The following is a 113302-nucleotide window of genomic DNA, read 5'->3' as shown; positions in this document are numbered from 1 at the left end:
GAGCCGATATTGGCCCCCGCCTCGGCGGCAATTTCGCGCGTCGAGGTGCCGTCGAAGCCCTGCCGCCCGAACAGTTTCAACGCCGCCTGGACAAGCGCGGCGCGCGTCGGCTCTGCCGGGGAGGTCTCGCGGCGGGGTCTCTTGGCGTCTGGCAATTTGATCATGCTAAAGACCTTAATCAATCGATTGATTAAGGTCAACTTGTGTGCGGCGCTGTCTTGCCATCGCGCGCGGCAACCGCTTTAGTGCGCGGCCATGGGCAAGGAAGTCGAGCGTAAGTTCCTGGTCTCCGGCACCGCATGGCGGGATCTGGCGGAAGCGGATATCCGCATTCTCCAGTTCTACCTCGCCACGGCACCCGGGCGAACCGTCCGCATCCGCATCAGTGATGGCGCCTCCGCCAAGCTGACGCTCAAATTCGGCAGCAGCGCGCGCGAGCGCGACGAATTCGAATACCCGATCCCGCTGGCGGAGGCGGTGGAGATGCTGGACTTCGCCATCGGACGTGTCATCGAGAAGACACGTCACCATGTTAGGCATCGCGGCTATCTCTATGAAGTCGATGTCTTTGGCGGTGCACTGGCGGGACTTGTGGTGGCCGAGCTCGAGACGCCGGAAGAGGTTCCGGACGAAATGCTGCCTGACTGGCTCGGCCGGGAAGTGACCGGCGAGCAGAAATTCTACAACGCGTCGCTCGCCCTCGGGGGGATACCGGAGATCGCCGCATGAGCTTTCGTATCGATCCGCGCCTGCCGCTGACCGGCGAGGTCAGGCGTATCCTTGCCGAGGAGATCGGCAAGGCCCTGCTGCATCTGGAGACCGCGCACACCCGGCCGGAACAGGGGCTGCACAAGTGCCGCAAGCGGCTGAAAAGCGCGCGTGCCTTGTTGCGCTTGGTTCGTTCCGGTGACGAAACATTCTGCACTACGGAAAACCAGTGCTATCGCAATGTCGCGGCGCTGCTTGCCGGTCCGCGTGAAGCCACGGCCCTGATCGAAACCATCGATCGGCTGGCGGCGGGCTTCGCCAGGGAAAGCGTCGATGGCGGGCTTGATGCCGTGCGCGACAGGTTGATCGCACGCCAGCATGATCTGCACGAAGGCGCCGGCCTGAAGGCGGCGATCGGGGCGGCCACCGCCGCCTGCGAAGACGGCCTGAAGCGCATCGAAACCCTTGCTTTGCCCGATCAGCCGGAACAGGCCGCCGACGTGCTTGCCGAAGGCGCCCGCGTCGCCTTGCGCCGCGCCAGGAAGGCGCTCGACAAGGCCGGCACGCGCGGTGAAGCCGACGATTTCCATGACCTGCGCAAGGCGGCCAAGACGCATGGCATGCACCTGTCGCTGCTGGGCAGGCTGTGGCCGACCCCGATCAAGGCGCGGCGCAAGGCCGTGGATGAACTGGGGGAGCGGCTCGGTGAACTGCATGATGTGTTCGTCATGCGCGCGCTGCTCGAGGCGGACAGCGAGCCGCTGGGGCCGCCCGAGGACACAAAACTTCTCGGCAAGTTGCTGAAGCGCTCGGAAAAGAGCCTCAGGAAAGCCTGTCTCGCCGAGGCAGCCGAACTGTTCGGCGACAGCCCCAGGCACGCGACGAAAAAGCTCGCCCGCAAGGCACGCGACGATCTCGCCGGCGCCTCGTCCGCGGATGATCTTGCCGCCTCTGCCGGCTGATGGGCGGCGGACCTGGGCCGGTCTAAGCGGGTAGCGGCCGCCGGCCTTTCGCTGGGGAAGGCTGATCCTTCATCCGCGCCCCGGCATCGCGTGGATGCGGCCCGATGGGCATGATCGCCTCGAATGGCGTGGCGCCAAAGGCAAAGGTCCATTTGTAGCCGATCAACCCGTCCTCGGGCGTGGTGTGCTGGTCGTGATGTGCCAGCAGTCTCGCCCGGTCGGCCAGTTCCTCGGCCTCGCGCCGCACCATCTCCGCCGTCTCCGGACGCATTCGCCTGGAGAAGCTGACGAAGGTCGCCTCCTTCTCGATATGGGTGATGGCCCAGCCGATGAAATTCTTGTTGGTCATTTCGAACAGCGGCCTGAGCGGCCCCTCGAAATTCCACTGGATCGGCGTTTCGACCAGCAGTTTCGCCGACAGGCCACGGCCAAGCGCGATCAGGCCGAGTTGCTCGAGGTCGCGCAGATAGAGGAACATCGAGGCCTCGCTCAGGCCTTGCGAGCGCATGATGCCTTCAGGCGTGAATTTTTCCGACAGCATGACGAAGACGAACAGCAGCGCCGGCCGGCCGGCGAGCCGGCGCTCGATCTCGGGCGCGATGTGGTTGACCGGCCCCGGCCCGCGGTTCATCGAGCCGAGCACGTTTTCCAGTTCGACGCCGGCGGCCGCACAGATCTCCACCAGCCGGTCGAGCTTGCAGTTCTTCTCATGGAAGATGCGCTTCACCGTCGGCTCGGAAACGCCCATCCGTTCGCCGAGCTCACGATAGGTGACACCCTTGGCCTTCAGTGTCCGTTTCAGCGCCTCGAAGATCGGGCCGTTCATGGAATGCGCCTCTTGCCGGCGGTTTCGTATCGATATTCGATACTAGCTTCAATCCGCCTTCCCGAGAAGTATCGAAAATCCTAGCTGTTCACCGACGTTCACAGGAGAGCAGCCATGAACATTGTCGTCACTTCCGCCGTCATCGCCGCCATCGGCATTGCCGCCGCCCAGGCCGCCCAGGCCGACGAGCTCTGGCGCGAAACGGGCCTCGAACAGCCTGAATCGGCGCTGTTCGACGCCGCCAACGGCCGCATCATCGTTTCCAACATCGTCGGCAATCCGGGCGACGCCGACGGCAACGGCTACCTCAGCCTGCTGTCAACGGATGGCAAGATGGTGAGCCAGCACTGGACCGACGGCATGGACGCGCCCAAGGGCATGGCGATATCGGGCGGCAAGCTCTATGTCGCCGACATCACCAAAATCCGTGTCGTCGACCTCGCCAGCGGCAAGCTCATCGCCAGCATCGTGGTCCCTAACGCGGTCTTCCTCAACGACATGACTGCGGATGCCTCGGGCAAGGTCTACGTCACCGACATGCTGGCGGATGCGATCTACCGCATCGACGGCGACAGGCCGGAACTGTTCGTCAAGGATCTGCTGCTGGCCTCGCCCAACGGCGTGTTCGCCGATGGCGACAGGCTGATCGTGGCCTCCTGGGGCAAGGGCATCAAGGCCGACTTCAGCACGGCCGAGCCCGGCGGGCTGCTGGCGGTCGACATCGCCAGCAAGGCGGTGACGCCGCTGGCGGGCGCCCAAAACTTCGCCGACCTCGACGGCGTCGTCGCCATCGGCGGCACCATCTATGCGACGGCCTACATGACCGGCACGCTCTACCGATACCGGACCGGCGCAGCCCCGGAAGCGCTGGCGCATTTCAAGCCGGGCAGCGCCGATATCGGCACCGACGGCAAGTCGATCCTCTACGTGCCGCTGATGAACGAAGGCGAGGTCGCGGCGCTCAAGATCGAATGAGCGCTGGCGTCCGCACGACCTTCGCTGACAGCCGTGGATGGAGCGTGGTAGGACGGTCCCTCCACGGCAATGGTCAAGGAGGTGTGCCATGGACGACCGGGAGATCAGAGCGGCCCGATGGATCCCGTGAGCCACAGCGACAAGCATCGTCCGCTCGCGCGAGAAGAGCTCCCGGACGATACGGCCGCGCTCGCCCGGTTTCTCCTAGGCAAGCTGGTGGTGCGCGACTTGCCCGAAGGCAGGATCAGCGGCCGCATCGTCGAGACGGAAGCCTATGTCGTCGGTGATGCGGCCGGGCACGGCTTTCGAGGGATGACGCGGCGCAACCGGTCGCTGTTTCTCGAAGCCGGGCACGCCTATGTCTACCTCGCCTATGGCACCTCCTTCATGCTGAATGTCTCGAGTGAGACGAAAGGGGTCGGAACCGGCGTGCTGATCCGGGCGCTGGAACCGCTGGAAGGCGTCGCGATCATGCGGCTGAACCGAGGCGTCGAGCGCCTGCGCGACCTGGCGCGCGGTCCCGGAAGGCTGGCTGCGGCGTTGCGGATCGATCGTTCGCTCGACGGGATCGACCTGTGCCGGGAAGGCCCGCTGTGGCTCGCTCAGGACGAATGTGAGCCCGGCGCGATCGGACAGGGCATCAGGATCGGCATTTCGAAGGACGCCGACCGCCTGCTGCGGTTCTACGTCAAAGAAAGTCCGTTCGTCAGCGGCCCGGCATCGCTCAATCGCTGAGAGACGGCTGCTCCGCCTCTTGTTTCCCCGCCAATTGGCCCCGCGCGTCGCGGATCGACGCGGCATAGGTCACCAGCGGCGGCTTGACGCCGTGATTGATCAGCATGCGCCGGATCTGCGGCGAGGCGCCCGAAATGATGAAGCGCACGCCGGCGCGCCCCGCCTTGTGGGCCGCGCTTTCGATGACATTGGCCGCCGTCGAATCGAAAAGCGGCACGGCCGAACAGTCGAGCACGAAGTTGCGGCGCTGGTCGGCGATGCGGTCGAGCACGCTGCCGACGGTGGACGCGGCACCGAAGAAGAAGGCGCCCGAGATGCGGTAGACGACGGTGTCGGCGTCGCTTGCCTCCGCGGAATCATAGGCGCGGGCGCCGCCGACGCTGTCGGCGACATCGTCCTGCGCCAGGTCCGCCTCGACCGCGACGGACTTGGCCATGCGGTCGATGAACAGGATCGAGCCGAGCGCGAAGCCGACGACGATGCCTTCGGTGAGGTCGCGGAAGACGACGATGAGGAAGGTCGCCATCAGCACCAGCGCATCGCCGCGCGATGCCCTGAGCAGCGTGGCGAAGGCTTGTTTCTCGACCATGTTCCAGCAGACCACCGCCAGGACGCCGGCAAGGGCCGCGAGCGGGATGTAGCTGGCAAGCGGCGCCGCCACCAGCATCAGCACCAGCAGGATTCCCGAATGGACCATGCCCGAGACCGGACCGTGTGCGCCGGCCCGCACATTGGTGGCGGTGCGGGCTATGGTGCCGGTGGCGCAGATGCCGCCGAACAAAGCGGACGCGACATTGGCGAAGCCCTGCGCCACCAACTCGCAATTCGAGCGGTGCCGCCGGCCCGTCATGCCGTCTGCGACGACGGCCGACAGCAGCGATTCGATGGCGCCGAGCAGCGCGAAGGCGATGGCGTCCGGCAAGACGTCGAGCATCCTGCCGAAGCTGACGGGTGGCATGCCAGGCCATTGCAGGCTGCGCGGAATGCCGCCATAGCGCGTGCCGATCGTCTCGGCCGGCAACGCCAACAGCGCCACGACCAGCGAGGCGAGCCCGATGGCGATCAACATAGCCGGCCATTTCGGCCGCCAGCGCTTCAGCAAGACGATGGTCGCGATGGTCAGTGCCGCCACGCCGGTCGCCGCGAGGTTGATCGTGCCGGCTGCTTCGCCAAGCGCGATCAGCTTGGGCACGAATGGTCCGGGCTCCCTGCCCGGCAAGGTCAGCCCGAACAATTCGACGATCTGGCCGGAGAAGATGATGACGGCAATGCCGGCGGTGAAGCCGACGGTGACCGGATAGGGAATGAACTTGATGTAGGTGCCGAGCCGGAGATAGCCGATGGCAATGAGGAACACACCGGCCATCATCGTCGCCAGCAGCAGGCCGTCGAGGCCGACGCGCGCCACCGTCGCCGCCACCAGCACGATGAAGGCGCCGGCCGGGCCGCCGATCTGGAAGCGGCTGCCGCCCAAGGCCGAGATGATGAAGCCGCCGACGATGGAAGTGTAGAGGCCACGCTCCGGCGTCACGCCCGAAGCGATCGCGATCGCCATCGACAGCGGCAGCGCGACGATGGCGACAGTCAGCCCGGCGATGACATCCGCCTTGAAATGCGGCAGCCGGTAGCCCTCCCGCCAGACCGTCACCAGCTTCGGCGTGAACAGCTCGGAGAATGTCGGCTTCACCGCCTGATGCACTGCCTGACGCGCTTGATCCATGGACTGCCCCTGCAAAAGCGGCGGGATCGTCGGCAGGACTGTCGGCGGTCGCCGTCGCGACTTATTCCGGCTCGGCCTTGGCATCCGGCGGCATGGCGGGCTTGAGGCGCACGCCCCTGCCGCCGCGCTCGCTGGCCTGGTTCTCGCCGATCAGTTCCACCCCGGCTTCGTCGAGAGCCTGGATGACCTTCATCAGCGTATCGACCACGCCCCTGACCACGCCGCCGCTCGCCTCCATGCGCTGGATGGTGGGAAGCGAGACGCCGGCGCGCTCGGCGAGCGTCCTCTGGTCGATGCCGGCCAGCGCCCTTGCGGCGCGCATCTGCGCGGCAGTGATCATCGGCCGGAATCCCCGTCTGAGCCTGCTGACATAACGTATAATACCATCATTATCATGTTTCAAGCATCATTGTATCGGTTTTAGACGTAACCACCGCCACCTGATGCCCATTTTCTTCGATACCTGCCAAGGATTTCAGGTAGGGTGGCATGCATCAGAGGCAGGGGGTACGCGGGTGAACGTTTTCAAGACCTTGGTGATATCGGCAGGCTTGCTGTCGACGGTTCTGGTACTGACGGGCTGCGGAGGGCACCTCATCAACAGGTTGATCTGACTCAGTCAGGCTCCTCGCTCACCGCCTTGCGCCGTTGCAGAAGCCTCGCCACCAACCAGCATAGCATCGCCCAGGCGAAGCCGGCACACCAGCCCGCCAGCACATCGGACGGCCAGTGGACGCCGAGATAGATGCGGCTGACGCCGACCAGCACTGTCGTCAGCACCGCCAGGAACAGCACGTAGACCTTGGTTGTCCGGCCCGGCAGGAAGCGCGCCGCCAGCGAACCGAGCGTGAGGTAGGTCACCGCCGACAGCATGGCATGGCCGCTCGGGAAGGAAAGCGACGTCTCGTTGACGAGATGCGAAACCAGTTCCGGGCGCGGCCGGTCGACGCCGACTTTCAGCAGGCTCGACAGCACCTGGCCGCCCGCCACGGCAACGAACATGAGAAGCGCCGTCGCCGGGCGGCGGATCAACAGCAGATAGATGATCGTCGCCGCCGTGATCAGCACCAGAACACTGGAGCTGCCGAGGCTGGTGATGTCGCGCATCGCGCCTTCCAGCCATGGCGGACCGATCGGGATCGCCGGTTGACCGGCCTGGCGGAATGCAAGCAGGATTTCGGTATCGAAGGCGTGCGGCGTGGTGGCCCGTGCCACCTCCATCAATTCCTCGAACGCCCACAGCCCACCGGCGATGACCAGGCCGGCCAGCAGCACCGGGAATTCGACCCGGTTGAGCAGAGCTTTCGCGGCGTTCTTCATCGGCACCGTTACAACCGCCCTTGCAGATAGGGCCCAAGCGTGATCAGCGCCACGGCTGCGATTGCCAGCGCGATGCCGGCCGCCTGCAGCGCGTTGACGCGCTCGCCGAAGAACACCAGCGCAACGACATTGACCGAAACCAGCTGGATCACCGCCGAGAGGCTGAACGATACCGACATGCCGAACTCGCGGATCAGCCGCAGCATGATCAGATTGCCCAGCGAATAGAGCGCCAGCGTCAGCAGGATCTTGCCCAGGCTGGGCGCCAGCCCCCATTGCTTGGCGGCGGTCGCCGCCAGCAGGAAGATCACCGTCGAAAAGCCGAGCTGCAGAAGTCCCGAAAAACTCAACGTCCCGTCCCCCTCGAAGCAGCTTTCGCCTGATATCGCCGACCTTGTTTCCGAAGCGTGCCGGAACGTCAAGCGACGTCGTTCAAACGAGGGTCTTGGCAACGGCGAGACTGAAGCTCAATGTGCCGGAATCGCCCAGCCTGTCGATAGAGGGGCGGTCAGGGGTTCATGATTCGTATTTTTCAGAACTTGGCGCGGCGCTGGAGCGAGCTTTCCCTTGCCCTGCAATTCGTCGTTGCCGGCGGTTTTGGGCTGCTGGTCGTCATGGTGATCGTCGGGACCTGGGTGACGACGCAGATCCGGGACGGCGTCACTCGCAATTCGGCCGCCACGACGGCGCTCTATGTCGACAGCGTGATTGCGCCGCTGCTGCCCGACCTGCGCAAGAGCGAGGAGCTCAGCGCATCCGTCAAGCAGGCGCTCGACGAGACGCTCGGCCAGGGCGCGCTCGGCAAACGCCTGGCATCCTTCAGGCTCTGGCGCCGCGACGGCACGATCCTCTATGCGAAGGACTCGGCTTTGACGGGTCGCCGCTTCGACCTGAACGACAATCTGCGTTCTGCCTTCCAGGGCAGCGTCGTTGCCCAGTTCGATACGTTCGACGAGAACGAAGACAAGGAGCGGGCCGCGGGTGTGCCGTTGCTCGAGATCTACAATCCAGTGCGCGAGCCCTGGTCCGGCGAAGTGGTCGCCGTCACCGAATTCTACGAGGTCGCCAGCGATTTCAAGGCTACCCTGGCTTCCGCCCTGCTGTCGAGCTGGCTGGTCGTGGCCGGCACCACCTTGACGGCATTTCTGCTTCTGTCGGGCATCGTCCTGCGCGGCAGCCGCATTATCGACGACCAGCGCGGGGCGCTGCGCCGCCAGGTGTCCGAGCTGCAGGGCCTGGTGACGCAGAACAGCGCCTTGCGGCATCGTGTGCAGCGGGCGTCCCGCCGCGCCACCGCGCTCAACGAAAGATATCTGCGCCGGATCGGCGCCGACCTGCATGACGGCCCTGCCCAGCTCGTGGCGCTGGCCGCGCTGCGCATGGATAGTCCGGTGTTTACCGGCGACGGGCATGGCAGCGAAGGCCGCTCGACCGAAATCGCCATGATCCGCAAGACGCTGGAGGATGCGATGCGCGAGATACGCGGCATCTGCACCGGCTTGGTCCTGCCGCAGATAGAAACGGCGGCGGCGGCGGACGTGCTGCGGCTGGCCGTCGAGGAGCATGAGCGCCGGACGGGCACATCGGTGACGCTTACGATGCCGAGACATTTGCCGGAGCCCGGCGCTTCTGAGAAGATCAGCATCTATCGCTTCGTGCAGGAGGGGCTGAACAATGCCTACCGCCACGGACGGGGCAAGGATCAGGCGGTGCGTGCAGGCATGAAAAATGGTAGGCTTTTCGTTGAAGTATCGGACGGCGGACCGGGCTTCGATCCGGCGCGGGCCGAGGGGTTGGGCCTTGCCGGCCTCAGGGAGCGGGTTGAAAGCATTGGCGGCCAATTCGAAACACTCACAGGGCCGAAAGGCACGAAGCTGGTGATCCGTCTTTCGGTCGAGGAGCAAGCATGATCGGCGCCATCCGCATTGCCATTGTCGACGATCATCCGCTGTTCCGCGAAGGCGTGACACGCAGCCTGTCGGAGATCGGCGGCTTCGAGATGGTCGGCGAAGGTGCGACCGCGCAGGACGCGGAGCGCATCGCCTCGACCATGCAGCCCGACATATTGCTCATCGACATTTCAATGCCGGGCGGCGGCCTGGCCGCGGTTGCCAGCATCCTTGCCGACCATCCCGCCCAGAAGATCGTCATGCTGACCGTTTCAGAGGCGAATGCCGATGTGACCAAGGCCTTGAACGCCGGGGTGCTCGGCTATGTCCTCAAAGGCGTCGGATCGCGTGCGCTTGCCGATATCCTGCGCAACGTGGCGGCCGGCGAAAGCTATCTTTCGCCGATGCTGTCGGCCCGGCTGCTTTCCGACGTGCAGTCCTTGCAGCCCGCCAACGGCGTGGCGGACCGGCTGCGGCAACTCACCGGCCGGCAGACCGAAATCCTGCGGCTGGTGGCGGAGGGACTGAGCAACAAGGAAGTCGCCTTACGCCTGGAGCTGCAGGAGAAGACCGTCAAGCATCACATGACGGGGGTGCTGTCGAAACTCAACGTACGAAACCGTACTGAAGCGGCCCTCATCATGCGCGAGTTTCGCGACCGCGACAGGGACCGTTCGTAGCCATCGTGGAACGCCGCGAAACGAGGTCACCTCCGCCGGGGGGCGGCGGAGGTGACGTGTGAAGCTGGTCGTTGCCTGTTGACCAGCTTCACAAGGCGAAATTCATAGGGCCGAAATTCAAGGGGTCGAAATTCATAGCGCCTTGAGACGGCTGGCGTCGGCCGGTGTGGCACGGCGATCGACGATCGTGCGGCCGAGCTTATCCTTCATGCTGAAACGGCCGTTCTCGATCGTTTCCGTCAAGCCGTCAGGGTGCTGAACTGTAATGTTGCTGCCGTCCACGTCGACCGTGTCGCCGGTCGTGGCGTTGACATGGCTTGTGCTCTGGTTGCCCTGGCCCTTGCCCTTTCCGCTATTCCCGCCGCCGCTGTTACCGCTATTGCCGTTGCCGCTGTTTCCTCCATTGCCGCTGTTGCCGCCACCGCCACCGCTGTTACCGCCACCGCCATTCCCACCGCCACCGCCGTTCCCACCGCCACCGCCGTTGCCACCCTTGTCGGCATGTGCGGTCGCGGCATCGATTCCAGGCACGAAGCCATGGAAGGCTATTCCATAGGGAGCGATGGTCAGCGCCAGAACGGCCGCCGATCTGAGAGCCAGACGGCAACAACGGGCCGTGATCGATCCACGCATACTGATCTCCGTCGATTGAGCCGGCGCGCTCACCCCAACGTTGCAGTGCAACAACATCGCCGAAAGACGTGGTGACCGGAAGCGACCTCCGACCGTTGCGTTTGTCCCCCAGGACCTTTGCAGGCGCAAGCTTGGACCAAAGTCCCAGGCGAGGCGTGAAAAATCGGTCTCGTGAGCGAGCGGCAGCGGAGATACCATGTCACGAAGATGTGATCAGCCGACTGTAAGCCGGAAGCTCCAGCCAAAACCCACCAGAGGTTCCCATGACCGAACATCGCTCCCCCGACGCCCGATTCCGCACCAGCCTGCTCGAGGAAAACGAAGGCCCGGCCAACAATCCCAGCGAGAACCGCACCATGGGCGAGATCATCGCCGCGCGGTTCTCGCGCCGTGGCTTCCTCAAGGGTTCGCTTGCCGTTTCGGCGATCGCCGCCACCGTCAGCCCGCTGGCCATGATCGCCGCCGACGGTGCCCGCGCCGCGGAAGGCTCAGCGTTCAAATTCGACGAGCTGGAGGCCGGTATCGACGATAAGCACCACGTCGCGCCGGGCTACGACGCCGACGTTTTGCTGCGCTGGGGCGATCCGCTGTTTGCCGATTCGCCGGAATTCGACCCGACGAAGCAGTCGGCGCAAGCCCAGGCCAGGCAGTTCGGCTACAACAACGACTATGTCGGTTACATCCCGCTCGATGGCTCGGCCGAACATGGCTTGCTGGTGGTCAACCACGAATACACCAACCCGCATCTGATGTTCCCAGGCATCGTCAAGATTGTCGAGAAGGACGGCAAGAAGTCGGCCGAGGTGGCGCCGCTCTCGAAAGAGCAGGTCGATGTCGAGATGGCCGCCCATGGCGGCACCATCGTCGAGATCCGCAAGGATGGCGGCAAATGGCGGGTGATTCGCGACGGCAAGCTCAACCGCCGCATCACCGCAAACACCGAGATGGCGCTGTCGGGCCCGGTTGCCGGCCATGACCGCGTCAAGACCAATGCCGACCCGTCCGGCGTCAAGGTGTTCGGCACCATCAACAATTGCGCCGGCGGGGTCACGCCCTGGGGCACGTATGTGATGTCCGAGGAGAACATCCATGGCTATTTCTCCGGCGAGCTGCCGGAGGGCCACAAGGAGGCGGCCAACTACAAGCGCCTCGGCATTCCGGAAGGCGCCTATGAATGGGGCGCGCACTATGACCGCTTCAACCTGGCCAAGGAGCCGAACGAGCCCAACCGCTTCGGCTGGATCGTCGAGGTCGATGTCAACGACCCGGCCTCGGTGCCGCGCAAGCGCACCGCCATGGGCCGCTTCAAGCATGAGGGCGCCGAATCGATCGTCGCCAAGGATGGTCGAGTGGTCTTCTATCTCGGCGACGACGAGCGCTTCGACTATGTCTACAAGTTCGTCACCAAGGGCATGTTCAACGCCGGCGACCGCGCGGCCAACAAGGATCTGCTCGACGACGGCACGCTGCATGTCGCCAAATTCGCGGAGGACGGCTCGGTCGAATGGATGCCGATCGTGTTCGGCCAGGGGCCGCTGACGGCGGAAAACGGTTTTGCCGGCCAGGCCGACGTGCTGATCGAGACACGTCGCGCCGCCGACCTCCTTGGCGCCACTAAGATGGACCGGCCCGAAGACATCCAGCCCAATGCCAGCAACGGCAAGGTCTATGTCATGCTGACCAACAATTCCAAGCGCAAGGCCGATCAGGTCGACGCCGCCAACCCGCGTGCCGAAAACGCCTTCGGCCACATCATCGAAATCGTCGAGGACGAGGGCGATTTCGCCGCCACCAAGGGCAAGTGGGAAGTGCTGCTGAAATGCGGCGACCCGTCGGTGGCCGCCGTCGGCGCCACCTTCTCCACCGCGACGACGGCCAATGGCTGGTTCGGCATGCCCGACAATTGCGCGGTCGATTCGGCCGGGCGCCTGTGGGTCGCCACCGACGGCCAGGGCCCGAAGGCAACCGGCCGCACCGACGGCCTGTGGGCGGTGGACACGGAAGGATCGGCGCGGGCGACCTCGAAGCTGTTCTTCCGGGTGCCGATCGGCGCCGAAATGTGCGGCCCGCTGTTTGCGCCGGACGACCAGACCGCCTTTGTCGCCGTCCAGCATCCGGGTGACGGCGGCGAGGATTGGGAAGCGTTCGGCCGGCCCTCCTATTATGAGGACCTGTCGACCCGCTGGCCCGATTTCAGGCCCGACATGCCGGTGCGGCCGGCGGTGGTCGCCATCACCAAACAGGGTGGCGGCAAGATCGCCGTCTGAGGTCGGGCGAGACAAAAATGAGAGGGGCTCCGGCGATCCGGGGCCTCTCTTTTGTGCGATATCATATTCAAGCCTCGGGAAAGATTGGCAATTTACACGTGGCGCCCTAGATCGTGATCAGGAGATCATCGCCATGCCCAAGTCGATCTACGACCGTGGCCTGCTCAAACCTGACGAAGTGGCCACCTTGCAACGTGTCTTCGACGAGGCCTGCCGCCGACGGCAAGCGCATCCCGAATCCGTCGAGGCGCGTGAATTGGCGCTCACCTTGCTGGCCCTCTACAATGCCGGCATGGTCGACGAGGAGATGCTGACCGAGGCTGTCGGTTTCCGGCGGCTGGAGCCGAAATCGGCGTGACGCCGACGGCAAATGTTGTCCTATGCGGTCGCTCAGCGTGAGGCGCCGGAGGGGCGGGATGAGCCGGCGATCCGCGCAGCTATCGCCTTGGCCAATATGCCGGCATTGGCAAAGCAGCCGCGGATGCTCGGCCGCATGCCGGTGAACCACAGGCCGGGCAGTTTCGGATCGGCCTGGCCGCCGTTGAAGAGCGGAACGCCCTTCTCGTCGAGCACGCCGAGATTGCCGACCATCCGCTCCAGCCCAGTGCGGTAGCCCGTCGCCGCAATGACGATGTCGGGAGCGATCAGGCTGCCATCGGCCAGGATGACGCCGTCGCGGGTGAACTCCCGTACCCCGGGCACCACCACGATCCTGCCCGATTTAATGGCATCGACGGCGCCATCGTCGGCGGCGATCGCGGTATAGTCCGAGGTCAGGCGGCTGGCGCCGCCCGCGGGCGCGGGCGGCACGCCGAATTTGGTGAGATCGCCGAACACCAGGCGCTGCGTCACCGCCATCACCGCATCGGCGACGCGCAGCGGCAGGCGCGCCATGAGCGGCGAGAGGCGGTGCACGGCGATCTTGCCGACCCGCTTGGGCAAAAGGGCGGGGCCGTTGCGGGCCGACAGCCAGACAGCGGCGGTATCGACACCGGCCAGATGATTGAGTGCGTCGAAGCCCGAATTGCCGGCGCCCACAACCAGCACCTTCTTGCCCGCATAGGCCTGGGCATCGCCAAAATCCGCCGAGTGGATGATCCGGCCCGCGAACGCCTGCATGCCCGTCCACTGCGGCGTGAAGGGTTCCCGGTCGCGGCCGGTGGCCACAACGACATGGCGCGCCAGGCGCGAGCCGGCGCTGGTGCGCACGACCCAGTGATCGCCCCTGAACGTGATGGACTCGACGGAAACGCCAAACTCCACCGGCAAACGGTTCGCCTCATGGAAATCGTTCATATGGCGGATGACGACGTCCCGGTGCGGAAAGGCAGGGGTGCCCTTGGGATAGGCAAGGCCGGGCAGCGCCGAGAGATCGCGGTGGGTGTTGAGGTGCAGCTGCTCGTGACGCCGGCGCCAGGGCTCGGCCAGCCGGCTTTCCTTCTCCAGGATCGCCGTCGCCACGCCGGCCTTCATCAAGGCCCTCGCGACGGCCAGCCCGGCGGCGCCGGCGCCAATGACGATCGCCGGCTCGACCGTCACCGCCTGCTCCACCATCGATCTGCTTGTCGTATCAGCCATTCACTCTCGAACCCCATTCGCCCTCGCGGCAGCCCCTGAAGGCTCGCAGGCCGCTGTAACAGTTTGATCGCGCGCAGGACCCGAACGGCAACTCGATGCCGATTTTCGATGGTCCCGCGCCGAGGCGGCTTCGCGTCTGGAGCATTTCCGCCCGGCCGAAACAGCCGGTCGCGGCACCGCGTCAAAACCACGACATGGAGCGCATTACCCGCTTCCGTCCGAATACATCCAGCCCTATATGGCATATCCGCGGCATCGGCGATAATCAGGTCGCGGCAAAGTGATTGATTCGAGGTCCGGGGGCTGGCGGATCTCGTCACGGACGCGGGCATTCGAAACTGGCAACCCGATTTCGGCTACCCTGCGAAAAATCAAGACGCCGTGGCGCGTCTTGCGTGTCGTCGGACACGTCGCGCCATGGACGGCACGCGGAATCTCGACCATGCCCTCCTTGCGGATCTATTTCGACAACCTCCTTGAGGGAGCCTCGCCCAAGGTCGAGCGCCGGGCGCTGACGCATGTCGAACGGCTGGCGCTGGTGCGCCGCCATGGCGACTTCTCGCTCGCCTATTCCACCGCCGTGCAAAGCAAGCTTTCCTATTTTGGCGATGCCGACGGTTACATCGCCTTCGGCACCAAGATGAGGCATCATTTCGCGCTCGGCGATCCGGTGGCGGCGCCGGATCGGCGGCCCGATTACATCAGGCGCTTCGTCGAGAGCGCTGGCGGCCCGTGGTTCGTGCAGATCGGCGAACAGACCGCCCAGGTCCTTGCCGGCCTTGGCTACAAGATCAACCGGCTGGGCATCGACACGCGCCTCGCTCTGCCCGACCATGACTTTTCCGGCAAGCGCAACGAAACGGTGCGTTATTCCGAGCGCTGGCTGCTGAAGAAGGGCTTTTCGTTCGAGGAGGACAAACGCACGATCCATCTCGACGAGATCTCCCGGCTGTCCCAAAACTGGCGCGGCGACCGCATCGTCAAGCGCTGGGAGATGGGTTTCCTCAACCGACCGTTCTACGATCAGCTCGGCACCGATATGCGCCGTTTCGTGCTGCACGGCCCCGACGGCGATCTGGTCGCCCTGCTCGATTTCGATCCGATGTTCGCCGACGGCAAGGTGGTCGGCTACACCACGGCCTTCAAGCGCAAGCATATCGATGCCTCGCCGCATGCCGAGATCGGCCTGACCAAATTCGCCGTCGACCGCTTTCGCGAGGAAGGCATTTCGGTGGTGACGCTCGGCCTGTCGCCGCTGCTCGATGTCGGCCCGAGCGGATTTGCCGAAAGCGAGTTCTGGCGCAACGCCTTCCAGCGCGCCTACGATTCGCCCTGGGTCAACCGCCGCAGGTTCAACCTGCAGGGGCAGGCGGCATTCAAGCGCCGCTTCCACGGCGCCGAGGAGCCGGTCTACATCGCCTTTCGCGAGGGGACCTACATCGAGATGCTGGGATTGCTGCGGCTGGTCAAGGCCATTTGAGGCCTCTCTCACGACCTTAGGGCCGCGTCAGTTCCTCAGCCGGTAGCCGGTCCGGAAGATCCAGGCGACGATCGCGATGCAGACGGCCAGGAACACCAGCGTCATGCCGAGGCTGACGACGACCGAGACATCGGCCTTGCCGTAGAAACTCCAGCGGAAGCCGCTGATCAGGTAGACCACCGGGTTGAACAGCGTGATCGTCTTCCAGATGCCGGGCAGCATGTGGATCGAATAGAAGCTGCCGCCGAGGAAGGTCAGCGGGGTGATGATCAGCAGTGGCACCAGTTGCAGCTGCTCGAAGCTTTTCGCCCAGATGCCGATGATGAAGCCGAACAGGCTGAAGGTCACCGCCGTCAGGATCAGGAAGGCGAGCATCCAGAACGGATGTTCGATGTGCAGCGGCACGAACAGCGAGGCGGTGGCCAGGATGATCAGGCCGAGGATGATCGACTTGGTCGCGGCGCCGCCGACATAGGCGATGACGATCTCCAGGTAAGAGACCGGCGCCGACAAAAGCTCGTAGATCGAGCCGACGAATTTCGGGAAATAGATGGCGAAAGAGGCATTGGAGATCGACTGCGTCAACAGCGACAGCATGATCAGTCCCGGCACGATGAAGGCGCCATAGGCGATGCCGTCGATTTCGGTGATGCGCGAGCCGATGGCCGAGCCGAAGACGACGAAATAGAGCGACGTCGAGATGACTGGCGAGATGATGCTCTGCAGCACGGTGCGGAACGCACGCGCCATCTCGACCCGGTAGATCGCCCAGACCGCGCGAAAATTAGGGGCCGCACGCAGGTTCATGGCTCTTGCCTCAGGAGATTGACGAAGATCTCTTCGAGCGAGCTGTTCTTGGTGTCGAGATCGCGGAACTGGATGCCGGCCGCCTCGAGATCCCTGATCAGCGAGGCAACGCCCGGCCGGTCGCTCTGGTTGTCGTATGTGTAGGTGAGTTGCGTGCCATCCGGCGACAGTTCGAGCGCATAGCGCGAGAGCCCGTCGGGCACGCTGCCGAGCGGCGCGCGCAGCTCCAGCCTCATCTCCTTGCGGCCGAGTTTGCGCATCAGTTCGGCCTTGCCCTCGACCAGGATGATCTCGCCGCGGTTGATGACGCCGACGCGGTCGGCCATGGCCTCGGCTTCCTCGATATAGTGCGTGGTAAGGATGATGGTGACGCCGTCCTCGCGCAGCCGCCGGACCATCGCCCACATGTCCTGGCGCAGTTCGACGTCGACGCCGGCGGTCGGCTCGTCGAGGAACAGGATGCGCGGCTCGTGCGACAGCGCCTTGGCGATCATCAGCCGCCGCTTCATGCCGCCCGACAGCGTGATCGCCTTGGCGTCCTTCTTGTCCCACAGCGACAGGTCGCGCAGCACCTTCTCGACGAAGGCCGGATTGGCCGGCTTGCCGAACAGGCCGCGGCTGTAATTGACGGTCGCCCAGACGCTCTCGAACGCGTCGATGGTGAGTTCCTGCGGCACCAGCCCGATCAGGCTGCGCGCGGCGCGATAGTCTTTGTTGATGTCGTGGCCATCGACGGTCACGGTCCCCGACGAGCGGTTGACGATGCCGCAGACGATCGAGATCAGCGTCGTCTTGCCGGCGCCATTGGGGCCGAGCAGCGCGAAGATCTCGCCGCGCTGGATATCGAGGCTGACTTCCTTGAGCGCGGTGAAGCCGGTGGCGTAGGTCTTGGAGACCCCGGAAATGGACAATATGGAGGGCATGGTTGAAAACGGCTGCCTGAAAGAGGTGACTTGATATAGGCCTGTTGTCGCCCAGTGCAACCGCAAGTCAATGCCCTGCTGCCAGTTCTGGACATCGAAGCGCGGAGCTGGTTGGGAATGCGCCGCGTCCATCCGGTAAAATTGTCCTGTGGCGTTCAGCCTCGCGGCAGGAGGCCGCTTTGACCTGACCCCGCTTCGGGCCTATCCTTCGCGAGTATTTACAGCCGGAGCCCGCCATGGACCCGCTCATACTGTCGCGCATGCAGTTCGGCGCGAATATTTCGTTTCATATCCTGTTTCCGACAATCACCATTGCCCTTGGCTGGGTGCTGCTGTTCTTCAAGCTGCGCTACAACGCGACCAATGATTCCGCCTGGATGCGCGCCTATTTCACCTGGGTGAAGGTGTTCGCGCTGTCGTTTGCCATGGGCGTGGTCTCGGGCGTCACCATGAGCTTCCAGTTCGGCACCAACTGGCCGGGCTACATGCAGCATGTCGGCAACATCGCCGGACCGCTGCTCGCCTACGAGATCCTCACCGCTTTCTTCCTCGAGGCGGCCTTTCTCGGCATCATGCTGTTCGGCTTCCGCCGCGTCTCCAACCGCATCCACACGCTGGCGACGGTGCTGGTCGCCGGCGGCACGACGCTGTCGGCGTTCTGGATCATCGCCCTCAATTCCTGGATGCAGACGCCGGCCGGCTTCGAGATGCGCGACGGCGTCGCGCACGCCGTCGACTGGTGGGCCATCGTTTTCAACCCGTCCATGCCCTACCGGCTGGTGCATATGCTGCTCGCCTCGGGGCTTACCGTGTCGTTCCTGATCGCCGGCCTCTCAGCCCTGCGCTACCTCTATGGCGACCGTTCGGAATCGATGTGGAAGGCGCTGCGCACCGGCGTCTTTACCGCCGCGATCCTGATCCCGATCCAGATCCTGGCCGGCGACCAGCATGGGCTCAACACGCTGGAACACCAGCCGCAGAAGATCGCCGCCATGGAGGCCAACTGGAACACCGGCCCCAACGTGCCGCTGGTTTTGTTCGCGCTGCCCGACGAGGCGGCCAGGGAAAACAAGTTCGAGGTCGCCATTCCGGACGGGGCCAGCCTTATCCTGCGGCACTCGACCGACGGTGTCGTGCCGGGGCTGAACGACTATCCCGGCAATCATCCGCCAGTCTTTCCGCTCTTCTGGAGCTTCCGCATCATGGTCGGCACCGGGCTTTTGATGCTCGCCGTCTCCTGGTCGGCGGCCTTCTTCCTCAAGCGCCGGCACGCGCTGCCAAAGCCGCTCGCCCTGCTGATGGTGCCGATGGCGCTGTCGGGCTGGCTGGCGACGCTGGCCGGCTGGTACACGACCGAGATCGGCCGCCAGCCCTGGCTGGTGACCGGCGTATTGAAGACCGCCGACGCCGTCGGGCCGGTGGCCGGCAGCCATGTCGCGCTGACGCTCGCCATTTATCTCCTGCTCTACGTGCTTTTGCTGATCGCCTATCTCGGCGTACTGGTGCACCTGGCGCTGAAGGCGGCCAAGGACGGCGACACCTCGCCGCTGCCGGGTGTTCTCAACGCACCGCTGTCGCAGCCGGCCGCGGGGGAGTGAGCATGTTTTCATTGCAGGCCCGCGCCGCCCCTCACCTGCCTGCCGGCATCCTCTCCCCGTATAGGGACGGGGAGAGGAGCGCTGAGTCCTATGGTTTCGCCAATCGCCAACGTTGCATGGATGGCGCCGGCGTTGCGGCCAGCCCGCTTCTCCCCGTCCCTATACGGGGAGAAGTGCCCGGCAGGGCGATGAGGGGCTGCGCTAGCTTCGCAAACCGAAGTCAGGGCGTGAGGAGAGCAAGATGACCTATGACTGGCCGACCCTGCTCCCCCTGATCTTCGCCGGACTGATGGGCCTTGCCATTCTGATCTACGTCATTCTCGACGGTTTCGACCTTGGCATCGGCATCCTGTTCGCCGCCGCCGAGGACACCGAGCAGGACACCATGATCGCGGCGATCGGCCCGTTCTGGGACGCCAACGAAACCTGGCTGGTGCTGGCCGTCGGCCTGCTGCTGGTCGCCTTTCCGCTGGCGCATGGCGTCATCCTGACGGCGCTCTACATTCCGGTCTTCGTCCTGCTGGTCGGCCTGATCCTGCGCGGCGTCGCCTTCGATTTCCGCGCCAAGGTGCCGGCGGGGAAGAAACATCGCTGGAACCGTATTTTCTTCCTGGGCTCGCTCATCGCCTCGCTGGCGCAAGGCTATATGCTGGGCGTCTACGTGCTCGGCCTCGATGTCGGGCCAGGCGGCATGGCGTTTGGCGTGCTGGTGGCGTTCTGCCTGGCGGCGGCCTACGCGGCGATGGGCTCCGCCTGGGTGATCTACAAGACCGAAGGCGCGCTGCAGAAGAAGGCGGTGCTCTGGCTGCGCACCGCGCTGGTGCTGACCGCGCTCGGCATGGCCGCCGTGTCGCTGGCGACGCCGTTCGCCAGCCCGCGCATCTTCGCCAAATGGTTCGTCTGGCCCGAGATGCTCTATCTGTCGCCGCTGCCGATCCTGTCGGCGCTGCTGTTTGCCTGGCTGTGGCGGCAGACCTTCCATCTGCCGAGGCCTGACGATCGCCATTCGCTGACACCGTTCCTGACGCTGGCCACCATCTTCGCGCTCGGCTTTGCCGGCCTGGCCTGGTCGTTCTATCCCTATGTGGTGCCCGATCGCCTGACCATCTGGCAGGCGGCGTCGGCGCCCGAAAGCCTGGCGATCATCCTGGCCGGCACCGTGGTGGTGCTGCCGGTCATCATCTTCTATTCGTTCTATGCCTACCGCGTGTTCGGCGGCAAGGCGACGGATCTGACGTATGATTGAGGCGCGATGACAGCGCCTTTCTCCCCGTATAATGACGGGGAGAAAGGCCAGAATGGCGCGCCTCGCAATCTCAGTTGCTCGCCGACAGCACCAGCACCGGCTTTTCGCTGTAAAGCGCCGGGAACAGCGTCTTCAAATTCGCCACCTTGGGCAGGTCGTTGTAGACGATGTAGGGATAGGTCGGGTTCAGCGTCAAAAAGTCCTGGTGGTAGGTCTCGGCCGGATAGAAGGTCTTGCCGGTCTCCAGCGTGGTGACGATCGGCTCGCCGAACACTTTGGCCTTGTCGAGCTGCGCGATGTAGCTCTGCGCGATTTTCTTCTGGGCGTCGTTTTCGGCGAAGATCGTCGAGCGGTACTGGGTGCCCGAGTCCGGACCCTGGTAGTTGAGCTGGGTCGGGTTGTGGGCGACCGAGAAATAGACCTGCAGCAGCTGGCCGTAGGTCACCTTGGACGGATCATAGGTGATCTCGACGGACTCTGCGTGGCCGGTGCGGCCGGTGCCGACCGTCTCGTAGACGGCGTCGTCCTTGGCGCCGCCGGTATAGCCCGAGACCGCCTTGCTGACGCCCTTGACGTGCTGGAACACGCCCTGCACGCCCCAGAAGCAGCCGCCGGCGAAGATCGCCTTCTCTGTGCCGGTGGCCGCTTTTTCGTCGATTGCCGGCGGCGGGATCTTCACGGCATCCTCGGCGGAGATGGCCGGCGTCAGCCAGAAGGCGGCGCCCGCGACGGCAAGGGCGAGGGCGGCGAGCGCGCCCCGGACAAAGCCTGTCGAACGTTTGTTGATAGTGGTCATGGTTGCACTCCTCATGGCTTCCATTGGGATCAGTCTATTGGATCAGCTACGGTGGCGCGATGCGTGAGTTGCGGCGGAGGCTCACATTCGCGTGCGCCCCCAGACTTTCTGTTTCGACCCCGTTGCCGAAGCAAAACCGCTTCAAGCCTTTCCCGGGGGGCTGCTCCAGCAACTGTCCCCGGCTGGACAGGGAGCCCGCCAGGGACAGAAGGCCACGCACCAATCTCAATTGGCGGTGGCATCCGTTGCCGGCTTCATCGCGTCGGTCGCCGGTTTCATCGCATCCGTGGCAGGCTTCATGGCGTCCGTAGCGGGCTTCATGGCGTTGGTCGCCATCGGGTCGGCGGGCTTCATCGCATCGGTTGCCGGCTTCATGGCGTCCGCGGCCGGCGCCATGGCGTTGGCGGCGGGCTTCATTGCATTGCTGGCATCGTCGGCGCGGGCGATGCCGCCGGCAAACAGCGCCGTGGAGCACAAAGCGAGGGCGAGCGCCGGCAGCGTCAGGCGGGAGAAAGTGGTCATGGTCGGTTCCTTGGGTTTACGGGTTGATGGCACGCCCTTTGGGCGGCCGGGCTCTTGCACCGCTGCTCATGCGGCGGTGCAAATCTCTGTTTGGCAAATCTCTGCTCGAACGCGATCTAGTTGGCGGCGGCGGCCAGGATCGGTCCGCCGCCGGGCGACTGCACCAGCACGGCGGTGCTGAGGCCGCCCGAGGCCGCCGGCAGATCGAGCGTCTTGGCGTCGCCGCTCCAGCTGCCGAGTTTTGTCAGCGCATGCACGACATTGGCATGCGGCAAGGTGCGCCCGGTGTTCTCGCCGCGCGCCACCGGCACCTCGACGACACCCTTGGTGTAGCGCACCAGCCAGACATCGGCATGGCCGCCCGGAGCGGCGCCGGCGCCGATCGCGACCTTGCCGCCCTCAAGCGCCAGCGACGGGCCGCCGGTCTTGGCCGTGGCCGCGATCAGATGTTCGATCTCGCCGGGTGCTGCGCCGACGACGTCGGCATGGCCGTTGACCACCACTTGCGGCGTGAACGGCCCGTCATGGCCGAGCGATGGCTCGTAGGATACCTGGCGCTGCGTGAATTCCTGCTTGCCGAACGTGTCCTTCCAGCCGAGGTAATCCCAGTAGGTGACGTTGAACGACAGCGCCAGCACGCCGGGCCGGTCCTTGACCTTGATGAGGTTGGCGTTGGCCGGCGGGCAGGACGAGCAGCCCTGGCTGGTGAACAGCTCGACCACGGTGAGCGGCTGGGCGAGGGCGTTGGCAAGCGATCCGGCGAGCGCCAGCGCGGCGAGGCCGGACAGTGCGAAAAACCTGCTTGGTAGGACTGGCGACATCGGCTTGCTCCGTGGGGCGACGCTACGATGCGCCGCTCATATCCCCACTTCGCCGCCACGGACGGCTTCGTTACAACGCTCACCGGTTTGTGATTGAAGAGCGCTCTGCCCTGCGCGCCTCAGAGATTGGCGAACACGGTCGCCAGCTCCAATCTCACCCACGAGGGGAGATCGGCAGCGTCACTGTGTCAGCGCCGTCTCCGAGGGCCGCTTGTTGTAGTCGCATTTGCCGGTCACGTTGTAGAAGAAGTCGGCGTTGCTGACTGGCGCCGGGACCGAGTTGCCGCCATCTTCCCAAGCCTGGTAGGCTGTCGCGCCGCAAGGCACGACGCTGAAGATGTCGACAGGCTGACCGGTGGCCGTCTCGGTCAGGGTGGTCGCGCTCAAACCGCTATAGAGCCGGTTGGACGTCGTTGGATCGTTTGAGATCAGCTTTTTCGGGTTGCCCGACGGTACGTCCATCTGCAAATAGAGGCCGCCCATCGCGCTGACGTCGATCGCCGCGCCGGCGCTGTTGGCCGGATACATCGTATCGACGCAGTAGTATTTCGTGCCGCTCGCATCGGTCTTGAGGGTCACGCCGCTTGGCGGATTGTTGCCGACGGTGCAGACCTGCTTCTGGACCAGCGTGGTGACGGTCTTGCCGGCTGAATCGGTGGTGAGGACGTTGACATTGGTCGTGCCGTAGCCCTTGGGATCCTTGGTGTTCCCATAGGTATAGTCGATCGTCATCAGCGGCTTGGCCACCGTCGCACCGAATTGCGTGCCGTAAAGCGTCATTGTCTTGTTCCAGTAACCCGAAACCCCGGAGACCTTGAAGGTAGCCGCAACCAGCGCGGGCGGCTTGCTGACCGCAGAGGCGACGGCGATCGGTACGGTGTTGATCCTGGCGATGCTCATGAAAACGGTCGGCATGGCGAAACTCGCCGTGGCCTGCGCCGTGGTGGCGGTGGTGGTGTTGCCGGCCACGAAGTTGGTCAGCGTCGCGGTGCCTTGTCCACCGTTTGCGGCGAAGGAATCCTGCAGCAGCGTCTGGCGCTGCGCCAGCGTCGACGTGATGTCCATGGTCGTGATCGTCAGGATCGCGGCATCCAGCGCCTGCTGCTGGTTGGATTTGGTCTGGACCGCGCTTGTATAGTCGACCGAGAAGCCGATGACCGCGATCAGCGGCATCAGGCTCACCAGGAAGAGCGGCATCATCGACCCGCTGCGGGAGCGGGCAAAGCCGCGCAAAACCCTGAACATTTCAAACCCCCGACAGACATTAGCGAGCGTGCAATTACCACGAGCCGGCGAACCAAGCTCTAATGTGACCGATCAAAGTTTATGCATTCTTTGCCAGTAGGCCGGTTTTTTCGATTTTTTCGCTGATCTCACCGCTTTGTGAGCGGCAAGGCAGCCCTTGGGCGCCAAGCCTTGCCGCCGCTTGCCGCCCCTGCTAAAGCGCGCGGCATGAGCACGCCCCTCGACCACATCCGGAATTTTTCCATCGTCGCCCATATCGACCATGGCAAATCCACGCTTGCCGACCGCCTGATCCAGTCCACCGGCGGGCTGGAGCTGCGCGACATGAAGGAGCAGGTGCTGGACTCGATGGATATCGAGCGCGAGCGCGGCATCACCATCAAGGCGCAGACCGTGCGGCTGAAATACCGCGCCAACAATGGCGAGGACTATATCCTCAACCTCATCGACACGCCCGGCCATGTCGACTTCGCCTATGAAGTGTCGCGCTCGCTCGCCGCCTGCGAGGGTTCGCTGCTGGTGGTCGACGCTTCGCAAGGCGTCGAGGCGCAGACGCTGGCCAATGTCTACCAGGCCATCGACAACAACCACGAGATCGTCGTGGTGCTGAACAAGGTCGACCTGCCGGCCGCCGAGCCCGAGCGCATCCGCGAGCAGGTCGAGGAGGTGATCGGCATCGACGCCTCCAACGCCGTGCTGATCTCGGCCAAGACGGGGCTCGGCATTCCCGACGTGCTGGAAGCCATCGTCCACCAATTGCCGCCGCCGCGCGAGGGCGATGCCACGGCGCCGCTCAAAGCCATGCTGGTCGACAGCTGGTACGACGCCTATCTCGGCGTCATCGTGCTGGTGCGCATCATCGACGGCGTGCTGAAGAAGGGCCAGACCATCCGCATGATGGGCACCGGCGCCAAGTACCTGGTCGAGCGCACCGGCGTGTTCACGCCCGCCCGCATCAATGTCGACGAGCTCGGCCCCGGCGAGTTCGGCTTCTTCACCGGCTCGATCAAGGAAGTGGCCGACACCCGCGTCGGCGACACCATCACCGAGGACAAGCGCCAGACCGCGCACGCGCTGCCCGGCTTCAAGCCGGCGCAGCCGGTGGTGTTCTGCGGCCTGTTCCCGGTCGACGCCGCGGATTTCGAGGATCTGCGCGCCGCCGTCGGCAAGCTGCGCCTCAACGACGCGTCCTTCTCCTATGAAATGGAAACCTCCGCCGCGCTCGGTTTCGGCTACCGCTGCGGCTTCCTTGGCCTGCTGCATCTCGAAATCATCCAGGAGCGGCTGGAGCGCGAGTTCAACCTCGACCTCATCGCCACGGCGCCGAGCGTCGTCTACCGGCTGCTCCTCAATGACGGCTCGATGAAGGAACTGCACAACCCGGCCGACATGCCCGACGTCGTGAAGATCTCTGCCATCGAGGAGCCGTGGATCCGCGCCACCATATTGACGCCCGACGACTATCTCGGCGGAATTCTAAAGCTCTGCCAGGACCGGCGCGGCATCCAGGCCGACCTCTCCTATGTCGGCAAACGCGCCATGCTGACCTACGACCTGCCGCTCAACGAAGTCGTCTTCGACTTCTACGACCGGCTGAAGTCGATCTCGAAAGGCTACGCCTCGTTCGACTATCACCTGACCGACTACCGCGAGGGCGATTTGGTGAAGATGTCGATCCTGGTCAACGAGGAGCCGGTCGACGCGCTGTCGATGCTGGTGCACCGCACGGCGGCGGAAAAGCGCGGCCGCCAGATGGTCGAGAAGCTCAAGGAGCTGATCCCGCATCACCTGTTCAAGATCCCGATCCAGGCCGCGATCGGCGGCAAGGTCATCGCCCGCGAAACCATCTCGGCGCTGCGCAAGGACGTCACCGCCAAGTGCTACGGCGGCGACGTCTCGCGCAAGCGCAAGCTGCTCGACAAGCAGAAAGAAGGCAAGAAGCGGATGCGCCAATTTGGGAAGGTGGATATCCCGCAGGAGGCGTTTATCCAGGCGCTGAAGATGGGCGATTGAGAATATTATTCCTCGAGTTCCTCGGGTGTTCGGCTAAGATGCCGACATGATTCGAAAATCCAAACCTTTGCGCGTTGTCAGCTTGTTCAGCGGGGTTGGCGGCTTTGAAAGAGGCCTCGAAGGAGCTGGGTGCAACACGGTACTGATGTGCGAGTCAGATCCTATCGCAAGGGCAGTTCTCGCCCACCGGTTTCCCGATGTTGAAATAGCCGAGGACATAACGACCCTCAGCTCGCTTCCCGATTGCGATGTGGTAACCGCCGGTTGGCCTTGCCAAGACATCAGTTTGGCCGGTGGTATGAAAGGACTTGGGGGAGATCGCTCAGGTCTAATAAGCGAAGTGTTTCGTTTGATCTCAGCAACCAAACATAAGCCCGAGTACGTGCTTCTAGAGAACGTGGCATTTGCGCTTGATCTGCACAAGGGTGAGTCCGTCAGATACGTTACTAGTCAGCTTGAGCAACTGGGCTACCGGTGGGCATATCGAGTACTCGATACACGGTCCTTTGGACTTCCCCAACGCCGCCGTCGCTTGTTCGTTTTGGCCTCGCTGAATTACAAACCAGAGGCTATTTTGTTGGATGGCATTCAGAATGAAGCCCTTCCAGGTTCGAAAGAACCGAAGATGGTGGGATTCTATTGGACTGAAGGAAATCGGGGTCTTGGATGGTCCCCAGAGGCAATACCACCTCTCAAGGGTGGATCCGGTCTTAGTATTCCCTCCCCACCAGCAATCTGGAATCGTCATACTTCAGTTTTTTTCTCGCCAGGGATTAAGGACGCCGAACGACTGCAGGGTTTCGAACCAGATTGGACGGAAGCTGCGGACGGCTTTCCAAAAGGCATTAGGAAAAGATGGCTATTGGTCGGTAACGCAGTCAGTGTGCCCGTCGTCGAATGGATCGGTCGAAGGATTGGGAAGGAAAGTCCGTATGCAGTCGACAATTGGGCGACCGTCCCTCACACAGACCGCTTACCAAGAGCAGCTTATGGCGGGCCAGAATTTCAGACGATAGGCTTGGCTGTAAGCAGTGAGGGACCAGCATCGCCAAGTGCCTTGAACCTAAGTGATTTCGACCTCAGCGATTTCAAGCCGGTGTCAAAAAGAGCAATCGCAGGCTTCACTAGCCGTTTTGAAGTAGCTCCCCTCCGGAAGAATCAGGAGTTCCTTCAGGACCTGCGTCGATACCTAGCCCTTCCCCAAGCGGCTTGAGGTAACCCTTACATTCTCTGTACTCTTCCAGAGCTGCCAGGTACGACAACATAAATCTCCTCACACGTTCCAACATCTCGAGAAGATCCGAGGCAGTAACCTTCTCGCCCGCTTCGGTGAAGGATTCCAGGCCGTGGGCCAACGCGTTGCGACGTTCTCGCACATTTTCCAGGTCGCTGCCGCCTAGCGTATGAGGGGGCGCAACCCAAGTAATTGCTAGACTATCCCTCAATTTCACTGCGGCTGTTTGTCCGAAGTTTCCGCTGAACGGAAGCCGGTCCTTCTTTGGCCCATCCCAAGATGGCCGCCCGGTCATAAACGGCACGAAATCCGTCAATAGATTTCCGTGATTCGTACCTGCTTGCATCCTATCGAGGAACGCGGCTTGGACAATATCCAGCCTCCAATACTCGGCGACTTCGCTCGACGAAACACCCTCCGACTCTATATTCTCACGTATGGATCGCATCACAGAGCGCATGGCGCTCTCAAGGGCATTGTAGAGCATTACATAGGACGTAGCTCTGAGAAAGGCGATAAGCTGCCGCTTCTGATAGTGAGTTCTAACGTTCGCTTTTTGGCGCTTCTCCAGCTCTTTCGTAGACTCTAGGATGGCCTCAAGCTCATCCAGTTTTTCCTTCAGAATGGTGGTCTCATTCATGTTGGTCTAAAATCTTGTCACGAACGAATTCAATTCGAGATCGGAGGCGCGGCCCACTATTACTGGCATCCGTCCTAACAAGTTGATAAAAATCAGGCTCATCCAACCAGTCAAAACTTGCGGTTTTCATTTCAGGTTGTTCGCGTAAGGCTAGGCAGACGCCCACAGATATCGCTTCAAAGCGGACGCGCGGTACTTGTTGGGTTTTCTCATTTCGAAAAAAAGCATTCGCAGAGTTATCGGCTATGAAATTCATGGCCTTATCAAATTCAGCAGACATAGCACCAGCGCCGGAGGCATCTAGCTTTTGATTGTACTCTTTAAAGTAGTTGTCGATGAATCGCCTGACGTCGTGGGTAAACAGCTTGTAGTGATTTGAGTAAACAAAAAATCGTGCAACTAATTCCTGTCTTTCACTTTCAGAATTCCGATTCCCTCGGGATCCTTTTCCCGGGGCAAGTAATTTAAAAACTTCTCGATTCGCACAGTCGACCACAAGATCTAGAAATGGACCTTGATACGCTCCCTTCCTTATCTCAGCGTCGCTTAGTTGCTTCGATGAGGTATTTATTCTACGGAAAAGCTCTACGCGCGAACTTTCATCCGTCCCTTCCTCTAGAACGAAAGATCTTATGGGGTTATTTAGAAATCGCTTCTTTGTAGCAGAAGGAAGTTTGCTGAATCGAAGTCCGTTTAGTGAGTCAAGTTTCTCAAGGTTGACGAGGCGAAAGGCATCGTTCTTGAATTCAACAAGAGTGCGAATCCTTTGTGATCCATCGACAACTTCTAAGCTACCCCCGACCTCATAGAAGAAAATCGGAGGTATCGGAATGCGTAGCAGTAAGCTTTCAACGAAATAAGACTTTTGGTCGTTACTCCACTGAAGTGTGCGCTGGTATGTCGGGATATAAATATCACCCTCGTCAGGGTTGTGATCTTTATATTTTCGGATCAGAGTATCAACCGGGAAATCGGTAACGAGGTACCGGACCTCGTTTCGAGCGGTTTCCACAGCGTCTTGGATGTCGGATTCGCTGAGTTCCTGATTTGTCATATTGTCATCGCGTTCCTAGCTGCTGCATTTCTAATGACATACAAAGCGTCGTTTCAAAAGATGACATTGTTCGAATCCGTCCCTCCCACCCGCCGTCTCTTGATGTCGAAGGTTCGCTCAAAGGACACCCAACCGGAGGTCGCCCTTAGGCAGTATCTGCATTCCCTCGGGTATCGGTATCGATTGCATCAGGCCAATTTGCCTGGTTCACCAGACATTGTATTTGGTTCAAGAAAAAGAGCCATTTTTGTGCATGGGTGCTTTTGGCATAGGCACTACCTGTGCTCCAGATCGACCACGCCAAAGACCAGGAAAGAATTCTGGGAAGCCAAATTTCGTGCCAATATCGAAAGAGATGCGCGCAATATATCAGAGTTGGACCGTCTTGGTTGGAAGATTATGGTGGTATGGGAGTGTGAGACGTTCGACTTGGGAACGCTTCACCCTAAGCTTGTAGAGTTTCTCGGAACACGTGCTTAGCTGTCCACCCCGGGACCTGATAGTCCGTACCTTGGATGTCTAGGCGCGCCACGCGCCTGTCCTTTAAGAACGCCCCACCTTGTCGTATCCTCTGCCTAGCTTGGGGGACACCACATGCGCTCCACCTCAGACACCATCGCCTGTCTCGGCCTCGCCATCGGCGGCATCTTCGGCCTTGCCGTCACCTTTGTCGCCAGCGCTCCACTGCGCGAATCCCTCTGGGCGATCGACGGCGTGGCGCTCGTGGTGGCGACGGCCCTGCTCACCATGAAACACCAGCGCCTCGGCAATGATTGCGTCGCCGCTGGCTTCCTGACATTCCTGGCCGGCGAGAGCCTACTTCTGGCCGGCAATGCGGCGGGGCTGGAGGCCAGCGTGCCTTCCTATGTCGGCGGCGTCTCGCTCTGGGCGGCGGCGCTGATCCTGGTCAGCGTGCCTAACACATTCGCGTTGTGGATGCGGTTCACCGCATTCGTCGCGGCCGCGCTGTTCTTCGCCTCTGTGGGCATGGTGCTGTGGGGCACGCCCCTGCTGCCGACCTCCTCGCCGCTGCCCGCCGCCGGCTATCCGTTCCTGGTGCTGACTTTTTGTTGGGTGGATCTGGACTTTGCTAAGGGGTTCTCGGCACGCCTAGCGGCTCGGTTTCAGGCGCGGGCGCTGCCCCTCACCTGCCTGCCGGCATCCTCTCCCCGTATAGGGACGGGGAGAGGGGCGCTGTCATTGACAATTTCGCCAATTTCCATCGTTGCAAAAAAGCGTCGGCGTTGCGGCCAGCTACTCTCGCCCGTTTACGGGGAGTTGAGAAGCGGTCCGCGCAGCGGACGAAAAGCCAATTGCTTGGCTTTTCGAACGACGAACGTTCGGCAGGACAGTGAGGGGCGGCGCCGACCTTGGCAATAGTAACGTCCCCCCGAACCACGGCCGCCCCGTATTGACATCAGCTCCACACATGATCCATTGGAAGCGGGCAATTGGGGGACTATCCGTGAAAAAGATCTATGCGAAGCCGACGCTGAGCAAGCGCGAGAGGCTTTCGGCCGTGACGGCTGTCGCGTGTCCGGTATCGGTCTGCCCGCGCTAGGACGTTCCCGGGAAAGGGGCAGGCCTGCTGCCGCCGCTCGCCTTCCCGCGACAAATCCCAAGCAGCGTTGGTACGAATTCATACCAAGCATCCGCCTCGGTTGATCGCGCGGCGCGGGGCCGGTACACAAATCGGGCGGCGGACCTTTGTAAGGTCGCTAGTGGCCGGCGCGGGGCTCAGGCAATTGTCTCACCGGCATGCGCGCCGGCCATCTTCCCTGAATGATTTGAGTGTGGGCCAAAGGCGCTCCGCGTCGCCCGGTGGTGACCTTCGCAGGTATCTCCCTCCGCCCGCGACGGGAAAGTCAGCGTCGGCGCTGCCCCTCACCTGCCTGCCGGCAGGACAGTGAGGGCGGTGCTGACCTGCGATAGGCGCACGCTGGACTAGCCGCTATCCCCAACCCCGACCCGATTTTGACTTTGCGGACGCCGTCCCCCACTCCGTCGCTGCTTCGCAGCGCCACCTCTCCCCCCTCCGGAGGGAGAGGAACCAAGACCGGCCAAACCTCAACTTTCAATCCAGACCTTCTCAAAGTGCTGCTCCAGTGCCTGGTGCTGTTCGCAGCCTTCGATGCCCTTGCGGTAGGTTCGGTAGACCGAGCGCCAGTAGGGCTGGATGATGATGCCTGAAACGCGCAAATTCTGCTCGATCTTGGCCATGACCGCCTTGCGGGCCTTGGGGTCGGGCATGGCCAGCGCCTTGTCGAGCAGCGCGTCGAACTCCTTCGAGGCATAGGCGCTCTCGTTCCAGGCGGCGCCCGATTTATACGCCAGCGCCAGCACCTGGACGCCAAGCGGGCGGCCGAGCCATTCGGTGCAGGAATAGGGGAACTTGCTCCAGTCGTTCCAGAAGGTGGCGGCCGGCAGCACGGTGCGCTTGATCTTGAGGCCGGCCTCGCGCATCTGCGCGGCGATGGCGTCGCCGGTGCTCTTCTGCCATTCGATGTCGACCGAGATGAGGTCGTATTCGTGGTCCGCCTTGCCGGACTCGGCGAGCAGCTTCTTCGCCGCCTCGACATCGCGCTTGGCCGGACCGATATCGGCATATTCGGGGTGCATCGGGCCGACATGGTGGTTGTCGGCGGGTTTGCCGCGGCCATCGAGGCCGAGCTTCAGCACGGCGGAATTGTCCACCGCGAGCTGGGCGGCGCGTCGTACCTTGACGTCGTCATAGGGCGCGTTGGCGACGTTGAAGCGGGCGACGATGGTCGAGCCGGTGGCGATCTCGGAGTTCTTCAGCCCCATCTTGTCGGTCTGCGAGACGGCGTCGGAAGCGGTCTCGTGATCGGTGTCGATCTCGCCGGATTCGAACGCCGACAGCATGGCGTTGGGGTCGGAGCCGTAGTCGATCCACTGGATGCCATCCAGGTAAAACTCGCCCTTCCACCAGGGCTTGTCCCGGCGCTTGACCTCCGCGGCCGTCTCGGCGTCCCATTTCACCAGCTCGCACGGGCCGGTGGTGATGGCGAGCGCCTTCATCGGGTCGCCGTCGCCCTCATAGGAGCGGTGCATGATCAGCGCGGGATAGTCGGCCATGCCGGCGATCAGCGAAATGTCGGGCTTCGGCAGGTTGAGCTTGATGGTGTAGTCGTCGACCTTCTCGATGCCGCCATCGACCACCTTCTTGGTGTCGGCATTGACCAGCGCGCCCATGCGCGCGGCGACCGAATTGCCGGCAACGCCGGCTTCGCACCAGCGGGTGAGATTGTGGACGACGTCGTCGGCGTTGAAGGCGTCGCCGTTCGACCAGGTGATGCCCTTGCGCACATGCAGCGTCAGCGTTTTGGCGTCGTCGCTCATTTCCCATTTTTCGAGCAGCCAGGGCTCGAAGGAGAAATCGGTGTTCCAGCGCACGAGATATTCGTTGCAGTGGCGCGCGACATTGGACATTTCGACGCCGTCGAAGGTGCGCGGATCCTTGAAGCCCTTGACGTTCATGGCGACGCGCAGCACGCCGCCCTTCTTCGGCTCGGCGGCGCGGGCGGGCGTCGGGGCGATGCCGCCCAGCGCAAAAGCGCCGGCGGCGCTGACGCCGAGGCCGGCCATCAGCGCCAGATATTCGCGGCGGCTGATGCCGCCCGTCCTGAAATCGTCGGCGACAGGTTTGGCGCGCGGGTGAAGTTTGCGGTCGGTCAGCATGAATTTCATCATCGTTCCCTCTTTTGTTGGTGCATGCCCAAAATTGCCCAGCGGTTTTGGGACGACGGCATGCACGGAAACAGGCTCGCCCCGGCGGACAAGCCGACGCGGCGCGGCTGCGACCGCCGGGGCGCCATTGCCTGAGGGGGAATGATAGGGCTGGGTGACGCGGCGGAATGTTCTGGAATCCGCAGGACTTGTGCGATGCTCCGCAGGGGGTGGACGGACCTGGGCGCTTGGGATGGCTGCCCCGTCGCATTGCTTCACCACCTCTTGTCTGCCAGCCATCTTCCCGCAGGGGATCGGTCGAATTGCGAGCAAGAGCGATGCGTTTGCCTGCGGCTTCGCGTTTCACCAGCGGCTTCCCCCACTCCGTCTCGGCTTCGCCGAGCCACCTCTCCCCCCTCCGGAGGGAGAGGAAGGAACGCGCTTGGCGAGGTCGCGCCTTTCCTCTACCCCGTCGATCGGGGGAGAGGTGTCGAGCGAAGCTCGACGGAGTGGGGGTCGACCCATGGCGCGATCGGTCAATCCACCAGAACAAAAAACCCGGCGCGAGGCCGGGTTTTTCAAGCGATCCCTGTCAGCCGAGGATCAGCTCACCTGGGTCTTGGAGGACGCGGCCTGGTCTTCGGCCAGCTTCTGCTGGAACATCTGCGCGAAGTCGATCGGGTCCAGCATCAGCGGCGGGAAGCCGCCATTGCGCGTCGCCTCGGCGATGATCTGGCGGGCGAAGGGGAACAGCAGGCGCGGGCATTCGATGAACAGGATCGGCAGCATGTGCTCCTGCGGAAAGCCCGAAATGGCGAAGACGCCGCCATAGACCAGCTCGACGTTGAACAGCACTTCCTGGTCGAAGGAGGCCTTGGCGTTCAGCGTCAGATTGACGTCGAACTGCTTGTCGGAGAGCGGGTTGGCGTTGACGTTGACGTTGATGGCGATGCCGGGCGCCTTGTCGCGGCCGCGCAGCGAGTTGGGCGCGCCGGGGCTTTCGAAGGACAGGTCCTTCACATACTGGGCCAGCACGTTGAGCGACGGCTGGGCCGCGTTGCCGTTGCCGTTGGCGCCGACCGGCGCGTCATCATTGCTGGCCATGAGCCAATATCCTTTTCCCCTGGGCAGTCTCGCTCACCGAATTGAATCGGGGCTGACCGAATTGAAATCGGGCGTTCGCTACCATGGCCGGCATGACAAGACAAGGTTTGCCGCCGTGTGACCGGAGCGGACCCAGACTGCATCGAGATTCAGGTCAGGCCGAGGCGAAAAGGGTGGTTTCCGAGAACCGGAGCGGAGCGTACTTGAAGTACGTGAGCACCGGAAGCGCAGGAAGCCGCCCTTTGCAGACCGGCATCACCTGAATATCGATGCAGTCTCAATCGTCCTTCAGCCGCCGCCACGGCGAATTGTGGTCCGGGCCGCGCTTGAGGTCGTCCTCGCGCGAATAGTCGCCGTCGTCGAGGTCGATGACCTTGTCGCGCTGACGGCGGAAGCCGCCGGTGGAGAAATTGCTGGCCACGACGATGCGGCCCTTCAGCCTGCTCCAGGCAAGGTCGCGCACCGGCGGCAGGAACAGGAGCAGGCCGACAATGTCCGTGATGAAACCGGGAATGATCAGCAGCACCGCCGCGACCACGATCATGGCGCCGTGGGCGAGCTGGCCGCTGGGGTCGCGGCCGGCGGCCATCTCGGCGCGGATGCGGCTCATGACGCCGAAACCCTGGTGGCGCAGCAAAAGCACGCCGGCGAAGCTCGAGGCCAGCACCAGGCCGACCGTCGCCAGCGCGCCGACCTCACGGCCGACGACGACGAAACCGGCGATTTCCAGCAGCGGAAGCGCGAGGAGGAGGAGGGGAAGCAGCGAAATGCGCAAGTCCTTACCGATCATTCGATTGTTTTGTCCCGCTGGCGGCCAATCGCCGCTGGCACGGAGGCTGTTAGATAGGTATGCCTGCCTTTGATTTGAATGATTGCGCCTTGCGTTCTATATGCTTTGAATGGTGAACGCTATGCGACCGCGGCCTGCTGGGCTGGACGGTCCGGCCTAGAGGCAGGGATTGATTGGCGGAAAATATGGGCTTCTTCGACTTCGGCACGATTTTCTTCCTGATCGCGGCGGTGGTGATCTTCTTCCAGCTGCGCAACGTGCTGGGCCGCCGGACCGGTAGCGAGCGGCCGCCCTTCGACCCCTACACGGCGGCGCGCACCGACAAGGACGCCACGCAGAAGCCCGAGAACGTCGTTTCGCTGCCGCGCAAGCGGGCGCCCGGCGAGCCGGCGCCGGCCGACGCCTACACGGCCATCGACGCCTTCGCCAAGCCCGACACCGATCTCAACAAGGGCCTGCGCGCGATCAAGGACAATGACCCGTCCTTCGATCCCAAGGGGTTCGTCGACGGCGCCAAGATGGCTTACGAAATGATCGTCATGGCCTATGCCGACGGCGACCGCAAAACGCTGAAGAACCTTCTGTCGCGTGAGGTCTATGACGGCTTCGTCGCCGCGATCGGCGAGCGCGAGGCCAAGTCGGAAAAGATCCAGTCCTCCTTCGTCGGCATCGACAAGGCCGACATCGTCTCGGCCGAGATGAAGGGCGGCGAGGCGCATGTGACGCTGCGCATCATCAGCGAGCTGATCTCGGCGACGCGCGACCAGGCCGGTACGGTCATCGACGGCGATCCCGAGACGGTGGCCGAGGTCAAGGATGTCTGGACCTTCGCCCGCGACACACGCTCGCGCGATCCGAACTGGAAGCTCGTCGCCACCGAAGAAGAAGACTGAGTCCGGCAAAGGCAGGCTCCGGTGTTGCTGTCGCCTCTCCTTGTTGAAAGGTCCTTCGGCGACCTGCCCGGCTGGGGCGACGACGACCATCTGCCGGCTTTCGCCGCCTTTGCCCGGTCCGCCTTCCATGTGCCGGTAAAACCCTATCGCAGCGGCGCGCTGGGCGTCGATTTCAGCGGCTTCGCCGAGGCCTATGCGCAAGCACGCGAAGCCCCCGCCGCCAGTTCGTCCGAAGCGCGCGCCTTCTTCGAGCGCCATTTTGTCCCCATGCTGGTGCGGCCCGAAACTGGCGCCGGCCTCGTCACCGGTTTCTACGAACCGCAAGTCGAGGCCTCGCCGGTGCGGACGGAGCATTTTGCCGTGCCGCTGCTGTCGCGTCCGGCCGATCTCGTCGATGTCGACGACACCAACCGGCCCGCCGGGATGGATCCTTACCTCGCCTTCGCGCGCCGGACCGTCGATGGGCTGGCCGAATATCCCGACCGTGGCGCGATCGAGCGCGGAGCGCTCGCGGGCCAGGGGCTGGAGATCGCCTGGCTGGCAGACAAGGTCGATGCCTTCTTCATCCATGTCCAAGGCGCGGCCCGGCTTGTCATGACCGACGGGCGGCTTTGCCGCGTCACCTACGCCGCCAAGTCAGGCCAGCGCTTTACGGGGCCCGGCAAAATCCTGAGCGGGCTCGGCGAAATCCCGCTGGCCGACGTGACGATGCAGTCGATCCGCGCCTGGTTCAAGACGCATCCTGGGCGGGTCGACGAGATCCTGTGGCAGAACCGCTCCTACATCTTCTTCCGCGAGGCTGCAGTGGATGATGCCGCGCTTGGCCCGATCGCGGCCGCCAAGGTGCCGCTGACGCCGGGCCGCTCGATGGCCGTCGACCGGCTGCTGCACACATTCGGCACGCCTTTTTACATCGACGCGCCGACGCTCACCGCCTTCGACAAAAACCCATTTCGGCGGCTGATGATCGCGCAGGACACCGGCTCGGCCATAACAGGGCCGGCGCGTGGCGACCTGTTCGCCGGCTCGGGCGATGCCGCCGGCGAGATCGCCGGCGTGGTGCGCAACGCCGCCGATTTTTATGCGCTGGTGCCGCGCGCGCTGGCCGGGGGCGCGAGATGAGCAAGCGCGGGGATAAACTCAGCGACGACGACCGGGTGCTGTGGAACCTGGTGGCGCGCACCGCCAAGCCGCTCAAGGGCCGCGCCGCGGTCGACATTCCGGACATGGCCGTCGATGCCAGGCCGGCGCCGGCGCAGCCGGTCCAGCCCGCCGCCAACGCGACGGCTGTTGCAAAACCGAAAATCCAGCATGTCACGCACCGGCTCGACGAGCCGACGCTGGACAAGCTGCAAAAGGGCCGGCTGCCGATCGAGGGCCGCGTCGACTTGCACGGCATGACGCAGGACGAGGCCTATTCGCTGCTGTTCTCGTTCCTGCACCGGGCGCATGCCGGCGGCGTCCGCTATGTGCTGGTCATCACCGGCAAGGGGTCTTCCTCGGGCGGCGATGGCATCTTGCGGCGCGCCGTCCCGGCCTGGCTGTCGACACCCGCGTTCCGGCCGCTGGTCTCCAGCCACGACCATGCCGCCCGCAACCATGGCGGCTCGGGCGCGCTTTATATCAGGCTGCGGCGGGCGCGCTCGTGACGCCGTTCGGCGAGCGGCTGCGGGCGCTGCGGGCCGAGCGCGGCGTCAGCCAGAAGGACATGGCGGCGGCGATCGGCGTCAGCGCCGCCTATCTCTCGGCGCTCGAGCATGGCCGGCGCGGCGCGCCGACCTGGACGCTGATCCAGAAGATCATCGGTTATTTCAACATCATCTGGGACGATGCCGAGGAACTGGCGCGGCTGGCCGAAACCTCGCATCCGCGGGTGAAACTCGATACGTCAGGCCTGTCCCCCGCCGCCACCGAACTTGCCAATCTTCTGGCCGAGACCATCGAGAAACTCGACGAGGCCGAGCTTCTGCGCATCACCGCGTCGATCCGCGCGGCATTGGGCCGGCGATCGTAGAAGACAGCGCCCGCCGGCGAGCAGCCAGCGGGCAGCCGTGGTGCGATCAATTCTTGCCGGCCGTGCTGCCGCCATTGCCGCCGCGACCATGGTCGCCATGGCCCTGGCCGCCATTGCCACCGCCCAGGCAGTCCGACGCGCCGGCCTCGCCGCAACAGCGGCCGGCCCACAAATCGTTGAGGTTGGTGTTGGCGCAGCTTGGAATGGTCTGCCCGGCCAGAGCTGATCCGGTGAGCGCCGAAACGGCGGCGGCGGCGAGAAGCGTGTTGCGCAGAAAAGCAGTCATTTGAAGTCTCCATGATTTGGGTTGGTTCGGTTCACGGCTGTGTGTCGCCGGGCGAACGGAAATGGTTCACGGAGGGATGCGGAAATTTTCTGGAGGGTCCCCAAAGGGAGCCGTGGGTCAAGGCAGTGCGGCAATGGCAGAGGCCCCAGAGATTGGCGGAACCTCCACGGTTCGTCATCCACGGGCGAAGCGGACGCGCAGACCCGAGGATCCATGCCGCGATCGCGAGCTTCGCAACCGTGCAGAATGCAATGGTATAGCCGCGCTGGGGTGGCGCCGCCTCAGGCAGGTGCCCCGCTATGGCCCTACTGCACCGAGCCGACCAGAACCTGCTGGCCGCCGCGGATCGAGACCCAGCGGCCGGTGTTGTCGATCGCCTGGCGCTTGAGGAAGCGGTAGCCGGTCTGGTCCCAAGACTTGACCTTGTCGGTCAAATTGTCGAGCACATAGTCGCCGCCATCGGTGCGCACCGTCAGTACGGCGTGGCCTTCGCCGTCGGGCTTGCGGACCACGGTTATCAGGAGATCGGCGAGCGACATGCCCATGCGGGACAGCTGGCGCCGCTTCTCCAGCACGTAGTCCTCGCAGTCGCCGACGCCCTTGTCCGGATAGGCCCAGACCTCGTCCTTGCCGTAGATGTCCATGTCGCTCATCGGCTTGACGGCGGCATTGACCCTTGCGGTGACGTTGACCAGCTTGCGCATCAACCCGTCGGTCAGCACCGCCGGCGCGAGATTGGCCGGGCGGATCGAACATTCGCCTGGACGCTGCTTGCAGAAATCGTAGTGGCCGATCGGCTGCGAGGTGAGGCCCCCGGTGGCCATGGCGCCCGAAGCCCAGGCCGGTGCCATCCAGCCCCCCGTTAACGCCAGCCCTGCTGCCGCGCATACGCGCAGCCTTCGCATGGTTGAGGAATTCATTGTCCCCGCTCGCCCTGTTGTTAACGAAACGTTAAGGGCGATTTACACTCCGTGTCAATTACGACGTCGGCCTGATTTGCAGCATGGTTACCCGCGGGGAGGCAGAGCGGCACTTGTGCAACGGAATCGGACCCGCGGCCGGTTCCGTTTTCAAACCGCCTACCGCTTGGCGGTGCGGACCAGCTTCGGCTTCACCGCGACGCGGTTCTGGCGGCCATAGCTGGTGATGAAGTCGACGATGCGCGGCACGATCTCGGAGCGGAAGCGCGAGCCGTTGAAGACGCCGTAATGGCCGACTGCCGGCTGCATGTAGTGCGCCTTCTTGTCGGCGGGAATGTTGACGCACAAATCCTGCGCCGCCCTGGTCTGGCCAAGACCCGAAATGTCGTCGTTCTCGCCCTCGACCGTGAACAGGGCAACGTTGCGTATCACGGACGGATCGATCCTTGTGCCGCGATGCGTCATCTCGCCCTTGGGCAGCGCATGGCGCACGAAGACCGTGTCGACCGTCTGCAGATAGAACTCCGCCGTCAGATCCATCACCGCCAGATATTCGTCATAGAAGTCGCGGTGTTTTTCGGCATTGTCGCCATCGTGCTTCACAAGGTTCATGAAGAATTCCTTGTGGGCGATGATGTGGCGGTCGAGGTTCATGCTCATGAAGCCCGAAAGCTGCAGGAAACCGGGATAGACCTCGCGGCCGAAGCCCGGCACTGGCCAGGGCGCGCGCATGACGACGTTGTCGCGGAACCAGTCGATGCCCTTTTCCTCGGCCAGCAGATTGACGGCGGTCGGGTTGCGGCGGGTGTCGATCGGCCCGCCCATCAGGGTCATCGTCGAAGGCACGAAGGGATCGCCCTTCGCCTCCATCAGCGCCACCGCCGCAAGCACCGGCACGGAAGGCTGGCACACGGCCATCACATGCGTGTCCGGACCCAGCGTGTGCAGCATGTCGATGACGTAGTCGATATAGTCGTCGAGATCGAAGCTGCCATCGGCCAGCGGCACCATGCGGGCGTCGACCCAGTCGGTGATATGGACATCGGCATAGGGCAGCATCGCCTCGACCGTGCCGCGCAGCAGCGTGGCATAGTGGCCCGACATCGGAGCCACGATCAAAAGCTTCGGGTCGGCCTTGCGCCCGGCGGGAACGGCGCGCTCGAACCGGACGAGATTGCAGAACGGCTTCGACCAGACGGTCTCCTCGGTGACCGCGACGCTCTTCCAGTCGACCACCGTCTTGGCCAGGCCGAATCGCGGCTTGCCGTAGCGGCGCGTGGTGCGCTCGAACAGTTCGGCGCCGGCCGCGATCGAACGGCCCCAGGGCGTATGCGAAACGGGGTTGAGCGGGTTGGAGTAGAACAACCGGACCGCGTCGGCATAGAGCCGCGCCGGCTGCAGGGCCGCGTGGTTCATTTCGTAGAGCTGGTAGAACATACGTTACCCCGCGACCGAAGGGACGACGATCAGCGCCGAGCCCTAGATGTCTCGCGGGGAAGTTAACAACTAATTGCTGCGATGCAATACGTCACGTGGCGTGACCAATGCTTCTTTCGCCGAAAGCCTTGAAAACCCGGCACGGCCGGCCCAGCCGGCTCAATGTGCAGTGCCGAAATGTGTAGGATATGTGTCAGGCTTTCGCGGCGACCTGACCATGATGGTCCTGCGGTCGGGAAGGGATCATGGTCAGGAGACGATCAGATCAGACGCGCGCCATGCAGACGGAGGTCTGCCCGGAGCCGATGAAGCCGAGCTGGCCGGCGGCGCCTTTCGACAGGTCGAGCACCCGGCCCTTGATGAAGGGACCGCGATCGTTGATGCGCACGACGACGCTGCGGCCGTTGTTCTTGTTGGTGACCCGCAATTTGGTGCCGAAAGGCAGCGTGCGGTGGGCGGCGGTCATCGCCGAGGGGTTCATACGCTCGCCCGATGCGGTCCTCGAGTGCAGCGCGTACCAGGAAGCGCGGCCACACTGACCGGCGGCGGCGGTTGCCGAAGTGGCGGAGGCGCCGACCATCAGGCCAGCAGCGATCGTTACCGCGACAAGCGCGGTCTGTTTCGTGGTCTTCATATTTGGGGGATGGCTCCGTTTTTGACAGACCCAAGCCGTTAGGTGGGAAATAAGGCAGGAAATGCGGCAGTGATCTGGCGGTTCCATGGCAAGATCACACGTTTGGAGTCAGGGGGTAACAGTTTGTCAGGGATTTTCGGACCAGATTTTATCAGTTATCGATGATATTCGTGCCGATATCCGAGATCCGTTTGACAAGATCCGGGATTAATCTCCAAGTAGAAACCGCTGGGATCGAGCCACTTCCTTTGGCTCTTTCATCGCGGCTGTGGCGCCGCTCTCGATCGACTGGGAAAGCGAGATCCGACAATGAGACTGACCAAAAATCTGCTGGCGTTGATTGTGCTGGCGATCGGTGCGTTGTGGTCGCTGCAAGGGATCGGCGTGGTCGGCGGCAGCTTCATGACCGGCCAATCGCAATGGCTCTATATCGGCCTCGCCGCCATGCTGGTCGGCCTGGCCGGGCTGGTATGGGCGAACCGTGGGCATGGTTGATTTTCGAGCAAGCACGCCCGCTGCCGAGCGCGCCGGCCGATGCGACTGCGTTCACTGCGACCAGTACTGCCAGGCCCAGTAAAAACTCTCGTCGCGCGGTGGCAGGCGATCGCGCCCGGCGCGGAGATGGACCGGCGCCGGCGAGCGCGGGCTGTCGTCTCTTGCCGCGTTCTCGTCGGAAGCAAGGCCGAGCAGCCAGGCGCCGACATGGGCAAACAACACGGCGGTGGAATGGGTCATCGTCATTCTCCTTTTCCGATCATTCCCGCCCCGCCCATGGGACCAGCACGCGCTCGATGCGGCGGATGGTGAATTCGAGCACGAAGGCGATGGCGGCGATCACCAATATGCCCATGATCACCACGTCGGTGACGAGGAACTGGGCCGCCGACTGGATCATGAAGCCAAGCCCGCGCGTTGCCGCCACCAGCTCGGCCGCGACCAGTGTCGACCAGCCGGCGCCGAGCGCGATGCGCAGGCCGGTCAGGATCGAGGGCAGGGCGCTGGGCAGGATCACGTGGCGGACCACTTGGCGTCGAGTCGCACCAAGCGAACGCGCGGCGTTGACGCGCTCCCGCGAGACGCCGCGGACGCCCGAGGCGCTCGACAGCGCGACCGGCGCCAGCATGGCGATGGCGATCACCAGGATTTTCGACGGCTCGCCGATGCCGAACCAGATGATGACCAGCGGCAGGTAGGCCAGCGGCGGGATCGGTCGCAGGAATTCGAGCAGCGGATCGAAGATGCCGCGCCCCACCGTGCTGATGCCTATGGCGAGCCCCACCGGCACGCCGACCAGGATGGCGGCGGCCAGCGCGGCAAAGACGCGGGCCAGACTGGCGACGACATGCTGCGGCAGCGTCGCGTCGACGAAGCCGTCGCTGATAACCACGATGAACTTGTTCCACACGGCAAGCGGCGAGGGCAGGAACACCGGCGACACCAGTTGCAGGCGGGCCGACAGTGTCCAGAGCGCCAGCACCGCCAGGATGGTGGCGGCGCTGACCATGCGGGCCGAAACGCCCGTCCGTTTCGCCCGTGGCCTCGACCAGGGCACCGACAGGCCGTCGGTTTCGTCTGTCCTTGAACCGGGCCGTTCGGTGTAGGAGGAAATTGTCATGCCGCCTCTCCCTCGAAGATCGCGTCGGTCAGTTCGCCGCGCGCCGCCGCGAAGGCCGGATCGGCCTTGATGGCGCGAATGGGCTCGCCCGCCGCGTAACGCCTGGAGAAGCTCGGCTCGAAGGTTCGCACCACGCGGCCCGGGCCGGGCGCCAGCACGACGATGCGGGTGGCGAGCACCAGCGCCTCCTCGATGCCGTGCGTCACCATCAGCACGCCGGCATGGCTTGCCGTCCAAAGGTCGAGCAGCGTCGTCTGCATGCGCTCGCGCGTCAGCGCGTCGAGCGCGCCGAGCGGCTCGTCGAGCAGCAGGAATTCGGGTTCGGCGGCGAGCGCCCGGGCAAGGCCGACACGCTGGCGCATGCCGCCGGACAGCTCCCAGATGCGTTTGTCGCCGGCTTCAGCGAGCTTGACCAGCGCCAACAGTTCATCGGCGCGGCGCGCCCGTTCGGCTGGCCTCGCTCCGCGCAGCCTGAGCGCGAAGGCGACGTTCTCGCGCGCCGTGAGCCACGGAAACAGCGCATCGTTCTGGAACACCACGGCCCGGTCCGAACCGGGCCCGGTGATCGGCTTGCCATTGACCGTGGCACTGCCGCGCGCCGGTATGACCAGGCCGGCGGCGACGTTGAGCAGCGAGGTCTTGCCGCAGCCGGAGCGGCCGACAAGGACGACGAAATCGTTCTTGGCAACGCCGATCGACACGTGCTCGACGGCGGGTGCCGGCTGGCCGTCATAGTGGATGGAGATCTTGTCGAGCACGAGATGCGGCATGGGCCCTCGCCGATTGGAAGGATATCCGCCTGCCCCGAAATCGCGCCTCGTCGGCGGCTTCGGGACAGGCAATACGCGGCGTGGGAAGGAGAGCCGCGTGTGCGACGCGTCAGTTCGAGGCCAGCGCCTCGGTGACGTATTTCGAAGTGACGTATTTCGAATAGTCCGGCAGCACCGCGTCGACCTTGCCTTGCTCCTTGAGGAAGGCGGATGCCGCCGCGATCGCACTGACCGTACCGCCGCCGAGGAACTTCCCGGATGCCTGCTGTTCCAGGGTGGGAAAGACATAACCCTTGAGCAGCTCCGGCACCTCTTCCAGCTTGGCGCCGGTGAGCTTGGCGATCGCGGCGGCCTGCGGCGACGACACCGACCAGGCGTCGGGCTTGGCGAGATAGTCCGCATAGGCGGTGCCCGTCACCTTGACGAAGTCGCGCACGGCTTCCGGGTTCTTCTCGGCGAAGTCGGTGCGCACGATCCAGGCGTCGAAGGTTGGCGCGCCCCAGGCGGCGACCTGCGAGGAATCCAGCACCACCTTGCCGGATGTCTTGATCTGGCCCAGCGCTGGGTCCCAGACATAGGCGGCGTCGATGTCGCCGCGCGCGAAGGCGGCGGCGATTTCCGGCGGCCGCAGGTTGAGGATCTGGACCGATTTCGGATCGACATTCTCGTGCTTGAGCGCGGCAAGCAGGCTGTAATGCGTCGTCGACACGAACGGCACGGCGACCTTCTTGCCGGCGAGGTCTGCGACCTTCTCGATGCCGGCGCCGTTGCGGGCGACCAGCGCCTCGGATTGCCCGATCAGGCCGACGACGAAAATGGTCTGGATCGGCAGTTCGCGGCTGGCGGCGGCCGCCAGCGGGCTCGAGCCGACATAGCCGATATCGACCGAGCCGGAGGCGACCGCGGCGATGACATCGGCGCCGGAATCGAATTTGCGCCAGTCGATGCTGGCCTTGGTCGCCTTTTCATAGGCGCCATCGGCCTGCGGCACTTTCGAGGGTTCGACGACCGTCTGGTAGCCGATGGTGATCTTCAGGTCTTCGGCGAGCGCCGGGCTGAGGAAGGCGGCGCCGGCGAGGGCGGCCGACGACAGAAGGAGAATGCGTCGCGAAATGGTGGGCATCAAAGGGCTCCATGAAAAGGGAAAACCGGATTGCATGTCCATAGTTCGCTAATTCCATGGTTCTTGTAGAGTTAAATCCTTCCAAGGAAGGAGAGCTTGTTGGAAAAAAGCCACTGGCGGCGGGCCGCCACGGCGGAAGTGACGGTTGCCGTCGTCCAAGAGCGGCGAGCCCATCAACTTTGCCCGAGGGCTCGACCTCGACCGTTGCAGATACAGACAGGGTCAAACGAGAATTCCGGGTTTTCCCTACCTCCAGCAAACTGATGCTTCGAATGGCACAGAATTTAGAATGAGGTTCCACGTGTCGGCACCTAAGTAATCTTATGGACATAGGTGCGGGGTGCCGATGACAGGGCATCCCAAGCGTATCGTGGAGATCGCTGGCGTCGTCGGTTCCCAGCCGCGGGCCGTCATGCGAGCAAGCCTGGCGTCTGTGTCCTCGAAATCACAAGGCGGGCCTAAAATCGCCGCAACGAGTTGAAAATCAAGCAAGATCAACCGCAATTGGCTTGTATATCATGTCACTGGAATTTATGTGTCATGGAGGCTTCGGCGCGGCGGGGAGGCACGCGAGGCGTTTCGCAACGGATGGCCTAAGGCCATCGCACGACAGAGAAACGTTCGGTTCATGCTCACCAAAAAAGGCAAGTACGGCCTCAAGGCGCTCGTCCATCTCGCGCACATGCCGGCCGGACGGCTCGCCTTCGTCGGCGATATCGCGACCGGCAACAACATCCCGAAGAAATTCCTCGACGCCATTCTGGGCGAGCTGCGCAATGCCGGCTTCGTCCAGAGCCGGAAGGGCAAGGAGGGCGGCTATCGCCTGGCCCGGCCCGCCGACGAGATCAAGGTCGGCCACGTCGTGCGCGTCCTCGACGGGCCGTTGGCTCCGATCCCCTGCGCCAGCCGCACACAGTATCAGCGCTGTGAAGACTGCAACGAGGCGACATGCCAAGTCCGACATCTGATGCTGGAAGTCCGGCAGGCGATCGCCGAGGTGCTCGACCAGCGCAGCCTCGCCGAGATGCGCGACATTGCCGACGACCTCCCGGTCGCGAGGGACGACCTGCCGGTGGCGCGGAACGACCTGTCGGTCGCGGTGAAGGTCCAGGCCTGAAGCCGGCACTTCGCATGGGGCTCGCTTGCGCATGACCGGGCGAACCAACCCGACCCGTTCCATCATCATCGTCGGCGGCGGCGCCAGCGGCGTCGTGCTGGCCGCGCATCTGCTCAAATCGCCCAATCCGGACCTGCGCGTCACATTGATCGAAAAACGCCCGCATTTTGGCCAGGGCATTGCCTATTCGACGCTGCTGTCGGCGCATGTGCTGAATGTCAGCGCCGCAGGCATGAGCGCCTATGCCGACGATCCCGGCAATTTCTGGCGCTGGCTGCTGGAGCGGGGGCTTGCGACACCGGAACAGGCTCCGGTCTATGCGCCGCGCAGCCTCTATGCGCGTTATCTCAAGGAATTGCTCGACGACCTGGAAACGCGCGAGCGCGAGAGCGGCCGGCTGCGCCTGATCCGCGAGGAGAGCCTGTCGATCACGCCGACGGCGTCCGGGGTCGAGGTGGCGCTGGCCAACGGCACCAGCGTGGTCGCCCATCTTGCCGTGCTCGCTACCGGCCATGACGAACAGCCCGCGCAGGGCCACGCGATCCGGATGGGCTCGGAAGCCGACACCGCGCTCGATCCAGATAGCCGCATCCTGGTGCTGGGCACGGGCTTGAGCATGGTCGATGCATTCCTTTCCCTGGAGCAGCGCGGCCATCGCGGCGACATCATCGCGGTGTCGCGGCGCGGCCTGCTGCCCTCGCCGCACCGCAAGGGCAATCCGATCAAGCTCGACGTCGCCGACATCCCGCTCGGCACCCAGCTCTCCTATTTCGTCGGCTGGTTCCGCGACCTTATCCGTCAGAACCAGAAGGCCGGCGTCGACTGGCGCGACGTGGTGGACGGCCTGCGCCCCTTCAACCAGAAGATCTGGCAGAACTGGCCGGCCTCGGCCAAGCGCCGCTTCGTCGAGCACACCAAGGCCTGGTGGGACATCCATCGCCACCGCATGGCACCCGAGGTCTACGCCAGGGTGACGGAGGCCGTGCAATCGGGCCGCATCCGGCCGCTCGCCGGGCGCGTCGTCGGCGTCACGCCGGGCGACGGCTTCGCGGTGGAGGTCCAGTCGCGTCACACCCAGCGCCTCGAAACATTCGGCGTCGCCCGCATCTATGATTGCTCCGGTATCGTGCGCGACATCTCGACCTCGTCGAACAGCGTGGTGCGCTCGCTGGTCGACCGCGGCCTGGCGCGGCCGGATCCGCTGCGCATCGGCCTCGACGTCTCGGCCAATTGCGAGATCATCGCCGCCGATGGCACCGTTTCGCGAAAAATTCTCGCCGTCGGCCCGCTGACGCGCGGCACCTTCTTCGAGATCGACGCCATTCCCGATATCCGAGTCCAATGCGCCAGGCTGAGCAAGCGGTTGCTGGGATAGACAACCCCAGGCGGCGATTGTCTTTGGCAAGCGGTGCCCGCCTTAAGCCGCGAGCGTCTTCCGTGATCGCACCATATTCGGCTGGGCGTAGTCTGGTATTCGTCCTGAGCGGCCCTATGTCGGTCTAAACAACTTCCGTTCTTAACTATAAAACGGCAGGACTAAAGTCTTGTGCGCTAGCAGGCCTTGGTCCGAGGGGTCTTCGAACGTTCCGTGCTTGTCCATTGGACGTTCCATTACTTTAGTCAATCGAGATATACGTGGCTTGATATGGACCGCGGTAATGGGGATGCGAATCGGCCTGCCAAAAGGCGCGATCTTCCTTCCGTCGAGTGACCCAATGCCTCCTCAGCCCGGTTTCGAGCCAGTGCTTTCCTATGCCCTCGGACCAAAAGAATGGCCGGTGCGGGGATGCTTGGGTTGGAAGCAGATCGCACCGGCCATCGCGGGTTAGGCTTCGATTGGGATCGTCCCCCGCACGACCAAGCTACATATATATTAGCTATTGCTCAACTAAGACTGAAGTCCCTCCAGCTACCAGCCGGAGGGATGGCGTTCAGCCCAATGCCTCACACATGGCGCGCGCGGCCTCGGCGCCCAAAAAATTCTGCTGGCCGGTGATCAGGTTGCGACGCCTTCGCTGGACCGGATCATGCCGCCGTCCAGTCCCACGGCTTGGCGCTGTCTCGCTGGCGTTTCGGTCGGCACCGCCTCGCCTCGCCTGGATGACGGCCCCATGGAATTTCATTCCCCGTCTGGCCACCGGATTGGCACGATCTATCTTCTTTCCAACTGCGATCGGCTGGAAAAGACGCTAGGGTTGACCCATGGAGGCTCCGACATGAGTGAGCATAGAAAAACCACGGCCGACAGTGGCTCCTCGGATAGGGCGCTCTCGCGCCTCCGGCCGCCCTATGCGTCGTTGCTCGATCTGATCGGGCAGACGCCCATCGTCGAGCTGACCAAGTTCGACACCGGAAAATGCCGGCTGTTCATCAAGCTCGAGAGCCAGAACCCTGGCGGCTCGATCAAGGACCGTATCGCGCTGTCGATGATCGCGGCGGCCGAAAAACAGGGCAAGCTGAAGCCCGGCGGCACCATCGTCGAGGCGACAGCCGGCAACACCGGCCTTGGCCTTGCCCAGGTCGGCATTCCCAAGGGTTACCGCATCATCCTGGTCGTGCCCGACAAGATGTCGCGCGAGAAAATCCAGCATCTGCGCGCGCTCGGCGCGGAAGTGCGCATGACGCGTTCCGATGTCGGCAAGGGCCATGCCGAATATTACCAGGACATGGCGGAAAAAATCGCCGCCGAACTGCCCGGCGCCTTCTACGCCAACCAGTTCGCCAATCCGGCCAACCCGCTGGCGCATCAGACGACCACCGGCCCGGAGATTTTCTCGCAGCTTGACGGGGATGTCGACGCGGTGGTGGTCGGCGTCGGCTCGGGCGGCACGCTGACCGGGCTTGGCCGCTACTTCGCCGAGGTGTCGCCGAAGACGGAGATGGTGCTGGCCGATCCGGTCGGCTCGGTGCTGGCGCCGCTGATCAAGACCGGCAAGATGGAAGAGGCGGGAAGCTGGACCGTGGAAGGTATCGGCGAGGATTTCGTGCCGCCCAATGCCGATCTGTCTTTGGTCAAGAAGGCCTATTCCATCACGGACAAGCAGAGCATGCTGGCGGTGCGGGATCTGTTGTCCCGGGAAGGCATCCTGGCCGGTTCTTCCTCCGGGACGCTGCTATCGGCGGCGCTGCGCTATTGCCGCGAACAGACGGTGCCCAAGCGCGTCGTTACCTTCGTCTGCGACAGCGGCAACAAGTACCTGTCAAAAGTGTTCGACGATTTCTGGCTGGCGGAACAGGGACTGGCCGAACACGAACAGCATGGCGACCTGCGTGACCTCGTGATGCGCACTCACCGTACCGGCGACACTGTCTATGTCGGGCCGGACGAGAGCCTGCTCAATGCTTACGGACGCATGCGCCGCTCCGATGTCTCGCAACTGCCGGTGCTCGACAACGGCAAACTCGTCGGCATCGTCGACGAGAGCGACATCCTTGCCCATGTCGACGGCCCCTATGACGGGCGCTGGGAGCGCTTCAACGGCCCGGTGCGCACGGCCATGACCTCGAACCTGCACACGCTGCAGGCCAGCCAGACGCTGGACGCGCTGCTGCCGGTGTTCGACCGCAACGAGGTCGCCATCATCTTCGACGGCGACGAGTTCGTCGGCCTGATTACCCGCATCGACCTGATCAACCATCTGAGGCGCGCACGATGACAACATCCGGAAAGAACCGCCTGGCGTTTTCGACGCGCACCATCCATGGCGGCCAGAGCCACGATCCGCTGACCGGTGCGGTGATGGTGCCGATCTACGCCACCTCGACCTATGGCCAGCAGTCGCCCGGCGTGCACAAGGGTTTCGAATATGCCCGCAGCCAGAACCCGACGCGATTCGCCTTCGAGCGCGCCGTGGCCGATCTCGAAAGCGGCTCGGCGGCTTTCGCATTCGCTTCCGGCCTGGCGTCGATCGCCACGGTGCTCGAATTGCTCGATTCCGGCGCGCATATCGTCGCCACCGACGACATTTATGGCGGCTCGTTCCGGCTGATGGAGCGGGTGCGCAAGCGCTCGGCCAGTCTGCAGATTTCTTTCGTCGATTTCACCAATCTGGCCGCGGTTGAAGCCGCGATCCGGCCGGAAACAAAAATGCTTTGGGTCGAGACGCCGACCAATCCATTGCTGCGCATCGTCGATCTCGAAGGCGTCGCGGCGTTGGCGAAGCGCAAGGGGATCTTGTCCGTCGCCGACAACACCTTCTGCAGCCCCTACATCCAGCGGCCGCTGGAGCTCGGCATCGACATCGTGGTCCATTCGACGACGAAATATCTGAACGGCCATTCCGACATGGTCGGCGGCGTCGCAGTTGTCGGCGACAACAAGGATTTGGCCGATCGCCTGAAATTCCTGCAGAACGCCATCGGAGCCATATCCGGCCCGTTTGATAGTTTCTTAGCGCTGCGCGGTTTGAAGACCCTGGCGCTCAGGATGGAGCGTCATTCCGCCAACGGCCTCAAAATCGCGCAATGGCTGGAAGCGCGAAAAGATGTGCGCCGCGTCATCTATCCCGGCCTCGCCAGCCATCCCCAGCACGCCATCGCGGTCCAGCAGATGCATGCCTTCGGCGGCATGATCACGGCTGTGCTCGATCGCGATCTTGCCGGCACCAAACGCTTTCTCGAACGCACGCAGCTGTTCACGCTGGCCGAAAGTCTTGGCGGGGTGGAGAGCCTGATCGAGCACCCGGCGTTAATGACGCATGGCTCCATTCCCGCCGAGAAGCGGGCGGAGATCGGCATATCGGATTCGCTGGTGCGGCTGTCGGCGGGGATCGAGGATGGCGACGATCTGATCGCCGATCTGGATCGGGCGCTGGGAGGCTGAGTGCCTTTCGGCTGACCGAGGCCCGTGTTGCTCGCGGGCATGCGCTGCGTCGCGCCTTGCTCCGCCCACGACGATGAACTGTCGTCTCGCCGATCTGAACCAGATCAGGCGTCGTGTTTGTGGCGATGCTTTCCGCGATCCTTCTCGGCGTGGGACTCTCCGGAGCGCACCGGCTTGGCGTTGTCCTTGTCGCGGCGCCCTCGGTGCTGGTCGCCTATCGGAGATAGCGGCACGCCGTGGCGCGCGGTTCTCGTTTCGAGACGGGTGATGAAAATATCGAAGCGATTGGGCATCGTCCGGTCAGTGCTCCGTCGTGCTGTCGGGTTTGTTGTCGGAAAGCCTGACATCCGTCGGCAAGGCAATCGCGGCCTGCTTGGTCAGGCTGGTGTCGTCCCGGGCCGGCAGCCGCTTGTCCTGGCGTGCGGCAATTCGGCCGCGGCCGGCATAGTAGGGCTCGAAAGCGTCCTGTATCGTCAGGCTGTCCATCCTGTCCTCCCTTGGGAATCAGGGGCTAAATCTGCCAAAACCGGTTTCGTTCCCTACTGTGGCGAAGGAATGGCGACTGCCTTACATCGGTGTGAGTTTTGCAAGCCGGCGCCAGCCATGCCAAATGGGTTTGGCAAGCCAACAGGCTGAACGGAGACGGCATCGGTGACTGGCGAAACGGGCAAGCGCAGCTATGTGGTCGGGCAGACCGAGATCGCGGCCCGTCCGCTCGATCCGGCGCTCTATCTGGTGGCGACGCCGATCGGCAACCTCGCCGACATCACGCTGCGCGCGCTGGAGACGCTGGCCGCCGCCGACATCGTCGCCTGCGAGGACACGCGCGTGTCGCGCGTGCTGCTCGACCGCTACGGCATCCGCCGGCGCACCACGGCCTATCATGAACACAATGCGGGCGAGGCCGGGCCGAAGCTGATCGCGGCGCTCGAAGCCGGCCAGAGCGTGGCGCTGATCTCGGATGCCGGCACACCGCTGGTCTCCGATCCCGGCTACCGGCTGGTCGGCGAGGCGCTCGACCACGGCATCCGCGTCGTGCCGATCCCCGGCCCCTCGGCGCCGCTTGCCGCGCTGACGGCGTCGGGCCTGCCGTCGGACGCTTTCCTGTTCGCCGGCTTCCTGCCGGTTAAATCGGGACAACGCCTGGCCCGGCTGGAGGCCCTGAGAGCCGTGCCGGCGACGCTGATCTTCTTCGAATCGCCGCGCCGGCTGGCCGAGTCGCTCGGCGCCATGGTCGAGGCGCTCGGCGGCGAGCGCAAGGCCGCCATCGGCCGCGAATTGACCAAGACGTTCGAGGAGATGCGCACCGGCACGCTGCGGGCGCTCGCCGACCACTACGCGGGGGCCGATACGCCCAGGGGCGAGATCGTCGTCTGCGTCGGCGCCGCCGAGGCCAAGGCCGACGAACCTGAAGACATCGATCGCCTGCTCTTGTCGCTCGCCGCTGAAATGCCCGCCTCCAAGGCGGCGGCGGAAGCGGCGAAAATGACCGGCGGCCAGAAGCAGGCGCTATATCGGCGGCTGCTCGAGCTCAAGGACAGACCATGATCCCGAAATGCGGAAACCGGTTTTCTCGGACAAACGGTTCCGTTTGTCCAAAAGTCATGGCCGAGCAACGAGAAACCAGCGGTGGCTGAGCGCCCGAGCGCCAGCCGCCAAAAGGCCTACCGGCGCGGCCATCGCGGCGAATGGCTGGCGGCGGCCGCGCTGATGTTGAAGGGCTACCGGATTCTCGCGCGCCGCCACCGCACCCGCTTCGGCGAGATCGACCTGATTGCGCGGCGCGGCGACCTCGTCCTGTTCGTCGAGGTCAAGGCGCGCCGCACGCTGATAGAGGCCATGGAGGCGATCGGTCACGAATCGGAGCGCCGCATCGAGGGTGCTGCCGATATCTGGCTGTCCCGCCAGCCCGACTATGGCAGGCTGTCGATGCGCTTCGACATGGTCGCCGTGCTGCCGTGGCGCTGGCCGGTGCATGTCCCGAATGCGTTTTACGGAAGGAGTTGACAGAAATCCGTGCGAGGCAGCCCCCTCATCCGGCCGCTAGGGGAGAGGTCGGGTTGCCCCGAATTGCCCCTCTCAATTCGGTTGGCAATCCCGGTGAGGGGCCTGCAACAACGCACGTTCAGCCCCAGATCATCAACGCCACCAGCCCGACGATCCCCACCACCAGGCGCCACCAGCCGAACAGCGAGTAGCCGTTGCGCGACACGTAGTCGAGCAGGTAGCGCACCACGACCAAGGCCGTGACGAAAGCGGCGACGAAGCCGATGGCGATGATCGGCAGATCGGCCGAGGTCAGCACGTTGCGGTTCTTGAACAGGTCGAAGGCGAAGGCGCCGACCATGGTCGGGATGGCGAGGAAGAAGGAAAATTCCGCCGCCGCCCGCTTGTCGACGCCCAGAAGCAGCGCGCCGACGATGGTCGAGCCCGAACGCGACGTGCCGGGGATCAGCGACAGGCACTGGAACAGGCCGATCTGCAGGTAGAGTCTGGTCGGGAACCGCTCGACGTCGCGATAGACCGGCTTGAGGTTCATTCGGTCGACGACCAGCAGCACGACGCCGCCGATGATCAGCATGATGCAGATCAGTCGGGGTGATTCGAACAGCACAGTCTTGATGAAATCATGCGCCAGCGCGCCGATGATCGCCGCCGGCAGGAAGGCGATGAGGATGCCGATGACGAAATGCCGCGTCAGCCGGTCATGCGGCAGGTCGAGCAGCATCTGCCACAGGCGCCGGAAATAGACGCTGAGGATGGCCAGGATGGCGCCGAGCTGGATCAGGATCTCGAAGGCCTTGCCGGTCGACTGGAAGCCGAGGAAATGGCCGGCGAGCAGGATGTGGCCGGTCGAGGACACCGGGATGAATTCGGTCAACCCCTCCAGCAGGCCAAGCAGCAGGGCTTCGACGATGGTCTGGCTTTCCATTTCTACCTCGGCATTGGCGTGACGGCTAACAGAATGGCTTGCTTGTCATGGCGCCGAAGTCCCCCTATAGGTCGCAACACCCCTGACGGCCCGCTAGCCGGGCGGCCAAGACTTACCGGTGCGCCCTGCGATTCGCCAGTGTGGCAATCCGGAATTCGCCATACCTGGAACGAGCGCGACGCGCGAATTCCGAATTCTGAACGACACCAGTGCGCTTTATCATCGCGGAACCATGCTGACGCTTTTCCACCATCCCATGTTCGCTACCTGCCGCTTCGTCCGCCTCGCCTTTGGCGAGTATGGCGAGGAGCTGGCGCTGATCGAGGAAAAGCCGTGGACGCGGCGCAAGGAGTTCCTGGCGCTGAACCCGGCCGGTACACTGCCGATCCTGCTGGCCGAAGGCGACGTGCCGATCATCGGCGCGACGGTGATTTCCGAATATCTCGACGAGACGCGGGGCGTGCTCAAGCGCGACAAGCGGCTGTTCGCCGAGGACCCGATGCAGCGCGCCGAAATCCGCCGGCTGATCGACTGGTATCTCAACAAGGCCGAAAGCGAAGTGACGCGCCATCTGGTGCGCGAACGCGTGCTGAAGCCGGTGATGCCGGAAACGGCGGGCGGCGGCTCGCCCGATTCAGGCGCCATCCGCGCCGCGCGCGCCAACATCCGCCAGCACATGAAATACACTAACTGGCTGGCGGGCACCCGTCATTGGCTGGCCGGCGGCAGGGTCACCTATGCCGATCTGGCGGCCGCCGCGACGCTGTCGGTGCTCGATTATCTCGGCGAGATCGACTGGCGCGAACACCCCGCCGCGCGCGAATGGTACACGCGGGTGAAGTCGCGGCCCTCCTTCCGGCCGCTCCTGACCGACCGCGTGCGCGGCCTGTCGCCGGTATCGCACTATGCGGATCTCGACTTCTGACGCGTCGAAACTGCGCGCGCTGATCGACGCGGAGGCGCGGCGCGCCGGCTTCGACGCGGTCGCCGTCACCACCCCGGATGCCATCCCGCTGGCGCCGGCCCGCCTGGCCGAATTCATCGCCGACGGCTTTCACGGCTCGATGGACTGGATTGCCGAGACGATTGCGCGCCGCGGCGAGCCATCCACGCTGTGGCCCGACGTGCGCTCGATCATCGTGCTGGCGATGAATTACGGGCCGGACCATGATCCGCGCGACGTGCTGGCCAGGCGCGATCGCGGCGCGATCTCGGTCTACGCGAAAAACCGCGATTATCACGAGGTCATGAAGGGCCGGCTGAAGGAGATCGCCGGCAAGATCGTCGCGCGCGCCGGCGGCGACGTGAAGGTCTTCGTCGACACGGCGCCCGTGATGGAAAAGCCGCTGGCGGAAGCAGCGGGGCTGGGCTGGCAAGGCAAGCACACCAACCTAGTCAGCCGCGAGCACGGCTCCTGGCTGTTCCTCGGCACCATCTTCACCACGGCCGAACTGGAACCGGACAAGCCCGAGATCGACCATTGCGGCTCCTGCCGCGCCTGCCTCGACGCCTGCCCGACCGACGCGTTCCCCGCGCCCTACAGGCTCGATGCGCGGCGCTGCATCTCCTATCTCACGATCGAGAACAAGGGGCCGATCCCGCATGAATTTCGGGAAAAGATCGGCAACCGCATCTATGGCTGCGACGACTGCCTCGCCGCTTGTCCTTGGAACAAATTCGCCCGCGCCGCATCCGAGGCCAAGCTCGCCGCGCGCGACGATCTGCGCGAGCCGCCGCTCGCCGATCTCTTGGCCCTCGACGATGCCGGCTTCCGCGCCTTCTTCTCCGGTTCGCCGATCAAACGCATCGGCCGCGACCGTTTCGTCCGCAACGTGCTGATCGCCGCCGGCAATTCCTGCGACGGCGCGCTCGTCGGCGTCGTCCGGGGCCTGCTCGGCGATGCCTCGCCGCTGGTGCGGGGCGCGGCAATATGGGCGCTGGCGCGGCTGGTGCCGGAAACCGAATATGCCGAACGGGCCGCGAACGGCTTGAACAGTGAGGACGACGCGGCGGTGCGCGAGGAATGGCGCCTGGCGCGGCCAAGCAGGGCGCATGCATGAGCGGAAAACAGGTCTTCATCTTCGGTGCCGGCTATTCCGGAACGGCCTTTGCCCGCGCCAATAGGGGAACCGCCAGCATCTTTGGCACGACACGCTCCGAGGAAAAATTCGAAGCGCTGCGCAAGGCCGGCATCGTCCCGCTGCTGTTCGACGGCAAGTTGACGAACGAAATCGGCGATGCGCTGGAGAAAACCACGCATCTGGTGGTTTCGGTCGGTCCGGAAGAAGCCGGCGATCCGGTGTTGAATGCCGCTCGCGAGGCAATCGCAGGGATGCCGGCGCTGGAATGGATCGGCTATCTCTCGACCGTCGGCGTCTATGGCGATCATGGCGGCGCCTGGGTCGACGAGACGGCCGCCTGCCGGCCGGTGTCGAAGCGCTCGGTGATGCGGGTCGAGGCCGAGCGGGCGTGGTTGAGGCTTGGCGAGGACATCGGGCGCCCAGTGGCGATCCTGCGGCTATCCGGCATCTACGGCCCCGGCCGCAACGCGCTGGTCAATCTGGAGAACGGCACTGCCAGGCGGCTGGTCAAGCCGGACCAGGTGTTCAACCGCATCCATTGCGACGACATATCAGGCGCGCTGTGGCTTCTGATCAGCGGCAATAGAGGCGGCATCTTCAACGTCACCGACGATGAGCCGGCGCCGCCGCAGGATGTCGTCGCCTACGCCGCACATCTGATGAGCGTTGAGCCGCCGCCCGAAATTCCCTTCGACAGCGCCCAACTTTCGCCCATGGCGCGATCCTTCTATGGCGAGAACAAGCGGGTCGCCAATGCGGCGATCAAGGCGGCGGGCTATCGGTTTCGCTTTCCCGACTATCGCGCCGCTTTCGACCATATGTGGGCAAGCGGCGACTGGCGTGACGGTGCGCCGCGCAGCCCGATGAGGGGCGTGAAGGGATAGGATGATCGAAGCGTGGCGCTTGGCGTGGTATGATTCGGCGATTGCAGGCACGGGGGTGCGGTTCATGAAATCATCGATGCGGTCGCTTTGCCCCAGAAATGCGGTATTGGCGGCAGCGCTGGCTCTGGCAGGCCTGGCCGCGCAGCCGGCAGCGGCCGAGGAGCGGGCGAAAGACCTGTTCGGCGCCGAGAAGCTGCCGACGGCCACCGCCCCGCAATCCTTCGGCTTCTATTCCAAGGGCTGTTTTGCCGGCGGCGTCGCCATTCCCATGGATGGTCCGACCTGGCAGGTGATGCGGCCATCGCGCAACCGCCGCTGGGGCCATCCGGCGATGATCGCGCTGATCGAGAGATTGTCGCGCGACGCCGTCGCCGACGGTTGGCCGGGCCTGTTGATCGGCGACATCGCGCAGCCACGCGGCGGCCCGATGCTATCAGGTCATGCCTCGCACCAGATCGGGCTCGACGCCGACATCTGGCTGACGCCGATGCCCGACCGCACCATGACCAGGGCGCAGCGCGAGACCATGAGCGCCATCTTGATGGTCGACGACAAGACGCATCTTGTGAAAGACGCGCTGTGGACGCCGGCGCACACGCGGCTTTTGAAGCGCGCGGCGAGCTATCCGGAGGTCGAGCGCATCCTGGTCAATCCCGGCATCAAGAAAAAGCTCTGCGACACGGTCAAGGGTGACCGCTCGTGGCTACGCAAGATCAGGCCGTTCTGGGGCCACGACTACCATTTCCACATGCGCATCGGCTGCCAGCCGGGCTCGCCCAATTGCAAGGCGCAGGAAGCAACGCCGGAGGATGATGGCTGCGGCAAGCCGCTGGCCTGGTGGTTCACGCAGGAGCCGTGGCGGCCGAACAAGAACCCGGATGCGCCCAAGGCACGTGACCTGATGACGATGGCCAACCTGCCCAAGGAATGCCGCGCGGTGCTCGACGCGCCGGGGCCTGCCTCGGCCGAGGCCGCGACCTATCACGGCGACGCCGTGCCGGTCGCGGTGGCGGTGCCTGAGCCGGAAGCGCCGTCGCTGCCCGCCGTCACGGCAAGCGGCACCGCCGGCCTGCCAAGCGCGGTGAACGCCTTCACCGCGACGCCCGAGGTCGGCGTACCGGTGCCGCGGCCACGGCCGCCAGCGAAGTGATTGGCGCGCCACCCGCAGGCTCAATCGGTTTAGCCCCCGTTTTCATGGAACAGTGGCCGTTTGGCCGCAGAACCTCTCCCTGCGCGCCACCAGGCCCGAAAACCGTTTCCCTTTTCAAACTCATGCGCTAGTCAACGCAGGAACGGCGAAACGCCGTCGCGGGCGCCGGGGACGGACGAGAGCATGCCAAGCACGGGCGATGACGAGACTTTGCTGCGGTTTCCGATCCTGATCGGCGATATCGGCGGCACCAATGCGCGGTTTTCGATCGTGCTCGACGCCAATTCCGGGGCCGGCGAGCCGATCATCGTCCAGACCGCCAATTACAACACCATCGACGAGGCGATCCAGGCGGCGGTGCTCGATCGGTCCTCGGTTCGCCCCAATTCGGCGGTGCTGGCCGTGGCCGGCCCGGTCGACGGCGACGAGATCGAGCTCACCAACTGTCCCTGGGTCGTCAAGCCGAGGCAGATGTTCGCCAATCTTGGGCTGAGCGACATTGTCGTGCTCAACGATTTCGAGGCGCAGGCGCTGGCCGTCGTGGCGCTTGGCGAAGAGCACATGGAAAAGATCGGCGGCGGCGCGCCGGAGCCCAATGCCGGCCGCGTCGTGCTTGGCCCCGGGACCGGGCTCGGCGTCGCCGGGCTGGTCCACGCGCTGCATCACTGGATCCCGGTGCCCGGCGAAGGCGGTCATATGGACATCGGGCCGCGCACACCGCGCGATTTCGAGGTTTTCCCGCATATCGAGAAGCTCGAGGGCCGCATTTCGGGCGAACAGATCCTGTGCGGACGCGGTCTCGTCAACGTCTACCGGGCGGTGGCCAAGGCGGATGGAAAGCCGTCGCCCTTCACCACGCCGGCCGAAGTCACCGGTGCGGCGTTGGCCAAGACCGATCCGGTGGCGCAGGAAGCCCTCGAGACCTTCGTCACCTGCCTCGGCCGCACCGCCGGCGACCTGGCGCTGGTGTTCATGAGCAGGGGCGGCGTGTTCCTCACCGGCGGCATCGCGCAAAAGATCGTGCCGGCGCTGAAGGAGGGCAATTTCCGCGCCGCCTTCGAGGACAAGGCGCCGCACAGCGCGCTGATGCGCACCATGCCGGTCTATGTCATCACCCATCCGCTGGCTGCCCTTCTCGGCCTTGCCGCCTATGCCAGGAACCCCTCGCTGTTCGGCGTCCAGACATCGGGCCGGCGCTGGCGCGACGAAGTTAGTCACCCCAAGGCATAGGCAAGCCGGCTGCTTGGCGGTAATAGGGGTGCCGAATTGCCCGGCCACGGGAAGCGAAACCGACAAAGCCCTCTGATTTGACACTTCAAACTCCAAACAAGCTGAAAGCCCGGCCCGGCGAGGTCACAGCGGTGCTGCGCCGCATTCTCGCTGAGAACAGCCACGACTATCGCTGGACTTATGTGATGGTCATCACCTGCTCGCTGATCGTTTCGGGCACGACCGCCTTCACGGCCTGGATCATGGCCCCGATGGTCAACCAGATCTTCTACGAACGGCGTGGCGACGCGATCGTGTGGATCTGCGCAGGCTTCATGGCGGCCTTCCTGCTGCGTGGCTTTGCCGGCTATGGCCAGGCGGTGGCGCTGGCCAAGATCGGCAACAATCTGGTGGCGCGCTACCAGAAGCGCATTTTCGATCACCTGATGAAGCTCGGCGTCGGCTTCTTCAATGATACACGCTCCGGCCGGCTGGCGGCGCAGGTCAACGAAAACGTCGGCGGCATCCGCGACCTCCTGTCCTTGACGCTGACCTCGATCACCCGCGACGCGGTGACGCTGCTCGGCCTGCTCGGCGTCATGGTCTACCAGGATCCGGTCCTGTCGCTCAGTTCGCTGCTGATCGGACCGCCGCTGATCTGGGCCGTCGTCTACCTCACCCGTCGCGTGCGGCGCATTACCCGCGAATCCGTGCTGATCAATTCGCGCCTGATCGGCGCCGTGCAGGAAGCCACGCAAGGCATCGCCATCGTCAAGGCCTTCACCATGGAGGACGAACTGTCCGGCCGCATCGGCAAGCTCGCCAGCGACGCCGAACAGCGCTCGAACAAGATTGCCCGCGTCTCCGAACGGCTGTCGCCGATTTCCGACATGCTGGCCGGCTTCGCCGTCACCTCCGTCATCGCCTATTCCGGTTACCGGGCTCTGGTTCTCGGGCAGCCGCCTGGCGCGGTCTTCTCCTTCATCACGGCGCTGATCCTGGCCTATGATCCGGCGCGCCGCTTGGCACGCATGCAGGTCGGCATGGAACGGGCTCTGGTCAATGCACGCATGATCTACGAACTGCTCGACCTCGAGCCGAAGCAGGGCGACGCGCCTGGCGCTACCAAGGCAAACTTCACCACGGGCGAAGTGCGCTTCAACAACGTGTCCTTCCGCTATGTCGAAGAGACGCCTGTCCTTCAGGACCTCAGCTTTGTCGCCGCCGCCGGCAAGATGACCGCCGTCATCGGCGCCTCCGGTGCCGGCAAGACCACACTGGTGGCGCTGCTGCAGCGCTTCTACGACGTCGAGAGCGGTACGATCGAGATCGATGGCCAGGACATTTCCAAGGTCACCAAACAGTCGCTGCGCGGCTCGATAGCCTATGTCTCGCAGGCGCCCTATCTGTTCGAGGGCACCATCCGCGACAACATCCGCTATGGCCGCCCCTCGGCCACCGATGCCGAGATCGAGCAGGCCGCGCGACTGGCCGCGGCCGACGAGTTCATCCGCCAGCAGCCGCAAGGGTATGACACGCCGGTCGGCGAGAATGGCGCCACGCTTTCCGGCGGCCAGCGCCAGCGCGTGTCGATTGCCCGCGCCATTGTGCGCCAGGCGCCGATCCTGCTGCTCGACGAGGCGACATCGGCGCTCGACAACGAGGCCGAAGCGCGCGTCCAGCAGGCGCTCACCAAGGTCATGGAAGGGCGCACCACCATCGTCATTGCGCACCGCCTGTCCACCGTGGTCAATGCCGACCACATCATCGTGCTGGAACAGGGCCATCTGGTCGAAGAGGGCACGCATGCCTCGCTGATGGCCGACCCGCACAGCGTCTATGCCCGTTTCCACCGGATACAGGGCGTCAAGGGCCTGGGGCTTGTCGACGACAGCGCCCCGGCCGAGAGTTCGGTTCAGGAACTAGAGACCCAGGACATCGCCGGGAGCACGCCATGAGCGAGACCACATCAGGCGAGCCGGCCGGCGATATGGGCCTTGTGGTGGCCGGCGCGGCCGGCCGCATGGGCCAGACGCTGATCCGCGCCATCCACGCCATTCCGGGCGCCCGCGTCATCGGCGCGGTCGAGCGCCCGGATTCGCCTCACCTGGGCAAGGATGCGGGGGAACTCGCCGGCGTCGGCCGCATCGACGTGGCGATCGGCAGCGATCCGTTGCCGGTCTTCGCCAGGGCCGACGGCGTGCTCGATTTCACCACCCCGGCCTCGACGGTCGAGTTCGCCGGTTACGCGGCGCAGGCGCGCATCGTCCATGTCATCGGCACGACAGGCTGTTCGGCCGACGACAACGCGAAAATCGCTGCCGCCGCCCGCCACGCGACCATCGTCAAGTCGGGCAATATGAGCCTCGGCGTCAATCTGCTGGCGGTGCTGGTCGAACAGGCGGCACGCGCGCTCGACGCCGACGATTTCGACATCGAGATCCTCGAAATGCACCACAGGCACAAGGTCGACGCGCCTTCGGGCACGGCGCTTCTGCTCGGCGAAGCGGCCGCCGCCGGGCGCGGCATCGCGCTGGCCGGCAATGATGTGCGTTCGCGCGACGGCCATACGGGTGTGCGACAAACCGGCTCGATCGGTTTTGCCACGCTGCGCGGTGGCTCGGTAGTTGGCGACCACAGCGTGATCCTGGCCGGCACCGGCGAGCGCATCACGCTGTCGCACCATGCCGAGGACCGCGCCATCTTCGCCCGCGGTGCCGTCAAGGCCGCACTTTGGGCGCATGGCCAGAAGCCGGGACTGTATTCGATGCGGGACGTGCTTGGGCTTGCCTGAAACGACCCTGAACCATCTTCGTTCTTACGCAGGACGGAAAACCGCTACACACTTTTCCTGGAATGCTCAGACCCCAGAGGAGCAAAAATGTCGAGAACCCTCGTGCTCGTGCGCCACGGCCAGAGCGAATGGAACCTGAAGAACCTGTTCACCGGCTGGCGCGACGTCGACCTGACGGAGCAGGGCCATGCCGAGGCCAAGGCCGCCGGCCAAAAACTCAAGGCGCGCGGCCTGAAGTTCGATATCGCCTTCACCTCGGCGCTGACCCGGGCGCAAAAAACCTGCCAGCACATTCTCGACGCGGTCGGCCAGAGCGACTTGCAGACCGTTCGCGACCAAGCGCTGAACGAGCGCGACTATGGCGACCTCTCCGGCCTCAACAAGGACGACGCGCGCCAGAAATGGGGCGAGGAGCAGGTGCATGTCTGGCGCCGCTCCTATGATGTGCCGCCGCCCGCCGGCGAAAGCCTGAAGGACACCGGCGCCCGCGTCTGGCCCTATTACCTGCACGATCTGCAACCGCATGTGCTGCGCGGCGGCACGGTGCTGGTCGCCGCCCACGGCAATTCGCTGCGCGCGCTGATCATGGCGCTGGACGGCAAGTCGGGCGAGGAGATCGTCAAGCTGGAACTCGGCACCGGCGTGCCGGTGATCTACCAGCTCAACGCCGATTCGACCGTGGCTTCGAAGGAAGTGCTGGAAGGCTAAGCCGGCAAGCGAGCAGCGGGTTTAAAAAAGCGCGTTGACAGCAATCGCTTGCCCGCTTATTGAGCCCGCACCAGCCCAGATGGCGGAATTGGTAGACGCGCACGGTTCAGGTCCGTGTTCCGCAAGGAGTGGAGGTTCGAGTCCTCTTCTGGGCACCAAATTCCCGTTTTGAACCATTCGATCGGTTCAGAAACCCTGAGAAAAAGCCCGGTTCGTCCGGGCTTTTTTCTTGCCCGATGACCTGCCCTCCTGGCCAGTCCCCGAACAAACCGCTTCAAACCGCGCGCCCCCTTCGCTACGCTCGCGACCATGTCTCAATCCAGCACCGCGATCTTCGGCGCCCGCCGCGACCAGGCTTTTCCCGTCCTCGCCGAGGCGGACATCGAGCGCATGCGCCGGTTCGGCGAGGCCAGTGCCTATGCCGCCGGCGAGCACATTTTCGAGGCCGGCGATGTGTCCCCGGGACTGATCGTGGTGCTGGCGGGCAAGGTCGATATCACCCAGGACGGCAAATTTGGCCGGCGCGAGACGATCGTCACGCATGGCCCGGGCAGCTTCGCCGGCGAGCTGGCGCAGCTTTCGGCCCGTCCCTCGCTGGTCAATGCGCAGGCGGCCGAGCCGGTCGAGGCGTTCGTCATCCCGTCGCAGCGGCTGCGCGACCTGATGGTGCAGGAGGCCAATCTCGGCGAGCGCATCATGCGGGCGCTGATCCTGCGCCGCGTCGGGCTGCTCGAGAGCGGCACGATCGGTCCCATCATCGTCGGACCTGCCGACAATGGCGACGTCCTTCGCCTGCAAGGCTTTCTCGCCCGCAGCGGCCAGCCGCACCGCGTGCTCGATTCCAAAACCGATCCTTGCGCGAAGACGCTGTTCGAGCACTTCCAGGTCGATCCCCACCACCTGCCGGTCGTGCTGTGCCCGAATGGCAGGCTGCTGCTCAATCCGGCGGAGAAGGACCTCGCCCGCTGCATCGGCCTGCTGCGGCCGGTCGACGCCAGCAAGGTCTATGACGTCGCCATCGTCGGCGCCGGACCGGCCGGTCTGGCGGCGTCGGTCTACGCGGCCTCGGAAGGGCTGTCGACGATTGTGCTCGATTGCCGTGCCTTCGGCGGCCAGGCCGGCGCCTCCGCTCGCATCGAGAACTATCTCGGCTTCCCCACCGGCATTACCGGCATGGCGCTGATGGCGCGCGCCTACAACCAGGCGCAGAAATTCGGCGTCGAGATGGTCATCCCCGACGAGGTGAAGCTGCTCGGTGCCGCCACCGACGGTGCGCGCTACCAGCTCGCGGTCGGCGACGGCGAGACGGTGCGCACGCGCTCGGTGGTCATCGCCAGCGGCGCGCGCTATCGCCGCCTCGATGTCGCCAATCTCGCCGAGTTCGAGGGCACATCAGTGCATTATTGGGCCTCGCCCATCGAAGCACGGCTTTGCGGCGGCCAGGAAGTGGCGCTGGTCGGCGCCGGCAATTCGGCCGGCCAGGCGGCCGTCTACCTGGCCAGCCAGGTCAGGAAAGTAGCGCTGCTGGCGCGTGGCGGCAGCCTCGAGGCCTCGATGTCGCGTTACCTCGTCGAGCGCATCAGGGCGCAGCCGAACATCGAGGTGCTGACCGGCGCCGAAATCGAGGCGCTGGACGGCGAGGCAGGCAATCTCGCCACGGTACGCTGGCGCGACCGCTCGAGCGGCGCCTCGACGACGCGGCCGATCCGCCATCTCTTCCTGTTCATCGGCGCCGACCCGAACACCGATTGGCTCGCCCAATCCGACGTGGCGCTGGATGCCAGGGGTTTCATCCGCACCGGATCGGACATAGCATCGGCCCATGGCGTGATGGAGACCAGCCGCAGCGGCGTGTTCGCCATCGGCGACGTGCGCTCCGGCTCGGTCAAACGCGTCGCGGCGGCTGTCGGCGAGGGCGCCCAGGTGGTGGCGGCGCTGCATGCATTTCTTGCGCGGGACGGCAGCCAGGCCGGCGCGCCTCAAGTATGATCCCGAAAAGTGGGAAACCGGTTTTCGGAAAAGATCATGCTTCGAATGAGAGATAGGTCGGGAGAGTGTGATGGCGGATGAATGCAAGCACGCCGCTGGGATCAAGGACGTGACGCCGAGCGCGCTCGGCTGCGAGGAGTGCCTGAAGAGCGGCTCGTGGTGGGTGCATCTGCGGCTCTGCCGCACCTGCGGCCATGTCGGCTGCTGCGACGACTCCCCCAACCGCCACGCCACCAAGCATTTTCACGCCACCAGCCATCCCGTCATAGAGGGTTACGACCCGCCGGAAGGCTGGGGCTGGTGCTACGTCGACGAGGTTTTTCTGGACCTCGGCGACCGCACCACCCCGCAGAACGGCCCGATCCCGCGCTTCTATTGAATGCTGCGAAGAGCAGGGGGAAAGCGGGTTCGGCCTGATTTATCGCACCGATCCGGTGACCGTGCGGTCAACGTCGGGAACGGATTTGCGATCGTTGCCGGCAAGGGCGGCGATGAGCAGCAGGCTGGCAACCACCGGCACGAACAGGATGGCGACGCGGGCTTGTACATAAAAAATGGCGCGCCATTCGCTGCGCTTCTCAGGGCTGTCGCTCATCATACTCACTTTGCAATCGACCCCCCGTAGGTCACATAGCCGCCAACGGTTAAGCAACTCCTTCCGACTTCGTTAACGCAGGTGTTCAAGCACGAAATTCAGCCGAGCCCGATCCGCCTGGCGCCTTGCCGAAACAACGCCTCGGCATCGGGCTCGAAGCGGAAAGTGGCGATGAAATCGTCGGCGCGGTAGTCCGGCAACGTCTTGCGGATGGCGGCGGCAAAGCCGCGCGCCTCTTCGAGCCGCCCCGCCAGTGCCAGGCAATGTGCCGCGATCGCCAGGATGATGGCGTGCGCGTTCGGCCGGGCGGCTGCCTTCAGCGCCCATCCGGCCGCCTCCTCGAACTGGCCGAGCCGGACGTGCGCCATGGCCCGCGCCCCCAGCATGCCGAACAGCAGCGGATCGAAAGGGCTGAGATGGCGCGAATGGTCGGAGGAGCCGATCGCCGCCCGCGGGTCGCCCGACTGCGAATGGACGAAGGACAGCGCATAATGGCCGAGCGCGAAATTGGGGCTGAGTTTGACCGCCTGTTCCAGTTCGCCGAGCGCGCCGTCCTGTTCGCCGCGCAGCCACAGCGCCCGCCCCATCGCCCAGTGCGCGGCCGGATTGTGGTCATCGACCAGCAAGCTCTGCCCGGCACTCTCGAAGGCCAGCGCGCTTTCGCGATCGCGGTCGCCCCAGCGCTGGAAGGCGTTCTGCCAATGGGTGAAGGACAGGCCGGCATAGGCGCGGGCGAAGGTCGGATCAAGCCGCAGGGCGCTGGCAAAGAAGTGCCGTGCCGTTTCGTTCTCGGCCTGCGTGAAACGGTACATGTGCCAAAGGCCACGGTGGTAGGCCTCCCAGGCATTGAGCGAGTTGGGAGCCTTGAGCAGGGCGCGGTTGCGTTCGACCGTCTCGATCTCGGCCGAGATCGACGACACGATGCTGTCGCCAATGTCGTCGAGCACGGCGAAGATGTCGTCCGGACGGCGCTCGAAGGTCTCGGCCCAGACGATCCTGGCCGTGCGCACCTCGACGAGTTCGACGCTGACGATCAGGCGGCCGGCCATGCTGCGCACCGTTCCCGTGGCGACATAGTCGACCTTCAGCCGGCGGCCCGCCTCCTCGGGCGCAATACCTTTGTCGGCCAGCGCGAACACCGATCCGCGCGCGATCACGAAGAAATCCCGCAGCTTGGCGAGACGGGTGATGATGTCGTGGGTGAGGCCGTCGGCGAGCCCGCCGCGCGGACCGGCTTCCTCGACAAACGGCATCACCGCCAGCGACGCGTGGCTCGGCTCGACAGGATCAGGAGCCGGCGGACCAGGGTTGGGCGGGTCTAGCGGGAACCCCGATTGCGATGCTGTGGACCGGCAGGCCGGCAGCGTCCGCGGCGAGGCAGCCGACTGCTGGTCGCGGATCGCCCGCCAGGCAGATTGCAGCGGGGCGAAATCCAGGTCTTCCGACTGGAACAACTGTGCCGCCACCACCAGATGCTTCTCGGCCGCGGCGATCTCGCCGCGCCGCGCGAGGCTCGCCAGCAGCGCCGTATGCGCGCGACCGTCGAAAGGCGCGAGTTCCACCCATCTGTCGAGATGCGCTATGCCCTCGCCGCAATCAGTGGGGAGACTGGCGACGAGCTGTTCCAGCACCGCCGCGTGGATCGACCGGAAGCGGCGACGCTGGCCGATTAGCCAGCTGTTGAAGTGCGGATTGCGTTCGAGCTCCAACCCGTCGAGAAAATCGCCGGCGAAGAGTTTGGCCAGCGCGCGCAACTGCTGCGCATCCAGCGTGCCGGCCCGGTGCGTGGCGGCATGGCTGATCTCCAACGCATCGACAAGGCAGGCGCCGAGATCGAGCGCGACCGTATCGTCCTGCGTGCGGACACGGCGCCGGTCCGGCGTGTCGAGGGCGCCGCGCAGCTTGCTCAGGCACCAGCGCAACTCGCCTCGCGGATCGTTGGGCACGTCCCACAGAAGTTCGCACAGGCGGCCGCGCCCGACCGGATGTGGCGCCAGCACGAGATAGGCAAGCAGCGCTCGCAGCTTGCGCGAGGCCGGCAATGCCGTCGGCACGCCGTTACGCGTGATCGCCAGCGGCCCGAGCAGCCGCACCGACAGGCAGGGCAGGCCGCTGTCCTGCCTCGATGCTGCGGATTCCACGTCCGTTTCCACGCCTGCTCCCACGCTGGCCTGTCGGCCCCTTGTGTATCACCAAAAGCGACAAGGCGCATCCAGTGGCGGTCATTGCCGCATCGCCGGAACGTCAGTCTTAGCGCGGCAAGGTCTCGAAACCTCGCCGCCCAGGCCGCCGGTTTGTAACCGGCCCGTGAGAACACGATCGAGGAGATCGACGATGTTGAACAAACAACAAATCAGAACCACCGCGGGGCGCGGCCGATTGTTCGACAGCATCCTGGACACCGTCGGCGACACGCCGGTGGTACGCGTCAACAATCTGGGTCCGGCCCATGCGACCATCTACGTCAAGGCCGAGTTCTTCAACCCGGGCGCCTCGGTGAAGGATCGGCTGGCGCTCAACATCATCGAAGAGGGCGAACGCAGCGGCGCGCTGAAGCCCGGCCAGACCGTGGTCGAGGCGACCAGCGGCAACACCGGCATCGGGCTTGCCATGGTCTGCGCGCAGAAAGGCTATCCGCTGGTCGTCACCATGGCCGACAGCTTTTCCGTCGAGCGCCGCAAGCTGATGCGCATGCTGGGCGCCAAGGTGGTGCTGACGCCACGCGCCGAAAAAGGTTTTGGCATGTACAAGAAGGCGGTCGAACTGGCCGAGGCCAATGGCTGGTTCCTCGCCCGCCAGTTCGAGACCGCCGCCAACGCCGCTATCCACGAGTCGACGACCGCGCGCGAAATCATCAATGATTTCGCCGGCTCGCGGCTCGACTGCTTCGTCACCGGCTATGGCACCGGCGGCACGGTCGTCGGCGTGGCGCGGGTCTTGCGCCGCGAACGGCCCGACACCCGCATCGTGCTCTCGGAACCGGCCAACGCGCAACTGATCGGCAGCGGCAAGGCGCAGCAGCGCGGTGCCGATGGCGCGCCAGCCGCCAGCCACCCGGCCTTCGAGCCGCATCCCGTCCAGGGCTGGACGCCGGACTTCATCCCCAACGTGCTGCAGGAGGCGATCGACGCCAGCCTCTATGACGAGGTGATGCCGATCGCCGGTCCGGAGGGCATCAAATGGGCGCGGGCGCTGGCGCGGAAGGAAGGCATCTTCACCGGCATTTCCGGCGGCGCCACCTTCGCCGTCGCGCGCCAGGTCGCCGAGAAGGCGGCGGCCGGATCGGTGATCCTGTGCATGCTGCCCGACACGGGCGAGCGCTACATGTCGACGCCGCTATTCGACGGCGTCGAGGCTGAAATGGATGCCGATGAGCTGGCGCTCTCGCGCTCGACGCCCGGCTGCCAGTTCCCGGCTTGATAGGGAGATCGCCATGGACGTCGCGCGGGAATCTGCTGGCATGGTGGCCGAGGAAACGCTTGATCCGCCTGACTGGGCCGAAGTGCAGGCCCTGTCGCGCCGGGCCGTCGATGAAGCCGTCAACTATCTGCGCGACGTGCGAGACCGTCCGGTCTGGCGGGAAATGCCGGCGGATGTGAGAGGCATGTTCCGCGCGCCCTTGCCGCGCTCGCCGACGCCACTTGCCGCCGTTTATGGCGAGGTCTCCCGCACCGTGATGTCCTATCCGATGGGCAACATCCATCCACGGTTCTGGTCGTGGTATATGGGGTCCAGCAACTTCACCGGCGCGCTCGGCGATTTCCTGGCGGCGATCCAGGGCTCCAACCTCGGCGGCGGCAACCATGCCGCCGGGCTGATGGACAGCCAGGTGGTGAACTGGTGCAAGGAGATGCTGGGCTTTCCGGCCTCGGCCTCCGGCACGCTGGTCAGCGGCGGCTCGATGGCCAACATCATCGGGCTGACGGTGGCGCGCAACGTCAAGGCGGGCGTCGATGTGCGCGAGCACGGCGTTTCAGCCATCGAGAAGCCGCTGCGCTTCTATGGCTCGGATCAGATCCACGCCTGCCACCGCAAGGCCATGGAGGCACTTGGCCTTGGCAATCGGGCGCTGCGCCGCATCCCGACGGATGCCGGACTGCGGATCGACATCGACGCCTTGCGCGCCGCGATCTCCGAGGACCGGGCAGCCGGGTTCAAGCCGGCTTGCGTCATCGGCACCGCCGGTACGGTCAACACCGGCGCGATCGACGACCTGCGGGCGCTTGCCAGGCTGGCGCGGGAGGAAGACCTCTGGTTTCACGTCGATGGTTGCATCGGCGCGCTGATCGCCATCGCCCCGCAAAACGCCCACCGCGTCGCCGGCATCGAATGGGCCGATTCGGTCGCGCTCGATCCCCACAAATGGCTGCATTCGCCCTTCGAGGTCGGCTGTGCCCTGGTCAGGGACGCCGCCGCGCATCGCGGGGCTTTCGCGGTGACGCCGGAATATCTGGAATCGACGCCGCGCGGCCTCGCTTCCGGCGAATGGTTGCACGATTATGGTCTGCAGACGTCGCGCGGCTTTCGTGCCTTGAAAGTGTGGATGGCACTGAAGGAACATGGCGTCGAAAAATTCGGCCGCCTGATCGACCAGAACATCGCGCAGGTCTCCTATCTGGCCGGGCTGATCGAGGCCGAGCCTTCGCTGGAGCTTGCGGCGGCGCCGACCACCAACATCGTCTGCTTCCGCTATCAGCCCGGTTTGGCGGGCGAAGCGCTGAAGGCGCTCAACACCGAGATCATGTTGCGGCTGCAGGAGCAAGGCATCGCTGCACTCTCCGACACCACCGTGCATGGCGGGCACTGGCTGCGTGTGGCGATCACCAACCATCGCACCCGACGCGACGATCTCGATCTGCTGGTGCGTGAAGTGGTGAGGCTCGGACGTGAGATCACCGCGCAGGGCCACGTGTCTTCCTAGTTCCGGGCCGCCGTGCGAACCTGCCCGCGGTGATTCGGGGAGGTCGGCGGTGACGCTGTTTCGCATGCTTGCGCTGGCGGCACTGGTCCTGGCCAATTCGGCCGAGGCCGCCGACATGGCCTTTTTCGTCAAGAACCTGCGCAAGGAGGGGGTCGCGGTCGAGCTGTTCAGCCGCGATCGCGAGACCGTCTGGCCGGGCAACGACAAGGTGTTCCTTGTCGATCCGGGCTCGCAGAAATCAGTGCCGATCTCCTGCAATCAGGGCGAACGCATCTGCTATGGCGCCTGGGTCGATGGCAATGACAAGATTTCCGCCGGCGTCGGGCCAGACAACGACCAGCCTTGCGATACCTGCTGCTTCATCTGCGTGGAGCACACGACCGAAACCATCGACCTGGTGCCGTAGCGGCGCTTCGGTGCAGGAGCCACCCCGGCGCGTCAGTCGGGAAGGCCGGCCTTGCCAAAGCCATCGAGGAAGTGCTCGCGCGTCGCGTCGTCGCGGAAGGGCTCCGTCCAGACCCAATGGCGGGTCGTGAAATGCGGGTTGCCGACGAGGAACAGTTCCACCTCCGTGCGTGCCTCCTCGAGCCGGCCAAGTTGCGCAAGGCTTGCCGCCAGGAAGCGGCGTGAGCTGGTGCGGTAGGTCTCGTCCCGGCGCAGCGTCTCGACGGCGCCTGCGTAGTCGCGCGCCGCATATTGCGCCTGGCCGAGCGTCAGATAGTACCAGCTCGGTGGAAACGGGTTCAGCCGGAACGCCTTGCGGATTTGCTCCAGGGCCTCCTCGACCCGCCCGGCCAGGGTCGTTATGTCGGACAATGTCGCCCACGCATCGGCCTCGTTCGGGTCGAGTTCGAACGCCCTGGCGAATTCGGCCTCCGACTCGGCGAACTCATGCTCATAGGCAAGCAAATTGCCGAGCACCCAGTGGCACCCGGCATCGTTGGGATCGATCGCGACCGCCTTGCGCGCCAGCTCCAGGGCAATGCGGCGGTTAGGGTCGATAGGCTCGCCCCAATGCACCCATCCCATCCAGTGGTTCATGGCAAGCCAGCGATAGGCCTCGGCGTAGTGGGGATCGAGCGCAACCGCGCGCGTCAGCATCAGATGCGCTTCCCGTGCGGTCTGCGGCGAATCATCGATCAGCTTGCGCGCCCGCACGCACAGGTCGTAGGCGTCGAGATTGGCGGGCCGGTTGCGTGGCGGCGGTGCGCGCAGCCGGCCGAGCAGCGCCTCCACGATCTTGGCGGTCACCTCGTCCTGGACGGCAAAGATATCGTCCAGGCCGCGGTCGAAGCGTTCCGCCCATAGATGGTCGCCGCTGGCCGCGTCGACCAGCTGCGCGTTGATGCGCACCCGCCCCGCATCGCGCCGCGCGCTGCCCTCCAGCAGATAACGAACGCCGAGTTCCCTGGCGATCTCGCGCACGTCCATTGCCTTTCCCTTGTAGGCAAAAGTCGAATTGCGCGCGATGACGAACAGGCCGGAGATCCTGGACAGGTCGGTGATCAGGTCTTCGGTCAAGCCGTCGCAGAAAGAGTCCTGCCCGGCATCGTTGCTGAAATTGACGAAGGGCAGCACCGCTATCGAAGGCTTGTCCGGCAGCGGCAAGGGTTTCGGCTTGGCGCCGGCGAGCTGTTCGACGGCCCCCGTGAAACGATAGCCGACGCGCGGAACGGTCGTGATCCATTCCCCGCCCCCTTCACCCACAATGCCGGGCGGGCCGAGCAGCTTGCGCAGCTGCGCGATCTGGACGGTGAGGTTGCCTTCCTCGACGGCCGTGCCCGGCCACGCCGCGTCCATCAGTTCGGCTTTTCCCAGGATTTCGCCGGGTTTTGCGACGAGCGCCGCAAGCAGCTTCAGCCCGCGATAGCCAACGGCAACGGGATCGTCGTTCCGAAGCAGCGTTCCCGCACCCGGATCAAGCACGAACGGACCAAAGGCGAAGCGCTCTCCCTGCATTGGCGCATCTATAGACAATTCCGGGAAAAGTGCGAAGCGGTTTCGCCAGGAAACGCGGGGCTAGCCCTCCCGAGAGTGGCGTCAAAACAAACAGTTAGCGCAAGTTTGGAACTTTTGAGAACTATTTGGGAGGGCTTAATTACGGCGCCGCTCGTATCCTGCAGAATTCAATCTCTTTCCGGGTGAGGTCCACGGTTCCCAACGGTGTGGGCCGCCAAACCCAATGGAGGTTGCCATGAACAATACAATCGCATCGGTCCAGCATCGGGCAGTGCGGCCGGGTGTGCCCGTCCAACGATCGTCGCATCCGCGCTCCCTGCGAAGCCTATTGGCAAGCTGGCGCGAGCGGACACGCTTTCGCTGGGACCTCAAACGAATGTCCGAGGTCAGTCCGCATCTGATCGACGATATTGGCCTGACGCAATTGCAGGCCAAGGCTGAGATCGCCAAGCTGCCATTCTGGCAGCGCTAAGGCGAAATGCCGCGACGATCTGGAAACAATCGCCGGCATCATCCCTTTAGCGGCGGGCCGTGTCGTGCCATGATCCCCTATCGGCCGTGGGGGCCGATTCTACATCGGGGGTTTTCCATGTCGTTCACATTCGCGCGCCGGCTCGCCGCCGCGTTTTCGCTTGCCGTCCTGTCTGCATCGGCCGCCCAGGCCGGCGACGTCACCTTCGCTGTCAAGAACAGCCATCCCAACGCCATGCGTCTGGAACTCTATAGCCAGGACCGCGACTATGTCTGGCCTGGCAGTGGCAAGGATTTTTATCTCGACGACGGCGAGACCAAGCAGCTGCCGATTTCCTGCAACGAAGGCGAATCGATCTGCTACGGCGCCTGGGTCGATGGCGATGAGGGCACCTATTGGGGCGTCGGCCCCGGCAACAAGGAAAAATGCGAGGATTGCTGCTACACCTGCAGCGGCGGCGAAACCGAGGAGATCGATCTGGTCCCCTGACCGGTTGCCGGCTTGACGGTTTTCCTGTTCGAGCCATAGCTTGGCCATGCATGCCGCCCAAAACCGGCTTCCGGTTTTGGCGCGACGACATGTATCGAAACAAGACCATACCCAAGGGTACGCCGCGCCTGTGCATTCAGGAGCGGCGTACTCCAGGCAACAGGAGCACCGCGATGGCCGGCACGGTCGAGGGCAAAAAAATCGACATCGGGTTTTCCGGCAAGCGCTGCATCCATTCGCGCAATTGCGTGCTCGGCGACCCGCATGTCTTCGTGCCCAACGCGCCGGGCCAGTGGATCCATCCCGAGGCGGCCAGCGTCGAGAAGATCGTCGCACTGGCCGAGAACTGCCCCTCGGGCGCCATCACCTATGCGCGCAAGGATGGCGGCCCGCGGGAAAAGCCGCCCGTGGTCAACACCGTGCGGCTGCGCGAAAACGGCCCGCTGGCGGTGCATGCCGAGATCGTGCTTGGCGCCGAGACGTTTTTCCGCGCCACGCTTTGCCGCTGCGGCGCCTCCGAGAACAAGCCGTTCTGCGACAACAGCCATATCAAGGCGGGCTTTGCCGCCACCGGAGAACCGGCGCTGAAGGACACGCCGGCGCTGGAGGTCCGCGACGGACCGCTGCAGGCGACGCCGACCACGAACGGCCCGCTCAAGCTCGAAGGCAATGTCGAGATCGTCACCGGCACCGGCCACACGATCGACCGCACCACGAAGGTCTTCCTGTGCCGCTGCGGCCACTCGGCCAACAAGCCGTTCTGCGATGGGTCGCACAAGAAGGTTGGGTTTGTGGCGTAGGTAGCCAATCTCCCCCTCGAGGGGGAGATCGCTTGTGGCCCATCTCTCCCGGCTTTATCCGCAAGCCGGTATCGGCTAAGGGCAGGCAACCCAACAATCTGCCCGGACTTTCGCCCAAAATGACCGCCAAGACCAAGCCCGCCCCGCTATTCCTCGGCATCGACACCGGCGGCACCTACACCGATGCCGTGTTGTGGTCCGAGACCGAAGGTCCGCGGGAGGGGCCGAACAAGGGCAAGGTGCTGGCCAAGGCCAAGGCGCTGACCACGCGGCATGATCTGGCCGTCGGCATTTCGGGCGCCGTCGATGCGGTGCTGGAAAAGGCGGGCACCAATCCGGCCGATATCAAACTGGTCTCGATGTCGACGACGCTCGCCACCAATGCGCTGGTCGAGGGCCAGGGCGGTCGCGTGGCTCTGGTCATGATCGGCTTTTCCGAGGCCGATCTTGCCCGCGACGGGCTGAAGACCGCGCTCGGCACCGACCCGGTGGTGTTTTGTGCGGGCGGCCATGATGTGCATGGCAATGCCGGCAAGCTCGACCTGTCCGGGCTGGAGGCGATGCTGCCGGAACTCGGCGTGTCGGTGTCCGGCTTTGCCGTCTGTGCCTATTTCGCCACCCGCAATCCGGCGCACGAAATCGCCGCCCGCGAGCTGATCCGCGACAGGACCGGCCTCCCGGTTACGGCGAGCCATGAGCTGTCGGCCAAGCTCGGCGGTCCGCGCCGGGCGCTCACCACGCTGCTCAATGCCAGGCTGATCTCGATGATCGACCGGCTGGTGGCGGCGACCGAGGGGTTCCTTCAGGCCCGCAACATCGCCGCTCCGTTGATGGTTGTGCGCGGCGATGGCGCGCTGGTTTCGGCGGCGTTTGCCCGCCAGCGGCCGATCGAGACGATCCTCTCCGGCCCCGCCGCCAGCCTGGTCGGCGCCCGCCACATGACCGGGCTCGACAACGCGGTGGTCTCCGACATTGGCGGCACCACCACCGACGTTGCCGTGCTCGACGGCGGCCGGCCGCGGCTCGATCCGGAAGGCGCCACCGTCGGCGGTTTCCGCACCATGGTCGAGGCGGTCGCGATGCGCACTTTCGGCCTCGGCGGCGATTCCGAAGTGATGCTGGAGGATGGCGCGCTCAATCCGAAAATCCTGCTCGGGCCGCGCCGCCTGGTGCCGCTGGCGCTGTCCGGCATGGCGCATGGCGAGGCGGTGACGGCGGAACTCGAACGCCAGTTGCGTGCGCCCAACACAGGCCGCATGGATGGCCGCTTCGCGGTCCGCACCGGCGTGCCTGACAGGCTCGCCGCGGGGCTGACCGCCCCCGAGGCAAAGCTCTACGAAGCGATCGGCGCGACGCCGCTTGCCCTCGACAGGCTGCTGACCTCGAATGCCCAGAATGCCACGCTGAACCGGCTGGTCTCGCGCGGGCTGGTGCACATCTCGGGCTTCACCCCGTCGGACGCCGCGCACGTGCTTGGCAAACAGGCGAACTGGGATGCCGCCGCCGCCCGCCTTGGCGCCGAACTGTTCGCCCGCAGGCGCGATGGCCGTGGCCAGGCCATCGCGGCCTCGCCGGAAGTGATCTCTGAACGGGTGCTCTTGACCCTGACGCGCTGGTCGGCCGAATACATCCTGGAAACCGCTTTTGCCGAGGACGGGCTCGACGGCGCGGCGACGGTGGCGCACGCGCTGGTGCAGCGCGCCGTCGACGCTCACCCCGGCATCGCCCGCCTCAGCGTCGCGCTCGACCGGCCGGTCATCGGGCTCGGCGCTTCGGCGCCGCTGCACTATGCCGGCCTGGCGCCCTTGGTCGGCAATGACTGCGTCGTGCCCCGGGATACCGACGTCGCCAACGCGCTCGGCGCCGTCGTCGGCCAGGTCAGGGTTTCGGCGGAGGCCCGCGTCAGCCAGCCCAAGGAAGGCCTGTTCCGGCTTGCCTCGGGTGAGATGGTGCGCGATTTCCTCGACGAGGCTGCGGCGATCGCGGCCGCCGAGGCCGATGTGCGCGCCATTGTCGCCCAGCGGGCTCTTGATGCCGGCACCGACAGCGCCGAGATCGATGTGGCGACGGAGTTCCGGGTCTCGACTGTCGAAGCGCAGCGCATGTTCATCGAAGCGCATATCGTGGCGGTGGCCTCGGGCAGGCCGAGGATCGCGGTTTGAGGAAGAAGAGCCATCTCCGCCCTCCTCGGGGAGATTGGCCAACCGCCCAAAATGCCCCACCTACACCCTAAGCTGAATTGACCCTGCACCCCTGACATGCCAAACGCCCGCAAAGCCTTTCATCTGGAGTAGCCTGATGACCGATCGCATCGAGATCGCCGGATTGCGCATTGCCCGCGAGCTGCATGACTTCGTCGTCGACCAAGCTTTGCCCGGCCTCGACATCGAAGCGGCGCGTTTCTGGGACGGGTTCTCGGTCATCGTCCATGATCTGGCGCCCAGGAACCGGGCGCTGCTGGCAAAACGCGATGCCATGCAGGAAAAGCTCGATGGCTGGTATCGCGACAATGGCGCGCCCATCGACATGAACGCTTACAAGGCGGTCCTGAAGGAGATCGGTTATCTCGTGCCGGAAGGGCCGGCCTTCAGCGTCTCGACCGACAATGTCGACCCGGAAATCGCGGTCGTGGCCGGACCGCAGCTGGTGGTGCCGGTGATGAATGCGCGCTATGCGCTCAACGCCGCCAATGCACGCTGGGGCTCGCTCTATGACGCGCTCTATGGCACGGACGCCATCCCCGAAACGGGTGGCGCTGAGAAGGGCAAGGGCTTCAACCCGGCACGCGGCGCCAAGGTCATCGCCTGGGCCAAGGACTTTCTCGACCAGTCGGTGCCGCTCACCTCCGGGAAATGGGCAGGGGTCAACGGCCTCTCGATCGCCAACGGCGCCCTGAAGCTCAGCGCCGGCGCCGGCTCGACGACGCTGGCCGATCCCAGGCAATTCGTCGGCTATCGCGGCGACGCCGCCAATCCGCAAGCCGTGCTCCTGGTGAAAAACGGGCTGCATGTCGAGATCGTCATCGACCGCGACAACCAGATCGGCCGCACCGATCCGGCTGGCATTGCCGACGTCATCCTGGAATCGGCGCTGACCACCATCCAGGACTGCGAGGATTCGGTCGCGGCCGTGGATGCCGAGGACAAGGTCGTGGTCTACCGCAATTGGCTCGGCCTGATGAAGGGCGACCTCGCCGAAGAAATCAGCAAGGGCGGCAAGAGTTTCGTCCGCATGCTCAACCCCGACCGCGCCTACATCGCCCCTGCCGGCGGCACGGTGACAGTGCCTGGCCGCTCGTTGATGCTGGTGCGCAATGTCGGCCACCTGATGACCAATCCGGCAATCCTGGACCGCGACGGCAACGAGGTGCCGGAAGGCATCATGGACGCGGCGATGACGGCCCTGATCGCGCTGCACGATGTCGGGCCGAAGGGACGGCGGATGAACTCCCGCGCCGGCTCGATGTATGTCGTGAAACCCAAGATGCATGGCCCGGAGGAAGTTGCCTTCGCCGTCGAGATGTTCGACCGTGTCGAAGCCCTGCTCGGCATGGCCCGGAACACCATCAAGATGGGCATCATGGACGAGGAGCGGCGCACCACAATCAACCTCAAGGAGGCGATCCGCGCCGCGAGGGAGCGCGTGGTGTTCATCAACACCGGCTTCCTCGACCGCACCGGCGACGAGATCCACACCTCGATGGAAGCCGGCCCGATGATCCGCAAGGGTGACATGAAGCAGGCCGCCTGGATTTCCGCCTATGAGGCCTGGAACGTCGACACGGGCTTGGAATGCGGGCTCGCCGGCCACGCCCAGATCGGCAAGGGCATGTGGGCGATGCCCGACTTGATGGCCGCGATGCTGGCCGAGAAGATCGCCCACCCCAAGGCCGGCGCCAACACCGCCTGGGTGCCATCGCCAACGGCGGCGACGCTGCACGCCACGCACTATCACAAGGTCGATGTCCATGCGGTCCAGGCGGCGCTGAAGAGCCGGCCCAAGGCCAAGCTCGACGACATATTGTCCGTGCCGGTGGCCGTGCGGCCGAACTGGACGCCCGACGAGATCCAGCGCGAACTCGACAACAATGCCCAAGGCATTCTGGGCTATGTCGTGCGCTGGATCGACCAGGGCGTCGGCTGCTCCAAGGTTCCCGACATCAACGATGTCGGCCTGATGGAAGACCGCGCCACGCTGCGCATTTCCTCGCAGCACATCGCCAACTGGCTGCGCCACAAGGTCTGCTCGGAAATCCAGGTAATGGATTCCTTGCGGCGCATGGCGGCAATTGTCGATCTGCAAAATGTCGGCGACCCGCTCTACCGGCCGATGGCCGCCGACTTCGACGCTTCCATCGCCTTCCAGGCCGCCTGCGACCTGGTGTTCAAGGGAACAAGCCAGCCCAACGGCTACACCGAGCCTGTGCTGCACAAGCGCAGGCTGGAGTTGAAGGCCCGTCAAGGTAGGGCGATGCCACGTTGAAAGGGTTTGGAGCGCCGACTGGATGTCGCCGGTCCGCGTAGTCGGCCATCGAGCGGCGAAGACGGCGGCGTCAGCCCCAGCGGCAATGTCGTGCCGAAGGCGGCAGGCTCTTATGGCTGGATACGGTTCCTTTGCTTTTTTCAGTTAGTGCTGGCTGGAAGGCTCGGGAGCATTGGCATGGCCAACACGATGGCGATCGAAAAGAAACTGTTGAATTCCGTCCATGACCGGGCGGTTTTCCAGCGCCGCGTGCGCATCCTGTCCGACCGGCTGGCCGACGAACTGGGCCCGGCCGGCACCGTTCTCGATCTCGGCTGCGGCGACGGCTCCATCGCCAAGGCGATCATGGAAAAAAAGCCGGGGCTGACGTTTCGCGGCATCGACGTGCTGATCAGGCCGCAAACCCATATCCCGGTAGAACTGTTCGATGGCAGCACCATTCCCGCCGCGAATGGCTCCTATGACTGGGTGACGATTGTCGATGTGCTGCATCATGCCGACGACCCGGGTCATCTCGTGCGCGAGGCGGCCCGCGTGGCGCGCAAGGGCGTTGTCATCAAGGATCACCTGCGCGAAGGCTTCGCGGCCTACCAGACGCTTCGTTTCATGGATTGGGTGGGCAACAAGGGGCACAATGTGCGCCTGCCTTACAACTATCTCTCGAAGGCCGAGTGGGACGCCATTTTTGCCGCCGCGGGCATCACACCCCGCACCTGGCGTGAGAAGCTGTCGCTCTATCCGTTCCCGGCCAGCGTGTTGTTCGACCGTCGCCTGCATTTCATCGGGACCTTGCGATAGGTAACGGGAGCTGCGCGGAACGCGGCTACGCCGCCTGCGCCATGCGCTCCGAACTCATGCGATAGGAAATCGCTTCGGCCAGATGGATGCGGCCGACACATTCGCTGGCGTCGAGGTCGGCGAGCGTGCGCGCCACTTTGAGCACCCGGTGGTAGGCCCGCGCCGAAAAGGCGAGTTTTTCGCTGGCATCCTTGAGCAGCGACAGGCCTGCGGCGTCGGGCATGGCGATCGTCTCGATGACGGCTGGAGAACAATGCGCGTTGGTGGTGGCGCTGTTGACGCCGAGCCGCTCGAAACGCTCGCGCTGGATGGTGCGGGCACGCGCCACCCGCAATGCCACATCGGCGCTCTTCTCCGCCCGGTCGGGCCGGATCAGGTCGCTGGCCGAGACCGCCGGCACTTCGATCCTGAGATCGATGCGGTCGAGCAGCGGACCTGAAATACGCGCCTGGTAATCGGTGCGGCAACGGTCGCCGCGCAGGCAGCGATAACCCGGTTCGCCGGCCATGCCGCAGCGGCACGGGTTCATTGCCGCCACCAGCTGGATGCGGGCCGGATAGGTGACGCGATGGTTGGCCCGTGCGATCATGCAGTCGCCGGTTTCAAGCGGCTGGCGCAGCGCATCGAGCGTCTGCGGCGTGAATTCGGGGAACTCGTCGAGGAACAGCACGCCGTGATGGGCGAGCGAGACCTCGCCTGGCCGCGCGCGCAGGCCGCCGCCCACCATCGCCGCCATCGAGGCCGAATGGTGCGGGGCGCGGAATGGCCGCCGGTCGGTCAGCTTGCCTTCGCCGAGCTCGCCGGCCACCGAGGCGATCATCGAGACTTCGAGCAGTTCCTTCGGCGCCAGTGGCGGCAGGATCGACGGCAGGCGCTGCGCCAGCATCGATTTGCCTGAGCCTGGCGGACCGATCATGAGCAGATTGTGTCCGCCGGCGGCCGCCACTTCCAGCGCCCGCTTCGCCGTCTCCTGGCCCTTGATGTCGGCAAGGTCGGGCAGGTCGCGCGCCGCCGCGCGGATGCCGGCCTCCGGGCGCGACAGCACCTGCGTGCCGCGGAAATGATTGGCGATCGCAATCAGGCTGCGGGGCGCGAGAATGTCGAATTCCCGCCCCGCCCAGGCCGCTTCCGGCCCGCAAGCGAAGGGACAGATCAGCCCTTTGCCTTCGGCATTGGCGCCGATCGCCGCCGGCAAGGCACCGGCAACGGCGGTGATCGTACCGTCGAGCGACAGCTCGCCCAGCACGACATAGCCAGCCAGCATGTCGCCCGGAATGGCGCCAAGGGCTGCCATCAAGCCGAGCGCGATCGGCAGATCGTAGTGGCTGCCTTCCTTCGGCAGATCGGCGGGCGCCAGATTGACGGTCACCTTCTTCGACGGCATCGACAGGCCCGACGCATGCAATGCCGCCTGCACCCGCTCGCGGCTTTCCGCCACCGCCTTGTCTGGCAGGCCGACGATATGCATGTTGACCTTGCCGGGCGCGATCATCACCTGCACGTCGACCGGCACTGCCTCGATGCCCTGGAAAGCGACCGTACGAACCCGCGCCACCATTGTCTGCCCCCGATGCCGGCTCGCCCTTGCCCTGTGAACAGGCCGCGAGCGACGTCAACGCAAGACAACCACAGATTTCAGCCCAAGGCAAGAACATTACAGGAACAAAGTGGGGTGAGCGCAGGAAGGCGCGCACCCGATCATGACGGCCTCATCGCCAGGAAGGTGTCCCAGCCCTGCTCATTCCTACCGATGCGGAAGCTGTGGCTGAGAAGCTCCATGCCGGTAGCCTCGATGCGCGCCGCGAAGGCATCCCTGCGCCAGTCGACGGTATGGTACTTACCGCCCGTTTCGCCGTCGCCGTCACGCATCGAGGCGACGAAGGCCCCGCCCGGCCGCAATGAACGCGCGATCTTCTGCAGAACCTGGTCAATCTGGTCGCGCGGCACATGGATCAGCACGGCGAGCGCCACCACCGCGTCGTAGGGACCGCCAAGTTCGTCGGTGATCACGTCGAGGAGTTCGCCTGCCTTGCCGCGCGCGGCCTGCAGTTCGAGAAAGCGTCGTGTGGCGTCGGTCCGCCGGACCGCGACGCCAAGGCCCTCCAGGAAGTCCGCGTCGCGGCCCGGGCCGGATCCGATTTCCAGGATGCGGCCGCCCGCTCCGGCGATCGCCGCGGCGCGCTCGAGCGCGGCCTTGTCGTTCGGGTGAGGGACATGCCCGACAATATCGTCATAACGGACCGCGTAGTCCTCATACGACGCGATCGTCCGGCGGCTTTGCGCCAAGGGTTTCGCCGGTACCTTGATCAAATCGGGAACATTGGCGCAACCGGTAGCCGCACAGGTTGCGCGCCGGTTGTGCCCGGCTGCAAAAGCGGAACATGGTTAACACAAACTGAAAACAAATTATGTCCGCTTCCCCTCCACCGCGTCCCAGAACAGGCTGGCGATGTCGGCGCCGCCGAAGCGCTTGACCTCGCGCACGCCGGTCGGCGAGGTGACGTTGATCTCGGTCATGTAGTCGCCGATGACGTCGATGCCGACCAGGATGAAGCCGCGCTCTTTCAGCGACGGCCCGATGCGGGCACAGATTTCGCGCTCGCGTGTCGTCAACTCGGTCTTCTCGGCGCGGCCGCCGACATGCATGTTGGAGCGGGAGTCGTGCTCGGCCGGCACCCGGTTGATGGCGCCGACCGGCTCGCCGTCGATCAGAATGATGCGTTTGTCGCCCTTGCGCACATCCTTCAGGTAACGCTGCACGATATAGGGCTCGCGAAACATCTGGCCGAACATTTCGAGCAGCGAGGCGAGATTGCGGTCGGCTTCAAGCATGTGGAAGATGCCGGCGCCGCCATTGCCGTAGAGCGGCTTGACGATGATGTCGCCGAATTCCTTGCGGAAGGCGGCGACTTCGAGCGGATCCTTGGTGATCAGCGTGTCCGGCATCAGGTCCGGGAACTCGGTGACGAAAATCTTTTCCGGGCTGTTGCGCACCCAGGCCGGGTCGTTGACGACCAGCGTCTTTGGATGGATGCGCTCGAGGATGTGGGTCGTGGTGATGTAGTTCATGTCGAAGGGCGGGTCCTGGCGCAGCAGGACGACGTCCATTTCGGACAAGTCGGTGCGCACCTTTTCGCCCAGCGAATAGTGGCTGCCCTTTTCGTCGCGCACCGTCATCTCCTCGACGCGGGCAAACACCTTGCCGTCGCGCATCGACAGCCGGTCGGGCGTGTAGTGGAACAGCTGGTGACCGCGCCGCTGCGCCTCCAGCGACAGGGCGAACGAGGTGTCGCCGGCGATCGACACGGTGGAGACATGGTCCATCTGGACGGCGATTTTCAACTTCATGGCAGGTCCCCAGCATAGTCGACGCAAGCGATATAAGCGTCGCGGCGCGTTCTGCCAATCGCGACCTTTTGAACATTGGGATCAGCAAGGCGCGCCTGTCGGTTGCAGACAAGACGAGGACTGACATCATCGCTTTCTTAAGCCTTGCCGTGCGACGGTAGGCTCCGAATGCAGCCGGCCGACCTGACGCAGCGCCGGGCACCCGATGGAACGACGATCATGAACGCGCTCACTGCCGTCCGCGCAGCCCCGACCCAGCAGCTCGAACTCACCATCCTGATGCCGTGCCTCAACGAGGCCGAGACGCTCGCCGTCTGCATCGGCAAGGCCAAGGCCTTTCTCGACCAATCCGGCATAGCGGGCGAGGTGCTGATATCAGACAATGGCAGCACCGACGGCTCGCGGGAGATCGCCGCGCAGGGCGGTGCTCGTATCGTCCCGGTCGCGCAGAAGGGCTACGGCGCGGCGCTTCTGGGCGGCATCGCCGCCGCCAGGGGCCGCTTCATCATCATGGGCGACGCCGATGACAGCTACGATTTCGCTGCGCTCGATGCTTTCGTGACCCGGCTGCGCGGCGGCGCCGACCTGGTCATGGGCAACCGCTTCCAGGGCGGCATAGAGGCTGGCGCCATGCCGCCTCTGCATCGCTATCTCGGCAATCCGGTGCTGAGCTTCGTCGGCCGCCTGTTCTTCCGCATCAAGACCGGCGACTTCCACTGCGGCCTGCGCGGCTTCAACGCCGACAGCATCAGGAAGCTCGACCTGCAGACCACCGGCATGGAATTCGCCAGCGAAATGGTGGTGCGCAGCGCGCTTGCCGGGCTGCGCATCGAGGAAGTGCCGACCACGCTCAAGCCCGACGGCCGCAGCCGGCCGCCGCATCTCAGGACCTGGCGCGACGGCTGGCGGCACCTCAAATTCCTGCTGGTCTACAATCCGCGCTGGATGTTCTTCATTCCAGGCGCTGTGCTTTCCGGCCTCGGCACGCTGTTCGCGGCGCTGCTGGTGTTCGGCCCCTTGCGGGTGGTCGACAATCTTTCGCTCGATCTCAACACCTTCGTCGCCGCCTGTTTCATGATCGTCACCGGCATCCAGCTCATCACCTTCGGTGCCATTTCGCGATACTATGCCGAAATCACCGGCATCCTGCCGCCAAGCCGCGGGTCGGACTGGCTGACCAGGACCATCAGCACCGACCGTCTCGCCGCCAATGCCGGCATCTGCTTTGCCGCCGGCTTCCTGTTCTTCCTCTATGCCGTGATGCGCTGGGCCCATCTCGGCTTCGGTCCGCTGAACGATTCCGAAATTCCGCGCATCGTCGTGCTGGGCTTGAGCCTGATCGTCATTTCGTTCCAGGTCTTCTTTTCGGCATTCCTGCTCGGTGTCCTGGAGATCCCTGTCAAGCGGCTGAAGGCCGGGCTGTCGCGGGAAGCGACGGCACGCGATCAGCAATGACCGACGTGCTGCCGGCGCTTGTCCAGGCGCGCCCGTTCCGCTTCATGGTGGTGGGCATCGGTGCGGCGGGATCGTTTTTCGCGCTCTCGTGGCTGCTGGTTTCGCTGGGCGTTCCGCCGTTCGCCGGCAGTGCCGTCGCTTATGCGACGGCGTTCGTCGTTGCCTATCGAGCGCAGCGGGGCTGGACGTTCGGTGCGGAACACGATCACAAGGTCGCGTTCCCGCGCTATCTTGCCCTGCAAGCCGGATGCGCCGCTTTTGCCTGCCTCGTCTCGCAGGTGGCGGTGACGCGTTTCGGCCTGTCGCCCGTCGCGATGTCGGCGCTGACGACGGTAGTGACAAGCACCATCAGTTATCTGGTTTCGAGGCTTTGGGTGTTTCCGGCGCGCGGCCACGGCTATCCCGGCAAAATGACCGCTGGCCATGCCGCGATGCCTTCCAAGGACACCGCCCGTCCCTCCTGGCGGGCGGACATGCTGGCGGCGCTGCTCGCGGCCCTGGTGCCGCTCACGGTCTATGCCGTGACCGGATTTCTGCAACTGGCCAACCCGGCGGGCGACAATGACAGCCTGCTGCAACTGGTCGAGGTCCGCGATCTTCTGGCCGGCCAGGGCTGGTTCGACCTGCACCAGTACAGGATGGGACTGGACGGCGGCTTCGTCATGCATTGGTCGCGGCTGCTCGACGCGCCGCTGGCCCTTGGCGTCCTTGCCGTATCGGCCCTGACGGGCAACGTCGCCCTGGCTGAACAGATCGTGCAGGTGGCCTGGCCTGCCCTGCTGTTCTGGCTGGCGGTCTTCTTCCTCATCCGCGCCGCGCGCGCTTTCGCCGGCGGCCACGCTGTCCTGCCCGCCGCCGTCGTCGGTGGCGCCGCGCTCTACTACCTCGGCATTTTCTCCCCAGGTTCGCTGGATCATCACAATGTGCAGCTGACGCTGATCCTGGCGAGCCTTGCCTTGCTGCTCGAGGCTCCCTTGCTGCGGCCGGCCGCCTTGCTTTCGGGCATCTGCGCCACGCTGAGCGTGGCCATCGGCATGGAAAGCGCTCCCTACGCCGGAACCCTTGGCGCCGCTGTCGCGCTGCTGTTCCTTGGCAATGGTGCTCGGGAAAGGCTGACCGCGAGGGACTTTGGCCTGGGCGCCGCCGCTGTTTCGGCTCTCGTCTTCGTCGCCACCGTCCCGGCATCCGCATGGACCCAGGCACAGTGCGACACATTTTCGATTGTGCAGTTCGCCGTCGCCGGACTTGCCGGCGCGGGGCTGGCGGCCATCGCCTCGTGGAAGGCCGCCAGTGCCACCGTCGCCGGCCGCCTGGCCTCGCTCGGCCTGCTTGGGCTAGCCCTTGCGGCTGTGGTTGTATTCCTATTCCCGCAATGCCTGGCCTCGCCCTATGCCAACCTCGATCCGCGCCTGAAGGAGATGTGGCTCAGCCATATCGACGAGGCGCAGCCGCTGTTCCAGATCGTCACCAATGATCCGGCCAGAGCGGTGGCACGGTTTGCCACGCCGTTGGTGGCCATCATCCTGATGGCGCTCCGCGTCGGCCATGGCTGGCGTCGGCAGGACAGCCTTGTCGGCTCGCTGCTGGTTATGGCGTTCCTGGTCAGCGCCTGGGAAGTTCGCGGCTCGACCTTCTCCATCGCCTTCGCGGTGATCCCGCTTGCGGCATGGATCGCCTGCTGGCGGCAGCGTGCGCAAACCAGTCCGTCCAACAGCGCCGCACTCAGGATGGCCGCGGCCTGGCTGATATCGGTAAATGCAATCTGGGCAGGCGCTGCCGGGGCGGCGTCGAGTGCTTTCCAAACCGACGCGGCTGCCACCGGTGCCAATGCCGCAGACACGGCTTGCCTCGGCAAGGCATCGTTCGCGGCGCTCAGCCGGATGCCGGCCACAACCGTGCTTTCGCTCTCGAATCTTGGCTCGCCGATACTGGCCTTTACTGGTCACCGCGTGCTGGCCGGACTCTACCACCGCAACGTCGCCGGAAATCTGGTCGCGCTTGATGCCTTGCTGGGCTCGGATGCCGATGCCAGAACCGTTGTCGAAAGGCATCATGTCGGCCTTGTCGCACTCTGCCGTGGCAATGCGGAAAGCCGCCTGCTCATGGCCAGGGCACCGGACGGTTTCCTGGCCAGGTTGATGAGCGGGGACGTGCCGGTCTGGCTGGAGCCGGTGGCGGAGACCAAGGGAAGACCCTTGGAACTGTATCGCGTCAAGCCAAACGGCTGAAAATCCAAGCGCTTGACGGATCTTGTAGCCGGCTTCACGAAGCTATCCGGCTTACGGTTTGGGCACCGCTCGCGGCGAAAGCCGGACCCCTTTTCGGGATCATGCTCCGGCCACAAAAATCGGTCCGTGGGATACGTTTCCTAAAGGGTTTGCTGCCAGTCTGGAAAATAAATTCCGACGACAAAAGCAGGGACGAACAGGGACACCGATGCAAACTCCGTTTGGCACCGGTCAGGCAAACAGGGAAAGCACGGATCTGGCGTTCACCGATCCGTTGACCGGGCTTGGCAATCATCGCCGCTTCTTCGACAAGGTCGACCGCCTGATCAGCGACCGTTCCGACGATCCCGCACCCTTCACCGTCGGCATTCTCGACCTCGATGGTTTCAAGCCGATCAACGACCTGTTCGGCCACAAGGCCGGCGACGACATCCTGATCCAGGTGGCGATGCGGCTGCGCGCCTCGATGGACGGCCATTCGACGGTCTGCCGCATCGGCGCCGACGAATTCGCCTTCCTCTACCCGCTGGTGTTCTCGGAGGAGGCGGCGGCGGAAAAATCCCGCATGCTGATCGAGATCCTGTCGGCGCCCTACGATGTCGGCGAACGCACCGCCAGGCTCTCGGCCTCGGTCGGCTGCTCATTGTTCTATTCCGGCGACGAGACCACCGAGATCCTCATCAACAAGGCCGAAACGGCGCTCTACCATGCCAAGCGTTCCGGCCGCGGCCGCGTCGTCGTCTACACCCGCGAGATGGAGGAGGCCGCCAAGCGCGTCACCCGCATCGAGCAGGCGCTGCGCCGCGCCGTCTCGGCCGGCGAGGTGGAGCCGCATTTCCAGCCGATCGTCGATCTCACCACGCGCCGCACCATCGGCTTCGAGACTCTGGCGCGCTGGACAGACCGCGACCTCGGCGCGGTGCCGCCGACCGTCTTCATCCCCATCGCCGAGGAGCGCGGCATCATCGGCCCGTTGTCGCAGCTCGTGCTGCGCAAGGCCACCGAGGCCGCCAGGAGCTGGCCGAAAGACCTGTTCCTGTCCTTCAACCTGTCGCCCTCGCAGCTCGTCGACCAGAACACCGGCCTGCACATACTGGCGATCCTTGACCGCACCGGCTTCGATCCGCGCCGGCTGGAGATCGAGATCACCGAAACCGGCCTGATGAACGACCCGGCTTCGGCGGCGCAGATCGTCGAGGATCTGCGCCGCGTCGGCATCCGTGTCTCGCTCGACGATTTCGGCACCGGCCAGTCCTCGCTCGGCCGCCTGCGCGAATTCCATTTCGACAAGCTCAAGATCGACCGCGCCTTCGTCTCCTCCATTCTCGACGACCGGCCGTCCGAACACATCATCCGCGCCATCCTCGCCATGTGCGAAGGGCTTGGCATGGACGTGGTCGCCGAAGGCATCGAAGAGGAGGCGCAGGCCGATCGCCTGGTCCAGTTCGGTTGCGCCGGCGGGCAGGGCTATCTGTTCGGCAAGCCGGCCGATGCCGACGCGACATTGGGCTACCTCCGTGATTCCTTCCGTGGCGCCTTGCGCGCCAAGGCAATCTGAGCGGCAGGTTTCGGCCCTGCCCGCGATGCGGCGATGCCGCCTGGCGGGGTCGAGCGCGGGCGCGATCGCCTTTTTGTCAGACATAAGCCCCGAAATCGGTCTTTTCGCCCTTGCCCGCCGGACGTGTCTGGCTAGGATGCGCGCCGGTTGACCCGGGAGACGAAAAATCATGATGCCATCGGCGCGTTTTGCCGACCTCGAAGGCGCTTCGGTGCTGATCACCGGCGGCGGCTCCGGCATCGGCGCGGCATTGACCGAAGGGTTCATGCGCCAGGGCGCCAAGGTCGCCTTCATCGACATCGCCGACAAGCCCAGCATCGCACTCGCCGACCGTATCGAGGAAGAGCTCGGCCGTCGGCCGCTCTATCTCAGGACCGATCTGCGCGATATCGAAGCACTGCGGGCGTCCGCCGCGAAGGCGGCCGAAGCGCATGGCGACGTCACCGTGCTGGTCAACAACGCCGCCTGGGACGAACGCCACGCCGTCGAAGACGTGACGGTGGAGTTCTGGGACAACAACCAGGCGATCAACCTGCGGCCGCATTTCTTCACCGCGCAGGCGGTGGCGCCGGGCATGAAGCGCGCCGGCGGCGGCTCAATCATCAATTTCACCTCGACGTCCTATCTGATCAATCATCCTGACCTGCCGGCCTACACCGCCGCCAAGGCCGGCATCCTCGGCCTCACCAAGGGGTTGGCCGGCAAGCTCGGGCCCGACCGCATCCGCGTCAATGCCATCGCGCCCGGCTGGGTGATCACCGAGCGGCAGAAGCAGCTCTGGGTCACTGAACAGGCGCTTGCCGCCCATGTCGCCAAGCAGTGCATCAGGGACGTCATGCGGCCGGACGACATGGTCGGCACGGTGCTGTTCCTGGCCTCGGATGCCTCGCGCATGCTGACCGCGCAGATGCTGATCGTCGATGGAGGTTTCCTGTGAGCCCGGGGTTTGCCAGCAGCGTGCCGGCAGTCGCGGCGCTCGATTGGGGCACGACCCGGCTTCGGGCCTGGCTGATCGACGGCGGCGGCAAGGTGCTTGCCGAGCGGCGCGGCGACGATGGCCTGATCACCGCGCGCGAAAAGGGCTTCGCCAACGTTCTGGAGGGCCATCTGGCAGCGATGGGCGCGCCGGAGGAATTGCCAGTCATCATCTGCGGCATGGCCGGCTCCCGCCAGGGCTGGCTGGAGGCGTCCTATGTCGGCGTTCCGTCGCCGCTCGGTGCCATTCTCGGCGGCGCCGCTAGGGTGCCCGGGCAGAAGCGCGACATCCGAATCATTCCCGGCCTTGCCCAGCGCCTGGCCGACGCGCCCGATGTCATGCGCGGCGAGGAGACGCAGCTTGCCGGCGCCGGCCTGCCCGCCAGGGGCCGCGAACTGGTCTGCATGCCCGGCACGCATTCGAAATGGGTGCTGGTGGAGGACGGCGCCGTCGCCGGCTTCGGCACCTGGCCGACGGGCGAGCTGTTTTCCGTGCTTGCCGCGCACTCGATCCTGCGCCATTCGCTGGGTGAACATCCAAGCCCGGTTGCTCCAGACAATCCGTTCTTCCGCCGCTGGTGCGAAACAGCGCTAGGCGATGGCGGCGATGTCACCTCTCGGCTGTTTGCCATCCGCGCCGCCGGCCTGCTCCAGGACCTCGAGGCCGATGATGCCGCCGCCTGCCTGTCCGGCCTGCTGATCGGCGGCGAGATCGCGTCTGCCCGGCGCCGGCATGGCGCCGGCGCGACATCGGTCGTGCTGGTTGCCTCGGGCGCGCTGGCCGGGCTCTACCAGGCCGCCCTTGGCCTCGGCGGGCTTGGTGTGCGGACAGTCGACGCGGACGAGGCTGTACGCGCCGGTCTCATCGAGGCCGCGCGGGAGAATGGCATGATTACCAGAAGTGGAGCCGCCATATGACCGAGACAGCACCCTTTCCAAAACTTAAGCGCGGCCTGGTCGCCATCCTGCGCGGTCTCAAGGCAAGCGAGGCGATCGCCATCGGCCAGGCATTGTTCGATGCCGGCATCGAGGCTATCGAGGTGCCGCTCAATTCGCCCCAGCCGTTTTCGTCGATCGCCAGGCTTGTTCAAGTGCTGCCGAAGACAGCTTTGGTCGGCGCCGGCACGGTGCTGACGGCGGCCGACGTCGACAGTCTTCACGCGGCCGGCGGGCGACTGCTGGTCAGCCCTAACATCGATGCCGAGGTGATGGGCCGCGCCGGGCATTACGGCATGGTCACCATGCCCGGCGTGTTCACCCCCACCGAGGCTTTCCAGGCGATCCGGCTCGGCGCCTCGGCGCTGAAATTCTTCCCCGCCAGCGTGCTCGGCGCATCGGGCATTTCCGCGATCCGGGCGGTGCTGCCGGCGCAGACGCTGGTCGGCGCGGTCGGTGGCGTTTCGGAGAAGGACTTTGCCGGCTACAAGGCTGTTGGCGTCACGGTCTTCGGGCTTGGCTCCAGCCTGTTCAAGCCAGGCATGAGCGTCGACGATGTGGCGGCGCGCGCCCACGCAGCCGTCGCTGCCTGGGACGCGGTATTCGGAGAAGGATGATGAGTGAACCGATCGTTTCCGTCTTTTCCGATCATGTCTGCCAGCTCGGCGAAGGGCCAAGTTACGATCCCGGCACGGATGCGCTGTTCTGGTTCGACATCGTCAACAGCCAGCTCCTGGAAAAGCCCTTGGCCGGCGGTGCGCTGAAAATCCACGAGCTTGGCCAGATGGCAAGCGCGATCGCCATCATCGATGACAAGCGACAGCTGATCGCCACCGAAACCGGGCTTTTTGTCCGCGACGTCGCCACCGGCGGAATGACGCTGCACACCGCCATCGAGGCCGACAACCCGGTCACCCGATCCAACGATTCCCGCGTCCATCCCTGCGGTGCCTTGTGGGTCGGTACCATGGGCAAGGGCGAGGAGAAGGGCGCGGGCTCGATCTACTGGTTTTTCAAAGGCGAACTGCGCCGCCTGTTTTCGGATATCACCGTCTCGAACTCGATCTGCTTTTCATCAGACGGCGCGCTTGCTTACTACACCGACACCTCGACCGGATTGCTGATGCGCGTTGCCTGCGATCCGGCGACCGGCCTGCCCGTCGGCGAGCCGAAGATCTTCGTCGATCACCGCTCGGCCAAGGGCTATATCGACGGTTCGGTGCTCGACCGCGACGGCATCCTGTGGAACGCCGTCTGGGGTGGCAGCGTCATCGAGGCCTATGGGCCGGACGGCGAGCTCGTCCGCACGGTCGCCATGCCGGTGACGCAGCCATCCTGCCCGGCCTTCGTCGGCAGGAATGCCGATCGGCTGGCCGTGACCTCGGCCTGGTCGGGCAAGAACGAAAAGCAGCGTCTGCTCGACCTGCAGGGCGGCATGACCTTCCTGCTCGACATTCCTGTCAATGGCCGCCTGGAACCGCGCGTGCTGATCGCCTGACATTGCCGGACGCGGACCCGGGCTACGGTCGCAATCCTGGCGCTGTCACACAGGCGCCCGGGGCGCGTCGATTTCGCGAAAGCCGATTGTGCGAGCCGTGCGATGGTAGGTCATCGCACCGTCGGGAACCCGCCACATCATGCCAATGCACAAGCCGAAACTGATCCTTGTCCACGAGCCCGAAAAGGCTTGTTTCGACCGCTTGCTCGCCGGTGGTCATGCATCGCGGCGTGCCGCCGAAATCTCGTCCTATCTGGCGCAGTCGACCGATCTCGCTCTCGAATTCGTTGCGCTGGCCGCCGCCTGCGAGGCGCGCGGCCTGTCCTTTGCGCCGGTGGTGCTCGACGATGCCGCCAAGGTGCTCGACGGTGAGGACCCACGGACCGCGCTGGTCTGGACGCTGACCGACGGCGTCGCCTATTTCCGTGGCGGCGCGGCACCCGCTTTGGCAAGACTCGGCGGTTTCAACACCATCGGCGCCGACGATTCGCTGTTCGCGCTCTGCCAGGACAAGTTCCGCTCCGGCGCCGTGCTTGGCGCGCTCGGCCTGCCGGTGCCGCAGGCCGGTCTCGCGCGGGATGGCGAATGGCTGGTCGAGGCGCCGGCCTCCGCCGCCGGCTGGTTCGTCAAGCCCAACCGCCTCGGCGCCAAGATCGGCATCTGGCCGGATTCGCGCGTAACCGATCTCGCTCACGCGCTGGAGCTTAGCCGGCGTGTTTTCGCCTGTTATCGCGACGATGTCGTCGTCCAGCCCTATGTCGCCGGCCGCAACGTCCGCGCCAGCTTCCTTGGGCTGATGCCGGATACCGGGGTCGAAGCGCTCGGCGTCGCCTTTGTCGAGTCGGGAGGTGATTTCCAGACCATGGAAGACAGTTTGGCGCTCTATGGCGAGACCGGCGAGGCGGCGAAGGCTGCCGGGCAATACGCCGAACCCGAACTCGCTGCGGTCGCGGACAGCCAGCCGGTGGCCGATGCGAGGATCAGGGGGATCGCCGAACGGCTCATCACCGGGCTCGGCCTGCGCGATGTGTTTTCCATCGATCTCAGGGTGGAGGCCGACGACACGGCTCACCTCATCGAGTTCGAGGTCTGTCCTGGCCTGCCTTGCTTCGATTTTCGCGACTATTGCCGCCGGCAATGGGGGCTGAGCCTTGCCGACGCCATGGCCGAGACGGCAGCCACTCGGCTTTCCGCGCGGATCTAAATCCCTTCGACAAGCACGATCTCGCCGTCGGCGACCTTCTGGCGGATGGCCACCGCGCGCTGATATTCCGGCGAGTGGTAGCAGTCATGCGCGATCGCAAGCGATTCGAATTCGATGATCACGTTGCGGGCGCGGCCAGCCCCTTCGGCCAGCTCATGGGCTCCGCCGCGCGCCAGGAATTTCGCGCCAAAACGGTCGAAGGCGAGCTTCGAAGCGGCGATATACGCCTTGTAGCCTTCGGCATCGTACACATCGACGCGGGCGATCCAGTATCCCTTCGGCATTGTTCTCTCCCTTATTCTACGCGGAGCGCATTTCGTCGAGGATCGCCTGCGCTGCCGCGCGGCGGTCGTTTGCCGCGACGATCGGGCGGCCCACCACAAGATGGCTGGCGCCGTTGCGGACCGCTTGCGCCGGCGTCACCACGCGTTTCTGGTCGCCATGGTCGCTGCCGGGCGGCCGGATGCCCGGCGTCACCACCGCCATGTCAGGGCCGACGATGCGGCGCACCGCTTCGGCTTCCGCGGCCGAGCAGACGATGCCGCCCATGCCGGCATGGAGCGCCTGTTCGGACCGCCGCAGCACCAGCGTGTGCGGGTCATATTCATAGCCAACGTCGATCATGTCCTGCTCGTCCATCGAGGTCAGCACGCTGACGGCGAGCAGGCAAAGCTCGCTGCCGCGCGCCGCCTCCACCGCCGCCTGCATCGCCTTGGGATAGGCGTGGATGGTCAGCATGGTCATGCCCATCCTGACGATGTTCTCGACGCCCTTGGCCACTGTGTGGTCGATGTCGAGCAGCTTCATGTCGAGGAAGATTTTCGTTCCGCCGCTGGCCAGCTCCCTGGCAAAGTCGAGCCCGCCGGCAAAAGCCAGCTGATAGCCGATCTTGTAAAGGGAGACGACGCCGTCGAGCTCGCGCACCGCTCGCTCGGCCTCCTTCACGGTCGGCACGTCGAGGCCGACGATCAATCGCTCCTGCATGGAATGAGGCTGCAGGGGTGCGGCGGTCACGCCTCGACCCTGGTCGACAGCATGCGCGAGGTTTCGATCAGCGTGCGGCATAGGTGCTCCATCGATTTGTGCAGTCTTTCGTCACGGAAATGGCCGTCCACGTCGAAGGCGTCGCCACCCTCCGGCACCGAGCATTCCGGTGTCACCACTTCCATCTGGCAGCGCACCAGCACGGCACGCAGATGGTTGATGCAGCGGATGCCGGCGAAGTGCCCGTTGGAGGACGAGCAGAGGCCGGCGACCTTGCCGGCAAGCGGCCTGACCGACCGGCCGCCATCCCGTCGCACCCGGCTCACCCAGTCGATCGTGTTCTTGAGCAGCGGCGGGATCGAACCGTTATATTCCGGCGTCGCGATCAGCAGCCCGTCATGGGCTGATATCAGCCGCGCCAGCCTCTGGGCGTTTTCCGGAACGCCGTTTTCCTTTTCCAGGTCCTCGTCGAGGATCGGCAAGGGGTAATCGGCAAGCGAAATACGGGTCACCTCGGCACCTTGCACCGCAAGTTCCTTCTGCGCCACGTCGGCGGTCCTGCCGCTATAGGCGCCGCCGCGCACCGAGCCGGCGAAGACGAGGATTTTCGGGATCACTGCCATTGGCCACCCTTGTTCTGGGACACGTACAGCCAAGGTTCGATCAAATCAACGGCTGGATGGGGGAAAGGCAGTAGGGCAGTAGGGCAGTAGGGCAGTAGAAACGTTTCCCTGGCCGATCTTTTCCCCCTACTCCCTTACTGCCTTCTCTTCTAATGCGCCTCGCGCCGGTAGATCCACAGCTGCGTCGGCGGGATGTTGCGGAAGATGAAGTCGAAATGCTTCACCGTGTAGTCGCCGCGGCCGGCCGGGATCGGCGACATCGGACCATAGGTCAGCTGCACGATCGGCCGTCCGACCGGAATGCGGTCGAGCAGGCTCTCGATATAGGCGATGCGCTGGGCGACCGGGAAATTGAGCAGCGGCACGCCGGAAACGACGCTGTCGAAGATCATCCCGCTCCTCTCGCCAAGCGTGGCGTTGAGGTTGAAGGCATCGCCCTCGATGACGTTGACGCCGGGGTAGAGCTGGCGCAGGTGGCGCACGAAATCGGTGGAATATTCGATCGCGTAGAGGTTTTCGGGCCGCACGCCCTGGGCGAGGATGGCGCGGGTGATGACACCGGTGCCGGGGCCGACCTCGAGCACCGGCAGGCCGGACTTGGGATTGACGATCGAGGCCATCTTGCGCGCGGTGATCGAGCTGGTCGGAACGATCGAGCCGACCGTCTTCGGCTTGTCGATCCAGCCCTTGAAGAATTTGAGTTCATCGTCGAACTTCTCGGCAAACGCCTTCCGCAGTCCGTGACCACGTGCCATGCAAGCTCTCCTCAGCGCGCCCCTTGAAACTACTTAACATCTGGATGACGCAAGGCAAGGCGCGGCCTTGCCAATGGCGTGGATAAGATAGTTTTCGTCGCGTCTCAACGCTCGCCGAAAGACTCGAAAAAGTCCTTCATGCGGGCGAAAAAGCCGCTCGATTGGGGCGAATTGTCCTGCGAGGAAAGCTGTTCGAACTCTTCCAGCAATTCGCGCTGGCGGCGCGACAGGTTCTGCGGCGTCTCGACCGCGGTCTGGATGTAGAGGTCGCCGACATTGGGCTGGCGCAGCACCGGCATGCCCTTGCCCTTGAGCCTGAACTGGCGTCCGTTCTGCGTACCTTCGGTCACCTTCACCTTGGTCTGCGTGCCGTCGAGCGTCGTCACCTCGAAGGAGCCGCCAAGGGCAGCAGTGGTCATCGAGATCGGCACCTTGCAATAAAGATCGGCGCCGTCGCGCTGGAAGAATTCGTGCGGCTTGACCGCCAGAAAGATATAGAGGTCGCCCGATGGCCCGCCGCGCAGCCCGGCCTCACCCTCATTGGCCAAGCGGATGCGGGTACCGTCCTCGATGCCGGCCGGGATGTTGACCGACAGCGAACGCTCCTCGGTGACACGGCCCTGGCCGGCGCATTTCGGGCAGGGATCCTTGATTGTCTGGCCACGGCCCTGGCATTGCGGGCAGGTCCGCTCGATCGAGAAAAACCCTTGCGTGGCGCGCACCTTGCCGTGGCCGTTGCACATCGAGCAGGTGACCGGCTGGGTGCCCGGCTTGGCGCCGCTGCCAGAGCATTCGGTGCAGGAGATCGAAGCCGGCACGCGGATTTGCGCGGTCTTTCCCGCGAAGGCTTCCTCCAGCGAAATTTCCATGTTGTAGCGCAGGTCGGCGCCGCGCTCGCGGCCACCGGAAGAGCGGCGCTGGCGGCCGCCCATCATGTCGCCGAAAATGTCCTCGAAGATGTCGGCGAAGCCGCCGGCGCCAAAGCCCTGCGCGCCATTCATCCCACCCTGCTCGAAGGCGGCGTGGCCGAAACGGTCATAGACCGCGCGCTTCTGCGGGTCCTTCAGCGTCTCGTAGGCTTCGTTGATTTCCTTGAACTTGTGCTCGCAGGAATGATCGCCGGGGTTGCGGTCGGGATGGAATTGCATGGCCAGCTTGCGAAAAGCGCTCTTGAGCTCCTTCTCGTCGGCGCCCTTCTGCACGCCCAGCGTTTCGTAGAAATCAGCTTTCATTTTTTCCCGCAGTCCGGATATTCAACGTCTTGATGCAATGTTGCGTCGGTTGCCGGCACGTTGTTTCGATTTAGGAGCGGTGCTGCCCGTATGCTAGGGCCGGCGCGAACTTGTCCGTGGTTTTCAGTGGTTTTTTCGGCGGTGCTCGCACTTTTTTCAGCGAGGGTTGCAAAAAAGCCCGGCCTTGCGCCGGGCTTTTCGCATTATCTTGTCGTCAAGCCGCTCAGGCCGACTTCTTCTTGTCGTCGTCTTCGTCGATTTCTTCGAAATCGGCGTCGACCACGTCAGAGTCCTTGGCGGCATCCGCCTTGGCGTCGGCTTCCGCCGCTTCCTTCTGCGAGGCCTCGTACATGGCCTGGCCAAGCTTCATGGAAGCTTCGGCAAGCACCTGGCTCTTGGCCTCGATGTCGGCCGGATCATCGCCCTCGGCAGCGGCCTTCAGCGCCGCGATCGCGTCCGAAATCGCCGTGCGCTCGGTCTCCGAGACCTTGTCGCCATATTCCTTCAGCGACTTCTCCGACGAATGCACCAGCGCTTCGGCCTGATTGCGGGCCTCGACCACGGCGCGACGCTTCTTGTCGGTATCGGCATTGGCCTCGGCATCCTTGACCATCTTCTCGATGTCGGCGTCGGAAAGTCCACCCGAAGCCTGGATGCGGATCTGGTGCTCCTTGCCGGTGCCCTTGTCCTTGGCCGAGACGTTGACGATGCCGTTGGCGTCGATGTCGAACGTGACCTCGATCTGCGGCACGCCGCGCGGCGCCGGCGGAATGCCGACCAAGTCGAACTGGCCGAGCGCCTTGTTGTCGGCGGCCATTTCACGCTCGCCCTGGAAGACGCGGATGGTCACGGCGGACTGGCTGTCTTCGGCCGTCGAGAACACCTGGCTCTTCTTGGTCGGGATCGTCGTGTTGCGCTCGATCAGCCGGGTGAACACGCCGCCCAGCGTCTCGATGCCGAGCGACAGCGGCGTCACGTCGAGCAACAGCACGTCCTTGACGTCGCCCTGCAGCACGCCGGCCTGGATGGCGGCACCGAGTGCGACGACCTCATCCGGGTTGACGCCCTTGTGCGGCTCCTTGCCGAAGAACTGCTTCACGATCTCCTGGATCTTGGGCATGCGGGTCATGCCGCCGACCAGGACCACTTCGTCGATCTCGCCAGCCTTCAAGCCGGCATCCTTGAGCGCCGCCTTGCAGGGCTCGATGGTGCGCTGGACGAGGTCTTCGACCAGGCTTTCGAACTTGGCGCGCGTAAGCTTGAGCGTCAGGTGCTTCGGTCCGGTCGCGTCGGCGGTGATGAAGGGCAGGTTGATTTCGGTCTGCGTCGTCGACGACAGCTCGATCTTGGCCTTTTCGGCCGCCTCCTTGAGGCGCTGCAGGGCGAGCTTGTCGTTCTTCAGGTCGATGCCCTGTTCCTTCTTGAACTCGGCCGCCAGATACTCGACCAGGCGCATGTCGAAGTCCTCGCCGCCGAGGAACGTGTCGCCATTGGTCGACTTCACCTCGAACACGCCGTCGCCGATTTCGAGCACCGAAATGTCGAAGGTGCCGCCGCCAAGGTCGTAGACGGCAATGGTCTTGCCTTCCTTCTTGTCGAGGCCATAGGCGAGCGCTGCCGCTGTCGGCTCGTTGATGATGCGCAGCACTTCCAGGCCGGCGATCTTGCCGGCGTCCTTGGTGGCCTGGCGCTGGGCGTCGTTGAAATAGGCCGGAACGGTGATGACCGCCTTCTCGACCTTCTCGCCGAGATAGGCCTCCGCCGTTTCCTTCATCTTCTGCAGGATCATGGCCGAGATCTGCGAGGGCGACTGCTTCTTGCCGCCGGCCTCGACCCAGGCATCGCCATTGTCGCCCTTGACGATCTTGTAGGGGACAAGCTTCTTGTCCTTCTCCGTCACCGGATCGTCATAGCGGCGGCCGATCAGGCGCTTGACCGCGAAGATGGTGTTTTCAGGATTGGTGACCGCCTGGCGCTTGGCCGGCTGGCCAACGAGACGTTCGCCGTCGCCCGAGATGGCGACGATGGAAGGCGTCGTGCGCGCGCCTTCCGCATTCTCGATTACCTTCGGCTCCTTGCCATCCATGATGGCGATGCACGAGTTGGTGGTGCCGAGATCGATACCGATTACTTTTGCCATTTTTCTAGTCTCTCCGCTAAGCAGGCTCTCAGGACCCGGTAAGGCGTTCCGACGAAAGCCCCTGTTCACAAGAAATACCGTCCACCCACCGGTTCTCCGGCGCCGCACGGCTTGGCGCGTATATAAGAACAGGCGGCATCGCGCGCAAGCATTCTGCGCAACGCTTCCATGAACCTTTCCGCGCCGGCCCGCGACTGATGTCCAGGTGCCGCATGGTGCGGCCCCGGAAAGGCAGCCCCCCATGACCAGCAACCCAGAGACTCCATGGTCTCCGGGACCAACAGGAGCTCGGCGCGACCACCGCCTTCGGGACGGGGTCGATGCGCTGGGCTTCCCGCTGATTCCGTTGACCCTGCGCAGGAGCAGGCGTATCGTCACTATGAGGAAAGCAGACAATTCGATCAGGGAAGAACGAGCCGGACCACCGCGCCTTGCCCTGATTTGCGCGGCAAGTCCGGACGTCTCTCCCCTGGACTACGGGGGTAGTGTCATGTCTCGCATCCGCGGCGCGTTCGTGCCTTTTTTTGAGTTCGACAACCGCTTGCGCGGTGCATTGCAGGCCGGCGGCCTGCTGGCTCTGGCGCTTGCCGCCAGCCTGTGGCTGGGCGCCGCCGCCCAAGCGCAGGAAACCCAGATCATCTATCCAGGCTCGATGGCGGTCACCGGCTTTCCCGGCACCGTCATCCCCAATGTCGACGAGGGACTGCCGCCCGGCGTCGATCCGGTCGACGAGACCTTCATCGACATCTCGCGCGCCACCTTGCGCGTCTTCGACGTTTCACACCTGGGTGGTCCGGCTTCGGGCCAGCTCGTTTTCACGCCGCCGCCTTTCGAGGTGACAGCAGGCCAGATCGGTGAGGTGTTCGGCCTCACCTATGATGACGGCGTGCGCGACGGTGTGCCGTCTGGCGTTCCCAACCTCTATGCCGCCGCCACCTCGCTGCATGGCATTGAGATCGTCACGCCGGACGCAGACAAGGACGGCAGGCCGGAGCGGCAGCGCCGCGGCACGGCGGGCGCCACCTTCATGGAGGGCCAGTTCGGCACCGAAAACGGCGGCGGGCCGGGCACCATCTGGAAGATCGACGGCATCACCGGCCAGGTCGCCAAATTCGCCGACATCGACAGCAACAGCGGACCCGGCATCGGCAATATCACCTTCGATCCCGTCCACCGGCAGTTCTTTGCCTCCGATCTCGACACCGGCCTGATCCATCGCATCGACGCCGACGGCAGACTGGTCGACACGTTCGACCATGGCGTCGCCGGCCGGCCGGCGCATGGGCTGGCCCCGGTCGCCGACGATGGCGCGGTGATGGACGTACAGGGCGCGGCCTTCGACACCGAGGACCCCGACAGCTGGGGCTACACCGAGGACGAGCGCCGCGTCTGGGCCGTCTCCTATCATGGCGGCCGGCTCTATTATTCGGTTGGCGAAAAGTCGGAAATCTGGTCGGTGGGCATTGCCCGCGACGGCACCTTCGCCGGCGATCCCCGCTGGGAATTGACTGTGAAGGCCGACAAGGACTACGCCGTCACCGACATCGCCTTCGACAACAGCGGCTTCATGTATCTCGCCCAGCGCGGCCCGATCGAAAACCGCTATGATTACAGCCGCTTCGCCGATTCCGGCAAGGGCGAGGTCATCCGCTACTTCAGGGAAAATCCCGACGATCCCTCGACGGAATCGGTCTGGGTGGAAGCGCCGCAGGAATATGCCGTCGGCTTCCCGCAAGGCAACAGGCAGTCGGCCGGCGGCGTCGACCTGCAATATGGCTACGATGCCGACGGCAATCTCGACACCTCGGTCTGCACCCAGACCTTGGTCAACACAGGCGACAAATTGCGCGACAACCCCGAGTTCGCCGAAAAGCTCGCCGAGGGCGGGCCGCTTGCCGTGCACGGCGTGCAGATCACGCCCAAGGAGCTGGTCAAGCCGGCCAACGTGCCGCCCTTCGGCTCCTGGTTCGTCGATTTCGACGGCTATTTCGAGGATCCCGAAGTGGAAGGCCATGTCGGCGACGTCGCCGTCTGGCATCCCTGCGAGGGCCGTGCCGGCTATTATCAGGAAATACCGGGCGGTTATGAGCCCCCCTTCTACCCGCCGGATTTCCCGCCGCCGGGCAATCTGCCTCCCTGTCTCGATGTCGAGAACGTGCAGTATTACTGCACGCCGCGCGGTCTCGAGGCCGATCTCTATCTCCATGACCATGCCGGCTTCGGCGGTGATTCGATCAAGGCCCAATCCAGGACGCCAGGCGTCGCGGTGACCTCACCTATGTCACATGCGCCGGGCAAGCCTTACACGATCGACATCACCGGCCACTATCCGGGCGACAGAGTGGATGTTGGACTCTGCTTCTACAGGAAGTCCGACAAGGACAAGGGTGGCTACTACCCTTGCTGCAAGATGACCTTGCCGCTCCGGACCCCAGCCGTCAGCTGCGAACGTTGAGGAGGCAAAGATGAACAGTCTTGCCCCATCCCCGCTCGCGGCCAAATCCCCAAAAACCGTCATGGAGACGATCATGAAACCCCTGTCACTCGCCAGGCGCGGCGCGCGCTGGCTGATGGCGGCCGGGATCGCGGTCGCCCTTGCGCCCGCACTGCCGGCATCCGCCGCCCAGGCCGTCCAGGCTGTCACCAGCCAGGATGTGCAGCCGCTGCAGCTCGACAATCCGCGCATCATCAACCCGGAATCCGGACGTGTCGTGCCGTTCTTCACCAAGACCGGTGGCCAGCGCAGTTGCGACTATGTCTTCTATACCTTGACCTTCGGACTGCGCGGCAATCCGCAAGGCCTTGCCAATCCGGCCCTCGAGGCGGCGCTGAAGAAAGCCAAGCTCGACTTCAGGGACCAGCTTCCGCACGGTCTTTCGATCGTCAATGTGACCGTCTCCGGCGACGGCACCGATGCATCGGGTGGGGCCTTGCCGGGCGCTGTCGTCAGCAATTCGGCCGGCCCCAACGACACGGCAACGGTTTCCGATTTCCGGATTTCCGCCAGCGATCTCGATGGCTCGGGCGCACTGAACGAACGCGTCATCACCTTCCGCATCACCGCCAAGATCGACCACGCCGCGTTTCCAGCGCCGGTCAACGTCGACAACCAGGGCACGATCAAGGTCACCGGCGGCATCGGCACGGGCACCATCATCCCGTCGCAGGATCCGGGCAAGCCGGACGACGGCAACATCGCGACCGGGGAAAAGACCTCGATCCGGATCGACCTCACCAAATGCGACAAGCAACCTCCGCCTCCAACCGACCATGAGTGTTTCAAGGTCGAACGCGGCACGGTCGACTGCGTGCCCGGCGGCGGCGCCTTCATCTACCACATGCCTGTCGGCCCCGAGATGGGCGGCAAATGGGTGCAGGTGTCGACGACCTCGCCAGGCATCAGCATCATCCCCGACACCCAGAAGGTGCCGGCGGGCGGCGGCGTGCTCAACTGGAAGATCGTCGGCGCGTCACCCGGCGACGTCATCCACCTCATCGTCACCGGTATCGAGACCTATGCCGGACCGAAGGAGGGCTGGGGCCTGTGCTGCACGCAAACCATCGACATCGTCATCCCGCGTGACCAGAGGTGCCCACCCAGGGATAAGGAACCGGACCTCAAGGTTGAAAAGCATGCCGACGTCACACGCTGCACGATGGGCGGCGGCTGCGACTTCACCATCCGGGTCACCAATGTCGGCACAGCGCCTTACAACGGTAAGATCGTGCTCGACGAGGTGACGCTGCCGGCCGGCTCGACGATGAGTTCAGGGCCCAATTCGCCCTGGGTCTGCGCGCCGGGAACCACCCCGATGACGTGCACCTACCCGGTGACCACGCTCGCTCCGGGAGCCTTTGTCGACCTCAAGCTCGGCTTCAAGCCGGCCGGAGGCTGGCAAGGCAGCGTGCTGCGCAACTGCGCCACCTACAATTACGGCGCCAGCGGCAAGCCGCTGTTCGGCAGCCAGGCCAATGACCGGGGCTGCGCGTCGATCCCGATCTGCCGGCGCGGCGACCGCAATCCGGATTGCCAGCCGCCGGTCGAGAAGAAGGTCGACCTGATTCTCAAGAAGCGTGCCCGCACCGAAGTCTGCACCGCCGACGGCGTCTGCACCTTCATCATCGACATCATCAACAACGGCACATCGACCTACAATGGGCCGCTGACGGTGATCGACAACTACCCCGCCGGCGCGCCGGCGTCCTCCACCTTCGGCCCGAGCCCGCCCTGGACATGCGGCCCCAACGGCCCCGGCCAGTTCCGTTGCGACAATGCCGGCATCTCGCTGCCCGCGGGCGCCTCGACACCGATCTTCGTCAAGGCGGTCATGCCGGCCGGCTACCGGTCCGACACGGTCGAGAACTGCGCCGAGGTGAAGGCCATCCCCGGTGAGGTCGATCTCACCAACAACAAGGCCTGCGCCAAGGAACGCATCCGCCGTCCCAACAGCGGCCAGCCGACCTTGCGCATCACCAAGGTGTGCAACGGTTCGCTGGCCGGCGCGGCGCTGGTGTCCTGCCGCATCACCGTCGCCAATGTCGGCACGGCTGCCCCCACCGGTCCGGTGCGGGTCAACGATGCCGCCACGCTGGTGTCGGGCGGAGCGCCTGTCCAGATCCAGACCGTAACCCCTGACGGCGCGGAATGGGCATGCGGACCGGTTCCGGCCAATGCGTTGTCGTGCCAGATACCAGGCGCCGTCATGACGCCCGGAATCTCCAGGCACTTCGACGTGACGGTTTCGGCCAATGGCGAATTCGAGAACTGCGCGCGCGGCTCCTATGGGCCGGCGCAGGGCGACGACGTCGTCTATCCGATCGGCCAAGCCTGCGCCAGGGGCGGCGGCTCCTCGACCATCCGTGTCGAGAAGACCGGCGACCGCGAATGCAGGCTGGGCCAGCCCTGCTCGTTCGACATCACCATCACCAATGACGGAACGAGCCCCTTCTCGGGCCCGGTCCGCATCGGCGACGCGATCGGCGTCGATGGGCTTGGCCGGCTGGAAGGCGTCGCGATCACTTCGATCGAGCCGCCCTTCGGCTGTTCGCCGGAACCGACGACCTTGCCGGCCTCCTGCATCGCCAACCTGACGCTCGGCGCCGGCGAAAGCCGCTCGCACCGTGTGACCGTGGTCATCCCCGACGATGGGCGTCTTGCCAACCTGCAGGGCAACGTCAACGGCCGGAACTGCGTTGGGGTGCTCTCTCCCGACACACGGGTGCAGGGCGGCGGCGACGTGCTGTCCAACGACGCGACCAACGTGCAGGGCGATCGCGGCAGGGCCTATGCGTGCCATCCCTTCATCATCACGCATGAGGTAAAGAACCAGTGCTCGCCGGGCTTCGTCATGAACGATGCCGGCCGCTGCGTCTGCCCGGAAGGCACCACCTTCCGCAACGGGCAATGCACCAACCTTCTGCCGCTGCCACCTCCGCCGCGCTGCGTGCTGCTCGAAGGCCAGATCCGCACCGAGGACGGACGTTGCGTCTGCCCGCGCGGCACGGAGCTGGAGAACGGAAAATGCGTCGGGACCGACAAGCCCGAGCAGTGCACCATCCGTGGTCAGTTCCACAATGCGGACGGGGACTGTGTCTGCCCGCAAGGCACCGAGGTGCGAGACCGGGCCTGCCGCCAGATCCGGCCAAAGCCGCAGCAGTGCCGCATTCCTGGCCAGGTCCGCAATGCCGATGGCGATTGCGTCTGCCCGCAAGGCACCGAGATGCGCAATGGCGCCTGCCGTCCGGTCCGGCCGAAGCCCGAGCAGTGCACCATCCGTGGCCAGGTCCACAATGCGGACGGGGACTGCGTCTGCCCGCAAGGCACAGAGATGCGAGACCGGGCCTGCCGGCCGATCAGGCCGAAGCCTGACCAATGCACCATCCGTGGCCAGGTCCATGACTCCGACGGCAATTGCGTTTGCCCGAGGGGTACCGAGGTGCAAGGCAATGCCTGTCGGCGCAAGCAGCCGCAGTTGGAGCAGTGCGACATACGCGGCCAGGTCCACAACAAGCGCGGCGAATGCGTCTGCCCGCGTGGGACCGAGGTGATCGACGGCGCATGCCGCAAGCCCAGGCAAGAGAGCGAATGCGCGCCGGGCTCGCAGATGGTCAACGGCCAGTGCCAGCCGATCTTCACGCGGCACTGTCCGGAAGGCATGGTCGGGCGGTATCCGAACTGCCGGCCGATGCGCGGGCAGCCATCGCTGGAAATCGATCCGGGCCAGTTGCTGCAATTGCTGCCGCGGCGCAGGCAGCCGATCGACCAGCAGCAGGACCCGGTGCCAAACAGGGTGCTGAAGCTTCAGCAGCAATAGGCACCCGCGCGACGCCAAACGAAGACCCGCTGGAGCAATCCGGCGGGTCTTTCTTCATGATCCAGGCAGGCGGAGGTTGGCGGCGACAGGATAGGGAACGCCGCGACGTTACCCCTGCCTGTGGAACCGCTGTACTGGCGCCCTCGACAAGTCCGCGGGAGCGCTTTAGGCAGTCGGTACGCAGCGATCGTATCAAAAGGGCGCCCGGAAAGGCCGCGAGATGAGCAAAAAAACCTTGATCGCACCGTCGGTGCTGGCATCGGATTTCTCGAAGCTCGGTGACGAGGTCGAGGCGGTGGCGGCGGCCGGTGCTGACTGGATCCATCTCGACGTGATGGATGGGCATTTCGTGCCAAACATCACCTTCGGCCCGCCTGTCATCAAGGCGATCCGCAATCGCACCAAGGCCTTTTTCGACTGCCACCTGATGATCGCGCCAGCCGATCCCTACCTCGCCGCCTTTGCCGAAGCCGGCTGCGACGGCATGACGGTGCATGCCGAGGCCGGGCCGCATCTCGACCGCTCGCTGCAGACAATCAGGAACCTCGGCAAGAAGGCGGGCGTCTCGCTCAATCCGGCGACGCCGGAAACGGCGATCGAATATGTGCTCGACCGGCTCGACCTGATCCTGATCATGACCGTCAATCCGGGTTTCGGCGGGCAGGCTTTCATCCCGGCGATGGTCGACAAGGTGAGAAGGATCAAGGCGCTGATCGGTGACCGGCCGATCCGCATCGAGATCGACGGAGGCGTCTCGCCGGAAACCGCCCCCTTGGTCACCGCTGCCGGCGCCGACGTGCTGGTGGCCGGTGCTGCCATCTTCAGGGGTGGCAGTGTCGAGGCCTACCGCGTCAATATCGAAGCGATCAGGGCGGCGGCCGACAAGGCCGCCGGCTGACACAGCGCGGTCATTCCGACACCAATTGCTACGGATCGGCGTCGTTGTACATCCGAATCAGGTTGCGCGACGATCTGATTCGGGCAGTCGTCCGCTGTCTTTGCGCGCGACAGAAAAGATGCTCGCATGGGAGCACAAGAAACAGATGATCCTGCGTGCATACAAAACACGTTAAACTTCTGCTGGTTGTAGAAATATTCGAATTCTCGCGATCGGCCCCGCGGATTGGGTATATTCCATTGTCCTAAAGTACAATAGCGCGATCTTCTGCTTGAGTGCCGGAAGCGTCACGCTATATGGTACGCGTACGGAGAGAGAATCTCGGACTCGAATTGCCCAAGACGACAGTAAGGGGACAAGGAGTCGCTTTTGACATACGGAGCTGCCAATCTGAACGACGACGGCACAGGAGCCAAGAGCACGCTTGCCAGCACGGTCTATCACCAATTGCGTGATGATCTTCTCAGCGGCGCTCTTGAAACCGAAAGCAAGCTGCGCGTCGAGTGGGTCGTTTCCAAGTATGGCGCCGGTGCCTCTCCGGTTCGTGAAGCCCTCAATCGCCTTGCCTCCGAAGGTCTCCTTGGCCGCCATGACCAGCGTGGCTTTTTCATCATGCCGGTCAGCGCGACGGAACTCGAGGAACTGACGCGCACGCGCTGCTGGCTCGAGGAGCGGGCGCTGCGCGAATCCATTGCCCACCGCACCGCCGAATGGGAAGAACAATTGGTGCTGGCGCTGCATCGCCTGGGGCGGGCCTCACGGCTTTCACCGCAAAGTAGCTCGTCGCTCAATCCGGAGTGGGAGAAAGTGCATCGCACTTTCCATCGGGTGCTGATCTCGGCGTGCCGGTCGCACTGGCTGGTTGGTTTCTGCGACCAGCTTTCCGATCACGCCTACCGCTACAGGCAAATGGCCAATGACGGGGAGAGCATCCAGCGCGACGATTTCGCCGAACACCGGCTGATTGCTGAAAATGCGCTGGACGGCAATGCGGATGGTGCCGTCCAGGCCCTGATCGATCACTACCAGCTGACCGCCGCCATGTGCATGGAACGCTTCAGGCAAGGCGAGGCACCCGCCGGTCCGGGTAAGCGCGCCCAGCGTTGACGGCTGTTTGGTCGGCGCTCTCTGCCGTCCCATCCCTCGAATCTTTTCGGTGGACGCCGGGCAGCCGGCTGCGGCCTTGACGGCAGGGCTGGGAAACGCGAACTCTTCGTCGCGTGCCGCCCAAGATCGCGGCCGGCGCCACCTGGGAAGATTTCATGAGCAATCATCTGTTCGATGCGTTCCGGTCCCGGATGCCGGCGCCTGGGCGTCTGTTGATGGAAACCGATGATGGACGCTCGCTCACCTATGGCGACATGCTGGCACGGTCGGCGCAGCTTGCGCATGCGCTCCTGCAAATGGATGTCGCGCCCGGCGACCGGGTTGCCGTGCAGGTCGAGAAGAGCCCGGAGATGGTTTTGCTCTATCTCGCCTGCGTGCGCGCCGGCGCCGTCTTCCTGCCGCTCAACACCGCCTATACGCTGGCCGAGCTCGGCTATTTCTTTGGGGATGCCGCACCTCGGGTGATCGTCTGCGATCCGGCACGGTCGGCGGACATCCGTGGGATGGTCGAGCCGTCCGGTGCCGTCGTGGTCACGCTCGACCGCGGTGGCCAGGGATCCCTCGCGGACCAGGCATCGCGTCAGTCTTCCGAGTTCCACGATGTGGAGCGCGGCGCGGACGACCTTGCGGCGATCCTCTACACGTCGGGAACGACCGGCCGTTCGAAAGGCGCCATGCTCAGCCACGAGAATCTCGCCTCGAACGCACGGGTGCTGGTCGAGCAATGGCGTTTCACCAGGGATGACGTGCTGATCCACGCACTGCCGGTTTTCCACACGCACGGCCTGTTCGTCGCCACCAACGTCACCCTGATGGCCGGCGCCTCGATGCTGTTCGAGCAGAAATTCGACGCGGGCCGCATCGTCTCGCTGCTGCCGCGCGCCACCGCGCTGATGGGCGTGCCGACCTTCTACACCAGGCTGCTGCAGCAGGACGGGCTGGATCGCGAGGCGGCGAAAAACATCCGGCTGTTCGTGTCTGGTTCGGCGCCGCTGCTGGCCGAAACGCACAAGGCCTGGCGTGAGCGCACCGGCCACGCCATCCTCGAGCGCTATGGCATGACCGAGACCAACATGAACACCTCCAATCCCTATGAGGGCGAGCGGCGCGCCGGCACGGTCGGCCTTCCCTTGCCCGGCGTGTCGCTGCGCATCGCCGATCCCGATTCCGGCAAGCCGCTCGCCCAGGGCGAGGTCGGCATGATCGAGGTCAAGGGTCCGAACGTGTTCGGCGGCTACTGGCGCATGCCGGAAAAGACCAAGGCGGAATTCCGCGCCGACGGCTTCTTCATCACCGGCGACCTCGGCATGATCGACGCCGACGGCTACGTCCACATTGTCGGTCGCGGCAAGGACCTGATCATCTCAGGCGGCTACAACGTCTATCCGAAGGAGCTCGAAAGCGAGATCGACGCGCTCGACGGCGTCCTGGAAAGCGCCGTCATCGGCCTTGCCCATCCGGACTTCGGCGAAGGCGTCACCGCGGTCGTCGTACGCTCGCCCGCGTCGCGGATCAGCGCGGCCGAGATTCTCGACGCCATCACCGGCCGCATGGCAAAGTACAAGCATCCCAAACGGGTGATCTTCGTCGACGACCTGCCGCGCAACACGATGGGCAAGGTGCAGAAGAGCCTTTTGCGCGACAGCTACAAGGATCTCTACGTATCAAATAAAGCCGGCTAAGCAGATGTCGCGCTCCGGCGCGCGCGAACGCTGGCTCAGGTCGGGTACAACAGTTCGGCGACATGGTCGGCGATGGCCAGGCTCGCCGTCAGGCCGGGGCTCTCGATGCCGAACAGATTGACGATCCGGCCCACGCCGTGATCGGCCGGTCCCTGAATCACGAAGTCCGCCGCTGGCTGTCCGGGGCCCGAGAGCTTCGGCCGGATGCCGGCATAGGCCGGCTGCAGGGCGCCATCCGCGAGATCGGGCCAATAGCGGCGGATCGCCTCGTAGAAGACGGCGCTTCGGCCGGGGTCGACGGTGTAATCCACGCTGTCGATCCATTCGACATCGGGGCCAAAGCGCGCATTGCCGGCGAGGTCGAGCGTCAGGTGGACGCCGAGGCCCCCTTCGACCGGAACCGGATAGATCAGCCGCGAAAACGGCGACCGCCCGGGAAGCGCGAAATAATTGCCACGCGCCAGCCACTGCCGGGGGATGAGATCCCTTGGGAAACCCTCGATCCGACTGGCCACGGCCTGCGCATCCAGGCCGGCTGCATTGACGAAAGCGCCGGCCTCCACGGCAAAGGTCTCGCCATTGGCGTCGCGCGTGTCGATCCGAATCCCATCGGCTTCGATCGCCGCCCCGGCAACGCCGGTGAGGAAAGCGAAGGACGCGCCTGCGGCTTCAGCGTCACCGCGCAGCGAAAGCATCAGCGCGTGGCTGTCGACAATGCCCGTCGATGGCGACAGCAGCGCGCCGGCGCATCTCAGCGCCGGCTCCAGGCTTTCGGCCTCGGCGCGTGTCAAAAGCGCGAGATCGTCGACCCCGCAGCGTTTCGCATTGGCCTCGATCGCCCGCAGCCCGTCCGTCTGGCCGGGTTCGCTGGCGACGATCAGCTTGCCGGCGCGGCGATGGCCGACAGTGTGTTCGGCGCAGTATGCATAGAGCTGCCGGCGCCCTTCGACGCACAGCCGGGCCTTCAGGCTGCCGGGCGCATAATAGAGCCCGGCATGGATGACTTCGGAATTGCGCGAGCTGGTGACGGTGCCGATCGCGTCGGCCTTTTCGATCACCACCACCTCGCGGCTCGACAAGGCAAGTGCCCTGGCGACGGCAAGCCCGACGACGCCTGCTCCGGCGACGACACAATCGATTGTCTGCATGGCCTCGCTCTCAGCGCGGAGCGGCAGCCTCGAACACCTTGTCGCCGCCGATCCAGACGCTTCCTATGTCAAGATTGTCCGACAGCGCAACGATGTCGGCCGCCGTGCCATTGGCGAAGCGGCCAAGCCGGTGCGACTGGCCGATCGCCTGGGCCGGGTAGAGCGAGGCCATGCGCAAGACTTCGGAAAGCTCGAGCCCGACAGTGCGGTGCATGAACCGGATGGCCGAGATCATGTCGAGGTCGGCACCGGCCAGGGTCCCGTCGGCAAGCCTGAGGCTGCCATCCCTGCGGTAGATGGTGCGGCCGTTGAGCGTGAACGAACTCATCTCGGTGCCGATCGTCGCCATCGCGTCGGTGACCAGCACGATCCTGCCCGGTCCCTGTTTGGCGTCGAGCGCGATCCTGATCGTGGCGGGGTGGACATGGATGCCGTCGGCGATCAGCCCCGCCGACAAGGCGCCGATGTCGATCGCGGCGCCCGCCAGCCCGGGCTCGCGGTTGCCGATCTGGCTCATCGCGTTGAACAGGTGCGTGACGACGCTGGCGCCGGCCTCGGCAAAGGCTTTAGCCGTGGCATGGCCAGTGTCGGAATGGCCGAGGCTGACGATGATCCCGGCCTTGGCCAAGGCCTTGACGCGGGCAGGATCGACGGATTCCGGCGCGATCGTGGTGAGCAGCACCGGCAGCTTCTGGCGCGCCGCGATCAGCATGGCCTGGTCGGCGTCCGTCATCGGCCGGATCAGCGCCGGATCATGCGCACCCTTGCGGGCAATCGACAGATGCGGACCTTCCAGGTGCAGGCCGAGGAAACCCGGCACTTTTTGCAGCGCTGCCGCTTCGCCGGCGGCAATCGCGGCGGCCGTGATTGCGGGCGTGTCGGTGATCAGCGTCGGCAGCAGCGCCGTCGTGCCGAACGGCGCGTGCGCACGGCAGATGGTCTCGATCGAGGCGACATCGGGATGATCGTTGAGCATCACACCGCCGCCGCCATTGACCTGGATGTCGACGAAGCCCGGCACCAGCATGCCGCCGCCGGTGTCGACGGCACGGATATCCCCGGGCAGCGCGCCTTGCGGCAGCATGGCTTCGACGAGGCCGTCGCGCACGACAAGGGCCGCGCCTTCGTGCCAGTCGTCGCCGTCGAAGATGCGGGCGCCGGTCAGGGCAAAACGGTCGCTCATACGGTCTCCGTCACCTTGCGAAGGTTGCGCGGCGCGTCCGGATCGAGGCCGCGATGGCGGGCAAAGGCCTCGACGAACATGTAGAAGGAGACGATCAGCGTCAGCGGATCGGTCAGCGGGTGACCGGTGGCGACATGCGGCAGGCGCGTGGCGCGGTTGGCGAGCGCCGAGGTGACGAAAACCGGCGCGCCCTTGGCCGCCAGGCTGTCGGCGGCGTCGGCGACCGAGGGCTCGGACGCGTCGCGAGCGGCCAGCGCCAGCACCGGAAAGTCGGGGCCGATCAGCGCCAGCGGGCCATGCATGACTTCGGCCGCGCTATAAGCCTCGGCATGAATGCCGCAGGTCTCCTTGAACTTCAGCGCCGCCTCGTTTGCCATCGCCGCCGACGGACCGCGGCCGAGAATGAACAGCGACTTCTGCTTCTCGATCGTCTCGGCCAGCACGCTCATCCAGTCGCAGGCGATCGCCTTGCCGAAATGCTCGGGCAGGCGGGCCAGGGCCGCGAGAAGCGCGTCGTCGCCGGTCGAATGCGCCATCAGGGCAAGACCGGCAACGGCGGAATTGATGAAGGTCTTGGTTGCCGCGACGCTGCGCTCCGGCCCGGCGAGTATGTCTATCGCATAGTCCGAGGCGCGCGCGAGCGGCGAATCGGCGGTGTTGGTGACGGCAATGGTCAGCGCGCCGCCGGCTCGTGCGGTTTCGGCCATCGCGACAATGTCGGGGCTCTTGCCCGACTGCGAGATCGCCAGGCAGGCCGAGCCGTCAAGCCGGAGCTTGCGGCCATAGATCGAGGCGATCGACGGTCCGACCGAGGCGACGGCAAGGCCCGCGGTCAATTCGACGGCATATTTCATGAAGGTGGCGGCATGATCGGACGAGCCTCGCGCCACGGTGACGACGAAATGCGGGTCGCGCTCCTTGATACCGCGCCCTGCTTCGGCCAGCACGGCACCGGAGCCGTCGAGCAGGCGGGCGACGGCTTGCGGGATCTCCTCGATCTCGCGCTGCATATGCGTGGTGTTGGCGATCATGATCGGCCCTCTTCGCTCGGCCCTGTCAGCCGCAGTTCGGCGACGAAATCATAGGCGTCGCCCCGGTAGATGGAGCGGGTGAACTCGATCACCTTGCCGCTCGCCAGGTAGGAAATACGCTCGATATGCAGGCCGGCAATGCCCGGCGGCACTTCGAGCAGGCGCGCATCGCCCTCGCCGAGATTGGCGGCGGAGATGCGCTGCACCGCGCGCACCGGCCTGTTGCCGGTCAATTCCAGCGCCGCGTAGAGCGAGGAGCCAATTCCAGCCGGGTCCGGCAGCACGCTGGCCGACAGCGAAGCGCGTTCGATCGCCAGCGGCGTGTCGTTGGCGATGCGCAGGCGCGCCACGCGCGCCACCAGTTCGCTCGACGACAGGCCAAGCACCATCATCTCGTCGGGCGAGGGCGCGTAAAGGCCACGGTCGAGCCAGGCCGAGCGCACCGCCATGCCGCGCCGCGCCATGTCTTCGGTGAAGGAGGTCAGCCGCGACAGCGACTGCTCGACGCGCTCCATGCGCGGCGCCACGAAGGTGCCCGAGCCATGGCGCTGCACCAATATGCCACCCTTGACCAGATCTTGCACCGCCTTGCGCACGGTGACGCGCGAAATGTCGGCCTTGGTGGCGATGTCGCGCTCGGAAGGCAGCGCGTCGCCCGGGCCGATCAGGCCGCGATTGACGGCGTCCTCGATGCTTTTCCTGAGCTGCAGGTAAAGCGGCGCGCCGCTTTGCGAGGATTGTTTGAGCGTGGCGAAGATCTGGTCGGCGGCATCGCTCATCGCGCAGCCTCCGCGCGCCCAGCGAAAAGGCGTGCCGCCATCTGCACGGCACCGCCTAGCGCATCGTCGAGCGGTTCCTTCAGCAGGGCGCGGTAGCGCGCCGACAGGCGCGGCGCATAGAGCGGCGCCAGCCCGCCGAGCAGGCAGAGCGGTGCTCCGGCGGCGAGGTCGAGCGCGCCAAGCGAGGCCTCGACATCGGCGACCGCCTTGTCGAGGATCCAGTTGGCGACAATGTCGCCTTTTTGCGCGTGCTCGAACACTTTCGGCGCGAAGCCGCCAAAATCGCCGGGCTTGGCGTTGGTGGTGAACTCGACGACGTCCTCGGGATTGTTGCGGAAAACGGCCATCATGCTGTCGGTCAGCGGCGAGGCCTGGCGCACGCCATCATGCGCGAGCAGGGTCTGCTCCAGCAGGTCGCGGCCGATGCGGGCGCCGCTGCCCTGGTCGCCGACCTGGAATCCCCAGCCGCCGATGGCGCGCGATTTGCCATCCCTGCGCGCCATATAGGCGGTGCCGGTGCCCAGGATCGCCATCGCGCCGTCACCGGAACCGACCGCGCCTTCGAGCGCGATCTCCGCATCGGTCTCCACGCGGCTGGTGCTGAACGGCAGGATCGCCTCGAGCTGCTGCCGGTAAGTGCCGACATTGGCGCCGGCAAGGCCGAGGATGGCGGGTGTTTGCGGGATCAGGTCCGGATCTTGCCCGGCGGCGATGAAAGCCTGCCGCGCCGCATCGACGATGTTCGAGCGGGCGCCGGTGAGATCGGTGCGGATGTTGGCGGCGCCGCTTTTGGCGCGGCCGACAACAGCGCCGTCCGCCGTTGCCAGTGCGGCCCTGCAGCTGGTGCCGCCGCCATCGATACCGAGCACGAATTTCACGCGATTTCTCCTCCGGCAGGATAATACCAATAAAATACCAATAGCCAAGAGTTAATTTCCGTTTCAAAAAGATTAAGCCGTATTTTATTGAAAAGCTTCCGCAATTCGTCGGCTTAGCGATTTCCTGACTGCGAATTCGTTAATGCATGTGGACAAGTGGTATTTTTTTGGTATTGTTTTGTGGATCGGAGGAACTGGGATGGCCGAAACGCGCACCGAAGCGCTGCATGGGAATGCCGAGGGGCTGGATATCCAGGCTCCCGAAGTCATCCTTGCTTCGCTGGCCGATGCGCAGGTCGAGGCCGCCAAAGCGGTCCGCAACGCCATTCCCTCCATCGCCAGGGCAGCCGAGATCATTGCCGGCCGCCTGAGCGGCGGCGGCAAGCTTGCCTATGCCGCGGCCGGCAGCTCCGGCCTGATGGCGCTGGCCGATGCGCTGGAATTGCCGGGCACGTTCGGCATCCAGCGCGACCGCGTCGCCATCCTGATCGCCGGCGGCAACGACGCCTTGAGGACACTGGCCGGCGGGCCCGAGGACGACGCCGAGGAGGCCACGACGGCGGTTGCCAATGCGGGTGTCGGCGTGGGCGATTGCCTGATCGCCCTCTCCGCCAGCGGCACGACGCCCTATGCGGTGGGCGCCATCGAGGAGGCGCGGCGCCGGGGAGCCGCCACCATCGGCATCGCCAACAACAGGGGTTCGGCTCTGCTCCAGCAGGCCGACACCGCCATCCTGCTCGAGACACCGCCGGAAGTGATCGCCGGCTCGACCCGCATGGGCGCCGGAACGGCGCAGAAGATCGCGCTCAACATGCTGTCGACGCTGACCGCCGTTCATCTTGGCCATGTCCATGACGGTTACATGGTCAACCTCATGGCCGATAACATGAAGCTGCGCGACCGGGCGGCGCGCATCGTCGCCGCCGTCAGCGGCCGCAGCCAGGAAGAGGCCGCCAGCCTGCTCGAAAAGAGCGGCGGCGCGGTCAAGACAGCCATTCTGCTCGCCGCCGGCGCCGACAGCGCCGATGCGGCGCGCAAGATACTGGAACGGACAGGCCAGAAGCTGCGGCCAGCCCTTTCCGTGCTGGGGCATGATCCCGAGAAGTGAAAACCGCTTTTCGGAAAAGATCATGCTCGAACAAAGAAATAGGCCAGTTTCATTCCCGATTCCCATCGGGGTGAAACGGGCTTGCGAGGGG

Annotated in this window: 106 protein-coding genes and 1 tRNA gene (1 of these 107 only partly in view); 60 read left to right on the top strand and 47 right to left on the bottom strand. The window is 64.7% G+C overall.

The features are described 5' to 3' along the window. On the bottom strand, positions 1-164 hold the beginning of the coding sequence (locus FJ543_RS17220) for a CerR family C-terminal domain-containing protein (RefSeq protein WP_140876073.1). It extends 556 nt beyond the left edge of the window; 164 of the gene's 720 nt are visible here — the first part of the coding sequence; the start codon lies at positions 162-164; the stop codon falls past the left edge of the window. A 91-nt stretch (positions 165-255) separates the two neighbouring features. Here FJ543_RS17220 and FJ543_RS17215 point away from each other — a divergent pair, with 91 nt between their 5' ends. Further along, complete coding sequence (locus tag FJ543_RS17215) at positions 256-729, top strand: CYTH domain-containing protein (protein WP_140876071.1); 474 nt, start codon at positions 256-258, stop codon at positions 727-729. Beyond that, the gene (locus tag FJ543_RS17210; RefSeq protein WP_015314766.1) at positions 726-1670 is read left to right on the top strand and encodes a CHAD domain-containing protein; all 945 of its coding nucleotides are present in this window, start codon (positions 726-728) and stop codon (positions 1668-1670) included. The genes FJ543_RS17215 and FJ543_RS17210 overlap by 4 nt, the downstream gene beginning before the upstream one ends. Positions 1671-1692: 22 nt before the next feature. Here the strand turns inward: FJ543_RS17210 and FJ543_RS17205 are convergent, their stop codons facing one another. After that, positions 1693-2496: a helix-turn-helix transcriptional regulator gene (locus FJ543_RS17205; protein WP_140876070.1), complete on the bottom strand. Its 804-nt coding sequence runs from the start codon at positions 2494-2496 to the stop codon at positions 1693-1695. A gap of 114 nt (positions 2497-2610) precedes the next feature. Between FJ543_RS17205 and FJ543_RS17200 the strand changes: the two genes are divergently transcribed. After that, positions 2611-3471, top strand: coding sequence for an ATP/GTP-binding protein (locus FJ543_RS17200; protein ID WP_140876068.1), 861 nt, complete (start codon positions 2611-2613; stop codon positions 3469-3471). A 117-nt stretch (positions 3472-3588) separates the two neighbouring features. Continuing rightward, entirely contained in the window at positions 3589-4206 is a 618-nt protein-coding gene (locus FJ543_RS17195; RefSeq protein WP_140876210.1) for a DNA-3-methyladenine glycosylase, read from the top strand. Here the strand turns inward: FJ543_RS17195 and FJ543_RS17190 are convergent. The 4 genes from FJ543_RS17190 to FJ543_RS17175 all read right to left on the bottom strand — a co-directional run bounded on the left by FJ543_RS17190 (position 4196) and on the right by FJ543_RS17175 (position 7596). Continuing rightward, a complete protein-coding gene (locus FJ543_RS17190; RefSeq protein WP_140876066.1) occupies positions 4196-5926 on the bottom strand; it encodes a SulP family inorganic anion transporter in 1731 nt (576 codons plus the stop codon). The genes FJ543_RS17195 and FJ543_RS17190 overlap by 11 nt on opposite strands. Before the next feature lie 61 nt (positions 5927-5987). Then, positions 5988-6266, bottom strand: coding sequence for a helix-turn-helix transcriptional regulator (locus FJ543_RS17185; protein WP_140792405.1), 279 nt, complete (start codon positions 6264-6266; stop codon positions 5988-5990). 275 nt (positions 6267-6541) lie between these two features. Then, complete coding sequence (locus FJ543_RS17180; RefSeq protein ID WP_140660505.1) at positions 6542-7246, bottom strand: phosphatase PAP2 family protein; 705 nt, start codon at positions 7244-7246, stop codon at positions 6542-6544. Between the two features lie 8 nt (positions 7247-7254). Then, the gene (locus FJ543_RS17175; RefSeq protein ID WP_140618097.1) at positions 7255-7596 is read right to left on the bottom strand and encodes a hypothetical protein; all 342 of its coding nucleotides are present in this window, start codon (positions 7594-7596) and stop codon (positions 7255-7257) included. Between the two features lie 168 nt (positions 7597-7764). Between FJ543_RS17175 and FJ543_RS17170 the strand changes: the two genes are divergently transcribed. Next, positions 7765-9156 carry a sensor histidine kinase gene (locus FJ543_RS17170; protein WP_140712045.1) on the top strand — a complete coding sequence of 464 codons (1392 nt, stop codon included), beginning with the start codon at positions 7765-7767 and terminating at the stop codon, positions 9154-9156. After that, a complete protein-coding gene (locus FJ543_RS17165; RefSeq protein WP_015314757.1) occupies positions 9153-9815 on the top strand; it encodes a response regulator transcription factor in 663 nt (220 codons plus the stop codon). The genes FJ543_RS17170 and FJ543_RS17165 overlap by 4 nt, the downstream gene beginning before the upstream one ends. A gap of 132 nt (positions 9816-9947) precedes the next feature. Here the strand turns inward: FJ543_RS17165 and FJ543_RS31465 are convergent, their stop codons facing one another. Next, positions 9948-10448, bottom strand: coding sequence for a hypothetical protein (locus FJ543_RS31465; protein WP_181172852.1), 501 nt, complete (start codon positions 10446-10448; stop codon positions 9948-9950). A gap of 263 nt (positions 10449-10711) precedes the next feature. Here FJ543_RS31465 and FJ543_RS17155 point away from each other — a divergent pair, with 263 nt between their 5' ends. Together FJ543_RS17155 and FJ543_RS17150 are read left to right on the top strand one after the other, a co-directional pair. Next, on the top strand, positions 10712-12715 hold the full coding sequence (locus FJ543_RS17155) for a PhoX family phosphatase (protein ID WP_140876064.1): 2004 nt from the start codon (positions 10712-10714) through the stop codon (positions 12713-12715). 133 nt (positions 12716-12848) lie between these two features. Next, the gene (locus tag FJ543_RS17150) at positions 12849-13073 is read left to right on the top strand and encodes a hypothetical protein (RefSeq protein ID WP_015314754.1); all 225 of its coding nucleotides are present in this window, start codon (positions 12849-12851) and stop codon (positions 13071-13073) included. Between the two features lie 32 nt (positions 13074-13105). Here the strand turns inward: FJ543_RS17150 and FJ543_RS17145 are convergent, their stop codons facing one another. After that, on the bottom strand, positions 13106-14293 hold the full coding sequence (locus FJ543_RS17145; RefSeq protein ID WP_140876062.1) for an NAD(P)/FAD-dependent oxidoreductase: 1188 nt from the start codon (positions 14291-14293) through the stop codon (positions 13106-13108). Between the two features lie 95 nt (positions 14294-14388). Between FJ543_RS17145 and FJ543_RS17140 the strand changes: the two genes are divergently transcribed. Both FJ543_RS17140 and FJ543_RS17135 read left to right on the top strand, forming a co-directional pair. Then, a complete protein-coding gene (locus tag FJ543_RS17140) occupies positions 14389-14577 on the top strand; it encodes a hypothetical protein (RefSeq protein WP_140619882.1) in 189 nt (62 codons plus the stop codon). Between the two features lie 158 nt (positions 14578-14735). Continuing rightward, positions 14736-15773, top strand: coding sequence for a phosphatidylglycerol lysyltransferase domain-containing protein (locus tag FJ543_RS17135; protein WP_140876061.1), 1038 nt, complete (start codon positions 14736-14738; stop codon positions 15771-15773). A gap of 27 nt (positions 15774-15800) precedes the next feature. Here FJ543_RS17135 and FJ543_RS17130 read toward each other — a convergent pair whose 3' ends face one another. Continuing rightward, positions 15801-16580 carry an ABC transporter permease gene (locus tag FJ543_RS17130; RefSeq protein ID WP_015314751.1) on the bottom strand — a complete coding sequence of 260 codons (780 nt, stop codon included), beginning with the start codon at positions 16578-16580 and terminating at the stop codon, positions 15801-15803. After that, positions 16577-17503, bottom strand: a complete 927-nt coding sequence (locus FJ543_RS17125) for an ABC transporter ATP-binding protein (protein ID WP_041163616.1) — start codon at positions 17501-17503, stop codon at positions 16577-16579. The genes FJ543_RS17130 and FJ543_RS17125 overlap by 4 nt, the downstream gene beginning before the upstream one ends. A gap of 236 nt (positions 17504-17739) precedes the next feature. Here FJ543_RS17125 and FJ543_RS17120 point away from each other — a divergent pair, with 236 nt between their 5' ends. Together FJ543_RS17120 and FJ543_RS17110 are read left to right on the top strand one after the other, a co-directional pair. Next, positions 17740-19101: a cytochrome ubiquinol oxidase subunit I gene (locus FJ543_RS17120; protein ID WP_140876059.1), complete on the top strand. Its 1362-nt coding sequence runs from the start codon at positions 17740-17742 to the stop codon at positions 19099-19101. A gap of 241 nt (positions 19102-19342) precedes the next feature. Beyond that, complete coding sequence (locus FJ543_RS17110; protein ID WP_140660324.1) at positions 19343-20347, top strand: cytochrome d ubiquinol oxidase subunit II; 1005 nt, start codon at positions 19343-19345, stop codon at positions 20345-20347. A 70-nt stretch (positions 20348-20417) separates the two neighbouring features. On the opposite strand, the gene msrA is transcribed toward FJ543_RS17110, so the two are convergent. From msrA to FJ543_RS17090, 4 genes are all read right to left on the bottom strand, one after another. Further along, complete coding sequence (gene msrA, locus FJ543_RS17105; RefSeq protein ID WP_015314746.1) at positions 20418-21143, bottom strand: peptide-methionine (S)-S-oxide reductase MsrA; 726 nt, start codon at positions 21141-21143, stop codon at positions 20418-20420. Between the two features lie 225 nt (positions 21144-21368). Next, positions 21369-21665, bottom strand: coding sequence for a hypothetical protein (locus FJ543_RS17100; RefSeq protein WP_015314745.1), 297 nt, complete (start codon positions 21663-21665; stop codon positions 21369-21371). Between the two features lie 116 nt (positions 21666-21781). Continuing rightward, the gene (locus FJ543_RS17095; protein WP_015314744.1) at positions 21782-22486 is read right to left on the bottom strand and encodes a DUF1223 domain-containing protein; all 705 of its coding nucleotides are present in this window, start codon (positions 22484-22486) and stop codon (positions 21782-21784) included. A 180-nt stretch (positions 22487-22666) separates the two neighbouring features. Beyond that, positions 22667-23731, bottom strand: a complete 1065-nt coding sequence (locus tag FJ543_RS17090; RefSeq protein ID WP_015314743.1) for a TadE/TadG family type IV pilus assembly protein — start codon at positions 23729-23731, stop codon at positions 22667-22669. Between the two features lie 207 nt (positions 23732-23938). Between FJ543_RS17090 and lepA the strand changes: the two genes are divergently transcribed. Continuing rightward, positions 23939-25744: a translation elongation factor 4 gene (lepA, locus tag FJ543_RS17085; protein ID WP_015314742.1), complete on the top strand. Its 1806-nt coding sequence runs from the start codon at positions 23939-23941 to the stop codon at positions 25742-25744. 1124 nt (positions 25745-26868) lie between these two features. On the opposite strand, the gene FJ543_RS17075 is transcribed toward lepA, so the two are convergent. Together FJ543_RS17075 and FJ543_RS17070 are read right to left on the bottom strand one after the other, a co-directional pair. Then, a complete protein-coding gene (locus FJ543_RS17075) occupies positions 26869-27618 on the bottom strand; it encodes an MAE_28990/MAE_18760 family HEPN-like nuclease (RefSeq protein ID WP_140876053.1) in 750 nt (249 codons plus the stop codon). Further along, the gene (locus FJ543_RS17070) at positions 27611-28672 is read right to left on the bottom strand and encodes a DUF262 domain-containing protein (RefSeq protein ID WP_140876051.1); all 1062 of its coding nucleotides are present in this window, start codon (positions 28670-28672) and stop codon (positions 27611-27613) included. Before FJ543_RS17070 ends, FJ543_RS17075 begins: the two co-directional genes overlap by 8 nt. A gap of 33 nt (positions 28673-28705) precedes the next feature. Between FJ543_RS17070 and FJ543_RS17065 the strand changes: the two genes are divergently transcribed. Both FJ543_RS17065 and FJ543_RS31460 read left to right on the top strand, forming a co-directional pair. Further along, positions 28706-29152: a very short patch repair endonuclease gene (locus FJ543_RS17065; protein WP_348643255.1), complete on the top strand. Its 447-nt coding sequence runs from the start codon at positions 28706-28708 to the stop codon at positions 29150-29152. A gap of 114 nt (positions 29153-29266) precedes the next feature. Then, the gene (locus FJ543_RS31460) at positions 29267-30052 is read left to right on the top strand and encodes a hypothetical protein (protein ID WP_224622786.1); all 786 of its coding nucleotides are present in this window, start codon (positions 29267-29269) and stop codon (positions 30050-30052) included. 687 nt (positions 30053-30739) lie between these two features. On the opposite strand, the gene FJ543_RS17050 is transcribed toward FJ543_RS31460, so the two are convergent. The 3 genes from FJ543_RS17050 to FJ543_RS17040 all read right to left on the bottom strand — a co-directional run bounded on the left by FJ543_RS17050 (position 30740) and on the right by FJ543_RS17040 (position 34238). Further along, complete coding sequence (locus tag FJ543_RS17050; protein ID WP_140876206.1) at positions 30740-32380, bottom strand: ABC transporter substrate-binding protein; 1641 nt, start codon at positions 32378-32380, stop codon at positions 30740-30742. Positions 32381-32962: 582 nt separating this feature from the next. After that, positions 32963-33463 carry a protein-export chaperone SecB gene (gene secB, locus FJ543_RS17045; protein WP_015314738.1) on the bottom strand — a complete coding sequence of 167 codons (501 nt, stop codon included), beginning with the start codon at positions 33461-33463 and terminating at the stop codon, positions 32963-32965. 277 nt (positions 33464-33740) lie between these two features. After that, the gene (locus tag FJ543_RS17040; RefSeq protein WP_140876204.1) at positions 33741-34238 is read right to left on the bottom strand and encodes an FxsA family protein; all 498 of its coding nucleotides are present in this window, start codon (positions 34236-34238) and stop codon (positions 33741-33743) included. 200 nt (positions 34239-34438) lie between these two features. Here FJ543_RS17040 and FJ543_RS17035 point away from each other — a divergent pair, with 200 nt between their 5' ends. From FJ543_RS17035 to FJ543_RS17020, 4 genes are read left to right on the top strand one after another with little or no spacing between them, the layout of a single operon-like run. Beyond that, positions 34439-35146, top strand: coding sequence for a Tim44/TimA family putative adaptor protein (locus FJ543_RS17035; RefSeq protein WP_015314736.1), 708 nt, complete (start codon positions 34439-34441; stop codon positions 35144-35146). 21 nt (positions 35147-35167) lie between these two features. Next, positions 35168-36268, top strand: a complete 1101-nt coding sequence (locus tag FJ543_RS17030) for a murein transglycosylase A (RefSeq protein WP_140876049.1) — start codon at positions 35168-35170, stop codon at positions 36266-36268. After that, positions 36265-36795, top strand: coding sequence for a Smr/MutS family protein (locus FJ543_RS17025; RefSeq protein WP_140660315.1), 531 nt, complete (start codon positions 36265-36267; stop codon positions 36793-36795). The genes FJ543_RS17030 and FJ543_RS17025 overlap by 4 nt, the downstream gene beginning before the upstream one ends. Beyond that, positions 36792-37160, top strand: a complete 369-nt coding sequence (locus FJ543_RS17020; RefSeq protein ID WP_015314733.1) for a helix-turn-helix transcriptional regulator — start codon at positions 36792-36794, stop codon at positions 37158-37160. Before FJ543_RS17025 ends, FJ543_RS17020 begins: the two co-directional genes overlap by 4 nt. A 46-nt stretch (positions 37161-37206) precedes the next feature. Here the strand turns inward: FJ543_RS17020 and FJ543_RS17015 are convergent, their stop codons facing one another. The 4 genes from FJ543_RS17015 to FJ543_RS17000 form a co-directional block, all read right to left on the bottom strand. Further along, the gene (locus FJ543_RS17015) at positions 37207-37446 is read right to left on the bottom strand and encodes a hypothetical protein (RefSeq protein WP_140619862.1); all 240 of its coding nucleotides are present in this window, start codon (positions 37444-37446) and stop codon (positions 37207-37209) included. A 305-nt stretch (positions 37447-37751) separates the two neighbouring features. Beyond that, positions 37752-38366: a transglutaminase-like cysteine peptidase gene (locus tag FJ543_RS17010; protein WP_140619860.1), complete on the bottom strand. Its 615-nt coding sequence runs from the start codon at positions 38364-38366 to the stop codon at positions 37752-37754. A gap of 159 nt (positions 38367-38525) precedes the next feature. After that, positions 38526-39803 (bottom strand): polyhydroxyalkanoate depolymerase, encoded by a 1278-nt coding sequence (locus FJ543_RS17005; RefSeq protein WP_140876047.1) that lies wholly within the window; start codon positions 39801-39803, stop codon positions 38526-38528. Between the two features lie 265 nt (positions 39804-40068). After that, positions 40069-40437: a septal ring lytic transglycosylase RlpA family protein gene (locus tag FJ543_RS17000; RefSeq protein ID WP_015314729.1), complete on the bottom strand. Its 369-nt coding sequence runs from the start codon at positions 40435-40437 to the stop codon at positions 40069-40071. A 309-nt stretch (positions 40438-40746) separates the two neighbouring features. On the opposite strand from FJ543_RS17000, the gene FJ543_RS31455 reads away from it, so the two are divergent. Then, entirely contained in the window at positions 40747-40932 is a 186-nt protein-coding gene (locus FJ543_RS31455) for a hypothetical protein (RefSeq protein WP_015314728.1), read from the top strand. Positions 40933-40983: 51 nt separating this feature from the next. Here FJ543_RS31455 and FJ543_RS16990 read toward each other — a convergent pair whose 3' ends face one another. From FJ543_RS16990 to tauA, 4 genes are all read right to left on the bottom strand, one after another. Further along, positions 40984-41172, bottom strand: a complete 189-nt coding sequence (locus FJ543_RS16990) for a hypothetical protein (RefSeq protein ID WP_140719494.1) — start codon at positions 41170-41172, stop codon at positions 40984-40986. A gap of 19 nt (positions 41173-41191) precedes the next feature. After that, entirely contained in the window at positions 41192-42052 is an 861-nt protein-coding gene (locus tag FJ543_RS16985; RefSeq protein ID WP_140876045.1) for an ABC transporter permease subunit, read from the bottom strand. Further along, a complete protein-coding gene (locus FJ543_RS16980) occupies positions 42049-42822 on the bottom strand; it encodes a taurine ABC transporter ATP-binding protein (protein WP_140660309.1) in 774 nt (257 codons plus the stop codon). Before FJ543_RS16980 ends, FJ543_RS16985 begins: the two co-directional genes overlap by 4 nt. Before the next feature lie 109 nt (positions 42823-42931). Continuing rightward, positions 42932-43945, bottom strand: coding sequence for a taurine ABC transporter substrate-binding protein (gene tauA, locus FJ543_RS16975; protein WP_140876043.1), 1014 nt, complete (start codon positions 43943-43945; stop codon positions 42932-42934). A gap of 628 nt (positions 43946-44573) precedes the next feature. Here tauA and FJ543_RS16970 point away from each other — a divergent pair. The 4 genes from FJ543_RS16970 (at position 44574) to FJ543_RS16955 (ending at position 49884) form a co-directional block, all read left to right on the top strand. Further along, positions 44574-45062: an Rrf2 family transcriptional regulator gene (locus FJ543_RS16970; RefSeq protein WP_015314723.1), complete on the top strand. Its 489-nt coding sequence runs from the start codon at positions 44574-44576 to the stop codon at positions 45060-45062. 31 nt (positions 45063-45093) lie between these two features. After that, complete coding sequence (locus tag FJ543_RS16965) at positions 45094-46437, top strand: FAD/NAD(P)-binding protein (protein WP_140823042.1); 1344 nt, start codon at positions 45094-45096, stop codon at positions 46435-46437. An 841-nt stretch (positions 46438-47278) separates the two neighbouring features. After that, entirely contained in the window at positions 47279-48718 is a 1440-nt protein-coding gene (locus FJ543_RS16960) for a pyridoxal-phosphate dependent enzyme (RefSeq protein WP_140619846.1), read from the top strand. Next, positions 48715-49884 (top strand): PLP-dependent aspartate aminotransferase family protein, encoded by a 1170-nt coding sequence (locus tag FJ543_RS16955; RefSeq protein WP_140876041.1) that lies wholly within the window; start codon positions 48715-48717, stop codon positions 49882-49884. Before FJ543_RS16960 ends, FJ543_RS16955 begins: the two co-directional genes overlap by 4 nt. A 104-nt stretch (positions 49885-49988) precedes the next feature. Here FJ543_RS16955 and FJ543_RS16950 read toward each other — a convergent pair whose 3' ends face one another. Together FJ543_RS16950 and FJ543_RS16945 are read right to left on the bottom strand one after the other, a co-directional pair. Continuing rightward, complete coding sequence (locus tag FJ543_RS16950; RefSeq protein WP_140876039.1) at positions 49989-50177, bottom strand: hypothetical protein; 189 nt, start codon at positions 50175-50177, stop codon at positions 49989-49991. A gap of 7 nt (positions 50178-50184) precedes the next feature. Then, complete coding sequence (locus tag FJ543_RS16945; protein ID WP_015314718.1) at positions 50185-50370, bottom strand: hypothetical protein; 186 nt, start codon at positions 50368-50370, stop codon at positions 50185-50187. A 165-nt stretch (positions 50371-50535) separates the two neighbouring features. Here FJ543_RS16945 and rsmI point away from each other — a divergent pair, with 165 nt between their 5' ends. Continuing rightward, a complete protein-coding gene (gene rsmI / locus FJ543_RS16940) occupies positions 50536-51432 on the top strand; it encodes a 16S rRNA (cytidine(1402)-2'-O)-methyltransferase (RefSeq protein WP_015314717.1) in 897 nt (298 codons plus the stop codon). Positions 51433-51513: 81 nt separating this feature from the next. Beyond that, positions 51514-51891 (top strand): YraN family protein, encoded by a 378-nt coding sequence (locus FJ543_RS16935; RefSeq protein WP_015314716.1) that lies wholly within the window; start codon positions 51514-51516, stop codon positions 51889-51891. Positions 51892-52009: 118 nt separating this feature from the next. Here the strand turns inward: FJ543_RS16935 and FJ543_RS16930 are convergent, their stop codons facing one another. After that, positions 52010-52816 carry an undecaprenyl-diphosphate phosphatase gene (locus FJ543_RS16930; protein ID WP_015314715.1) on the bottom strand — a complete coding sequence of 269 codons (807 nt, stop codon included), beginning with the start codon at positions 52814-52816 and terminating at the stop codon, positions 52010-52012. A 232-nt stretch (positions 52817-53048) separates the two neighbouring features. Between FJ543_RS16930 and FJ543_RS16925 the strand changes: the two genes are divergently transcribed. From FJ543_RS16925 to FJ543_RS16875, 11 genes are all read left to right on the top strand, one after another. Further along, entirely contained in the window at positions 53049-53741 is a 693-nt protein-coding gene (locus tag FJ543_RS16925; RefSeq protein WP_015314714.1) for a glutathione S-transferase family protein, read from the top strand. Beyond that, on the top strand, positions 53722-54876 hold the full coding sequence (gene queG, locus FJ543_RS16920) for a tRNA epoxyqueuosine(34) reductase QueG (protein WP_140876037.1): 1155 nt from the start codon (positions 53722-53724) through the stop codon (positions 54874-54876). The genes FJ543_RS16925 and queG overlap by 20 nt, the downstream gene beginning before the upstream one ends. Then, positions 54873-55781 carry an SDR family oxidoreductase gene (locus FJ543_RS16915; protein ID WP_140876035.1) on the top strand — a complete coding sequence of 303 codons (909 nt, stop codon included), beginning with the start codon at positions 54873-54875 and terminating at the stop codon, positions 55779-55781. Before queG ends, FJ543_RS16915 begins: the two co-directional genes overlap by 4 nt. Before the next feature lie 64 nt (positions 55782-55845). Beyond that, positions 55846-56931, top strand: a complete 1086-nt coding sequence (gene mepA, locus FJ543_RS16910) for a penicillin-insensitive murein endopeptidase (RefSeq protein ID WP_140876033.1) — start codon at positions 55846-55848, stop codon at positions 56929-56931. Positions 56932-57114: 183 nt separating this feature from the next. Continuing rightward, positions 57115-58161: a glucokinase gene (locus tag FJ543_RS16905; RefSeq protein WP_140876031.1), complete on the top strand. Its 1047-nt coding sequence runs from the start codon at positions 57115-57117 to the stop codon at positions 58159-58161. A gap of 77 nt (positions 58162-58238) precedes the next feature. Then, positions 58239-60098, top strand: coding sequence for an ABC transporter ATP-binding protein (locus FJ543_RS16900; RefSeq protein ID WP_140876029.1), 1860 nt, complete (start codon positions 58239-58241; stop codon positions 60096-60098). After that, complete coding sequence (dapB, locus tag FJ543_RS16895) at positions 60095-60934, top strand: 4-hydroxy-tetrahydrodipicolinate reductase (protein ID WP_140619833.1); 840 nt, start codon at positions 60095-60097, stop codon at positions 60932-60934. Before FJ543_RS16900 ends, dapB begins: the two co-directional genes overlap by 4 nt. An 87-nt stretch (positions 60935-61021) precedes the next feature. After that, positions 61022-61642, top strand: coding sequence for a 2,3-bisphosphoglycerate-dependent phosphoglycerate mutase (locus FJ543_RS16890; RefSeq protein ID WP_015314707.1), 621 nt, complete (start codon positions 61022-61024; stop codon positions 61640-61642). Positions 61643-61715: 73 nt separating this feature from the next. Beyond that, positions 61716-61800, top strand: a tRNA-Leu gene (locus FJ543_RS16885). A gap of 151 nt (positions 61801-61951) precedes the next feature. Continuing rightward, a complete protein-coding gene (locus tag FJ543_RS16880) occupies positions 61952-63631 on the top strand; it encodes an FAD-dependent oxidoreductase (protein WP_015314706.1) in 1680 nt (559 codons plus the stop codon). Positions 63632-63701: 70 nt separating this feature from the next. Continuing rightward, positions 63702-64010, top strand: a complete 309-nt coding sequence (locus FJ543_RS16875) for a UBP-type zinc finger domain-containing protein (protein ID WP_015314705.1) — start codon at positions 63702-63704, stop codon at positions 64008-64010. A gap of 39 nt (positions 64011-64049) precedes the next feature. Here FJ543_RS16875 and FJ543_RS16870 read toward each other — a convergent pair whose 3' ends face one another. Together FJ543_RS16870 and FJ543_RS16865 are read right to left on the bottom strand one after the other, a co-directional pair. After that, positions 64050-64226, bottom strand: coding sequence for a hypothetical protein (locus tag FJ543_RS16870; protein WP_015314704.1), 177 nt, complete (start codon positions 64224-64226; stop codon positions 64050-64052). Between the two features lie 98 nt (positions 64227-64324). After that, complete coding sequence (locus FJ543_RS16865) at positions 64325-66367, bottom strand: BTAD domain-containing putative transcriptional regulator (RefSeq protein WP_041163614.1); 2043 nt, start codon at positions 66365-66367, stop codon at positions 64325-64327. 193 nt (positions 66368-66560) lie between these two features. On the opposite strand from FJ543_RS16865, the gene FJ543_RS16860 reads away from it, so the two are divergent. Genes FJ543_RS16860 through FJ543_RS16850 form a run of 3 tightly spaced genes read left to right on the top strand, consistent with a single transcriptional unit; the run spans position 66561 to position 69553 of the window. After that, on the top strand, positions 66561-67646 hold the full coding sequence (locus FJ543_RS16860) for a pyridoxal-phosphate dependent enzyme (protein WP_015314702.1): 1086 nt from the start codon (positions 66561-66563) through the stop codon (positions 67644-67646). A 13-nt stretch (positions 67647-67659) separates the two neighbouring features. Continuing rightward, positions 67660-69147 carry an aspartate aminotransferase family protein gene (locus FJ543_RS16855; protein ID WP_140876027.1) on the top strand — a complete coding sequence of 496 codons (1488 nt, stop codon included), beginning with the start codon at positions 67660-67662 and terminating at the stop codon, positions 69145-69147. Between the two features lie 49 nt (positions 69148-69196). Further along, on the top strand, positions 69197-69553 hold the full coding sequence (locus FJ543_RS16850) for a hypothetical protein (protein ID WP_015314700.1): 357 nt from the start codon (positions 69197-69199) through the stop codon (positions 69551-69553). 32 nt (positions 69554-69585) lie between these two features. Here FJ543_RS16850 and FJ543_RS16845 read toward each other — a convergent pair whose 3' ends face one another. After that, positions 69586-71106: a winged helix-turn-helix domain-containing tetratricopeptide repeat protein gene (locus FJ543_RS16845; protein WP_140876025.1), complete on the bottom strand. Its 1521-nt coding sequence runs from the start codon at positions 71104-71106 to the stop codon at positions 69586-69588. 235 nt (positions 71107-71341) lie between these two features. Between FJ543_RS16845 and FJ543_RS16840 the strand changes: the two genes are divergently transcribed. The 6 genes from FJ543_RS16840 to FJ543_RS16815 all read left to right on the top strand — a co-directional run bounded on the left by FJ543_RS16840 (position 71342) and on the right by FJ543_RS16815 (position 78147). Continuing rightward, positions 71342-71578 carry a DUF1127 domain-containing protein gene (locus tag FJ543_RS16840; RefSeq protein ID WP_140824612.1) on the top strand — a complete coding sequence of 79 codons (237 nt, stop codon included), beginning with the start codon at positions 71342-71344 and terminating at the stop codon, positions 71576-71578. Between the two features lie 117 nt (positions 71579-71695). Continuing rightward, positions 71696-72067 (top strand): hypothetical protein, encoded by a 372-nt coding sequence (locus tag FJ543_RS16835; protein ID WP_140824613.1) that lies wholly within the window; start codon positions 71696-71698, stop codon positions 72065-72067. A gap of 173 nt (positions 72068-72240) precedes the next feature. Further along, entirely contained in the window at positions 72241-72867 is a 627-nt protein-coding gene (locus tag FJ543_RS16830) for a CDGSH iron-sulfur domain-containing protein (RefSeq protein WP_140876202.1), read from the top strand. A 119-nt stretch (positions 72868-72986) separates the two neighbouring features. Continuing rightward, on the top strand, positions 72987-75029 hold the full coding sequence (locus tag FJ543_RS16825; RefSeq protein ID WP_140876023.1) for a hydantoinase/oxoprolinase family protein: 2043 nt from the start codon (positions 72987-72989) through the stop codon (positions 75027-75029). Positions 75030-75165: 136 nt separating this feature from the next. Continuing rightward, entirely contained in the window at positions 75166-77349 is a 2184-nt protein-coding gene (locus FJ543_RS16820) for a malate synthase G (RefSeq protein ID WP_140876021.1), read from the top strand. A gap of 177 nt (positions 77350-77526) precedes the next feature. Further along, on the top strand, positions 77527-78147 hold the full coding sequence (locus tag FJ543_RS16815; RefSeq protein WP_140876019.1) for a class I SAM-dependent methyltransferase: 621 nt from the start codon (positions 77527-77529) through the stop codon (positions 78145-78147). Positions 78148-78172: 25 nt separating this feature from the next. On the opposite strand, the gene FJ543_RS16810 is transcribed toward FJ543_RS16815, so the two are convergent. From FJ543_RS16810 to gshB, 3 genes are all read right to left on the bottom strand, one after another. Beyond that, a complete protein-coding gene (locus FJ543_RS16810) occupies positions 78173-79705 on the bottom strand; it encodes a YifB family Mg chelatase-like AAA ATPase (protein ID WP_140876017.1) in 1533 nt (510 codons plus the stop codon). A 140-nt stretch (positions 79706-79845) separates the two neighbouring features. Beyond that, complete coding sequence (locus FJ543_RS16805; protein ID WP_224622804.1) at positions 79846-80433, bottom strand: class I SAM-dependent methyltransferase; 588 nt, start codon at positions 80431-80433, stop codon at positions 79846-79848. Between the two features lie 120 nt (positions 80434-80553). Beyond that, positions 80554-81495: a glutathione synthase gene (gshB, locus tag FJ543_RS16800; protein WP_015314678.1), complete on the bottom strand. Its 942-nt coding sequence runs from the start codon at positions 81493-81495 to the stop codon at positions 80554-80556. Positions 81496-81714: 219 nt separating this feature from the next. On the opposite strand from gshB, the gene FJ543_RS16795 reads away from it, so the two are divergent. From FJ543_RS16795 to FJ543_RS16760, 8 genes are all read left to right on the top strand, one after another. Continuing rightward, complete coding sequence (locus FJ543_RS16795; protein ID WP_140876015.1) at positions 81715-82950, top strand: glycosyltransferase family 2 protein; 1236 nt, start codon at positions 81715-81717, stop codon at positions 82948-82950. Next, positions 82947-85178 (top strand): GtrA family protein, encoded by a 2232-nt coding sequence (locus tag FJ543_RS16790; protein WP_140876014.1) that lies wholly within the window; start codon positions 82947-82949, stop codon positions 85176-85178. The genes FJ543_RS16795 and FJ543_RS16790 overlap by 4 nt, the downstream gene beginning before the upstream one ends. A 208-nt stretch (positions 85179-85386) precedes the next feature. Beyond that, on the top strand, positions 85387-86736 hold the full coding sequence (locus FJ543_RS16785) for an EAL domain-containing protein (protein WP_015314675.1): 1350 nt from the start codon (positions 85387-85389) through the stop codon (positions 86734-86736). Between the two features lie 169 nt (positions 86737-86905). Next, positions 86906-87673, top strand: a complete 768-nt coding sequence (locus tag FJ543_RS16780) for an SDR family oxidoreductase (protein WP_015314674.1) — start codon at positions 86906-86908, stop codon at positions 87671-87673. Beyond that, entirely contained in the window at positions 87670-88629 is a 960-nt protein-coding gene (locus tag FJ543_RS16775) for a 2-dehydro-3-deoxygalactonokinase (protein WP_140876012.1), read from the top strand. Before FJ543_RS16780 ends, FJ543_RS16775 begins: the two co-directional genes overlap by 4 nt. After that, positions 88626-89264 (top strand): 2-dehydro-3-deoxy-6-phosphogalactonate aldolase, encoded by a 639-nt coding sequence (locus FJ543_RS16770; protein ID WP_140876010.1) that lies wholly within the window; start codon positions 88626-88628, stop codon positions 89262-89264. Before FJ543_RS16775 ends, FJ543_RS16770 begins: the two co-directional genes overlap by 4 nt. Beyond that, a complete protein-coding gene (locus tag FJ543_RS16765; protein WP_140824624.1) occupies positions 89264-90145 on the top strand; it encodes an SMP-30/gluconolactonase/LRE family protein in 882 nt (293 codons plus the stop codon). The genes FJ543_RS16770 and FJ543_RS16765 overlap by 1 nt, the downstream gene beginning before the upstream one ends. Before the next feature lie 139 nt (positions 90146-90284). Further along, positions 90285-91349, top strand: coding sequence for a D-alanine:D-lactate ligase-like protein (locus FJ543_RS16760; protein ID WP_140876008.1), 1065 nt, complete (start codon positions 90285-90287; stop codon positions 91347-91349). On the opposite strand, the gene FJ543_RS16755 is transcribed toward FJ543_RS16760, so the two are convergent. From FJ543_RS16755 to dnaK, 6 genes are all read right to left on the bottom strand, one after another. Beyond that, positions 91346-91633 carry a DUF1330 domain-containing protein gene (locus tag FJ543_RS16755; protein ID WP_140876006.1) on the bottom strand — a complete coding sequence of 96 codons (288 nt, stop codon included), beginning with the start codon at positions 91631-91633 and terminating at the stop codon, positions 91346-91348. The two genes, FJ543_RS16760 and FJ543_RS16755, sit on opposite strands and share 4 nt — an antisense overlap. 16 nt (positions 91634-91649) lie before the next feature. Continuing rightward, positions 91650-92333 (bottom strand): orotidine-5'-phosphate decarboxylase, encoded by a 684-nt coding sequence (gene pyrF, locus FJ543_RS16750; RefSeq protein WP_181174000.1) that lies wholly within the window; start codon positions 92331-92333, stop codon positions 91650-91652. 26 nt (positions 92334-92359) lie between these two features. Next, a complete protein-coding gene (locus FJ543_RS16745) occupies positions 92360-92956 on the bottom strand; it encodes an NADPH-dependent FMN reductase (RefSeq protein WP_140876004.1) in 597 nt (198 codons plus the stop codon). A gap of 149 nt (positions 92957-93105) precedes the next feature. After that, entirely contained in the window at positions 93106-93711 is a 606-nt protein-coding gene (gene pmtA, locus FJ543_RS16740) for a phospholipid N-methyltransferase PmtA (protein WP_140619794.1), read from the bottom strand. Between the two features lie 104 nt (positions 93712-93815). Beyond that, on the bottom strand, positions 93816-94943 hold the full coding sequence (gene dnaJ, locus FJ543_RS16735) for a molecular chaperone DnaJ (RefSeq protein ID WP_140876002.1): 1128 nt from the start codon (positions 94941-94943) through the stop codon (positions 93816-93818). 223 nt (positions 94944-95166) lie between these two features. Continuing rightward, a complete protein-coding gene (gene dnaK / locus FJ543_RS16730) occupies positions 95167-97083 on the bottom strand; it encodes a molecular chaperone DnaK (RefSeq protein ID WP_140619792.1) in 1917 nt (638 codons plus the stop codon). Positions 97084-97324: 241 nt separating this feature from the next. On the opposite strand from dnaK, the gene FJ543_RS16725 reads away from it, so the two are divergent. The 5 genes from FJ543_RS16725 (at position 97325) to FJ543_RS16705 (ending at position 107084) form a co-directional block, all read left to right on the top strand. After that, positions 97325-99538, top strand: a complete 2214-nt coding sequence (locus tag FJ543_RS16725; protein WP_181173989.1) for a hypothetical protein — start codon at positions 97325-97327, stop codon at positions 99536-99538. Positions 99539-99548: 10 nt separating this feature from the next. Further along, a complete protein-coding gene (locus FJ543_RS16720; RefSeq protein WP_140875998.1) occupies positions 99549-103397 on the top strand; it encodes a DUF11 domain-containing protein in 3849 nt (1282 codons plus the stop codon). A 220-nt stretch (positions 103398-103617) separates the two neighbouring features. Beyond that, positions 103618-104295: a ribulose-phosphate 3-epimerase gene (gene rpe / locus FJ543_RS16715; protein ID WP_140875996.1), complete on the top strand. Its 678-nt coding sequence runs from the start codon at positions 103618-103620 to the stop codon at positions 104293-104295. Positions 104296-104664: 369 nt separating this feature from the next. Beyond that, entirely contained in the window at positions 104665-105402 is a 738-nt protein-coding gene (locus FJ543_RS16710) for a GntR family transcriptional regulator (protein WP_015314660.1), read from the top strand. A 155-nt stretch (positions 105403-105557) separates the two neighbouring features. Beyond that, a complete protein-coding gene (locus FJ543_RS16705) occupies positions 105558-107084 on the top strand; it encodes a malonyl-CoA synthase (RefSeq protein ID WP_140875994.1) in 1527 nt (508 codons plus the stop codon). A 35-nt stretch (positions 107085-107119) separates the two neighbouring features. On the opposite strand, the gene FJ543_RS16700 is transcribed toward FJ543_RS16705, so the two are convergent. Genes FJ543_RS16700 through FJ543_RS16680 form a run of 5 tightly spaced genes read right to left on the bottom strand, consistent with a single transcriptional unit; the run spans position 107120 to position 112103 of the window. Beyond that, on the bottom strand, positions 107120-108232 hold the full coding sequence (locus FJ543_RS16700; protein ID WP_140875992.1) for an NAD(P)/FAD-dependent oxidoreductase: 1113 nt from the start codon (positions 108230-108232) through the stop codon (positions 107120-107122). A gap of 10 nt (positions 108233-108242) precedes the next feature. Next, positions 108243-109415 carry an N-acetylglucosamine-6-phosphate deacetylase gene (gene nagA, locus FJ543_RS16695; RefSeq protein WP_015314657.1) on the bottom strand — a complete coding sequence of 391 codons (1173 nt, stop codon included), beginning with the start codon at positions 109413-109415 and terminating at the stop codon, positions 108243-108245. Continuing rightward, entirely contained in the window at positions 109412-110446 is a 1035-nt protein-coding gene (locus FJ543_RS16690) for an SIS domain-containing protein (protein ID WP_140711935.1), read from the bottom strand. The genes nagA and FJ543_RS16690 overlap by 4 nt, the downstream gene beginning before the upstream one ends. Beyond that, positions 110443-111225 (bottom strand): GntR family transcriptional regulator, encoded by a 783-nt coding sequence (locus tag FJ543_RS16685; protein WP_140619779.1) that lies wholly within the window; start codon positions 111223-111225, stop codon positions 110443-110445. The genes FJ543_RS16690 and FJ543_RS16685 overlap by 4 nt, the downstream gene beginning before the upstream one ends. Continuing rightward, on the bottom strand, positions 111222-112103 hold the full coding sequence (locus tag FJ543_RS16680; RefSeq protein WP_140711933.1) for an N-acetylglucosamine kinase: 882 nt from the start codon (positions 112101-112103) through the stop codon (positions 111222-111224). Before FJ543_RS16680 ends, FJ543_RS16685 begins: the two co-directional genes overlap by 4 nt. A gap of 199 nt (positions 112104-112302) precedes the next feature. Between FJ543_RS16680 and FJ543_RS16675 the strand changes: the two genes are divergently transcribed. Next, a complete protein-coding gene (locus FJ543_RS16675; protein WP_140875990.1) occupies positions 112303-113211 on the top strand; it encodes an N-acetylmuramic acid 6-phosphate etherase in 909 nt (302 codons plus the stop codon). Positions 113212-113302 lie beyond the last annotated feature (91 nt).

Source organism: Mesorhizobium sp. B2-5-7 (assembly GCF_006440875.1).
Taxonomy (GTDB): Bacteria; Pseudomonadota; Alphaproteobacteria; order Rhizobiales; family Rhizobiaceae; genus Mesorhizobium; species Mesorhizobium australicum.
Note: the sequence above shows the minus strand (reverse complement) of the source record. Positions and strands in the feature narration are given on the sequence as shown.

Coding starts and splice junctions, on each gene's coding strand:
- FJ543_RS17215 (WP_140876071.1), top strand. CDS start 256: ATGGGCAAGGAAGTCGAGCGTAAGTTCCTGGTCTCCGGCACCGCATGG.
- FJ543_RS17210 (WP_015314766.1), top strand. CDS start 726: ATGAGCTTTCGTATCGATCCGCGCCTGCCGCTGACCGGCGAGGTCAGG.
- FJ543_RS17205 (WP_140876070.1), bottom strand. CDS start 2,496: ATGAACGGCCCGATCTTCGAGGCGCTGAAACGGACACTGAAGGCCAAG.
- FJ543_RS17200 (WP_140876068.1), top strand. CDS start 2,611: ATGAACATTGTCGTCACTTCCGCCGTCATCGCCGCCATCGGCATTGCC.
- FJ543_RS17195 (WP_140876210.1), top strand. CDS start 3,589: ATGGATCCCGTGAGCCACAGCGACAAGCATCGTCCGCTCGCGCGAGAA.
- FJ543_RS17190 (WP_140876066.1), bottom strand. CDS start 5,926: ATGGATCAAGCGCGTCAGGCAGTGCATCAGGCGGTGAAGCCGACATTC.
- FJ543_RS17185 (WP_140792405.1), bottom strand. CDS start 6,266: ATGATCACTGCCGCGCAGATGCGCGCCGCAAGGGCGCTGGCCGGCATC.
- FJ543_RS17180 (WP_140660505.1), bottom strand. CDS start 7,246: ATGAAGAACGCCGCGAAAGCTCTGCTCAACCGGGTCGAATTCCCGGTG.
- FJ543_RS17170 (WP_140712045.1), top strand. CDS start 7,765: ATGATTCGTATTTTTCAGAACTTGGCGCGGCGCTGGAGCGAGCTTTCC.
- FJ543_RS17165 (WP_015314757.1), top strand. CDS start 9,153: ATGATCGGCGCCATCCGCATTGCCATTGTCGACGATCATCCGCTGTTC.
- FJ543_RS31465 (WP_181172852.1), bottom strand. CDS start 10,448: ATGCGTGGATCGATCACGGCCCGTTGTTGCCGTCTGGCTCTCAGATCG.
- FJ543_RS17155 (WP_140876064.1), top strand. CDS start 10,712: ATGACCGAACATCGCTCCCCCGACGCCCGATTCCGCACCAGCCTGCTC.
- FJ543_RS17150 (WP_015314754.1), top strand. CDS start 12,849: ATGCCCAAGTCGATCTACGACCGTGGCCTGCTCAAACCTGACGAAGTG.
- FJ543_RS17145 (WP_140876062.1), bottom strand. CDS start 14,293: ATGGCTGATACGACAAGCAGATCGATGGTGGAGCAGGCGGTGACGGTC.
- FJ543_RS17140 (WP_140619882.1), top strand. CDS start 14,389: ATGCCGATTTTCGATGGTCCCGCGCCGAGGCGGCTTCGCGTCTGGAGC.
- FJ543_RS17135 (WP_140876061.1), top strand. CDS start 14,736: ATGCCCTCCTTGCGGATCTATTTCGACAACCTCCTTGAGGGAGCCTCG.
- FJ543_RS17130 (WP_015314751.1), bottom strand. CDS start 16,580: ATGAACCTGCGTGCGGCCCCTAATTTTCGCGCGGTCTGGGCGATCTAC.
- FJ543_RS17125 (WP_041163616.1), bottom strand. CDS start 17,503: ATGCCCTCCATATTGTCCATTTCCGGGGTCTCCAAGACCTACGCCACC.
- FJ543_RS17120 (WP_140876059.1), top strand. CDS start 17,740: ATGGACCCGCTCATACTGTCGCGCATGCAGTTCGGCGCGAATATTTCG.
- FJ543_RS17110 (WP_140660324.1), top strand. CDS start 19,343: ATGACCTATGACTGGCCGACCCTGCTCCCCCTGATCTTCGCCGGACTG.
- msrA (WP_015314746.1), bottom strand. CDS start 21,143: ATGACCACTATCAACAAACGTTCGACAGGCTTTGTCCGGGGCGCGCTC.
- FJ543_RS17100 (WP_015314745.1), bottom strand. CDS start 21,665: ATGACCACTTTCTCCCGCCTGACGCTGCCGGCGCTCGCCCTCGCTTTG.
- FJ543_RS17095 (WP_015314744.1), bottom strand. CDS start 22,486: ATGTCGCCAGTCCTACCAAGCAGGTTTTTCGCACTGTCCGGCCTCGCC.
- FJ543_RS17090 (WP_015314743.1), bottom strand. CDS start 23,731: ATGTTCAGGGTTTTGCGCGGCTTTGCCCGCTCCCGCAGCGGGTCGATG.
- lepA (WP_015314742.1), top strand. CDS start 23,939: ATGAGCACGCCCCTCGACCACATCCGGAATTTTTCCATCGTCGCCCAT.
- FJ543_RS17075 (WP_140876053.1), bottom strand. CDS start 27,618: ATGAATGAGACCACCATTCTGAAGGAAAAACTGGATGAGCTTGAGGCC.
- FJ543_RS17070 (WP_140876051.1), bottom strand. CDS start 28,672: ATGACAAATCAGGAACTCAGCGAATCCGACATCCAAGACGCTGTGGAA.
- FJ543_RS17065 (WP_348643255.1), top strand. CDS start 28,706: ATGACATACAAAGCGTCGTTTCAAAAGATGACATTGTTCGAATCCGTC.
- FJ543_RS31460 (WP_224622786.1), top strand. CDS start 29,267: ATGCGCTCCACCTCAGACACCATCGCCTGTCTCGGCCTCGCCATCGGC.
- FJ543_RS17050 (WP_140876206.1), bottom strand. CDS start 32,380: ATGAAATTCATGCTGACCGACCGCAAACTTCACCCGCGCGCCAAACCT.
- secB (WP_015314738.1), bottom strand. CDS start 33,463: ATGGCCAGCAATGATGACGCGCCGGTCGGCGCCAACGGCAACGGCAAC.
- FJ543_RS17035 (WP_015314736.1), top strand. CDS start 34,439: ATGGGCTTCTTCGACTTCGGCACGATTTTCTTCCTGATCGCGGCGGTG.
- FJ543_RS17025 (WP_140660315.1), top strand. CDS start 36,265: ATGAGCAAGCGCGGGGATAAACTCAGCGACGACGACCGGGTGCTGTGG.
- FJ543_RS17015 (WP_140619862.1), bottom strand. CDS start 37,446: ATGACTGCTTTTCTGCGCAACACGCTTCTCGCCGCCGCCGCCGTTTCG.
- FJ543_RS17010 (WP_140619860.1), bottom strand. CDS start 38,366: ATGAATTCCTCAACCATGCGAAGGCTGCGCGTATGCGCGGCAGCAGGG.
- FJ543_RS17005 (WP_140876047.1), bottom strand. CDS start 39,803: ATGTTCTACCAGCTCTACGAAATGAACCACGCGGCCCTGCAGCCGGCG.
- FJ543_RS17000 (WP_015314729.1), bottom strand. CDS start 40,437: ATGAAGACCACGAAACAGACCGCGCTTGTCGCGGTAACGATCGCTGCT.
- FJ543_RS31455 (WP_015314728.1), top strand. CDS start 40,747: ATGAGACTGACCAAAAATCTGCTGGCGTTGATTGTGCTGGCGATCGGT.
- FJ543_RS16990 (WP_140719494.1), bottom strand. CDS start 41,172: ATGACCCATTCCACCGCCGTGTTGTTTGCCCATGTCGGCGCCTGGCTG.
- FJ543_RS16985 (WP_140876045.1), bottom strand. CDS start 42,052: ATGACAATTTCCTCCTACACCGAACGGCCCGGTTCAAGGACAGACGAA.
- FJ543_RS16980 (WP_140660309.1), bottom strand. CDS start 42,822: ATGCCGCATCTCGTGCTCGACAAGATCTCCATCCACTATGACGGCCAG.
- tauA (WP_140876043.1), bottom strand. CDS start 43,945: ATGCCCACCATTTCGCGACGCATTCTCCTTCTGTCGTCGGCCGCCCTC.
- FJ543_RS16970 (WP_015314723.1), top strand. CDS start 44,574: ATGCTCACCAAAAAAGGCAAGTACGGCCTCAAGGCGCTCGTCCATCTC.
- FJ543_RS16965 (WP_140823042.1), top strand. CDS start 45,094: ATGACCGGGCGAACCAACCCGACCCGTTCCATCATCATCGTCGGCGGC.
- FJ543_RS16960 (WP_140619846.1), top strand. CDS start 47,279: ATGAGTGAGCATAGAAAAACCACGGCCGACAGTGGCTCCTCGGATAGG.
- FJ543_RS16955 (WP_140876041.1), top strand. CDS start 48,715: ATGACAACATCCGGAAAGAACCGCCTGGCGTTTTCGACGCGCACCATC.
- FJ543_RS16950 (WP_140876039.1), bottom strand. CDS start 50,177: ATGCCCAATCGCTTCGATATTTTCATCACCCGTCTCGAAACGAGAACC.
- FJ543_RS16945 (WP_015314718.1), bottom strand. CDS start 50,370: ATGGACAGCCTGACGATACAGGACGCTTTCGAGCCCTACTATGCCGGC.
- FJ543_RS16930 (WP_015314715.1), bottom strand. CDS start 52,816: ATGGAAAGCCAGACCATCGTCGAAGCCCTGCTGCTTGGCCTGCTGGAG.
- FJ543_RS16925 (WP_015314714.1), top strand. CDS start 53,049: ATGCTGACGCTTTTCCACCATCCCATGTTCGCTACCTGCCGCTTCGTC.
- queG (WP_140876037.1), top strand. CDS start 53,722: ATGCGGATCTCGACTTCTGACGCGTCGAAACTGCGCGCGCTGATCGAC.
- FJ543_RS16915 (WP_140876035.1), top strand. CDS start 54,873: ATGAGCGGAAAACAGGTCTTCATCTTCGGTGCCGGCTATTCCGGAACG.
- mepA (WP_140876033.1), top strand. CDS start 55,846: ATGAAATCATCGATGCGGTCGCTTTGCCCCAGAAATGCGGTATTGGCG.
- FJ543_RS16905 (WP_140876031.1), top strand. CDS start 57,115: ATGCCAAGCACGGGCGATGACGAGACTTTGCTGCGGTTTCCGATCCTG.
- dapB (WP_140619833.1), top strand. CDS start 60,095: ATGAGCGAGACCACATCAGGCGAGCCGGCCGGCGATATGGGCCTTGTG.
- FJ543_RS16890 (WP_015314707.1), top strand. CDS start 61,022: ATGTCGAGAACCCTCGTGCTCGTGCGCCACGGCCAGAGCGAATGGAAC.
- FJ543_RS16880 (WP_015314706.1), top strand. CDS start 61,952: ATGTCTCAATCCAGCACCGCGATCTTCGGCGCCCGCCGCGACCAGGCT.
- FJ543_RS16875 (WP_015314705.1), top strand. CDS start 63,702: ATGGCGGATGAATGCAAGCACGCCGCTGGGATCAAGGACGTGACGCCG.
- FJ543_RS16870 (WP_015314704.1), bottom strand. CDS start 64,226: ATGAGCGACAGCCCTGAGAAGCGCAGCGAATGGCGCGCCATTTTTTAT.
- FJ543_RS16860 (WP_015314702.1), top strand. CDS start 66,561: ATGTTGAACAAACAACAAATCAGAACCACCGCGGGGCGCGGCCGATTG.
- FJ543_RS16855 (WP_140876027.1), top strand. CDS start 67,660: ATGGACGTCGCGCGGGAATCTGCTGGCATGGTGGCCGAGGAAACGCTT.
- FJ543_RS16845 (WP_140876025.1), bottom strand. CDS start 71,106: ATGCAGGGAGAGCGCTTCGCCTTTGGTCCGTTCGTGCTTGATCCGGGT.
- FJ543_RS16840 (WP_140824612.1), top strand. CDS start 71,342: ATGAACAATACAATCGCATCGGTCCAGCATCGGGCAGTGCGGCCGGGT.
- FJ543_RS16835 (WP_140824613.1), top strand. CDS start 71,696: ATGTCGTTCACATTCGCGCGCCGGCTCGCCGCCGCGTTTTCGCTTGCC.
- FJ543_RS16830 (WP_140876202.1), top strand. CDS start 72,241: ATGGCCGGCACGGTCGAGGGCAAAAAAATCGACATCGGGTTTTCCGGC.
- FJ543_RS16825 (WP_140876023.1), top strand. CDS start 72,987: ATGACCGCCAAGACCAAGCCCGCCCCGCTATTCCTCGGCATCGACACC.
- FJ543_RS16820 (WP_140876021.1), top strand. CDS start 75,166: ATGACCGATCGCATCGAGATCGCCGGATTGCGCATTGCCCGCGAGCTG.
- FJ543_RS16815 (WP_140876019.1), top strand. CDS start 77,527: ATGGCCAACACGATGGCGATCGAAAAGAAACTGTTGAATTCCGTCCAT.
- FJ543_RS16810 (WP_140876017.1), bottom strand. CDS start 79,705: ATGGTGGCGCGGGTTCGTACGGTCGCTTTCCAGGGCATCGAGGCAGTG.
- gshB (WP_015314678.1), bottom strand. CDS start 81,495: ATGAAGTTGAAAATCGCCGTCCAGATGGACCATGTCTCCACCGTGTCG.
- FJ543_RS16795 (WP_140876015.1), top strand. CDS start 81,715: ATGAACGCGCTCACTGCCGTCCGCGCAGCCCCGACCCAGCAGCTCGAA.
- FJ543_RS16790 (WP_140876014.1), top strand. CDS start 82,947: ATGACCGACGTGCTGCCGGCGCTTGTCCAGGCGCGCCCGTTCCGCTTC.
- FJ543_RS16785 (WP_015314675.1), top strand. CDS start 85,387: ATGCAAACTCCGTTTGGCACCGGTCAGGCAAACAGGGAAAGCACGGAT.
- FJ543_RS16780 (WP_015314674.1), top strand. CDS start 86,906: ATGATGCCATCGGCGCGTTTTGCCGACCTCGAAGGCGCTTCGGTGCTG.
- FJ543_RS16770 (WP_140876010.1), top strand. CDS start 88,626: ATGACCGAGACAGCACCCTTTCCAAAACTTAAGCGCGGCCTGGTCGCC.
- FJ543_RS16765 (WP_140824624.1), top strand. CDS start 89,264: ATGAGTGAACCGATCGTTTCCGTCTTTTCCGATCATGTCTGCCAGCTC.
- FJ543_RS16760 (WP_140876008.1), top strand. CDS start 90,285: ATGCCAATGCACAAGCCGAAACTGATCCTTGTCCACGAGCCCGAAAAG.
- FJ543_RS16755 (WP_140876006.1), bottom strand. CDS start 91,633: ATGCCGAAGGGATACTGGATCGCCCGCGTCGATGTGTACGATGCCGAA.
- pyrF (WP_181174000.1), bottom strand. CDS start 92,333: ATGCAGGAGCGATTGATCGTCGGCCTCGACGTGCCGACCGTGAAGGAG.
- FJ543_RS16745 (WP_140876004.1), bottom strand. CDS start 92,956: ATGGCAGTGATCCCGAAAATCCTCGTCTTCGCCGGCTCGGTGCGCGGC.
- pmtA (WP_140619794.1), bottom strand. CDS start 93,711: ATGGCACGTGGTCACGGACTGCGGAAGGCGTTTGCCGAGAAGTTCGAC.
- dnaJ (WP_140876002.1), bottom strand. CDS start 94,943: ATGAAAGCTGATTTCTACGAAACGCTGGGCGTGCAGAAGGGCGCCGAC.
- dnaK (WP_140619792.1), bottom strand. CDS start 97,083: ATGGCAAAAGTAATCGGTATCGATCTCGGCACCACCAACTCGTGCATC.
- FJ543_RS16725 (WP_181173989.1), top strand. CDS start 97,325: ATGACCAGCAACCCAGAGACTCCATGGTCTCCGGGACCAACAGGAGCT.
- FJ543_RS16720 (WP_140875998.1), top strand. CDS start 99,549: ATGAACAGTCTTGCCCCATCCCCGCTCGCGGCCAAATCCCCAAAAACC.
- rpe (WP_140875996.1), top strand. CDS start 103,618: ATGAGCAAAAAAACCTTGATCGCACCGTCGGTGCTGGCATCGGATTTC.
- FJ543_RS16705 (WP_140875994.1), top strand. CDS start 105,558: ATGAGCAATCATCTGTTCGATGCGTTCCGGTCCCGGATGCCGGCGCCT.
- FJ543_RS16700 (WP_140875992.1), bottom strand. CDS start 108,232: ATGCAGACAATCGATTGTGTCGTCGCCGGAGCAGGCGTCGTCGGGCTT.
- nagA (WP_015314657.1), bottom strand. CDS start 109,415: ATGAGCGACCGTTTTGCCCTGACCGGCGCCCGCATCTTCGACGGCGAC.
- FJ543_RS16690 (WP_140711935.1), bottom strand. CDS start 110,446: ATGATCGCCAACACCACGCATATGCAGCGCGAGATCGAGGAGATCCCG.
- FJ543_RS16685 (WP_140619779.1), bottom strand. CDS start 111,225: ATGAGCGATGCCGCCGACCAGATCTTCGCCACGCTCAAACAATCCTCG.
- FJ543_RS16675 (WP_140875990.1), top strand. CDS start 112,303: ATGGCCGAAACGCGCACCGAAGCGCTGCATGGGAATGCCGAGGGGCTG.